This is a genomic window from Saccharothrix syringae (assembly GCF_009498035.1).
Classification (GTDB): domain Bacteria; phylum Actinomycetota; class Actinomycetes; order Mycobacteriales; family Pseudonocardiaceae; genus Actinosynnema; species Actinosynnema syringae.
Genome location: NZ_CP034550.1, coordinates 7,451,872 through 7,567,214 on the forward strand (window position 1 = coordinate 7,451,872; position 115,343 = coordinate 7,567,214).

Genomic DNA, 115,343 nt, shown 5'->3' on the forward strand with positions numbered 1-115,343 from the left:
GCGGCCCCGACGCCGACGACGGCGGCCCCGGCCAGCGCTCGGACGGCAACGGCGGCTGCGACGGCAAGGGCGGCGACCCGGTCGACACCGTGTCCGGCCAGATGATCACCAACGCCGTGGACGCGGACTTCCCCGGCCTGCTGCCGCTGGTCCTGCGACGCGCCTACGCCTCCGGCTACCGGGCCGGCCGCCTGCACGGCCCCGGCTGGTCGTCCACACTGGACCAACGCCTGGAGCTGGACCCGCACCACGTCCGCTACTTCGGCGAAGACGCCGAGATCCTGCGCTACGAACGACCCGAGCGCCCCGGCCTGCGCGGCATGCCCGACGCCGGCGCGCGCTGGCCGCTGACGTGGGACCGCGACACCGACACCTACCGCGTGGAGGACCCCAAGTCCGGCTGGGTGCGCCACTTCGGCCCGAACCCCGCCGACCCGCGGCGGCGCCCGATCACCGCCCTCACCGACCGCAACGGCCACCGCGTCGACTACGAGCGCGACGACCGCGGCCTGCCCGCGGCGGTCGCCCACTCCGGCGGCTACCGGGTGGCGGTGGACCTGGTCGACGGCGACGCCGGCCCGCGCGTCGCCGCGCTGCGCCTGGCCGCCGACGGCACCGCGCTGGTCGAGTACCGCTACGACGAGCGCGGCCGGTTGAGCACGATCCTCGACCCCACCCGGCTGCCCTACCGCTACGAGCACGACGAGCACGACCGCGTCACCGCCTGGGTCGACCGCGAGGGCTTCCGCTACGCCTACGCCTACGACGAGGACGGCCGGGTCGTGCGCGGCGAGGGCCGTGACGGCTTCCTGTCCGCCCGCTTCGCCTACGACCGGGTGAACCGGCAGACCACCGTGACCGACAGCATGGGCCAGGTCACCACCTTCCGCTACGACGAGCACGACCACCTCACCGAGGTCGTCGACCCGCTGGGCAACGTCGAGCGGACCACCTACGACCGGTTCCACCGGCTGCTGTCGCGCACCGACGCGCTGGGGAACACCACCCGGTACACCCTGGGCCGGGACGGCGACGTGGTGCGCGTCGACCGCCCGGACGGCACCGCGGTCACCGCCGAGTACGACGAACTGCGGCTCCCGACGGAGGTCGTCGGCCCGGACGGCGCGCGGTGGCGCTACACCTACGACGACCGCGGCAACCTGCTCACCACCACCGACCCGGCGGGCGCGGTCACCACCCACACCCGCGGCGAGCGCGGCGAACCCCGCGCCGTCACCGACGCGCTGGGCAACACCACCACCATCACCACCAACGCCGCCGGCCTGCCCGTGTCGGTGACCGACGCCAACGGCGCCACCGAGACCTACGAGCTGGACGCGCGCGGCAGGCTGGTGCGGTCGACCGACGCGCTCGGCGCGGTGACCGCGATCGAGTGGGGCACCGCCGACTCCCCCGCCCGGTACACCTACCCGGACGGCACCACCCAGACGTGGACCACCGACGGCAACGGCGACGTCATCGCCGCCACCGACCGCGCGGGCCACACCACCCGCTACGAGATCGGCCCGTTCCACCTGGTCACCGCGCGGGTCGACGCCGACGGCGCCCGGCACTCGTTCGCGCACGACACCGAGCTCCGGCTCACCGCCGTCACCAACCCGCAGGGCCTGACCTGGCACTACACCTACGACGCGGCCGGGAACCCGGTGCGGGAGCAGGACTTCAACGGCCGCACCACCTCCTACGAGCACGACGCGGCCAGGCGGCTGGTGCGGCTGACCAACGGCGCCGGCGAGTCGATCGCCATCGCGCGCGACCCGCTGGGCCGCCCGGTGCGGCAGCGCACCGACGACGGCCAGGTCACCGAGTTCACCCACGACGCGGCGGGCAGGCTGGTCGCCGCGCGCGGCCCGGACGGCGAGCTGGCCTTCACCCGCGACCCGCTGGGCAGGCTGCTCACCGACACCGTCGACGGCCGCACCACCTCGTTCGGCTACGACCTGCTGGGCCGCCGCACCTCGCGCACCACGCCCGGCGGCCACACCTCGGTGTGGCGATACGACCGGGTCGGCCTGCCCGCGCAGCTCGTCGCCGGCGGCCACCCGATCACCTTCGGCCACGACGCGGCCCGCCGCGAGGTGGTCCGCCAGGTGGGCCCCGACCTCGCGGTCACCAGCACGTGGGACAGCTCCCACCGGCTCACCTCCCGGCAGCTCGTGGGCCCGGCGGGCCCCGACGGCCGCCCCGGCCGGGTGCACTTCGGGCGCGCCTGGGGCTTCCGGCCCGACGGCGTGCCGGTCGCCGTGCACGACACCTTCGACGGCACCCGCCGCCTCGAACTCGACCCGCTCGGCCGGGTCACCGCGGTGCGCGCGGCCACCTGGACCGAGACCTACGCCTACGACCGGTCGGGCAACCTGGCGTTCGCCGCGGACACCCGCGTCCCCGACTCCCCCGGCCCGCTGACCGCCACCGGGACCCTGGTGCGCCGCGCCGGCCGCACGCACTACGACCACGACGCGCAGGGGCGGCTGGTGCGCGTGGTGCGCCACGGCCTGTCCGGCACGCGCCGCGCCTGGACCTACCGGTACGACGCGCGCAGCCGCCTCACCGAGGTCGTCGACCCCACCGGGCAGCACTGGCGCTACGCCTACGACCCGCTGGGCAGGCGCACCGCCAAGCAGCGGCTCGGCCCGGGCGGCGCGGTGGTCGAGGAGGTCCGGTTCCACTGGGACGGCCAGGTGCTCGCCGAGGAGGAGCACCGCCGCGCGGACGCGGTCACCACCACCACGTGGGAGCACCGGCCCGGTTCGTGGACGCCGGTCAGCCAGGACCGCCGCACCTCGCTCGCCGGCGCGCCGCGGCACGTGGTGGACCGGCGGTTCCACGCCATCGTCACCGACCTGGTCGGCACCCCCACCGAGCTGGTCACCCCGGACGGGCGGGTGGAGTGGCGGCGGCGCGCCGGCCTGTGGGGCCAGGAGGTCGGACCGGCCGCGGGCAACGCGGACTGCCCGCTGCGGTTCCCCGGCCAGTACCACGACCGCGAGAGCGGCCTGAACCACAACTACCACCGCTACTACGACCCGGAGACCGGCCGGTACACCACGCCCGACCCGCTGGGCCTGGAGGCGGCGCCGAACCACCACGCCTACGTCGAGAACCCGATGGTCCTGGTCGACCCGGTCGGCCTGATCAGCCGCGACCGGTACCTGCACATGGACCGCCCCGGCTGGCGCAACTACACGCTCAGCGACGCCAACGGCACGGTGTACTACTCCGGCCAGTTCGGCCCCAACACCACGCAGGCCGACGTGGAGCGCAGGCACGCCAACAACCACAACCGCTACGACCCCAACAACGGCGACACGATCACCGTCGAGCCGGGCACCCGCACCTACGGCGAGTCGCGGCTGATGGAGCAGAGGCTGGCCGAGCAGCACGATACGATCATCGGGCGCGACGGCAACAACTACCGCGGCAACCGGCAGAACCCCCTGGCCGACGACAAGCTGGCCGAGTACGAGGAATACGAGCAGCGCAGGAACAACGGGTTGGGATGTCCATGAGCAACGCGCCCCTCGACCCCGGCGTGCTCGACCGGGTCGCCCCGGGTCTCGCCGAGGTGTTCGCCGAGTTCGCCGACGAGGTGGGCGGCGCGGCGACGCTGGCGGAGTTCCTGGAGGTCCTGGGCTGGGCCGTGCCCACCGCCCTGGTCGACTTCCCGTACCCGCTCGGGCTGACCGCGACGCTCAAGGGCAACAAGCGCTACGCGGCCGACCGGCCCTCCCGCGTGCCCGAGCTGAACGACCACGTCTTCGAGGACGCGCGCGAGCACGCCGCCGCCGTGGTGCGGGCGACCGACGGCACCCCCGAGCAGTTCGCCGCCGCCCTGCTCCAGGTGCTGCGCACCGGTGCGGTCGAACTGGCCGACGTCGACCCGACCGAGGTCCGCAAGCTGGTCGTCAGCGCCGGGAAGGCGCCCAGGCCCGTCCCCGGCGACGTGCTGGCGATCCCCGTGGCACCGCACGGCTACCGCCTGGCCGTGGTGCTCACCAGGAACCAGTTCGGCACGGCCCTGGGCCTGTTCGACGGCGTCAGCCCCGACGGGCGCCCGGACGCCCGGCTGCTCGCCGCGCCGGGCAGGTTCCCCGTCTACACCGAGGAGAGCCTGCTCAAGGACGGCACCTGGCGGGTCGTCGGCCACGACGAGGGGCTGTTGGCGCGGTTCCCCGCGAACCCCGAGATCTACCACCGCCCCAGGCCGGGCGGCGGCACCGGCGAGTTCGGCGCGGCCGAGACCGTCGACGGCGCGCTGCGGCTGGTGGACGAGGAGGAGGCCCGGGCGGTCGGCCTGGCGGACAACACCTACCGCCAGACGATGACCGCGGCGTTCCTGCAGAAGGTGCTGACCGAGCGGGCGGGTGCCGGTCGGTAGGGCCGCCGCCGTCGACGACCGGTTTCGGCACGGGCCTCGCCCCCGGGGGTTTTCCGGCGCGGGCCGGGCGCCGCGGCCGTCGAGCCGCGGCGCCCGGTCGTCGTCCGGGTGCGTCAGTTCGGGCAGTGGTAGAAGCTGCCCCTGTTCGGCAGCAGGTCGTCGCGGACCCAGCCCTGCCTGCTGGTGCTGAGGTTGCGCAGGTAGGTCCACGTGGCGCCGTCGTTGCCGTTCGTGTAGCAGTAGAAGTCGAGCCGGTGCGAGGGCTCGATCGTGCCGACCGCCGTGCAGGACGTGGACGAACCGGTGCGGATGCGCGCACCGGAGGTGCCGCCCGTGATCGACGAGATCGGGTCCAGGTTCGGCGGTACCACCGAGCTGTTGCAGGCGTAGTGCTGCGTCGTCACGCCGTCCCCCTTGGGCGCTTCGGCTTGGGCCGGAGCCGCGATCAGCACCGCCGGGAGCGCCACTCCCGCGACGGCCGCCGCCAGCTTCACCGTTCCCCTCATGTTCTCCCCCTTCGTGGTTCCTCAGGCGCCAGCGACTTTCCTCCCGACGGGTGAACTTCGCAAGAATGTTGCGCGGAAACGGAAAACCGCGGCCATCATGGCGCCCAGGGGGTTCCAACCAGGGGGGAATGTCTTGCTGCGCATCCATTTCACGACCGACGACCTCGTGCGCACGACCGTCGCGCCGACCGCCGACCCGCTGTGGGAGGTGGTGCTCGCCGGCGGCCGGCTGCGCGACCGCGTGCACCCGCCGGCGTTCCACGGCTGGCTGACCGCGGTGCGCGACCGGCTCGACCACCACGACCCGGCGCCGCGCCTGCTGCACGTGCTGGCGCCGGTGCCGGACCTGCTCACGCCGCCGGAGTCGGCCGACGGGCTGGAGGCGGGCCTGGCGGCGCTGCGCGCGACCCCGCCGCACCGGCTGGCCGCCGAGCTGGAGCGCGTGGGACCGCTGCCGGCGTGGGTCGGGCAGCTGCTGGGCGGGCCGCGCGGGCCGGCCGCGCTCGCGGAAGTGCTCCGGCACCTGCACGCGGTGCTGGTCGAGCCGCACGCCGAGGTGATCGGGGAGAGCGTCAACGCCGACCGCGCCCGCCGCGCCCGCGACCTCGTGGACGGCGGCGTGCCGGGCCTGCTCGCCGGCCTGCGCCCGCACGCCCGGTGGGACGGCGCGGTGCTGGAGGTCGACTCCCCGCACGACCGGGACCTGCGCCTGCGCGGCCGGGGGCTGCGCCTGGTGCCCTCGTACTTCGGCCACCGCCCGGCCGCGCCCGCCGACCCCGACCTGCCGCCGGTGCTCGTGTACCCGATCTCGGACGCCGACCGGTGGACCGGGGCGGAACCGGGCGGCCTGGACGACCTGCTCGGCCCGACCCGCCGCGCCGTGCTGGAGTGCGCCCGCACCGGCGCCGGCACCACCGAGCTGGCCCGCCGCGTCGGCACGTCGCCCGCGTCGGTGAGCCGGCACACCGGCGTGCTGCGCGGTGCGGGCCTGCTCCGGACCACCAGGCACGGCACGCGGGCCGTGCACTCGCTGACCACGCTGGGGGAGGCGCTGGTGGCCGGGCGCGTGCCGGTGGCCGAGGGGTGAGGTGGCACCAGCGCTGGGCGCTCAATCGGCGTTCACCAGTGGCACCGGCACCCGGTCCTCGGCGTAGTGCTCCGCCCAGGTGATGAGGAGTTCGCCGGTAGCGGCTTCGTCCAGTGCTGCCGTGCACAGGTGCTGGACCACGCCGCGGTGAGCATTGATCATTCCCGGATCGTCGGAGATGACGGCACAGGTGGGAAGGTCCAGGTAGATCGCCGGACGGTGAGCGGCGAAGTCCAGCAGCGTGAACGATGTCTGCTCCCACCCGGCGATCAGCGCGTTCATGGGCAGCACCCGGATGTTCACACCTCGGTCCACGAGTACGGCCAGGTGTCGCAACTGTTCGGACATGAGAGCACGTCCTCCTCTCACCATGAGCAGTGCGACCTCGTGGAGGACGAAGGTCAGTGGCCGAGAGGCAACGTCGAGCAGACACTCCTGCCGAACACGACGTGCACGCAGTCGCCGCTCAACCTCTTCCCGATCGGCGCTGCGGTCCGCTTCGCACATCACACGGGCGTAGTGCTCGGTTTGCAACAGGGGCGGCACGGAAGTGGCGGTGTACACGAACAGACTTCTGGCCGACGCCTCGTGCGCCATCACGGCACGCGCGCTCTCGGGCGCCCCTGCCGGGTGTTCCAAGGTGAGTTGCCACCCGTCCGCGTACCCGCAGAGGCGCATGACCCGCTCGAAGTCCGCCGTGTTCACGCGACACGCACCGAGGTGGTGGGCGATCTGATTGGCACCCGGGTACAGGAAGCCCGCCTCCAGCGCTTCGACATCAGATGACGACCAACCGAGTACACGAGCCACATCACCGACAGTGAGGGCAACCGCACGCCGAGCGGCCCGCAATTCAACACCAATGGTCTTCACGAAGAGGTCGACACGCACGCAATCAGGATTTCGAATATTATGCGTCATACATGTGCCACTTTCCGAATGAAGAGCTTCACCGCTGGGTGCGCAATGAAGCCGCTACGTGATCAGATGGTCTCAAAAAGGTCGTCAAAGGCCAGACCGGTTGACCCGCACAGCCCGGGCCAGGACGTAGTCGCTGCCGAGCTTGGCCAACCGCACCGCTTTGTCAAAGGCATCAGTTCGCAGCTTGATGCGGTACGACATGACGCTCTCTTCCACCACCCTCCAGTCGCACATCGACCCGCCGTCCAGCGGGGCAGTCGTGACCGTAGGGCGATTACCAGGCGGTAACCCGAGCTGCCGGCTCAGGTTGACCGGTGGTACGGGAAGCCGCTAGACCGGTACCTCGACCCGGCGTGCCAAGCGGGCGGCCTCGGTGGCCACCGACCGCCGCCCACGCTGCACCAGCTCGTGCAGGACGGTGCGGGCCGCGGGCCGGTGGCGGACGTCCTCCGGCGCTTCCCGCTCAGCGGCGCTGAGCATCATGAGAGCACCGGTGTGGTCACGACGCTGCTGGTAGCTCTTCGCCTGGTCGAGCAGGAGCGCCACCCGTCGCTCGATGGACGGCGAGCGCGCGTGGTCGATTCGCTCCGCCAGACGCAGACCTTCGGCAGCGTCACCCGTCTCCACCGCGACCGACACGGCGAACATCTCGACGTTGATCGGGCCGAAGGCCGTCCAGGAGGTGTTGCGCTCGCCGGTGCATCGGGCCAGCGGCTCCGCCAAGCGCAGGCGGTCGTGCGCAGTCCACCGCTCTCCCCGTCGGGCGGCGGCAACAGCGGCGACCAGTAGCAGCGAGCCGCGCAGTGCCAGTACATCGAGGTCGTCGTCCGTGGCGACTGTTCTCAACTCCTCCACCGCGTGCAGCGCGACTGCTTCCGCGCCGTCCGGTTCCCGGTCCGCAAGCAGCACCTGTGCCAGGTTCCAGCGGGCCATCGCGATGCGCAACGGGTCGTCGGCGGCTTCTCCGGCCCGAATCGCTCGATCGGCAGCCAGGAGCGACAAATCCTGGCGCCCCAAGCGCTTCGCCGCGGTGCGCACGAGCGCGTAGAGGTCGGCCGCGTGGCGGTTGACGTCCCGGTCCCGGTCGACCGAATCGTCCCCGCGGTGCGCGACCAGCGCCCTCTCGACGACCGTGACGAGGCGGGGCAGGACGCGGGTGAGCCGGCTGTACCGGTGTGGTGAGGTCTGCCAGGTGCGCCAAGCCTCCTCGATGTCGGACCCGAGGGCTTGGAGGTCGGCGGGCACGCCCGTGGTCACCGGCCGGGTCAGCGCGCGGTGGAGTTCGTCAGCCGCATCGTGGGTCGATCGCACCGGAGCGGCAGGAGCCTCGTGCAGGAGCGCATCGACCGACACGTGGAGCACCTTGGCCACCTCGACCAGCACCGAGATGGTGGGCAGCTTGGTTCCACGCTCGATCTGGTACAGGTAATCGACGGTGACACCGGCCAAGCCGGCCACTACCGGCTGCGTCTTACCGGCAGCGACGCGGTGGAACCGCACACGCTCCCCAATGCGTCGTGCGAGTTGCTCGTCCATGTCGCCCCATTGGTACGCGAAGGTGGCTGACCTGGGACGATGCTACGTGGTGCGGCGCCGGGTCGACGGGCTGACACACTGGCCACCATGATCACACCCCAACTGCTCGTGCTCTGGGACATCGACCACACGCTGCTCCAGTCGCGCGGCGTCGGGCGCGAGATGTACGTCCGCGCCGTGCCCGCCGCCTTCGGTCGCCCCTTCGTCGACCTGGCCGACGTGACCGGCCGGACGGAGCCGGACATCATCGCCGAAACCCTGGAACTGCACGGCATGGAGCCGACGGCGACCAACGTGGCGCGACTGGCCGAGGCCCTGACCGCAGCCTACGAAGCCGCCCGTGCCGAGCTGGCCGAACGCGGCCGGGTGCTCCCCGGTGCGCGGGAGACCCTGGCGGTCCTGGCCGAGGACTCGGTGATCCACCAGGGCGTGCTGACCGGCAACCTGCGGTCGGTCGCGCACGTGAAGTTGGAGACCTTCGGCCTGGCCCGCTACCTCGACCTCGACGCGAGCGCCTACGGCGGCGACCACCACGTCCGCGCCGAGCTGGTGCACATAGCCCGGCAGCGGGCTGCCGAACGAACCGGTGTGCTGTTCGACCGGACCCACACCGTGCTCGTCGGTGACACGCCACGTGACGTGGAGGCCGCGCACGCCGCCGGGGTCCGGGTCGTCGCGGTGGCGACCGGGCGCAGCAGCACCGCGGAACTGCGAGCCGCGGGAGCGGTCGACGTGCTCGACGACCTGACGGACAGCGGGCTGGTGCACCGCCTGCTCATCGCGCCGGACCGGTGAGCCGCGCTCAGTCGAAGTCGTACACCGTGGTCGGCACGTCGCGGGCCGACAGCGCCTCGGTGACGAGCGGTTCGACGAGCTCCCACTTCCCACCGGCCAGACCGCACCCGATGCGGGGCATGTGCACGCTCGCGCCGAGCCTCAGCGCGTGGTCGGCGAGGGTGGCCAGGCAGCGCGCCACCGCGTCGTAGCGGATCGGCGGGCCGCCGCTGCCGGTGCGGATGCCGTGCTGCGCCACCATGTTCGCCACCCACGTGTCGGGGCGGACCTGGACCAGCTGGGTGGCGCCGAGGGCGAAGTCGTTGCCGGCGCGGGCGCGGTGCCAGGAGCGGTAGGCGCGTTCCGGTTCCGGCCACCGCTTCGAGATCGCCAGGACGAAGCCCTTGCCCCACCCGCCGAGGTCGTTGCAGACGTGCGCGATGACCTTCGGGCCCTTGGCCTGGGGGCTCGTCGCGTCGCCCTTGATGATCCGCAGCGCCTGCACGCCGACGATGCTACCGGCGCCGGGGCGCGGTGTGGGAAGCCGACACGGCGGCACCCTGCGCCGGTACCCGACCGAACCGGACCCGCTGGGGAAGGGGACCGCGCCCGTGGCCGGGTCGTGGAGCACCCTGGTGAGCCGGTCGGCGGTGCAGGCGCAGGTGCCGTTGGTGTTGATCGGCCACAGCCCGACCCGCGCGTCGGTGCGGGGACGCGGCCCGGCCACGTCCTCCGCCACCGCCCAGTTCGAGCTGCCCGGGATGTTGTTGGTGGAACTCGTTGTCGTTGGTGTCGTGATAGGACAGTCGGCCTTTGGCGTCACCTTCGACGTACTGGGCGGGGTTGCCGGTGAGCTGGTGGAGGTTGGCCGGCACCTCGTTCATGCCGCCGAACTCGGTGTCATGTTCTGCCGCTGGGTCGGGCAGGCCGCGGCGCCGGCAGGGGGATCAGCGGCGAGCTGCCGGCCTTCATGACGGAGTTCGGCACGCCGCTGGGCGTCCAGTGGTAGGAGTCCAGGCCGAACGGTTCGGCGCACTGCGGCGCGTTCTCCCGGATGTGCGTTGCCTTCCGGGACCGCGCCCTCCTTCCGGTCGTGTGCGTGGCCGCGGGTTCCGGCGCCGGGCGCGCTCTACGGCGTCGAGGTCACGATGCCGACGCCCTGCGTACTGGCGATCAGGCTCCACTTCTCGGCGAAGTAGACGCTGCCGGCGCGCGCGATGACGATCCCGTGGACGGTGACCGCGCTCCGGTCGGAGTTGTAGGAGTAGAACGGCGCGCCGGAGTCGCCGTTCGTCGGCCCGGTGCCCTGGTCGAAGGCGATGACGTCGCGGGTGCAGGCGCCGTTCGCGTCGCAGTACTGGCCGCTGGTGGTGACGACGCGGTGCCCGCACTGCTCAAAGGTGACCACACCGCTGTGGCAGTTGCCGGTGGTGTTCGCGACGGGGTCCGCCGCACCGCCCACCCGTTTCACCGTGCCGGTCGCGTTGCCGACGTAGATGTAGTGGTTGTAGGCGTTGGCGGAATTCAACTGGCCGATGAGCGCGATGTCCCGCTCCGGGTAGTTCCAGTTGTAGAAGTAGCCCATGAACGCGCCGCTGCCGGTGTTCGACACCGGCCGGCCGATCGGCACGCCCGGCACGTGGCCGCAGTGCCCCGCGGTGAGCAGGTAGCGGTCGCCCTGCGGCGATTTCACGGTGAACCCGCTGGTGCACGCCGCCGTTCCGACGGTGATGGCCGCGCCGCCCCGGAACGGGGCCGAGTCGTACTGCCTGGAGGTCCGGCCGCCCGTGCCGTACCGGTGCTCCACCGCGATCGGCAGGCCCGCGGCGAGCGACCGGACGACGTCGCGCGGGGCGTCGGAGGTGACCACCATGACGTCGCGGGCGAGGTCGAAGGCGGAGCCGAACACGTACCCGCCGTTGCTCCGCCGCACTTCAGCGCGTATGCGCCGGTCGAACTCGTCGATCGCGGCCCGCGTGGTGGCGCTGCGCTCCACCGCCGGCGCGACGCGGTCGGCGGCGAGGGCGGCGAAGGCGGGATCGGCGGGGGTGAGGTCGGCGCTGCCCGGTCCGGTGGCCGGCAGCACCACGACGTAGTCGTCGCGCCGGCGGTCGTAGTAGAAGCCCAGGGCCCCTTTGTCGTCGACCAGTGCCTGCAACCGGCTTTCGACGGGTAGCGCCCCGTCCGCGTGCGCCGGAATCGCACCGAAAGGCAGGACGAGAATCGCGGACAAACAGGCCAGCGCACTTCTTCGGGGGGTGGGCACGTAGTTCCTCCATGCGGTCGGCCTTGACCGCACCCGGGCCGGGCGTGGGCGAGGTCGTGCGGGCGAGAGGATCGCGTGGAACCGTTCGGCTGCCGAATCGCCGACATGCTATCGCCCACCGCGCGCACGGGAGGTGTTCGACGGGAAGTTGCTCCGAACGTCGCGCCCCGCGGGCCTGGCTGCCGCACGGGCCGGTACCGCCGCGGGTGAACGGCGGTGGTCGGGCCCGCCAGCACCGCCACCGCTCGCACCCGCCCCCCACCGGTGACCGGGCGCGCGAGGGGCACCCGGTCGGGTGACCCGTGGGCAGGGGCTCGGCGCACCCCCATGACCGCTGAGTCCCTGCCCGCCCCCCGGGTCACCTGGCAGAACCCTCGCAGCGGCGACTACCGAAACGGGATCGGTGGACTACTCACCGGCGGACGAGCGCGTCCGCGAGCGCCGACGCGTCGTGGCTCATCGCGACCACGGTGCGCACCGTGGTGTAGCCCAGCTCGCCGTTGACCCGGAGCATGTGGGTGTTGTCGCTGTTGGTGGAGGTCTGGACCCGCTCGATGCCGGGGTGGTCGGCCAGCAGCCACCGGACCTGCTCGGCCTTGATCCACCGGCCGAGCCCGCGGCCGCGGTGGCGGGCCCGCACCGCCGTGTCGCCCTGGTAGCACCGGTCCGGCCGGTGCGGGTACACCGCCACCTCGGTCAGCCCGGCCACCTCGCCGGTCGCCTCGTGCACGGCCACCACGACCCGCTGCTCGGCGCCCTGCTCCCGCAGCTCGGCCTCCGCCGCCCGCACCCGCTCCACCGTCCACGCCGGCGGCCGGAACCCCGACTCGCCCAGCGGCGCGTCGTGGATGGCGCAGCGGGCGGCGGCGTAGGACCCGACGAGGTCGTCCGGCGCCCGCCCCAGCCACCGCCGCGCCCGGTAGCCGGCCGGCACCGGGACGTCCCACCGCGCGCGGTCCGCCCCGGCGACCAGCAGCGCCTGCACCGCCACGGACCGCACCGGCCGGAACCCCAGCGCGGTCGTCCAGCACCGGCCGGGCCCCCGCGCGGGCACCCAGCCCTCCACCGCCCGCCGACCGCGCGCCAGCACCCCGGGCAGCAGCTCGCGCAGCACGGCCGTGCCGACGCCCTGCCCGCGCGCGGCCCCCGCCACCATGACCTCGACCAGCGCCAGGTCGGTGTTCTCGGTCTCCGGGCAGGACACCGCGGCCAGGCCGACGACCCGACCGCGCCGCCGCGCGACCCAGTGCGCCATCGCACCCGCACCGGGCATGGGCGTGATCAGCTGCCCGGCGGCCTGCTCGCGGGTCAGCGGCGGCTCGTCCGGCCGCTCCTCGGCCCACGACTCGGCCATCACCGCGTGGCACGCGGTCAGCTCCGCCTCCCCGGCCCGTCCCGGGTCGAACGGCTCCACCGTGAAGCCACCCACCGCGACACCCACCCCTGCGCTGCCCACCACCGGGCACCCCCTTCCCGTTCCCCCTCGACCGGCCCGCCGGACCCCGGCGCGGCGCAGCCGACGACCAGCAGAGCGATCACCGCCAGCCCGAAGGCCGGCAGGTTCAGCACGACCCCGATCGCCACGTGCAGGGCGGTGCCCAGCACCAGGGCCGCCCGGCGCGCCGCCGGACCGCCCAGCACGGTGACCGCGAGCACGAGCTGCGCGGCGATCACCGCCCACGTGGCCAGTGCCATCAGCCAGTACGAGCCCAGGACCGGCCCGAGGGCGTCGCGCACCGACGCCGACGCCCCGTAGTCCGGGTCGTGGAGCACCAGGTGCAGCGCGGTACCCCGGCGCCACTCCGGGTCGCCGAGCTTCGACACCGCCGCGGCCAGGTACATCAGGCAGAGCTGCACCCGGATCCCGAGCAGCCCGGCCAGCGCGGCGCCGCGCCAGTGGGGCGGCAGCGGGCCGCGCACCGCGCCCCACTGCCACACCCGGTCGTCACCCAGGCACAGCGGCACCAGCAGTGCGGTGGCCACCTGGGTGACCCGGTCACCGCCGTTCGTGGCGGTCGCGTCCGCCGCGAAGCTGAACGCCACGTACCAGTGCGGCACGCACGTCCACCGCGGGCGGAACCCGACGAGCACCGCGACCAGCACCACCACCGCGACGGCCCGGGCCAGCACCGCGCCCGGGCCCGCGGTGCCGGTGAGGCACCACAGGCCCGGGGCGCGGACGCCGTCGCAGTCCCAGGTCACCGTGCTGTGGAACAGGACCCGGTCCGAGTTGGCGGCGAGCACCGCCAACTGCGCCGCCGCCAGGGCGCTGCGCCCGAAGGCGAGCGGCAGGCCCCGCGGGTCGTGGTGCTCGGCGGCGCGGCCGATGCGCGCCAGCACCCGGTCGACCCGGTTCACGACGGGCCTCCCGCGGCCGCCCGGTGCACCACAGGCGCACCACGGCGGTCCGGTGCGCGTGGCACGCCGGTGCGGACTGGTCGCACCGGCACCCGCCTCACGCCGTGCACCGCAACTCCACCACGGCGATCCGGTACACGTGGCGCGGCGGCGCGGGCAGGTGCCCGACCGTCGGCGGCGTCACCCGCTCGACGGCCACGGCCACCCGCCCGCACAGCCCCGCACCCGGCAGCGGGTTCTCCACCCGGTAGGGGTGCGCGAAGTCCGGCTGGAACTGGCACCGCCCGTCGACCAGTTGGCCGCAGCGCTGCCAGTACCGGTCAGGCACCTCGAAGGCGACGCGCCTGACCTCGACCAGCCGCGACTCGCCCGCCCGCCCCAGGCCGCCGACCTCGTCGGTCCAGCGGACGCGTTCGTGCGCCCTGGTGAGCAGGCCGTCGTCGCCGACCCGGTAGGCGACGACGACGTCCCGCCCCAGCCCGGTGAAGAACGTCCACCTCTGCGGCCACAGCACGCGGTAGGCGTCCAGCTTCCGCACCGCCGTCCCCGGCAGGAGCCCCACGTCGAACTCGGCCGCGCACGCCATGGCGAAGGTGCTCAGCAGCACCGTGGCCGTGACGAGGAAACCGCGGACCGCCCGAGCGCGCGCGTCGCTCCCGCCGCCCTTGCCGTCACCAGGTCGCCGGCGCCCACCCCCGTCGATCCGATGTCGCCCGCGGCCGCCGAGCCGCCGCTGGGCCGGACTTCCCGGCGGTCGCACGGACCCGTTCCCGCGTCGGCCCGCTCACCAGCGGATGGTCCCGGGCGACGGCGCGTCGAGGACGACTTCGTTCTGCCGGCCGACCCCCTCGTCCGGCGCCCCGGTCGGCGACTCGCCGGTCAGCACCGCACCGATCAGCAGTGCGGCGGACAGCATCAACCCAATGGTGAATGATCGCATCGTTCCCCCCGGTTCGAGCGATGATCCCGGCTGCACCCCCATGCAGCGGGTAATACCAACCTTAACCCGGTGCGCCACACGCGCACCACTTCACGTGGGAACCACGGACCCGCAGGTCACCCCGGTCCCCGGCCGCGGGCGAACCACCCACCACGGCCACGGGCGGACCGCCGTTCGCGGCCGCCCGGTCCCATTCGGCCCGACCTCAATCCGGTCAGGTCCGCCCAGCCCGGTCCAACCCGGCCCGATCCCGCCCCCCGGCGGCCTCGGTCAGCGGCGGATCGCTCCCGGTGGCGGGGCGTCGGCCACGAGCGCACCGGCCGACCACGCGGCGGGCAGCGCCGAGCCCACGACGAACTCCATGACGAGTGATCGCATCGTTCCCCCCGGTTCGAGCGATGATCCCGGCTGCGCCCCCACGCAGCGGGTGACGCTAACTTTAGCGGGGTGCGCTACTCGCGCACTACTCGTCGCCTACTCACGGGAAACCCGTGCGGCAGCAGGGGGTGGACGAGGTGCGGCGGGCGGTTGAGGTCGTAAGGTGGCGGTCGGTGGAATTCCTGGTCCTCGGGCCCCTCGAAGTGCGGTCGTCCGGCGAAGTGGTGCGCATACCCGGCGTGCGCCAGCGACGGCTGCTGGCCCTGCTGCTGCTCAACGCCAACCGCGTCGTGCCGGTCGACCGGTTGGTCGACGAACTGTGGGACGAGCCGCCCTCGTCGGTGCGCCAGCAGGTGCACAACGCGGTGACCGGCCTGCGCAAGACGCTCGCCGCGGTGCCCGGCGACCACGCCCTGGTGCGGACGGACGTGGGCTACCGGCTCGACCTGCCCGCGGGGTCGCTGGACGCCGACCGCTTCCACGCCCTGGTCCGCGACGCCGGGCGGGCCGAGGCCGGGGGCCGGCCGGCGGAGGCCGTGCGGCTGCTGGGCGCGGCGCTGGAGCTGTGGCGGGGTGACGCGCTGGCGGGCGTGGGCGGTCGGGCGATCGCGAACGCGGCGGCGAGCCTGGACGAGCAGCGGCTGACCGCCGTGGAAACCCTGATGTCGCTGCGGCTCGGCCTGGGCGAGGCCGCTTCCGTCGTCGCCGACCTGCGCGGGCTGGTGGCCGACCACCCGCTGCGGGAGTCCCTGCGCGGGTCGCTGATGCTGGCCCTGCACCGCAGCGGGCGGCAGGCCGAGGCCCTGGCCGCCTACGAGGAGGGCCGGCGGCTGCTGGCCGACGAGCTGGGCCTGGACCCGGGTGCCGAGCTGCGGGAGCTGCACGCGGCAATCCTCGACGGCAGCGTCGCCGGCCCGCCGCGCCCGCCGGCGGGTGAGCGGACCGCGTTCGACCGGACGGCGCTCGACCGGACGGCGCTCGACCGGACGGCGCTCGACCGGACGGCGCCGAACCAGGCCGCACCCGACCAGCCCGCACCCGACCGGGCCGCACCCGACCGGGCCGCACTCGACCAGCCCGCACTCGACCGGGCCGCACTCGACCGGGCCGCGTTCGAGCGGGCCGCACTCGAACGAGCCGCACTGCACCGGGTCGCACCGGACCGGACCGCGCCGGAGCCGCCCCCGGTCCCCGGCGCCACCCCGCCACCCACCGCGGCGGCACCCGGCGGCGCGCGCTCCCCCGCCGAACCCTCCCCGAAGTCCTACCTGCCGCACGACACCGCCGACTTCTCCGGCCGCTCGGCCGAGCTGGTCCGCCTGCTCGCCGAGACCCGCGACGCCCTGCCGACCGCCCTGGTCATCTCCGCGATCGACGGCATGGGCGGGGTCGGCAAGACGACCCTGGCCGTGCACCTGGCCCACCGCATCGCCGAGGACTACCCCGACGGCCAGTACTTCATCGACCTGCACGGCTTCAGCCCCGGCGTGGACCCGCTCACCCCCGCCCAGGCCCTGGACGCGCTGCTGCGGGACAGCGGCGTGCCACCGGAGCTGGTGCCCTCCGGCGTGGAGGGGCGCAGCGCCCTGTGGCGGTCGCACCTGGCGGGCAGGCGGGCGCTGCTGATCCTGGACAACGCCGTCGACGCCGCGCACGTGCGGCCGCTGCTGCCCGGGACGGCGGGCGTGCTGGTGCTGGTCACCAGCAGGCGCAAGCTCACCGCGCTCGACGGCGCCGTGCCGATGCCCCTGGACGTGCTGCCGCCCGACGACGCGGTCGCGCTGTTCACCCGCGTGGTGGGCGCGTCGCGGGTGGCGGGCCAGCGCAAGGCGGTGGTCAGGGCGGTGGAGCTGTGCGGCAGGCTGCCGCTGGCCATCCGGATCGCCGCGGCGCGCCTGCGGGACCGGACCACGTGGACGGTCGCCGACCTGGTGGACCGCCTGGGCGACCAGACCCGCCGCCGGCAGTTCCTCCAGGTCGACGACCGCAGCGTGATGTCGGTGATCGGGCTGTCCTACCGCTACCTGCCCGCGTCGCGGCAGCGGCTGTTCCGGCTGCTCAGCCTCCACCCGGGCACGGACTTCGACGCCTACACCGCCGCCGCGCTGGCCGGCTGCTCGCTGGACCAGGCCGAGTACGACCTGGACGCGCTGTTCGACGACAACCTGCTCAAGCAGAACACCACCGGGCGCTTCTACTTCCACGACCTGGTGCGGGACTGCGCGCACCAGATCCTCGCCGACGCCGAGGGCGAGGACCAGCGCCGGGCGGCGCTGCACCGCCTGTTCGACTACTACCTCTACGCCGCGCACCTGTGGTCGTCGGACCTGGACAACCGCGTCCACCCCCGGCCGCCCGAGGTGGACCGGCCGCCGGCGCACGTGCGACCGGCCTCCTCGGCCAACCACGCCGTGGAGATCCTGGGCGTCGAGCACCGCAACCTGCTGGCCGTGGCCCGCTACACCGCGGCGCACGGCTGGCACCGGCACGCCTGGCAGTTCGCCTGCGCGCTCCAGCCGATGCTGCGGATGCGCAACTACGGCGAGGGGTCGTTCGAGCTGTTCGAGGGCGGGCTGCGGGCCGCCCGGGAGGCCGGGAGCCGCCGCGGCGAGTCGGCGTGCCTGCACGGGCTGGCCGTGGTGTGCCGGGAGCGCCGGTCGGCCGACGAGGCCAGGCGGTACCTGCGGCAGGCGCTGGAGATCGCCGCGGAGCTGGGCGACCGCGACGCCGAGTCGGCCCAGCTCGACGAGCTGGGCGGGCTGTACCTGGTCGAGGACCGCCTGACCGAGGCCCTGGAGGCGTTCCGCACGGCCGAGGCGCTGACCGCGCACGCGCCCCACACGCTGCTGCACGCGTCGGTCACCAACAGCCTCGGCCTCGTCCACCGCGACCTGGGGCAGTACGACGAGGCGCTGACCTACCTGGGCCGCGCGCTGGTCATGGCGTCGCGCAGCAGCTTCCCCCACGCCGGGCCGCTGACGTCGTGGAGCATCGCCGCCGTGCACCACTACCAGGGCAGGCACGAGGAGGCGGTGCGCGAGTTCGAGGGAATCCTGCGCACCAGCCAGGAGAGCGGTTTCGAGCTGGGCGAGGCATGGGCGCTGCTGGGCCTGTGCACGGCGCGGCGGTGCCTGGGCGATCTGGTCGAGTCCCTGGACCTGGGGCGGCGCTCGCTGGCGCTGGCCCGCAAGCTCGACCTGCCGCGGCTGGAGTGCGAGGTGCTGGACGCGATCGGTGAGGTCACCGTGGCGCTGGCCGACCTGGACCAGGCGCACAAGGTGTTCGCGCAGGCGGAGGAGCAGTCCAGGCGGTGCGGCGCCCGGCGCTACGAGGCCCGCGCGGCGGAGGGCTTCGCGCACGTGGCGCTGGCGCGCGGTGACCGGGCCGAGGCGCGGCGGCACTGGGAACGCGCCCTGGACCTGTACCCGGACGGCGTGGCCGACGCCGAGTACGCCAGGCGCCACCTGCTGGCCCCGGACGGCGAGGCGACGACGTGCTTCCGGTGCGCGATCGCCCGGCCGGTGGGGTGAGCACCGGCTCGGGTGTCGGCGGGGTCGTCGAGGTCCTGGAGTTGTCGTCGGACGCGCTGGGCGTCGGTGTCGCGGCCTTGTTCCCGGTACAGCTCCAGCGCCTCCCGCCACGCCGCACGGGCCTCCCGGTGCTGCCCCGAGGCGGCGTGGGGGTGCCCCACGCGGTCTGGGGTGCTCGCGATCTCGTAGGTGTGGCCGAGGGCGCGGAACAGGGCGAGGGCCTGCCGGTAGTGGTCGAGGGCCGGCCGGTGTTGACCGGTGCGGTGGGCGACGAAGCCGAGGCTGTCCAGGGTGGCCGCCTCACCGTCGCGGTCGTGGTGGCGCCGGTGCGGGGCGAGGGCGGCGCGGCAGTGGTCGCGGGCGGTGTCGAACTCGCCCAGGCGCGCGGCGTACCAGCCCACCGCGTTGAGCGTGTCGGCTTCCCACTCCGGGTGGTCGAGGGCGCGGTGGAGGCCGAGGGCGCGCCGGGCGTGCTCCAGGGCCCGCCGGTCGTCCCCCTGCCGTTCCCACGCGACTGCGAGCAACTCGTGGGTGTGCGCCCGTTGGGCCGGGTCGCGGTGGCGCACGGCCAGGGCCAGGGCCCGGTCCAGGTGTCCGACGGCCTCGGCGTGCCGGCCCAGCCGGGAGCAGGCGTAGCCGACGAACCGGTGGGCGCGGATGCGGGTGGCGGGGTCGCGCAGGCGGGCGGCGGCGTCCAGCGCGGCCTGCCACGAGGCGAGCGCGTCGCGCAGGTGCCCCCGCCGGGTGTGGAAGGTCTCCAACGCCCAGGCGAGGCTCCAGACGACCCGGTGCCGACCGAGCACGGCGGCGGTGCGCTGGGTGGCCAGGAGGGTGGCGTGCTCGGCCTCCAGCCAGGCCGCCGCGGCGGCGACGTCGGGCAGCGGGTGCGGGTGGACGCCGGGCGCGGGCGGATCGGGGCGCGGCAGGTCGCGGTGGGGGTTGAGGAGGCGGTCGGCGGCGTGGGCGGTGCGCAGGTGGAAGTCGATCACTCGGGCCAGGGCGGCCTCCCGCCGCACCGCCGGGCAGGGGTGTGGTGGCGGCGTAGTGGCGGACCAGGTCGTGCATCGCGTACCGGCCGTGCGGGCGTCGTTCGACCAGCGATGCCCCTTCCAGCGCCGACAGCGCCCTGCGCGCGCGGGCCTCGGGCAGGCCGGTGAGGGCCACCACGGCGGGCAGGGTGGTGTCCGGACCGGGTGCGACGCCCAGCAGCCCGAACGCGGTGCGCTGGGCATCGGTGAGCCGGCGCAGGGACCAGGACAGCACGGCGGGCAGGCCGGCGGCCGGGTTGGTGTCGTGGTCGAGCACCTCCAGGCCCAGTTCACGCAGCTCGGCGGCTGTCTCGGCCAGGGCGGTGGTGGCGGCGTTGTCCAGCACGACCAGCATCCGCCTGCCCGCGACCAGGGTCCGGTACAGCGCGGCCTGCGCGTCCAGGTCGGTCGGGGTCGACGCCGAGGGCGTCGAGGAACCCGCGCACCGCCGTCCCGGCCGCCACCGGCTCACCCGCGGGGCTGAACCCCCGCAGGTCGACGAACAGCTGCCCGTCGGGGAACCGGTCCAGCCGGCGGTGCGCCCACGCCAGGACCAACCAGGTCTTGCCGATCCCCCGGCCCCACCGATCGCCGAAATCGACACCGCCGCACCCGCGACGGCCGGGTCGGCGGCGGCCAGGCCGCGGCGGGCAGTTGCCGCGGCACCACCGACGAGGGAGGAGGTGGCGGTGCCGCGTGCAGGTGCACGTCACCGTGCACGACACCGGCCTGCACCAACCCGCCCACTGCACCGGACGCGGTGTTGGCCACGTCGGTGCGCCTGGGGTCGGGCTGTTCCGGCTCGGGCGCCACCACCGGAGGACACCTCCCCGGTCCGGTCGAGGACTGACGAGCCGAGCGTCCCACCGCACCGCCGGTGCGCCGGACGGCGTCAGCGGAACTCACCCGACCGATCGACGGCCCGACCGCCGGTGCGACCGCGCCCACCCGGCGTGGGCGCGGTCCAACGTCACACCGGGTCGACGGCCTTGCCGCGCCCGATCGTGAAGGCACCGGCCACCGCCGTCACCGAGAGCACCGCCGCGAGCAGCAGCGCCGTGTGCAGGCCGCCCATCTCGGCGCTCGTGGCGGACTCGCCGGACGCGGCCAGGCCCGCCGCCCGCGCGCTCATCACGCTCACCAGCAGCGCGACGCCCGCGGCGGCGGCCAGCTGCTGGGTGGTGCTGAAGATCGCGCTGCCGTGCGAGTACAGCCGGGACGGGAGGGCGCCCAGGCCGGCGGAGAACAGCGGGGTGAACGAGAACGCCAGGCCCAGGCTCAGCACCAGGTGGAACACCAGCACCAGCGCGGCGGGCGTCGCCGCGTCGAAGCCGGTGGCGAACCAGAGCGACGCGCTGGTCGCGACCGTGCCGACGACCAGCAGCAGGCGCGGGCCCACCCGGTCGTAGAGCCTGCCGACGAACGGCGACAGCAGGCCCATCAGCAGGCCGCCCGGCAGCAGGAGCAGGCCGGTGGCCAGCGGGTCGATCGCCAGGACGTTCTGGGTGTAGATCGGCAGGATGGTGGCGACGCCGAGCAGCAGGCCCATCATGACCATCATCAGGACGCTGGTCAGCGTGAACGTGCGGAAGGCGAACGTCCGCAGGTCCAGCAGGGCGCGTTCGCGGCGCTGCAGCCACACCTGGCGGAGCACGAACGCCGCGATGCCCGCGACGCCCACCGCGAGCGCCCCCCACAGCACGACCGAGCCACCGCCGCCGCTGTGCCCGATGCTCGACAGGCCGTAGACCAGGCCGCCGAAGCCGAACACGGACAGCACCACCGACAGCACGTCGATCGGCGCGCTGCTCGACTCGCCGATGCTCGTCACCCGGCGCACGCCCACCAGCAGCATCGCCACCGAGATCGGCAGCACCACCCAGAACATGGCGCGCCAGCCGAACAGGTCGAGCACCACGCCCGACACCGTGGGCCCGATGGCGGGTGCCACGGAGATGACGATCGAGATGTTGCCCATCACGGCGCCGCGGCGGGCCGGCGGCACCAGCGTCATCACGGTCGTCATCAGCAGCGGCAGCATGATCGCCGTGCCGCACGCCTGCACCACGCGCGCCGCGAGCAGCACCTCGAAGCCCGGTGCCAGCGCCGCGATCAGCGTGCCCGCGCTGAACAGGCTCATCGCCAGGCCGTAGAGCACCTGCGTGCGCACCCGCTGGATGAGGTAGCCGGTGACCGGGATCACCACCGACATGGTCAGCAGGAACCCGGCGGTGAGCCACTGCCCCACGGCCGCCGTCACGTCCAGCTCGGTCAGCAGCACCGGGAGCGCGACGCCCATGATCGTCTCGTTGAGGATGACGACGAACGTGGCCACGAGCAGCACGCCGATCACGGCGCGATCGGCGCGGCTGAGCGCGGGTGGCGCCGTCGCGGCGTCGGACACACGTGCGGAAGTCATGCGGGATCCCCCAGGGAAACAAAGCGGGCGACAGAGCCCTGATCACCCCCAACCCTACCGGCGCGCGGGGAATTCCCGTGACGCATTTCCCGTCGGGGCAACCGGGGCCGCGGTGGGCACGGGCGCCGGTTGGGGCCGGGGTTGGAGTTGGGCCGGAGCCGGGATGGCGCGAGCAGCGGCGGCAGGCAGGCAGCAGCGGGGGCGGCGGGCGGCAGCGGCAGGCAGCGGCAGGCAGGCAGCGGGCAGGCAGGCAGCGGCGGCGGGCGGCGGCGGCAGGCAGCGGGAGGCAGGAAGCGGCGGCGGGCGGGAGGCGGCGGGCGGCAGGCGGGCTGCGGCAGGCGGGCGGCAAGCAGGCGGCAAGCAGGCGGGAGGGCGGCAGGCAGCGGCGGGTACCGGCCGGCGTCAGCCGGCGCCGGCGCGAACCGCTCACACCACCCGCTCGTTCCCCCCGTCCACCGGCACCTGCGCCCCCGTGGTGCAGGCGAAGGTCTCCGAGCACATCTCCGCCACCAACCGCCCCACCGCGGCACTGGTCACCTCGGCCCCCAGCAGGTTGCGCCGCTTGTAGGCGTCCACGCTCACCCCGTAGTGCGCGGCCCGCTGGGCGAGCACCTCGGCGGTCCACAACCCGGTGTCGAACACCGCGTCGGGGTGCACCGAGTTGACCCGGATGCCGTCACCCGCCCACTCCAGCGCCGCGACCCTCGCCAACTGCGTCACCGCCGCCTTCGACGCCGAGTACGCCGCCGCACCCGGCCCGGGCGCGGGCACGTTCTTGGACGCCACGACCACCACCCGCCCACCGCGCGGCGCGCACTTCAGCAGCGGGTGGGCCACCCGGAGCAGGGTGGCGACGGAGTCGGCGTTGACCGCCATCGTGCGCTGCCACGCCGCCGCGTCCAGCTCGGCGATCGGCGTGTTGCCCGGGAACACCCCGGCCGACGCGACGAGCACGTCCAGCCCGCCGAACCGCTCGACCCCGCGGGCGACCGCCTCCTCCACCGCCGCCGCGTCGGTGACGTCCACCCGCAGCCCCAGGTAGTCGGTGCTGCTCGTGGTCGGCGTCAGGTCCAGGCCGACCACGGCCGCGCCCCTGGCCCGCAACGCCTCCGCGCAGGCCCGGCCGATGCCGGACGCGGCACCGGTGACCAGCGCGACCTCGCCGGTGAACTCGGCCGGCGCGCCCGCCAACCGCAGCTTGGCCTGCTCCAGCTCCCAGTACTCCATGTCGAACAGGTCGCCCGCCGGCAGCGCCCGGTAGCCGCCCAGCGCCTCGGCGCGCTCGATGATGTCGGCGGTGTGCGCGTAGATGTCCCGGGCGATGTCCGCGTCCTTGGCCCGCCTGCCCGCGGTGAGCATGCCCAGCTCCGGGTCGAGCACCACGCGGGGCGCCGGGTCGAGCATGGTCAGCCCGGGTCGCGCGTGCTCCTCGAAGTACCGGCGGTAGTCGGCCGCGTAGCCGGCGACGTCCCGGCCGACCAGCGGCACCCGCTTGGTGCGGATCACGTGGTCGGGGGTCGCCGGGCCGCGGCCGGCCACGTCGGCGAGGTCCGGCCTGGCCACGAACGCCGCGGTGGCGGGGTCGGTGTGCCTGCTGACGATCACCGGGTGCCCCGCCGCCGACGAGATCTCCCGGCGCAGCGCGGCCAGCTCGCGGTGGTCGGCCCTCGGCAGGGGCGGCGCCGGCCGCCGCGCGGGCCGGTGCCGCGCCAGGAAGGTCTCGGCGGCGTCGACCAACTCGACGTGCCGGGCGTACGCCTGCTCGGTGTCCTCGCCGAAGGTGAACAGGCCGTGGTTCATCAGGACCACGCCGACCGTCCGCTCCCCGGCGTGCCGCGCGAACAGCTCCGCGCACCGGCGGGCCAGGGCGAACCCGGGCATCACGTACGGCACCACCACGACCCGGTCGCCGAAGACCTCCTCGACCCGCGGCCGGTTCAGGTTGGTCAGCGTGATCACGGCGTCGGCGTGGCTGTGCAGCACGGCGGGGTGCGGCAGCGCCGCGTGCAGCAGCGTCTCCACGCTCGGGTCGGGCGCGCCCGCGTCGAGCAGGGCGCAGCGCAGCTCGTTCATCATCCGGTGGTCCGGCAGGTCGGGCACGGTCAGCAGCTCGCGCAGCCGGTCCAGCCGCAGCGGCGCGAAGCCCGCTCGCTCGATGCTCGCCAGGTCCCAGCCGCTGCCCTTGACGTGCAGCACCTCCACGGCGCGGCCGGTCACGTCCTCGACCGCGGTCTTGACCGACGTGTTGCCGCCGCCGTGCAGGACCAGGTCGGGTTCGCGGCCGAGCAGGCGCGAGCCGTACACGCAGGCGTCGAGGGGGTCGGTATGCGTTTCAGCCCACCGGTTTTCCACAGATGATCCGCTCGTCGGTGATGATCGCCGTGACCAGGTCGGCCGGCGTGACGTCGAAGGCGTAGTTCAGCGCGGCGGTCGGGCGGTCACCCACGACCTCGGCCGGGTCGCGGACCTCGATCTCCACCCGGGCGCCGTCGGGGGTGGCCGGGTCGATGGTCGACTCGGGCGCCGCGACCACGAACGGCACGCCCGCCCGCGCGGCGGCCAGGGCCAGCGGGTACGTGCCGATCTTGTTGACCACGTCGCCGTTGGCCGCGATCCGGTCCGCGCCGACCACGACCGCGTCGGCCAGGCCGCGGGCGATCACGGTCGGCCCGGCCGAGTCGACCACGACGGTGTGCGCGACGCCCATGCGGGCCAGCTCCCACGCGGTCAGCCGGCTGCCCTGGAGCAGCGGCCGGGTCTCGTCCACGTAGACGTGCCCCAGCGCGCCGCTGTCCCGCAACGCCCGGACCACCCCGAGGGCGGTGCCCCACTCGACGCAGGCGAGCGCGCCCGCGTTGCAGTGGGTCTGCACGTTGACCGGCCCGCCGCCGAGCCGGTCGACCAGCCAGCGCGCGCCCCGGAACCCCAGCTCGCGGTTGCGGCGGACGTCGTCCTCCAGCACGTGCACGGCCTCGGCCACCACGGCGTCCAGGCCCTCGCCGAGCCGCGCCAGCACCCGGTCCACGCCCCAGGCGAGGTTGACCGCGGTCGGTCGGGCGGAGCGCAGCCGCGCCGCCTCCGCGCGGACGTCGCCGCCGTTGCGCGCGGCCAGGGCGACCCCGAGCGCGCCGGCCACGCCCAGCGCGGGCGCGCCGCGGACGGCCAACCGCCGGATGGCGTCGACGAGCTGGTCGACCGCGTCGATCCGGAGGGTGGTGAGCACGTCCGGCAACCGGGTCTGGTCGATCGCGATGATCCGGCCGTCCACCCAGTCGATCGTCCGCATGGGGCCAGTGTGCCCGGTCTTGAGGGGGTGCGGACGCCCGTCCGCCGGTCCCGGTCTTCCCGGTCAGCCCCGGTGGTCGCGCGACGCACCCATCGGCACGAGCCGGGTGGACGACCCGATTGCGGCGCCGGGCCGGGCGGCTTGCGACGCTTGTCCGGCCGACCCGGCCCGCCGGACGCGCCTGCTCACCGAGCCGCGGACCCGCCAGGCCCGGCCGGCCGACCGAGGTCGAACCGGCTGGTGTCGGCCCGACCGGGGTCGAGCCGACCGAGGTCGACCACCGCGCGGTGGAGCAGCCGCCCCAGCTCGTCGACGTCCCGCCGCCCCGGGAACTCCAGCGACACCACCACCCCGGACCCGCCGTGCACCACCGCGACCAGGCCACCGAGCGGGGGGACCATCGGCGGCACCGGGAAGACCTCGCCGGGCAGCGCCGCGCCCGCCCGGACCGCGGTGACGGCGATCCTCCCCCGCCACGCCCAGCGCAGCACCGCGGCGACCAGCCGGGCCGTCCACAGCGGCATCCGGTCGACCAGGCCCCGGGCCGCGCGGCACCGGGCCAGCCGCGGCAGCCGGGTCTGCGCCACCACCCGCGCCAGGCAGGCCGCCGGTTCGGCGGCGGGCAGGTCGACGGGGATGAGCACCACGCGGTTGCCCAGGCAGGACCCGGCCGGGTGAACGCTCACCGGCACCACCGCACCCAGCCCGCGACGCGGCACCGGCCCCGGCCCCGGCCCCGGCCCCCAGTCGTGCAGCGCAGTGGCGAGCGCGGCCAGCACGACCTGGAAAACCGTGGCGCCCGCACCACCGAACAGGTCGGCGTCCAACCGGACCAGGTGCGGGTCGCGGGGACCGGTGGGCTGCTCGGGCAGCCGACCGGCCCGGCGCGCCAGCCGCAGCAGGTCGGGCACCCCCTTGGTGACCGCCGCGACCGGCGGTCCGGGCTCGACGGGACGCGGTGCGGGCAGGCGGGACGCGCCCAGCAGCGCGGCGGCGGTCCGGCCGGCCGCGACCCCGTCCTGGAACGCGTGGTGCGCGCGGTAGCAGAGGGCGTACCCGTCCGCGCAGCCGCGCACCAGCAGCAGGCCCCACAGCGGGCGGTCGCGGCGGAGCGGCCGGGTGGCGACCGCCCTGGTGACCGCCCGGTGCGCGTCCTCGCCGGGCTCGGCGTCGACGACCTCGACGTGCTCGGCCGGGTCGAACCCGGGGTCCGGCTCCCACCAGGCCCGCGGCCACCGCCCGCCCAGGCGGTAGGTCAGCACCGGCACGCGCCGCACCGCCGCGGTGACCAGCCCGCCCAGCTCGGCCGCCGTCGGCGGGGTGCCCGTCAGCACCACCGCGCCGCCGATGTGCAGGTACGACTCGTGCGGGGCCCGCGCCGCCTCGCGCAGCAGCACCCGGTCGAGCACGCCCAGCGGGACGCGTGCGGGCGGCACGGTCAGGGCAGCCGTTCGAGCCGGACCGGCAGGCCGTCCACCGGGGTGGGCAGCGCGGAGAAGTCGAACCGGGTCTCGTAGTCGGGCGCGACGCCGATCCGGAACCGCAGCAGCAGTTGGTGCAGCAGCGCCTTGACGTTCATGTCGGCGAACTGGGCGCCGGCGCACTTGTGCGCGCCGCCGCCGAACGGCAGCCACGCGTAGCGGTGCACCCGGTCCTCGCGGCGGTGCCCGGCGAAGCGCTCCGGGTCGAACCGCTCGGGGTCGGGCCAGCGGTCGGCCAGGTGGTGGGTGACGTGCGGGGTCAGCACCACCAGGGTGCCCCGGGGCAGGTGGTGGCCGAGCACGTCGGTGTCCCTGACCGTCCAGCGCGGGTAGACGGGCACGGGCGCGACCAGGCGCATCGCCTCCTTCTCCACCAGCTCCGCCGAGACCAGGGCCCCGAGGTCGTCCCACGCGACGAGCGGCCGGCCCAGCGACCGCGACTCCGCGCGGACCCGCTCCTGCCAGTCGGGGTGCTTGGCGAGCTGGTAGAGCACGCAGTTCAGCGCCACCGTGGTGGTGTCGTGCGCGGCCAGCAGCATGCCGATGACGTGGTCGACGACCTGGGTGTCGGTGAACCGGTCGCCGTCGTCGGCGCGGGCGTGGCACAGCATGCCGAACAGGTCCTCGTCGCCGCCCGCCCGCTTGGCGGGCAGCCGCTCCGCGCAGAACCGCTCCAGCACCCGGCGCCCGGCCAGGCCGCGGGCCCACGGCGTGCCCGGCACGCCGACGCGCACGAAGGACGTCACGGCCCTGGTCATCGCGCTGAACGCCCGGGTGACCGCCTCGGCCTCGCGCCCGAGCCGCGCGCCCAGCAGCACCCGGGCCGCCAGGTCCAGCGTCAGCCGCTTCACCGCGGGCGCCACGGGGAACCGCGGTGCCGGCCGCCACCGGTCCAGGCCCTCGGCCACGGTGCGGTTGACCTGGTCCAGGTAGCCGCGCAGGCGGGCCGGGGTGAACGCCTGCTGCACGATCCGCCGCTGCCGCAGGTGCTCCTCGAAGTCCAGCGACAGCAGCCCGCCGCGGAAGAACGGGCCCAGGAAGTAGTCCCACGCCGGCCCGGCCGCGAACGCCCGGTCCCGGTTGCGCAGCACCACCTCGGCGGCCTCCGGCCCCACCAGCGACACCAGGCGCCGCCCGAACCCGCACGACCAGCTCACCGGGCCGTGGCGCGCGAGCCGGGACCGCCCCCACGCCAGGGGGTCGCGCACGCTGGCCAGGGTGTGCCCGAGCACGGGCCACCCGGCGTCACCCGGCACGGTCTTGAGCCCGCTGCCCGCCGGGGCCGGCGGGAAGGGCCCCGGCACCGCCGCCGCCTCCCGGACGCGGCCGAGGGCGCGCCTGAACCCCGCGCCGGGCCGCGCATCGGTGGCCACCATGGCTCCATCCTCCTCCGATCGGCCCATCCCCGGCCGCCGATGGGCGCATTCGCCCCCTGGTTGACTCGTTCGTGTGAATCTCGGTGGAACCGGTCGGGTGGCAAGGGGGGCGTCACGGACGAGCAGTACCTGGTGGCCCGCGTGAAAGCGGGTGACCTCGACGCGTTCGCGGCGTTGGTGCGCGACCACCACCCGGCGGCTCGCGGTGGTGGGCAGGCTGGTCGCGCGGGAGCGCGGTGAGCCGGTCGAGCCGCCCGCCGACCGCCACGGGTACCTGCCGGACCTGTCCGAGGAGGAGACCGCGCAGGTGCTGGGCGGGGAGGCGGACGGGCGTGTCTGACGGCGGGGACCTGCGCGACGAGCTGCGCGCCCTCGGCCGGGCCCTGGACCGGCCCCGGCGTGGACACGGCGTTCTGCGAGGGAGGCTCCAGCGGCTCGCGGCTGTCCTGGGCGGAGGAGATCCGCGAGCACACGGGCTGGCGCCCGCCGGCGGACGCGCCGCGGGCACCACCGGAGAGCGCGCTGTTCCAGCCGTTCGGCCCGAGAACGGGGGCGGTGGGCAGCGCGCCCGCCACGTGGGTCCGGGGCCGGTCGGAGTTCGAGTACAGCATCACCGACGTCACGGACAACACGCGCCAACAGGGCAAGATGCGCTGCAACGGACCCCGCCTGGTGTGGACCACCCCGGACGGCGTCACCTGCGCCCTCTCCTCCTACCTGCCGGAGCAGACCGTGATCGCCCTGGCCAACACGCCGTGAATTCGCGGTGACCGCGATTGGCCCGGTCGCGACGGGGTAGTCGGATGACCGGCGGAAGGGGCGGTGTGGCCGGGGCACAGCAGAACGCGGACGCGGACCGGGTGCGCGGCTACCTGGACGGGCAGCGCGACCGGCTCGTCGAGGAACTGGCCGAGTGGGTGCGCCTGCGCTCGGTCGCCGGGGTGCCCGAGCACGAGGTCGACCTGCTGCGGTCGGCGAACTGGCTGGCCGGCACGCTGCGCGGGACCGGCTTCCCCACCGTCGAGGTGTGGACCACCGAGGGCGGGCCCGCGGTCTACGCGGAGTGGTGCGGGGCGCCGGGCGCGCCGACGGTCCTGGTCTACAGCCACCACGACGTGCGCGCGGCCAAGGACGGGCAGTGGGAGGAGACCGCGCCGTTCGAACCGGTGCTGCGCGACGGCCGGCTGTACGGGCGGGGTGCCTCCGACGCCAAGGGCCAGGTCATGGCCCACGTGTGGGGCATCCGGGCGCACCTGGCCGTCACCGGGCGCGCGGCACCCGCGGTGAACCTGAGGTTCCTGGTCGAGGGCGAGGAGGAGACGGCGTCGCCGAACCTGGCCCGGCTGGTCGAGGAGCACCGCGACCGGCTCGGCGCCGACCTCGTCGTCTTCTCCGACACCCTGCTGTGGCGGGCCGACCACCCCGCGGTCTGCACCAGCGTGCGCGGCGGGATCAACGCGCGCCTGGAGGTCCTGGGCCCGCTGCGCGACGTGCACAGCGGCGCGGTGTCCGGCCCGGCGCCCAACCCGGTCGAGGAGCTGTGCCGGCTGGTGGCCGCGCTGCACGACGACGAGGGCCGCGTCACGCTGCCGGGTTTCTACGACGACGTGGTCGAGCCCTCCGCGCGCACCCGCGCGGACCTGGCCGCGCTGCCGTTCAGCGAGGAGGACTGGCTGGCCAGGTCGGAGACCCGCGCCATCGGCGGCGAGGCCGGGTACACGGCCCTGGAGCGGTTGTGGACCAGGCCGACGCTCGAAGTGCTCTCCCTCATCGCGGGCGACCCGATCGGACCGCCGAGGGGCGCGATCCCCGCGGTGGCCGCCGCGGACCTGAGCATCCGCACGGTGCCCGACCAGAAGGCCGCCGACGTGGTCGAGCAGCTGCGGCGCTGGGTGGCGCGGAACATCGGCGACCACGTCGACTACGAGCTGACCGTCGCGGAGATCACGCAGGAGCCGTACCGCACGCCGGACGACCTGCCGGCGCTGGACGCCCTCGCGGCCGCGATGCGGGAGGGTTTCGGCGCGCCCGTGGGGCGGATGGGCAACGCGGGCGGGGGACCGGCCGCGCTGCTGGCCGAGGCGTTGGGCGCACCGGTCGTGTTCTTCGGCACCGGGCTGCCCGAGGACCGGTGGCACGACAGCGACGAGCGGGTGTCGGTCGACGTGCTGCTGGCGGGCGCCACCACCCTGGCCCGCCTGTGGCCGCGACTGGCCGACCCCGGGTGAGCCACTACAACAGGTGCGTCCCCTCCTCCCCCACCCCGACCTCCACCAGCACCGCGCTCCACGCGGCAACGGGGCTCGTGTCCAGCAGGACCACGCGGCTGCCCGGGGGAACGGCCGCGGTGTCGAGGTTGAAGAAGGTGTCGTTGGGCCCCAGGTGGCCGTAGCGGGTCAGGTTCGCCTCGCACGCGGGCGCCAGCGGGGTGCCCAGGACCTCGGCGTAGTTGCGGTGCGAGGGCAGCGACAGGTTCTGCCCCACGTAGCACGTCACCTCCGCGGCGGTCAGGCCGTTGCGGGACAGGAGGCGGTCGGTCAGGGCGCGCAGGCGGTTGCGGGTCTCCACGGCCAGGCGGAACGAGTAGGCCAGGGGGTCGGTGCACTCCTCGCGCCACTCGTCGAACGGGCGGTCGCGGTAGGGCACCCGGAACAGGTCCGCGTAGTCGCCGTTGGTCTCCAGGAGCACGTCGCGGATGCGCACCTCACCCGTCCTGGCGAGCAGCAGCGCTCCCCCGCCGTCGCCGTTCACGGTCACCGGGTGGCGGTAGCGGCGCGAGGTGGCGGGTTTGCTGCCGTGGGCGACGAGCACGGTTCGCACGTCCGGGGTGCGCAGCAGCCCCGCCGCGGTCAGCAGGGCGGGCGCCAGCGACGCGCAGCCCAGGCCGCCCACGGAGAAGGCCGCGGCCCGGTGCGCGCCCAGGGCCGCCTGGAGCCGGGTCGCGTCGGAGCTGACCAGCGTCTCCGGCGCCCTCGGCTCCACGGTGATCACCACGTCCACGTCGGTCGCCGACATCGAGGCGCGGGCCAGGGCCCGGCGGGCCGCGACGGCGGCCAGGTCGGTGGCGCCGGCACCGGCCACCGCCACGCTCCCGATGCCCAGCGCCGAGCAGGTGGCCCGCTCGGCGTCGGCCAGCCCCGCCCACTCCGGCAGCCGCTCGACCGGGACCGGTTCGCCCGGGCACCAGCCCGACGCCACGAGCGCGATCACCGCAGCTCGCCGTAGGCCGCGGCGATCCCGTCCGCCAGGGCCTCCACGTCGGACTGCCCGTGGTCGGCCAGGCTGTTGATCTCCAGGCGCACCTCGCCCGCCCGCTCCGACACGGCGATGATCAGCGGGAACCACGACGTCATGGCGCGCTTCAGGTTCACCGACAGGTCCCAGCGCGTGCGCAGCAGGCCCACGCCGGAGTCGAACGCGGCCACGTCACCGGGCACGTGCACCAGCAGCGCCCGCGGCTCCGGCAACGCGCGCAGCCGCGCCACCGCGGGCCCGTGCGGCGACAGGTGCCGCAGCACGCCGTACCCGACGCCGTCGTTCGGCACGGACCTGGCGCGGTCGACCACCAGCGGCAGCGTCGCGGGCGCGTCCTCGGCCACCGGCAGCGCGACCGGGTGCAGGCTGGTGAACCACCCGATCGACGGCCCCCGCCCGGCCCGCCGGTACGGGTTCGGCGTCGCCTCGCCCTCCACGGTGAGGTAGGCGCCCTCCGCGCCGCTCCACCGGGCCACCCCCAGCGCCACCGCGCACAGCGCGACCTCGCGCCCCGACACCGACGGGACCGCGACCGCCCCCACCGAGCGGCCGGCCAACCCCTCACCGGAGCCCTTCCGCATCCCGTGGGTGCCGCCCTCGCGCAGGACGGCCGTCCAGTACGCCAGTTCCGAGGCCACCTCGTCGGAGTCGGCCAGGTCGTGCAGGTGCCACGCCCACTCCCGCCACCCGGCGGGCGCCGGCGCCGGCGTCGCGGCACGACCGGCCGCCACCTCGGTGAGCAGCGCGTCGAGGTCGTCCATCAGCACCACGGTGGACATGTTGTCGAACACGAAGTGGTGCACCAGCAGCACGAGCAGCCCGCCGCGCCGGTGGCCGCGCTCGTAGTAGCGCACCCGGGCCAGCGGGCCGCGTTCCAGGTCGAGGTCGTCCTTCAGCTCGCGGCAGTCGGCCTTGACCACCTCGCGCTCGTCGCCGGGCGGGAGGAACACCACGTCGAACGGCACCTCCGCGTCCGGGGCGCACTCGGCCCGCGTGCCCACGGCGTTGCGCCGGAACCGGTAGCGCAGCGGCTCGTGGCGCGCGACCAGGTGCCGCACAGCGGTGCGCGCCACGTCGGCGGTGACGTCGGGGGACGTCAGCTCCAGCACGTGCACCTCCACGAAGTCACCGCGCCGGTCGGGCACGTGCTCCAGGAAGGCCCGCATGATCGGCGTCAGCGGGATCGGCCGGTCGTCCCGCTGCGGAACAACCGGAGCGGCGACCGGAGCGGCGACCGGAGCGGCGGCCGGAGTCACGACAGCCGGCACCGGCACCCCGTCCACCACGGCCGCCGCCGCCAACTCCCCCACCGTCGGGTGCTGCAACAACTGCTGGGGCGTGATGTGCACGCCCGCCTTCGCCGCCCGCGCCGCCACCCGCACGCCGAGCACCGAATCCCCGCCCAGCGCGAAGAAGTTGTCCTCCGGTGACACCGACCCCGCGCCGAGCAGGTCGGCGCAGATCGCGGTCAGCACCTCCACGGCCCGCCCCGCCCCGCCGTCGACCACGTGCATCCCCTCGTCCTCCCGCTCGGGTGGCAGCCGGTCCAGCCGCACGTCGGGGTCGGCCACCACGCGCGCCACCACGGCCGGCAGCCACGACGCCAGCCGTTGCGCGGTCTCCCGGTCGTAGAGCGCCCCGGCGTACTCCACGTAACCGCTCATCGGCCCCGCGCCCTGGTCGACCACGCCGAAGGTCAGGTCGAACTTGGCGGTGCCCGGCGCGATGCCCGCGATCGCGCCGTCCAGGTAGCGCGTGCACGGCAGGCCGGCCAGCTCGGCGGTCGCCTGCGGCACGTTCTGGTAGGTGTAGACCACGTCGAACAGCGGGTGCCGCCCCGGTTCGCGGCGCCCCAGGACCTCGGCGACGACCTTCTCCAGCGGCACCTCCTCGTGGTCGAGCACGTCCGCGACGGTGCGCGCGCAGCGCCGGACGAGGTCGGTGAACCGCAGGTCGCCGCCCACCGCCGTGCGGAAGGGCAGCACGTTGTTGAAGTAGCCGATCAGGTCGTGGGTGGCCGGGTCGACGCGCCCGGACGTGGCCACGCCCACCACCACGTCGGTGAGCCGCCCCCAGCGGTGCAGCAGGGCGTCGACCACCGCGAGCATGGCGACGAACGCGGTGACGCCCAGCCGGCGGGCCAGCGCCCGCACCGCCTCCGCGTCGGTCTCGGCCACCTCGAACTCCACCATCCCGCCGCCGGTCGCGCGCACGGCCGGCCGGGGCCGGTCCAGCGGCAGCTCCGGCGTCCGCAGGTCCGCCAGCGCCGACCGCCAGAACCGCAGCCCCTCGGCCAACCCGCCGTCGGCGAACCGGCGGCGCTGGAGGTCGGCGAAGTCGGCGTACTGGGCGGGCAGCTCGGGCAACCGGGCCGGTCGTCCGGCGAGCGCGGCCCGGTACAGCTCGGTGAAGTCGCGGAAGAACACCGTGGGCGACCAGCCGTCGAAGACGATGTGGTGGTAGGTCCACAGCAGCACGTGGTCCTCGTCGGCCAGGCGCAGCAGCGCGGTCCGCACCAGCGGGCCGGTCGCCAGGTCGAACGGCCGCACCGCCGCCTCGTCGACCAGCCGCCGCGCCTCGCGGTGCCGCTCGGGTTCCGGCAGCGCGCGCAGGTCGTGCACGACGACCTCCGGTTCCCCGTCCCGCACGTACGCCCGCGGCACGCCGTCGTCGTCGGCCTCGATGCGGGTGCGCAGCACCTCGTGCCGCTCCAGCACCCCGCGCACCGCGGCGAGCAGGGCGGCCTGGTCGAGCGGGCCGGTCAGGCGCAGGTCGTGCGGGATGTTGTAGAGCGGCGTGCCGGGGTCGAGCCGGTCGAGGTACCAGAGCTGCTCCTGCCCGAACGACACCGGCAGCGCGCCGCCGCGCGGCACCGCCGTCACGGCCTCGGGCGCGGCCGTCGTCCCCGCCTCCCGCAGCTCGGCCACCCGCGCGGCCAGGCCACGGGCGGTCGGGTGGGCGTAGAGGTCGGCGAACGCCAGCCGCACGCCGAAGTCCCGCTCCAGCGCGCGGAGCACGCTGATCCCGGCGATGGACGTGCCGCCGAGCGCGAAGTAGTCCGAGTCCGGGGTCACCCCCTCCTCGCCCAGGACCTCCCGCCACACCTGCACCACCCGCTCCTCCGGCCCGGTGCCGGTCGCGGGGCGCGGGCGCTCCGGGACCGGCCGCGGCCGGGGTCCCGCGACCTCGTCGAGCGGGCGGCACCAGCAGCGGACGGGCTCGAACGGGTAGGTCGGCGCCCCGATGCGCGGGATGTCGGCGCCGGCGTAGTGCGCGTCCCAGTCGATCCGCGCGCCGAGCCGGTACAGCGCCCCGAGCTGCCGCAGCACGCCCCGCCGCCCCGGCACCGCGAACAGCTCGACGCACGGCAGGTCCGGCCGCAGCCGGCGGGCCTCCCGGGTGAGCACCCCGGTGCCGCCCAGGTCGACCAGCACGGCCCCGTCCGCGGCGAACCGCTCCACCACCCGCGCCAGCCGGGTGCGGTCCACCTCGGCGCTCAGCCCCGCGTCCCCGGCCTCGGCCAGCGCGTCCTCGATGGACAGCTGCCCGCGGGCCACGCGCACCGCGAGGTTGCCCGCGCCCGAGCCGACCAGGTGCGCGTCCCGCACGCCCAGGGACCGCGCCAGGTCCAGCAGCGCGGTCTGCGCCACCACCAGCCGGGCCGCGGGCGCCCCGGGCAGCACCACGCCCGCCGGCACGGGGAACGCGGCGGCCAGCGCGGCCCACTCCTCGTCGCCGGGCACGCCGTCGCCCGACAGCAGCACCACGACCGGCCGGTCGTCGGGCGCGGCGCGCTCCGGCGGGACGGCCGACCGCAGCGCCTCCACCAGCTCCTCCGCGCCGCCCACGGCGAACGCGCCGCGGAACGGGTGGTCGTCGCGCCCCCGGTTCATCGCGTGCCCCACGGTCCGCGGGCCGTGCCCGGTGCGCTCGACGAAGTCGGCGAGCCGGTCGCAGTACGCCCGGAACGCGGTGGCCGACCTGGCCGACACGGTCACCAGCTCCACGTCGGACACCGGTTCCGCTCCGGACACCGGTTCCGGCTCGGGCGGCTGCTCCAGCACCGCGTGCACGTTGGTGCCGGTCATGCCCAGCGCGCTCACGCCCGCCCGGCGCGGCACGCCGTCGCGCTCCGGCCACGGCCGGTGCCCGGGGTTGACGTGCACCGGCCCGGACAGGTCGAGCATCGGGTTGGGCGCCTCGAAGTGCGCCGTGGGGTACAGCTCGCCGCGCCGCACCGACAGCAGCGCCTTGAGCAGGCCGGCCATGCCGGCGGCGCCGTCGAGGTGGCCGAGGTTGCCCTTGACCGACCCGATGGCGCAGCCCGGCGCGCCCACCCCGGCACCGGCGAACGCCTGCCGCAGCGCGTCCACCTCGATCACGTCGCCCAGCGGCGTGGCCGAGCCGTGGCACTCGACGTAGGCCACGGTCGCCGGGTCGACCCCGGCGTCGCGCCACGCACCCGTCACCACCTCGGTCTGCGCGTCCCGGCTCGGCGCGCTCAGGCCGACCGTCCGGCGCCCGTTGTGGTTGACCGCGACGCCCTTGACCACCGCGAGCACCCGGTCGCCCGCCGCGACCGCGTCGCGCAGCCGGCGCAGCAGCACCACCGCGCCGCCCTCGCCCGCCATCGCGCCGGTGGCCCGGTGGTCGAACGGGCGGCACCGGTCGTCGGTGGACTCCACGCCGCGCACCGGCGTGTGCTCCTGCCGGGTGAACAGCACCGGCCGCACGCTGACCCCGCCCGCCAGCGCCAGGTCGGCGGTGCCCCGGCGCAGCTCGTGCACCGCAGCCGCCAGCGCGGTCAGGGCGCTGCTGCACGCGGTGTCGACGACGTAGGCGGGCCCGGTGAGGTCGAGGTGGTGGGAGATCCGCGCCGCCGACGACGCGGACAGCGCGCCGAGCGTCTGGTGCGGGTCCTCGCCCCGGTACAGGGTCTCGTAGTCGGACTGCGAGTGGCCGAGCACGACCGCGGTGCGCGACCCGCGCAGCGAACCCGGCGCCAGGCAGGCGTCCTCGACGGCCTGGTGCGCGAGCTGGAGCAGCAGCCGGTGGTGCGGGTCCATCATCTCGGCCTCGCGCAGCGGGATGCCGAAGAACCGGTGGTCGAACAGGTCGATCCGGTCCAGGTAGGCCATGGGCAGGTAGGGCGCGCCGGGCCGGCCGCCGGTGTGCCGGACCCGGCTGGGCGACGGCGGTCCGACCAGGTCGGCGCCCTCGGCCAGCAGCCGGTGCAGGCCGTCCAGGTCGGCCGGGTTGTCGAGGCCGGGCAGCAGCGCGGCCACCCCGGTGATGGCGATGTCCTCGTCCCGCACCGCTTCTCCCGTCGTCAGGTCCCGCGTCGTCACAGCTGGTAGTCCCGCGCCTCGGCGTCCTCGGCGGCGGTGGGCCCGAGCGCCGCGGCCAGCGCGCCGACCGTCGGGTGGTCGAACAGGAGCCGGGGTGCCACGGCGCGCCCGAACACCGGTCCGAGCCGGGCCGCGACCCCGACGGCGAGCAGCGAGTCCCCGCCCAGGGCGAAGAAGTCGTCCGCGCACCCGATCCGGGCCGCGGGCAGCACCTCGCCCCACGCCAGGGCCACCGCGCGCTCGCCGGGCGTGGTCGGCGGCACGAACTCCGCCGGACCGGCGGCGGGCGGCGGGGGCGCGGCACGGGTTTCCGCCGGCGGCCCGTCCCCGGCCGCCGGTTCCACCAGCAGCGCCGCCAGCTCCCCGGCGAGCCGGGCCGCGGTGGCCGGGTCGAACAGGTCGGGGTCGTAGCCGAGTTGGACCGCCAGGGGTTCGGCGTCGCGCACCACCAGGTGCAGCGGGTAGTTGGTGTTCTCCACCGCCTCCACCTCGACCGGCGCGTCGTGCTCCAGCGGGTAGTTCTCCACCGCCACCACGCTGTCGAACAGCCGCGTCCCGGCGGGCAGGCCCGCCCACCGGCGGATGTCGGTCAGCGCCGCGTGCTCGGGCGGTCGGCCGGCGGCCTGCACGCGGGCCAGCCAGCCGGGCACGTCCGACGGGTCGACCTCCAGCCGCACCGGCACGGTGTTGACCAGCATCCCCACCACGGTGTCGGCGCCGGGCAGGTCCGGGGTCCGCCCGGACACCACCAGGCCGAAGCACACGTCCCGGGTGCCGGCGTGGCGGGCGAGCAGCAGCGCCCACGCGCCCTGCACGACCGTGCCGAGCGTCAGCCGGTTGCGCCGGGCGAACCCCCGCACGCGCGCGGAGTCGCCGGCGGTCAGCACGACCTCGCGCACCGCGGACGAGCACGCCAGGTGCGCCCGGTCCGGCGGCCGGTCCCAGGGCAGCGGCGTGGGGCCGGGGAACCCGGCGAGCGCGGCGCGCCAGCGCTCCCGGCCCGGGTCCAGGGCGAGCACCCGGGCCACGTGGTCGCGGAACGGCCGCCGCGCCCGGGGGGTGCCCAGGACCTCCGACAGCACCTGGAACGCGCTCCAGCCGTCGAGCAGCAGGTGGTGGAAGGTCCACAGCACGCGGACCTCCCGCTCCCCGGTGCGCACGAGCGCCACCCGGCCCAGCGACTCCCCCGACAGGTCCAGCCCGGCCGCACGGTCCTCGGCCAGCAGCCGCCGCCACCGCCCCTCGTCCGCCGCACCGCGCCAGTCGTGGCGGGTGATCGGGAGCGGCGCGGACCGGCGCACGACCTGCACCGGCTCGCGCACCCCCTCCCAGACCACGCCGGTGCGCAGCGCCGGGATCGCGTCGACCACCCGCTGCCACGCCCGCGCCAGGTCGTCCGGGTCGGCGTCGGGCAGGGTCAGGTGCAGTTGCTCCAGGTACGCGCCGGGCCGGGACAGGCTGTGGAACAGCATCCCGCCCTGCACCGGGGTCAGCGGGTACACGTCCTCGACGGACCGGCCGTCGCCCGCGACGCGGTCCAGCTCCGCCTGGCTCAACCGGGCCAGCGGGAAGTCCGACGGCGTGGCACCGCCCGCACCGGGCGCGGCGCAGTGCGCGGCGATCTCGCGCAGCGCGCCCAGCACCTCCTCGGCGAGCCGCGCCACCACGGCGGTGGGGTGCGCGCCCGGCGCGTGCACCCACTCGAACTCCAGCTCGCCCGAGGTGGTGACGGCGGCCGTGACGTCCAGGTGCGGCGGGGTGGTGGGCGGCTTGGCGAGCCGGATGCCGCCGGGCACCCGGTCGAACGCGGCGTCGAACCGGCCCAGGTAGTTCACCCGCGCCAGCGGCCGGTGGTCGGCCGGGTGGGTGGTGGTGAGCCACCGCAGGGCGCCGTGGCCCAGGCCGTGCCGGTGGGCCGGGCGCAGCTGCTCCTTGACCGCCTTGACCACCGCGCCCCAGTCGTCGGCGCCGGTCAGGTCGGCGGTGAACGGGAACAGGGTGGTGAACCAGCCGACCGTGCGGGACAGGTCCACCCCGTCGAACAGGTCCTCCCGGCCGTGGCCCTCCAGCTCCAGCGGCACGCGCTCGATGCCGCGCCACCGCGACAGCACCCGGCCCACCGCCGCCACCAGCACGTCCTCGGCCCCGGCGCGGTAGGCCGAGGACGCGCCGCGCAGCAGCGCCGTGGTGTCCTGTTCGGACAGTCGGGCGGTCACCACGTGCTCGGGCAGCTCCGGCCCCTCGAACCCGCCGGGCGCCACCGCGCCCTCCCAGTACGGCAGGTCCGCGGTGAAGCCGCCGGCCTCGGCGTGCCCGCGCAGCCGCCGCGCCCACTCGCGGAACGACGTGGTCCGCGGGCCCGGGTCCACCGCCCGGCCCGACGCGGCCTGGGCGTAGCCGGTGGCCAGGTCGTCCAGCAGGATGCGCCACGACACGCCGTCCACGACCAGGTGGTGCGCCAGCAGCACCAGCGCCGGCCGCGGCCCGGCGGTCGACAGGACGGCCCGGAACAGCGGGCCGTCGGCCAGTGGCGTCCGCAGCCCGGCCACGCACCGCTCGACGGGCTCGGCGCTGGTCGCGAAGACCTCGCCCACCTCCTCGGGCACGTGCTGGTGCCACCGCCCGTCGACGAGCCGGAACCGGGCGCGCAGCAGGTCGTGGTGCGCGGGCAGCGCCTCGACCGCGGCGCGCAGCGCATCGGCGTCCACGTCCGGGTCCAGGTCGACCTCCACCCACTGGGCGAAGTGCTCCGGTACCGCCGAACCGGCCAGGAACCAGTGCTGCACCGGGGTCAGCGGCACGTCCCCGGTGCCGGGTTCGCGCGCGACCGGGACCGCGCGCCCCTCGGTGGCGTGCGCGGCGACCCCGGCGACCGTCTGGTGCAGGAACAGGTCCTTGGGCGTCACCGACACGCCCAGCTCGCGGGCCCGGGACACCACCTGGATGCTCAGGATGGAGTCGCCGCCCAGGGCGAAGAAGTTGTCGTCCGCGCCCACCCGCTCGACGCCCAGCACCTCCGCCCAGACCCGCGCCAGCACCTCCTCGCGCGGCCCGCTCGGCGGCACGTGGGCCCGGGCGGACCGCGGCCGGGGCGGCGGCAGGGCCCCGCGGTCGACCTTGCCGCTGACCGCGAGCGGCAGCGCGGGCAGCGGCACGAACGCGCCGGGCACCAGGTGGGCGGGCAGGGTGTCGGCGAGGAACGCGCGCAGCCGGTCGGTGCCGGTGCGGGCGACGACGTAGGCGACGAGCTGCTTGTGGCCGGGCACGTGCTCGTGCGGCACGACGACGGCCTCGGTGACGTCCGGGTGGCGGCGCAGCGCGGCCTCGACCTCGCCCGGCTCCACCCGGAAACCGCGGATCTTGACCTGGTCGTCGGAGCGGCCCAGGAACTCCAGCAGCCCCTCGGGGGTCCAGCGCACCAGGTCGCCGGTCCGGTACAGCCGGGTGCCGCGCCCGAACGGGTCGGCCACGAACCGCGCCGCGGTCAGGCCGGGGTGGCCGAGGTAGCCGCGGGCCAGGCCGGTGCCGCCGACGTGCAGGTGGCCGGGCGTGCCGACGGGGACCGGGCCCAGGTCGTCGTCCAGCACGTAGCACCGGGTGCCGGTGACCGGCCGCCCGATCGGCAGGGACGCGGCGGCCGGGTCGGTCGGGCGCACCGCGTGGGCGGAGGCGAAGGTGGTGTTCTCGGTGGGGCCGTAGCCGTCCACGATCCGCAGGTCCGGGGCGTGCCGCAGCACCGCGGCGCAGTGCTCGGGCGAGACCACGTCACCGCCGCAGCCGAGCTGGCGCAGGCCGGTGAACGCGCCGGGGTCGGCGGCGGCGATCTCGTGGAACAGGCCCGCGGTCAGCCACAGCACGGTGACGCCGTGCGCGGCGGTGAAGCCGCGCAGGTCCTCCGGCGACAGCAGCGGACCCGGGCACACCGCCAGCCGGGCCCCGGACAGCAGGGCGGCCCAGATCTCGAAGGTGGAGGCGTCGAACGACAGCGTGGAGCACTGCGCCACCACGTCGTCCGGGCCGATCGGGAACGGGTCGCCCTCGGCGAGCCGGGCGATCGACCGGTGCTCGACCAGCACGCCCTTGGGGCGGCCGGTGGAGCCGGAGGTGAACATGACGTAGGCGGCGGTGCGGGGCGTGATCGCGACGGCGGGCGCGGTGCCCGGGTGCTCCGCGTCGTCCGGGCTCACTTGGTCCGGGTTCACGTCGTCCAGGTCCACGGCCTCCACGCCCGCCGGCAGCCGGTCGCGCAGGTGGGCGGGCACGAGCACCAGCGCGGTGCCGGAGTCGGCGACCACGTCGGCCAGCCTGGTCGGCGGGTAGCCGGGGTCGAGCGGCACGAACGCGGCGCCCGCCTTGAGCACGCCCAGCAGCGCGACGATCGCGGGCAGGCCGCGCGGCGCGCACACGCCCACCCGGTCCTCCGGCCGCACGCCGCGCGCCAGCAGCCGGTGGGCCAGCCGGTTCGCCGCGGCGTCCAGCCCCCGGTAGGTCAGGGACACGCCGTCGCAGGTCACCGCGACCGCGTCGGGCCGCTCCGCGACGCGCTCGGCGAACCGGCCGGTGACCGTGCGGTCGGGGCTCGGCGCGCCGGCGGGCCAGTCGTGCAGCACGCGCCGCAGCTCGTCGGGCGGGAGCAGCGGCAGCCGGGACAGCGGCCGGTGCGGGTCGTCGACCACGCCGGCCAGCAGGACCAGCAGGCGGTCGACGAGCCGGGCGGCGGTGCGCCCGTCGAACAGGTCGGTGCTGTACTCCGCGGCCAGGTGCAGGCCGTCGTCGTCGGAGGTGAACTCCAGCGCCAGGTCGAACGCCGCGGCGTCGCGGGGCGGGTCGAACGCGGTCACCCCGAGCCCGGCCAGGGCGGGCGGCCGGGCGGGGGCGTTCTGGAGCGCCACGACCACCTGCACCAGCGGCGGGCGCCCGGCGTCGCGCTCGGGGCGCAGCAGCTCCACCAGGCGGTGGAACGGGACCTCGTCGTGGTCGAGCGCGTCGCGGACGGTGCCCCTGACCCGGTCGAGGAGGTCGGTGAAGGGCAGCCCGGGGTCCACCGGCGTGCGGACCACCACGGTGTTGACGAAGAACCCGACGAGGCCGGCCAGGTCGGGGTGGTCCCGGCCGGAGGTGACGGTGCCCACGGCGATGTCGCGCTGCCCGGTCGTGCGGGCCAGGAACGCCTGGGTGACCGCGACGAGCGTGGTGAAGAGGGTGGCGCCCCGCGACCGGCCCAGCTCGGCCAGGCCCGCCGCCGCGGCGGGCGGCACGGTGCGGCGGTGGGTCGCGCCCGCCGCGGTCCGCACCGCCGGGCGCGGCCGGTCGGCGGGCAGGTCCAGGACCGCCACCCCGGCCAGCCGCCGCTCCCAGTGCGCGAGCTGCGCGTCCAGCACCGCGCCGGTCAGCCGGGCGCGTTGCCGGGCGGCGAAGTCGGTGTAGCGCAGGGGCAGCGGCGCGAGGTCGGGCTCGCTCCCGCACACGGCGGCGGAGTAGCAGGTGCCCAGTTCCTCGGCCAGCACGCCCATCGACCAGCCGTCGGTGACGATGTGGTGCAGGCACAGCACCAGCAGGTGCTCCCGCTGGTCGGCGGTCGACAGCAGGGCGGCGCGCAGGAGCGGGCCGGTGCGCAGGTCGAACGGCCGGGTGACGAACTCGCCGAGGGTGCTCTCGTCGCCCGTTTCGAGGCGGACCTCGTGGGGCGGGCCGACCACCTGGGTGCCGCGGCCTCCGGAGGTGCGGAAGGTGGTGCGCAGTTGCTCGTGCCGGGCGACCAGGCGGGTCAGCGCTGTGGCCAGGGCGCTCCGGTCGGGGTTGCCGCGCAGGCGGTAGCCGGCCGTGGTGGTGTACTCGGTGCCGCCGGGTGAGAACTCGTCCAGGAACCACAGGCGTTCTTGGGCGAACGACAGGGGTGCCTCGGTGTTGGGCGGGGTTGGGGTGCGGGATTCGATGGGGCCGGCGGGAGTGTCGGCCAGGTGCGCGGCCAGCGCCTCGACGGTGCCGAGCGCGAGCACGCGCCGCGCGGGCAGGTCCCGGTCCAGCGCCGCCGCGACCCGCATGGCCAGCACGGAATCCCCACCCAGCGCGACGAAGTCGTCCAGCACGCCGACCCGCTCGACGCCCAGCACCTCCCGCCACACCGCGGCCACCCGCTCCTCGGCCGGGGTGCGCGGCGCGACTCCCGGTCCGGCGGGCGGCGGCGCCGGGAGGCCGCGGCGGTCGAGCTTGCCGTTGGGGGTCAGCGGCAGCGAGGTCAGCGGCACCACCACCGACGGCACCGCCTGGGCGGGCAGCAGGTCCGCCAGGAACGACCGCAGCTCCCCCGGCGGCCGGTCGGTCACCGCGTAGGCGACGAGCCGGGCGTCCCGGAGCACCACGGCCGCGCCGGTCACGGCCGGGTGCCGCAGCAGGGTGGCCTCGACCTCGCCCGGGTCGACGCGGACCCCGCGCACCTTGACGTGCCCACCGGCCCGGCCGAGGTGGTCGAGCAGGCCGTCCGGGCGGCGGCGCACCAGGTCGCCGGTGCGGTACATGCGGCTGCCCGGCGGGCCGTGCGGGTCGGCGACGAACGACGCGGCGGTCGCGCCGGGCCGGCCCAGGTAGCCGCGGGCCACCCCGGGACCGGCGAGGTACAGCTCGCCCTCGTCGGCCGGGCGCAGGTCGGCGTCCAGGACGTGCGCGCGGGTACCGGCGATCGGGCGGCCCAGCACCGCGCGGTCGGTCTCGGCGACCGGGCACAGCAGGCTCTCCACCGCGACCTCGGTGGTGCCGTAGGAGTTGTGCGCCGCGATACCCGCGGCGACCAGGGCCTTGCACAGGTCCGGGTCGACCGGCTCGCCCCCGGTGACCACGATCCCCGGCCGGCGGGTGCCCGTGAGCAGCCCCGCGCGCAGCAGTTCGCGCAGCCGCGACGGGGTCTCGTCCAGCACGTCGATCCCGGCGGTCGCGAGGTGGTCGACGAGGGTTCGGGGGTCGGCCAGCGCGTTGTCGTCGACCACGTGCAGCTCGTGGCCGGCCAGCATCCACAGCAGCGGCAGCCACATCGCGTCGAACCCCAGGCCCGCGGTGTGGGCGACCTTGAGGCGGCGGGGTGCGGCGAACAGGTCGCGGGCGTGGTGGGCGTACAGGGCCAGCAGGCCGCGGTGGGTGGCGAGGACGCCGTGCGGGCGGCCGGTGGAGCCGGAGGTGTGCAGGACGTAGGCGAGGTGGTCGGGGGTGGTGCGGGGCAGGGCGGCGGTGCGCGGCGGGTGGTCGTCCTCGACGGGGACGACCCGGACGGCGCCGTCGGCGGGCAGCCGGTGCGCGAGGCCCCGGCGGGTCAGCACGAGCGCGGCGCCGGAGTTGGCGAGCAGGTCGGCCAGGCGGGCGTCGGGCAGTCCGGCGGCCAGCGGCACCACCGCGCCGCCCGCCGCCAGGACCGCCAGCAGCGCCACCACCGCGTCCGCGTCGCGTTCGGGGAGCACGCCGACCGGGTCCTCCGGCCGCACGCCGCGCGCCACCAGGGTCCCGGCCACGCGGTCGACCCGGGCGGCCAGCTCCCGGAAGGTCAGCCGGCGCGGGCCGGACACCACGGCGGTCAGGTCGGGATCGGCGCGCACCCGGGCCGCGAAGAGGTCGTGGACGCTTCCGGTCAATGAATCCTGGACATCCATGCGTGATTCCGCCAGTTGACTCCGGGTATTGCCGCCGAAATTCGACCCCCTGGGCTCCCGACCGTCCCAGCGGGTTCCCCGGCGGGCAACCGCCGATCGGCCGCACCCCATTCGGACAACCGAAGCCCGACTCCCCGGTAACCGGCTTGCGAATTTCCGAACCTCACTTCTCCCGGCTCGTCCGGCCGTGTTACGTTGCCTGGGACTTCACCGGAGGAGGTCACTTGGCCAGCGACTTCGCCGCGGACGACGACCTCGACCCGATCGTCGAGCAGGTGCGAGCCTTCTTCACCTCGGCACTGCCGGAAACCCACCTGGAACCGGACCAGGACTATTTCGCCCTCGGCTTGGTGAACTCTTTGCTCGCCCTCGAACTGGTGACCCACGTGGAAAAGAACTTCGCGATCCGGGTGGAGGTCGAGGACCTCGACCTGGACAACTTCCGGACCCTGAACCGAATAGCCGCGTTCGTGCGCGGCAAGCTGTCCGCGGCGCGGTGAGCCGTGGACCCCGCGGCGTTCGCCGACTCGGTGCGCGCGGACGCGGCCGGGTGGGACCGGCACGGCGGCGTGCCCCCGGAGGTCGTGCGCGCGGTCGCGCGGGCCGGGTTCCTGGCCGCCGACGTGCCCGCCCGGTACGGCGGCCGGGACTCCTCGCCCGCCGAGGTGGGGCGGCTGTGCGCGGTTTTCGGCGGCACGTGCAGCGCGTTGCGGGCCCTGGTCACCGTGCAGGGCATGGTGGCCGCGGCGGTGCTGCGCTGGGGCGACGCCGGTCAGCGCGACCGCTGGCTGCCCGCGCTGACCTCCGGGGACCGGCTGGCCGGGTTCGCCGCGACCGAGGCCGGCGCGGGCAGCGACCTGGCGGCGGTGGGCGCGACCCTGGAGGCGGGTCGGCTGCGCGGCCGCAAGCTGTGGGTGACCTTCGGCGGGCTAGCCGACGTGTTCCTGGTGCTCGCCTCGCGGGGCGGGCGGCCGGTGGCCGTGCTGGTGGAGGCCGGGCCGGGCGTGGTGGTGGAGCCGGTGACCGGGCAGCTGGGGATGCGCGCGGCGCGGATCGCGCACGTGCGCTTCGACGACGTGCCGGTGGCCGAGGTGCTGGCGCCGCCGGGGTTCGGCCTGTCGCACGTGGTCGGCACGGCGCTGGACCACGGGCGGTTCACCGTGGCCTGGGGGTGCGCGGGCCTGGCGGGGGCGTGCCTGGACCTCACCGCCGGGCACGTCGCGGCCAGGGCGCAGGGCGGCACGGCCCTGTCCGAGCACCAGGCCGTGCGCGCGGTGCTCGGCCGGTGCCTGGTGGAGGTCCGGGCCGCCCGGCAGCTGTGCGCCCACGCCGCGGCGCTGCGCGAGCGCGGCGACCCCGAGGCGCTGCACGAGACCGTGCTGGCCAAGTACGGCGCGGCGCGGGCGGCGTCGGTCGTCGCCGGGCACGCGGTGCGGCTGCACGGCGCGGCGGGCGTCGACGCGGACAGCACCGTGGGCCGGTTCCACCGCGACGCCGCGGTCATGCGGATCATCGAGGGTTCCGACGAGGTGGCCGAGCAGCACCTCGGCCGGTACGCGCTGCGAGGTGGGTCGTGACGGGGTTGCCGGCGGTCAAGTGCCTGGTCTGGGACCTGGACGACACGCTGTGGGACGGGGTCGTGCTCGAAGGCGACCGACCGGTGCCGCGCCCGGAGGCGGTGGTGGCGCTGGCGTGCCTGGACGAGCGCGGCATCCTGCACGCGGTGGCCGGCCGCGGCGACCGCCCGGCGGCGCTGGCCCACCTCGCCGAGCACGGCCTGGACCGGATGTTCTGCGCGCTGGAGGTCGGCTGGGGCGCGAAGTCAGCGGCGGTGCGGCGGATCGCGGCCGAGTTGAACATCGGCCTGGACACCGTCGCGTTCACCGACAACGACGCCGCGGAACTGGCCGAGGTCGCCGCGGCGCTGCCGCAGGTGCGCTGCTACCCGGCCGAGCAGGTCGGGCGACTGGCGTCGCTGCCCGAGTTCCGGCCCGGCCCGGTGACGCCCGAGTCGCGCGGGCGGCGCCAGGCGTACCTGACCGAGCGGGACCGCGCGGAGGCCGAGCGGGGGTTCGACGGGTCGGCGGCGGAGTTCCTGGCGTCGCTGGGGTTGGAGCTGACCGTCGCGGAGGCGACCGAGGCGGACCTGGAGCGGGCGCGAGAGCTGACCGTGCGCACGCACCAGCTCAACACGACCGGCGTCACCTACGACGTGGCCGAGCTGCGCGCCCTGTGCGCGTCCCCCGGGCACGACGTGCTGGTCGCCCGGCTGCGGGACAGGTTCGGCGACTACGGGGCGATCGGGCTCGCGGTCGTCGCGCACGTCGGCGGTGACGCGGTGCTGGAGCTGCTGCTGATGTCGTGCCGGGTGATGTCGCGCGGGGTGGGTTCGGTGCTGCTGGGCGACATCGTGCGGGACGCGCTGGCGCGCGGGCGGCGCCCGGTGGCGCGGTTCGTCCGCACGCCGGTCAACCAGGTGATGCTGGTGACGCTGCGGTTCGCCGGTTTCGAACCGGTGGAGCGGGACGGTGACCGGGTGGTGCTGGCCCGGCCGTCCCCGGTGCCGCCCGCCCCGCCACCGCACGTGCGGCTGGTGGACGGGAGGCGGCGGTGAAGGTCGGCGTGGTGGGTGCCGGGGTGATGGGCACCGGGGTGGCGCAGTGCTTCGCGACGTCCGGGCACGAGGTCGTCGTGGTGGACCCGGACCCGGCGGCCTTGGCCTCGGGCCCCTCGCGCGTGCGCGACGGCGTGCGGCAGCGGGCCCTGCTGGGTGGTGCCCGCGTCGACCCGGCGGAGGTGGGGGCGCGGCTGCGGTGGACGGCCGGGTTGGCCGAGCTGGCCGGGTGCGGTTTCGTCGTGGAGTGCGCGCCGGAGCGCGTTTCGGTGAAGCGGGAGCTGTTCGCGGCGCTGGGTGGCGTGTGCGGGGCGGAGGCGGTGCTGGCGTCGTGCACGTCGGCGATCCCGGTCGCCGTGCTGGCCGCCGTCACCGCTGTGCCCGAGCGGGTGCTGGCCACCCACTTCATGAACCCCGCGCCGCTCAAGGACGCCGTGGAGGTGGTGCGCGGGGCGGGGACGTCGGAGGTGGCGCTGGCGCGGGCGGTGGAGGTGCTGGCGTCGTTGGGGAAGAAGGCGGTCGTGGTGGGCGATGCGCCGGGGTTCGTGACCAACCGGGTGCTGATGTTGACGATCAACGAGGCGGTGAAGGTGGTGGCGGAGGGGACCGCCGGGGCGGCGACCGTCGACGAGGTGTTCGAGTCGTGCTTCGCCCACCCGATGGGGCCGCTGCGGACGGCCGACCTGATCGGGTTGGACACCGTCCGGGACACCTTGCTGGTGCTGCGGGACCTGCTGCCCGATCCGGCTTGTGAGCCCAGCCCGTTGCTCACCGAGATGGTCGAGGCGGGGCGGTTGGGGCGGAAGACGGGGCAGGGGTTCCACACCTGGCGGCGCTGAGGCGTTGCGACCTGTAGTTTCCCCGCGCGAGCGGGGGTGGTTCCTGCGGCTGGCCGTCGGCGGCGTATGGGTCGTCGTTCCCCGCGCGAGCGGGGGTGGTTCCCTGCCGACCTCGGCGGCGGGGAACCACCTCGCCCACCTCATCACCCCGGCTCGACAGGCAGCCACAACTCGCAGGTAGCCGTGCTGAAGTCGTCCGCCCGTTCGAGGATCGCCACCACCGAGGGCCCCGGCCGCAACCGCCAGGGGTTGGACGGGAACCACTCGGTCGCCGTCGCGGCCCAGGTCGTCTGCAACACCTCCGGGTGAGGTCCGCTGGTCCGGAAGACCGCCCACCTCCCCGCCGGCACCTCGATGGCGTCGAGATCGTCGGGCACCGGCGCGTCCCGCGAAACGGCGACCCCGTGCAGATAGGTCAACTCGGCCTCGTCGAGATCATCGCAAACCTGCAGCAACCCTCCCGGCTCACCATCCCCGAGAGCCTTGAGCCGCGAGTGCTCCTCCGGCGGCAGCGAAGCGATGTGCCGCTGGATGTGCGGGTTGACGCCGCGGTGGATGAGCGGAACGCGAGCAGCGTGGCCGACCAGGCGGAACGCGGGCCGGTCGACGATGCGGGTGTCCATGGGGGTGCTCCCTTCTACGGTCAGGCGGAACCTGAGCTGTGGTTGTGCGCGAAGGGGGCCTCCATCACGGCGGACGTCGCGCGGGCCGACGCCGTGGACCGACCGGAACGCCCGGCCGAACGCCTCGGTCGAGCCGTACCCGTACCGGACGGCGGTGGTCAGCAGGTCGTCACCCCGCACCACGTCGGCGGCGGCGACGGTCATGCGGCGGCGGCGGACGTACTCCGACAGCGGCATGCCCGCCAGTGACGAGAACATCCGGCGCAGGTGGTACTCGGTCGTGCCGGACGAACCCGCCACGACGGCGATGTCCGGCTCCTCGCCCAGGTGCTCCTCGACCAGGGCCACGAGCCGGTTGAGCGCTGCGATCACCGGGCCTCCCCTCGACGTCAACCCTGGCCGGGGGCACCCCGGTCGCGCCCGATCGTCGCGGTTCGATCCGGTCGTCGTCGCGGAGCCGGCCACGACGCCCGGTGGGCGGTTGTGCCCCGCGCCCGCCGGCCGTACAACCGGAGCGGGCGCGACGAGCGGAGGGACCATGGCGGACCCGGGCAATCGGACGTTGGCCGACGCCATCCGCGCGGACTTCCGCGGGGAGCTGCTGGAGCCGGGTGACGCCGGGTACGACCGGGCGCGCGTGGTGTGGAACGCCGCGGTCGACCGGCGCCCCGCGGTGATCGCCCGCTGCCGCGGCGTGGCCGACGTGCTGCACGCGCTGGCGGTGGCGCGGGAGGCCGGTGTCGAGGTGGCGGTGCGCGGCGGCGGTCACGACGTGGCCGGCAACGGCGTGTGCGACGGCGGCGTGGTGCTCGACCTGTCGCCGATGAAGGGCGTCCGGGTCGACCCGGTGCGGCGCGTCGCACGCGCCCAGGCGGGCCTCACCTGGGCCGAGCTGGACCGCGAGACGCAGGCGTTCGGCCTGGCCACGACGGGCGGGCAGTGCTCCGGCACGGGGGTCGCCGGCGTCACCCTCGGCGGCGGCGTCGGCTGGCTCATGCGGCGGCACGGGCTGACCGTCGACAACCTGCTCTCGGTCGACGTGGTGACCGCCGACGGCCGGCTGCTCACCGCGAGCGAGGACGAGAACCGCGAGCTGTTCTGGGGCCTGCGCGGCGGTGGCGGCAACTTCGGGGTCGTCACCGGGTTCGAGTTCCGGCTGCACCCGGTCCGCGAGGTCGTGGCCGGGCTGCTGGTCCACCCCGGCGACCGGCTGGCCGACGTGCTCGCCCTCTACCGCTCCTACGCCGCGGTCGAGCCCGACTCGGTCACCTCGACGGTCATCGCCCTGACCGCGCCGCCGATGCCCGGCCTGCCCGAGTCGCTGCACAACGAGCCCGCGGTGGCGATCGGCGTCTGCCACAGCGGCCCGCCCGAGGAGGCCGACGAGGCGCTGCGCCCGCTGCGCGAGTTCGGACCGCCCGCCGCCGACATGGTCGGCCCCATGCCCTACCTGGCGTTGCAGAGCATGTTCGACGGCATGCCCGCGGGCGACTACGGCTACCGCCAGAGCATCCGCACCGGCTACCTCGCCGAGCTCGGTGACGACGCGATCGCCGCCCTGGTCCGCCACGCCGGCGCCGCCGTGTCACCGCTGTGCCTGGTCGAGCTGCTGCACCTCGGGGGCGCCGTCGCCCGCGTCGCCGAGGACGACACCGCCTTCCCCGGCCGGGACGCCCGGTTCTTCTGCATGTTCCAGTCCACCTGGAGCGACCCCGCGGGCACCGCGGCCCACACCGGGTGGACCCGGGAGGGCTGGGACGCCTTCGCGCGCTTCTCCGACGGCCGCACCCACCCCGGTTTCCTCGACGCCGACGAGCCCGCGCGCCGCGTCGCCGACGCCTACGGCGAGCGGAAGACGGCCCGGCTGGCCGCGCTCAAGCGCCGGGTCGACCCGGCCAACTTCTTCCACCTCAACAAGAACATCCGGCCGTGACCGCGGTCGAATCGGATCGGGCCCACACGCCGGCAGAGCCCAGCGGGTCAACGAGCCGTTCGCACCACGCGGCTCGTCCGGCGACGACACCCGCGCCGTCGGCAACGACCCGGGTCCGGGCGGTCCCCCAGGAGCGGGCTTGACCGCTTCGCACTACGACGATCGGGTCCGTTCGGCGCAACAGGCCCTCTCGTTCGGGTGAACACCGTGGGCGTGTCGCGATCCCCGGGCGAAAACTCGTCCCCGTGGGGTACCAGGGAAGCGATGAGTTCGCCCCTGCACGGGTGGCCGACCTCCGGGCACGCGGCCTGGCGGCGGCCTACCGGACCAGGGAGGCCCGGCACTTCAGCCGGGTCGCGGCGTTCGCGGCCGCGGAGGCCCGGCGTCGCAGCCAGGCCGCCAGCGCCCGCACCCGGGCGGCCCGGCTCCGGCACATGGACGCGGTCTGCCGCCTGGAGTCGGCCCTGACCCGCAAGCACCGCGCGACCGCGCACCTGGAGGACGTCGTGCTGAGCACGGCCCTGGCCGTGCCGCCGCGGCCGTGCAACCGGGCGCTGCTGGACTGGTGGTTCCGGCGGTACGCCGACACCGCCCGGCCGGCACTCGTGTGAGCCGCGCGGCGCCGGTTCCCCGGACGCGGGCGGCGCCGGTTCCCCGGACACGCGCGGCGCCGGTCCCTCACCGCTCCAGGCGGACCAGCACCTTCCCGGTGTTCAGGCCGCGCAGCACGGCGAGGAACGCCTCCGGTGCCCGCTCCAGCCCCTCGTAGACGGTCTCCTCGGTGCGCAGGCCGGTGGCGAGCCAGGTCGTGGCGCGGGACCGGTACTCGGGGAACCGGTGCCGGTGCGCGGTGACCAGCAGCCCGCGCAGGGTGAGCTGCTTGCGGGCCGCCTCGTGCAGGTTGGTGGGTCCGGGCACGGGGCCGGTGGCGCCGTACTCGCTGATCGCGCCCACCAGGGCGACCCGGCCGCCCTCGCGCAGGGCGCCGATCGCGACCTGCAGCTGGTAGCCGCCGACGAGGTCCAGGTACACGTCGACGCCGTCGGGCGCGGCCTCGGCCAGGCGCGCGGCGATGCCGCCGGCGTGGTGGTCCAGGCCCGCGTCGTAGCCGAGGTCGTCGAGCAGCTTCCCGACCTTGACCGGGCCGCCGGCGGAGCCGATGACGCGGGAGGCGCCGAGCCGGGCCGCGACCTGCCCGGCGACGCTGCCCACCGCGCCCGCGGCGGCGGAGACGAACACCACGTCGCCGGGCCGCACCGGGGCGGTCTCGGTCAGGGCGACGTAGGCGGTGAGGCCGGGGGTGCCCAGCACCCCCAGGTACGCCTGCTCGGGCGCGACGGCGGTGTCCACGGCGGTGACGGCGGCGGCGTCCAGCACGGCGTGCTCGCGCCAGCCCAGGTGGTGCGCGACGGTCGCGCCGACCGGCACGTCGGGCGAGGCGGAGGCGACGACCCGGCCGACCGCGTCGCCCGCCGGCGGTTCGCCGGGCCGCAGCGGCGGCAGGTGCGAGGGCGCGCCGCCCACCGGGGCGCGCAGGTGCGGGTCGACCGACATCCACGTGTTGCGCACCAGCACCTGCCCGGGGCCGGGGTCCGGGACCGCGGTGGTGACCAGGGCGAAGTTCTCGGGCGCGGGGAAGCCGACCGGGCGCGAGGCGAGTCGGACCTCCCGGCTGGTGGTCTCGGGCATGGCGCCATGGTGGGCGCGGCCTGTTCGGGTTCGGTTCGGATCTTGTTGTGGCTACGGTGTGGGCATGCGCTTCGGGGTGCTGGGGCCACTGGACGTGCGGACCGCGGACGGCGCGGCGGTCCGGGTGCCCGAGCGCAAGGTCCGCGCGCTGCTGGCGGCGCTGCTGGCGCACCGCGGGCGGGCGGTGTCGGCGGAGCGCCTGGCGGCCGACCTGTGGGGCGGCGCGGGGCCGGGCAACCCGACCAGGGCGCTGCACGCGAAGGTGTCGCAGCTGCGGCGGGCGCTGGCCGGGGCCGAGCCGGGCGGGCGCGGGCTGGTCGAGTCCCGGGTGCCGGGCTGGCTGCTGCGCGCGGCGGCCACCGACGCCGACCGGTTCGCCGAGCTGGTGGAGCGGGCGCGCGGTGCGGCGGACCCGGCGGCGCGGTCGGCGCTGCTGGGCGACGCGCTGGGGCTGTGGCGCGGTCCGGCCTTCGCCGGGTTCGCCGAGCTGGCCCTGGTGCGCGCGGAGGTCACCCGCCTGGAGGAGCTGCGGCTGGTCGCGCTGGAGGACCTGGCCGAGGCGCGGCTGGAGCTGGGCGGGCACGCCGAACTGGTGCCGGAGCTGGCCGAGGCGGTGCGGCGGCACCCGCTGCGCGAACGGCTGCGCGCGGCGCACCTGCGCGCCCTGCACCGGTCGGGGCGGCGGGCCGAGGCGTTGGCCGGCTACGAGGAGCTGCGGCGCAGGCTGGCCGAGGAGCTGGGCGCGGACCCCGGCCCGGAGCTGGTGGCGCTGCACCGGGCCGTGCTGGCGCAGGACCCCGGCCCTGCCCGGCCCGCGGACAACCTGCCCAGCCCGCTGACGCCGCTGGTGGGCCGGGACGCCGAGGTGGCGCGGGTGCGGGGGCTGCTGGGCGCGCACCGCCTGGTCACCCTGACCGGGCCGGGCGGGGTGGGCAAGACGCGGCTGGCCGTGGCGTCCGCGCGGCGGCTGCTCGACGCCTTCCCCGACGGGGTGTGGCTGGTGGAGCTGGCCGCGCCGGGGTCGCCGCCGGAGCTGCCCGAGCTGGTGGCCGCCGTGCTGGGCGTGCGCGACGACGGCGCACCGGGCCTCGGCGACGTGGTCGCCCGGCTGGTGGGCGCGGTGCGGGACAAGCGGCTGCTGCTGGTGCTGGACAACTGCGAGCACGTGGTGGCGCGGGTGGTGGCGCTGCTGGCGGCGCTGCTGCCCGCCGCGCCGGGGCTGCACGTGCTGGCCACCAGCCGGGAACCGCTGGCGATGGCGGGCGAGGTGCGCCGGCCGGTGCCGCCGCTGGACCCCGACGCGGCGGTCGAGCTGTTCCTGGCCCGGGTGGCCGCGGCCGCGCCGGACGCGGTGGTGGACCTGCCCGCGGCGCGGGCGGTCTGCGCCCGGCTCGACGGCATCCCGCTGGCGCTGGAGCTGGCCGCGACCAGGGTGCCGGTGCTGGGCCTGGCCGCGCTGCCGGCCGCGCTGGACGACCGGTTCCGGGTGCTGGCGGGCGGCTACCGGGACGCGCCGCCGCGGCAGCGCACCCTGCGCGCGGTGCTGGACTGGAGCTGGGAGCTGCTCGACGACCGGGCGCGCGAGGTGCTGCGGCGGCTGGCCGTGCACGCCGAGGGCTGCGACCTGGCGGCCGCCGAGCGGGTCTGCGGCGGTGACGACGTGCTCGGCGTGCTGGCCGGGCTGGTGGACCGGTCGCTGGTGCTCGTGGCGGCACCCGGCGGGCGCTACCGGCTGGCGGAGTCGGTGGCCGCCTACTGCCTGGAGCGGCTGGAGGAGGCCGGCGAGCTGGACGAGGTGCGGACCCGGCACGCCCGCCACTACGCGGACCTGGCCGAGGAGGCCGCGCCGCACCTGCGGGGGCCGGGCCAGCGGGAGTGGCTGGACCGGCTGGACGCGGAGTCGGCGAACCTGCGCACCGCGCTGGACCACGTCGTGCGCCGCGGGCTGGGCGCGGTGGCCACCCGCCTGGTCGACGCGCTGGCCTGGTACTGGGTGCTGCGCGGCAGGCTCGGCGAGGCCCGGCGCCGGCTGGAGGCCGTGCACACCGTGGCCCGCACGCCCGCCACGGTCGCCTGGCACACCGGCGTCACCGTCCTGATGGGCGACGGCGCCGACCGCGACGAGCGCGTCGCCGAGGTGCTGGCCTCGTGCGACGGGCCGCACACCTGCTGGCTGCTGGGCCACGCGCTGTACGCGGTGGGCGACGTGCCCGCGGGCGAACCGCTGGTCGACCGGGCGCTGGCCGGGTTCACCGCCACCGGGGACCGCTGGGGCACCGCGGCCGCGCTGGGCGACCGGGCGTTCCAGTGGCTGCTGCGCGGCGACCTCGACGCGAGCGCCCGCGACGGCGAGCGCAGCGCCGCCCTGTTCGGCGAGCTGGGCGACACCTGGGGTCAGCTGCGCGTGGTGGGCATCCTCGCCTCGATCGACGAGGCCCGCGGCGACTACGCGGCCGCCGCCGGGCGCCTGCGGGCGGCCCTGCACCAGGCCGAGCGGCTGCGGCTGTGGTCGCACGCGGCCGACCTGACCGGCGAGCTGGGCCGCGTCGCGCTGCTCACCGGCGACCACGAGCGGGCGCGCGAGCTGCACGAGCGGTCCCGGGACCTGGCCCGCCGGCACGGCTACCCCATCGGCGAGGCGCACGCCGAGATGGGCCTGGCCCTGGGCGCGCGGCGCACCGGCGACCTCGACGGCGCCGAACGACACCTGCTGGCCGTGCTGGACCGGCACCGCCACGCGGGCCTGGTCGGCGCCAACGCGCTGCCGCTGGCCGAACTCGGCTTCGTCGCCGAACTGCGCGGCGACCGGCAGCGCGCCCTGGCCCTGCACCAGGAGGGCTACCGGGCGGCCCTCACCAGCGGCGACCCGCGCGCGACGGCCCTGGCGCTGGAGGGCCTGGCGTGCGCCCGGGCAGCCGACGAACCCGAGCTGGCCGCGACCCTGCTGGGCACGGCGGACGCGGCCCGCCGGTCCCGCGGCGCGCCCCTGCCGCCCGCCGAGCGCGGCGACGTCGACCGCGCCACCACCGCGCTCGTCGAGGTGCTGGGCGGGGACTTCGCCCGGCACTTCGCCCGCGGCGCGGCCCTGACCCCGCGACAGGCGTTCCGGCTCCGACCGCGAGCACGGCGCTGAGCAGCGTCACCCCGCACGCGCCCCACGCCACCACCCGCACCGACGCGACCCCGGCCAGCGCGGGCCCCGCCAGCGCGCCCGCGAACGTCGCCACCGCCTCACCCGCGAACAGCACCGACCCGACCCGGCCCAGCAGCGGCGCCGGCGTCGCCCGCTGCACCGCGGTCTGCACCCCGACCAGGACCGCGGACCCCGCGCACCCCACCACCACCGCGGCCACCACCGGCGCGGTCGGGGCGAACAGCAGCGCGAAACCCGCCGAGGTCACCACCAGCGCACCCGCCACCAGCGGCCCGACCCGCACCCGGTCCACCAGGTGGCGGGTCGGCGGCACGCCCAGCAGGAACCCCGCGCCCAGCCCGGACATCACCAGCCCCACCGCGCCGGGCCCGCCCAGCTCGGCCATCCCGAACGGCACCAGCAGCGCGCCGAGCGCGGCGTTCGCCGCGAGGAACACGGTGCTCGCCCGCAACAGCACCCACACCGTCCGCTCCGACCGCAGGAACCGCAGCCCCTCGGCCATCCCCCCGCCGGTGCCCGGCGCGCCGGCCGCCCCCGTCGACACCAGCGCCACCAGCCCCGCCGACACCAGGTGGCTCACCGCGTCCACGACCACCAGCACCGGGAACCCGACCGGCACCAGCAGCGCGCCGCCCAGCGGCGCGCCCACCAGCCGGGCCACGCCGTCGGTGAGCGAGTTCACCGCGTTCGCACCGCTCAACGACGGGCCCGTGCCCACCACCACCGGCGTGTGCGCCTGCACGGCAGGCCGGAACAGCACCGTCCCGGTGCTCTCCACCACCAGCGCCACGTACACCAGCCACAGGTCACCGGGAGCGCGCACGAACAGCAACCCCGCCACCGCGCCCGCCCGCACCAGGTCGGCCGCCACCATCACCCGCCGCCGGTCCCACCGGTCCACCAGCACCCCGGCGACCGGCCCCAGCACCGCGGGCGGCAGGAACTCGGCCGCCAACGCCGCGCCGGCCAGCGCGACCGAACCGCCCGAGAGCCGGTAGACGTGCGCGGGCACCACCACGACGAGCAACCAGGAGCCCAGCGAGCTGACCGCGCGGGCGCCCCACAGCAACCGGAAGTCCCTGATCCGCAATGCCTCCAGCACCACGACACCCCCTATCCCGTGAAGATAACCATCGGGGGATGTCTTCTGACAAGATAGAAGCATGGGACACCTGCTCGGACCACGCCTGCGCGCGCTGCGCGCCGCGAGCGGACGCACCGTCGCCGCCGTCGCCACCGACGCGGGCCTGTCGGTGCCCTACGTGGCCAACCTGGAGAACGGCCGCGGCAACCCGACCGTCGACGCCCTCACCCGCCTGGCCGAAGCCCTCGGCACCACGCTCACCGTCGAGTTCGCCGAGCACGTCGCGGAACCGGCCGAACTCCCCGCCGCCCTGGTCCGCCTGGGCCGCACCACCGCGTTCCGCCGGGACGCCGCCGCACTGGCCGAGGCCACCGGCCAGGACCCCGCCGAACTGCCCGGCCGGCTGCTCGACGTGCTCGCCCGCCTGGCCGCCCTCACCGGCCGCGACCTCGCCGAACCCGACTGGCTCCGCCTGCTCGACGCCCTGCTGCTGATCACCCTGCACCCGCGCGGGCGCGGACGGGCCCCGGCCGACGACGCGACCGGGGCCCGTCCGGACTAGGTGATCGATCCCGTTGCAGGACGCGGGCGATCACGCCGGGTGTGGTGCGTCCGGTCGGTGGCGCAGGACCGGGCCTCGGAGCTGAATCCGGACAAGACCTGGACCACCGCCAGGGTGACCAGTCGCGAGGGTGTCCCTGTCGGTCGTCACAACCCGTACGACGACACCCTCGCGCCACGTCTCCAGCCGCCTACCCCTGGGGCTTACCCATCTAGCGGCGGCGCAGCACCCGCGGGTCCGCGCCCAGGGCGCCGTCCAACCGCAGCGTGATGAACTCGTTGTCGTCCGGCTTCCCCGGCGTGCGCCCGGACGACGACGGGAAGTTGTTGTCGTTCAGCACGCCGATCGTCCGGTCGTCCAGCAGCACCACGTCCTCGATCGTGGTGAACGGGAACGTGAACCGCTCCCCGAACCCACCCACACCACGCGGGTTCGCCACGTCCAGCAGGTCCGCCACCAGCGTCTTGTCCAGCACCCCGTCCCGGTCGCGGTCCCGCTTGTCCACCAGGTACACCCGCTTCACCCGCGCGTCCACGCCCTGCGCGCCGTCCCGCTCGATCACCAGCAACCGGTTCCGGTCCACCGTGATCGCGTCACCGATCGCGTGCTCCGGCCGGTCCAGCCGGTAGGTCCACCGCGTCCCGGTGTACCGCCCGGACCGCACGTCGAACTCGTTCAACCGCAGCGTGCCCGGCTCGTCGCCCGCGACCGTGCCCTCCAGCAACGCGTCCAGGGTCCGACCGTCCGCCGACAGCGCCAGCCCCTCGAACCCCTTGCTGCTCCCCAGGTTCGGCGCACCCGCCGGGTTCTCCGGCGCGAACACCCCCGGCAGCGGCACCGGCGGCGCCGACAACCGTCCCGCCCGGTCGAAGTGCAGCAGGTACGGGCCGAACTCGTCACCCACCCAGTACGAGCCGTCCTCCGCGCGCACCATCGACTCCACGTCGAAGTCCGCGCCGGTCAGCACCCGGTCCGACCGCGTCAGCGGGAACGGCACGTGCCCGTGCGGGTCCGTCAGCGTGATGCCGCCGACCACGTCCACCGCACCCGAGCCGAAGTCCGGCGCCACCCGGTGGATGCGCAGGGTGAAGTCCGCGCTGTTGGCCTTCGTGCCGAACCCGTTGTCCGACAGCACGTCGTAGGTGCCGTCGGCGTTGCGCAGCACCCCGCTGAACCCCTGCACCGGCTGGTCCGCGAACGGCGGCACCACCCCGTTGACGGGCGCCGTGCCCAGCGCCGCCCCCGACGGCTCGCTGGCGGGCACGAACGTCGACGCCGGGAGCGCCGCGAACCCGGTCAGCGTCGCCCGCCCCCAGCTCCGGCGGTCCTGCGGCGACGCCGCCCCGGGCACCGCGACCGACACCGACACGAGCACGGCCAAGCCGACGAGCAACGTTTTCCTCATGCGCGCACGCTAGGAGCGCCCGGTGAACGCGAGGTGGCGCGCTCCTCCACGGCCGGTTTCCCGCAGCCGTCCAGGACGAGCGTTGCTTTTGGGCAACACTGAAGCGACGAAGAGGATCACCAATAGTCGCTGCGGCGCCTGAAGACCTGTCCACCGAACCACGACGCAGGTGTTGCTTTCGAGCAACACTGAAGCCATCGGGGACACCGTCACACCGGCTCGGCCAGCAACCCGCTGATCGCCAGGTGCGTGTCCTCGACCACCCGGTCCGGCTCGGCCAACCCGCCGGGCCAGGGCCGCCCCGCCCCCACCCAGCACGTCCGCAACCCCGCGGCCCGCCCGCCCACCACGTCCAGCACCGGGTCGTCCCCCACCACCCAGCCGACCCCGCCCCGCCAACCGCACCGCCGGGCCGCGAGCCGGAAGAGCGACGGGTCCGGCTTGCGCACCCCCGCCTCGCCCGACGCGCACCACCCGTCCAGCAGGTCGAGCAGGCCGGTGCCCCTCAGCTTGCCCACCTGGTTGTCCACCTGCCCGTTGGTGACCACGCCGACCAACCACCCCGCCGAGCGCAGCGCCGCCACCCCCTCGACCACCCCGGGCCGCGGCACCACCAGCTCGGGCATCCGCGCCCGGTACGCCGCCCACAGCTCCCCCGGCGCGGCGAGCCCGAAGCGGGCGCCGACCGCGGCGAAGAACCGGTCCTTCGGACCCCGCCGCCCGGCGTCGACCAGCCACGGCACCGCACCGCCCGGCAGGCCGTGCGCCGCCGCGAACTCCACCGCCCACCGCCGGAAGGCGCCGGCCAGGTCGACCAGCGTGTCGTCCAGGTCGAACAGGACCAGCCTCAGTAGGCACCGCCGAGCTTGCGGTGGTCCCACGACACCACCGACGTCGGCGCGAACCGCAGCCCCACCCGCTTGACCGCCTGCCGCGCCACCAGCGCGTCCAGCTCGGGCCCGCCGTACCCGCCGGAGTACCGCGCCGCCACCGCCGCGCCGATCCGCGCCACCTCGGCCGGCTCCTCCACCAGCCGCACGTCGCACTCCATGCTCACGCCGCGCAGCTGGTCGTAGGTCTCCCCCGCCTCCAGCTGGAGCGTCGCCTCCGGCTGCCGCCGCAGGTTGCGGACCTTCTGGGACGACCGGTAGGTCCACCCGCACAGCTCGTCGCCCTCGACGACGAACCACAGCGGCACCAGGTGGGGGCGGCCGTTCGGGCCGATGGTGGCCACCGTGACGACCCGCTGCTCCGCCAGGAAGGCCGACACCTCGTCGGGGGTCATGGTGATCAACGCGCGCCGGGACACGCGCGTCAGGATAGGCGGCTGCCCTCGCGCGGCGCGGTCGGGCCCGCGGTCAGGTCGCCGACGGCACCCTCGTCCAGCAGCTCCAGGAACACGTCCACCAGGTGCGGGTCGAACCGGGCGCCGCGGCCGGCGCGCAGCTCGCGCACTGCCTGCTCGTGGGTCAGCGCCCGCCGGTGGGGGCGGTCGGCGCGCATCGCGGCCCACGTGTCGCACACCGACAGGACGCGGGCTTCGAGGCGGATGCGCTCGCGGGCCAGGCCGTTGGGGTAGCCGGCGCCGTCCCAGCGCTCGTGGTGCTGGCGGATGACCTCGGCGACCTCGGCGTGGTCGGGCAGCACGCCGACCATGCGGGCACCGCTGTCGGGGTGCTCGTGCAGCAGGTGCCACTGCTGGTCGGTGAGCGGGCCGGACTCGGTGAGCAGGTCGTCGGGCAGCACGATCATGCCGACGTCGAGCAGCCTGCCCGCGCGGTGCGCGGTGGCGACCTCCTCGGCGTCGCGCCCCAGCCGCAGCGCGACCGCCCGCGCCCACTCGGCGATGGCCAGGCTGCGGCCCGGGCTCGCCACCCGCAGGTCCACCAGGTCCGCGACCTGGTCCAGGTAGTCCACCGCGACGTCCTCCCGGTGCTCGGCGACCGCTGTCCCACCGGCCACCGCGCGGTCGCGGCCGAGGTCCTTGGCCAGGTACAGCGCGCGGTCGGCCGCCGACACCAGCGCGGACGCCGTGCCGTGGTGCGGGGCGAACGCGGCGGTGCCGGCGGAGAGCGTAACCGTCACCGACGCGCCGTCGCCCACCTCGATCGGCCGGTGGCCGACGGCGTGGCGCAGCCGCTCGGCCAGCCTGGTCGGGTGCTCGGCGTCGGCACCCGCCGCGATCAGCGCGAACTCCTCGCCGCCGTAGCGGGCCAGCACGTGGCCCGGTCCGACGGCGGCGCGCAGCCTGGCCGCCACCTCGACCAGCACCCGGTCGCCGCCGGGGTGCCCGAACCGGTCGTTGATCTGCTTGAACCGGTCCACGTCCAGGATCACCACGGCCAGCGGGCCGCCCGTGCGCCCGGCCCGGGCCACGTCGTCGGCCAGGTGCGCCTCGAAGTAGCGGCGGCTGCGCAGCCTGGTGAGCCCGTCGGTGATGGCGATCCGGCGCTGGTCGACGGCGAGGCCGGCGAGCCGGGTGGTGGTGAGCGCGAACAGCGCCGCGCAGCCGACCGCGATGACCGGCACGTCCCGCTGCACGCCCTGGGCGTGCTGGAGGAGCAGCAGCAGCGGACCGACCAGCGCGCCGACGCACAGCACGGCCAACCGGGTCCAGCCCAGCCGCCACGCGGGCACCTCCGCGGTGTGCGTGATGCGCCCCATGGACGGGTGCAGGGCGCACGCGCCCAGCGCCAGGTTGCCGGTCAGCCAGACCGCGTCGAGGAAGTTGCCCGCCTCGTAGGTGCCGGCCAGGCGTTGCAGCACGTAGACGGTGTCGGCGGTGAGTATCGCCGCCAGCCAGACGTTGAGCAGCAGGAACGACCCGTCGCGGCGGCCCGCGCCGAACAGCAGCCGCAGCGCGGCCAGCAGCACCACCAGGTCCATCAGCGGGTAGGCCAGCGACGCGACCTCCACCAGCACCGGCGTGCCCAGGCGGGTCTGCGGGCCGATGACGAACACCCACGACAGCAGGCCCGCGCCCACGGTCAGCGACGCCGCGTCGAGCAGGCCGGGCAGGTCGCGGTCGGAGCGGCGGCGGCGGATCAGCACGACCAGGCCGACGACGACCAGCGGGTAGTGGCCGATGTAGAAGATGTCGGCGACCGACGGGTAGCGCGTCTCGTTGAGCACGTAGTGCGAGACGTAGAACGTGGCGTCGGCCAGGGCGTAGACCACCTGCCCGAGCCCGAGCACGACCCACGGCGCGCGCGGAACGGGCCGGTTGCGGCGCACGCCCCACCACACGGCGACCGCGGCGGACGCGCTGACCGCGCAGTAGACGACCACGCGCAGCGGCACGGTGCCCACGAAGATCGGCAGGGTGTAATAGGCACCCACGGATAACAGGCCGAAGAGCAGGTAACCGAGCCACAGCCGGTTCGGCCCCTCGCCCGGGATTCCGCGGTTCTCGACCGGTGTGTCCCCCGCGACGCGCAATCCCGGCACTCCTTCTGCGGCTCGGCTCGGCTCCGCTGCGACAAGGCCCGGCCATGACATCGGTGAACGGCGGGCGGCGTCAACCCCGCTGCCCGGAACTCGCCCCGCGCCGCGCTCACACTACGGCACGAGAGGATAGGGTTCCGCGCACAACAGTCGCCATGGGGGACGCATGTCGGACGAAGCACGCGAACTGCTGGAGCGGGTTCGCGAGGAGGTGCGCCGCGACGGCGGCGCCAACGAACTGGTGCCGCTGGTCGCGGAGGGGCGGGCGTCGCTGGACGCGATCAAGGCCCTCGCCGCGGAGGAGCACCACATCGTGCGCAGCGACTGGCGAGCGTTCCTCACCTTGGCCGCGCAGGCGACGGAAGCGCCGCAGCGCGAGTTCTTCGCGACCGTCGCCGCGGGCGAGGGCCTGGCCCTGGCCAGGCTCGGCGACTTCGCGGCCGGCTGCGGCCTGACCGCCGACGACCTGGCCGCCCACCGCCCGCTGCCGGGGTGCCAGGCATACCCGTCGTACGTGGCCCGGCTCGCCCTGGACGGCAACCCGCACGACGCGCTGCTGGCGATCCTCGCGAATTTTGCGGAATGGGGCGGTTATTGCGCGACGATCGGCGCGGCGTTGCGCGAGCACTACGGTTTCGACGACGCGGCCTGCGCGTTCTTCGACTTCTTCGCCGCCCCGTCGCCCGAATTGGACGCCCTGTCGCTGGCCGCCCTGGACGCGGTGCTGGCCACCGGGTGGAACCCGGAGGGTGCTTTCCCGGCGGCGCGGCTGCTGCACTCGTACGAGCTGATGTTCTGGAACACGCTGGCCGCGCTGGGCTGATCCCCCGCGCCTAGGATGGCCCCGTGCCCGAAGTGCGCGTTGCCGAACAGGCCGGCGTCGGCGTCACGGGGGCGACGCGGCCGAGCGAGGACCACGTGGTGGTGCTCGACCACGCGGTCGTGGTGCTCGACGGCGCGACGAACCTGACGCCCGGCGCGCGCAGCGGCGGCTGGTACGCGGGCGTGCTCGCCGACGAGCTGGCGCGGCGGCTGGGCGCGGCGCCCGGGGCGGACCTGGCCGACGTGCTCGCCGGGGCGATCCGGGCGGTGGCGGCGGCCGAGGGGCTGGTGCCGGGCGCGTCGCCGTCGAGCACGGTGGCCGTGGCGCGCTGGACCGACGAGCGGGTCGACGCGCTGGTGCTCGCGGACAGCCCGGTCGTGGCGTTCGGGCCGGGCGGGGTGCGGGTGCTCGCCGACGACCACCTGCGCCGGCTGCCGCGGTCCCGGCACACCTACCGCGACCGGTTGCGCACCGGCGGCGGGTACGGCGACGCGCACCTGGAGGCGTTGCGCGCGGGCATGACCAGGACTTCGCGGTACCGCAACACGCCCGGCGGCTTCTGGGTGGCGGAGGCGGACCCGGGCGCGGCGCGGCACGCGAGCCGCGCGAGCTGGGCCCGCGACGAGGTCGACGCCCTGCTGCTGGCCACCGACGGGGTGTCGTGCGGCGTGGACGACTACGGGTTGTTCGACTGGCCGCAGGCGCTCGACCTGGCGCGGCGCGAGGGGCCCGCCGCCGTGCTGGCGGCGGTCCGGCAGGCCGAGGCCGACGACCCCGACGGGGCGCGCTGGCCCAGGGCCAAGCGGCACGACGACCAGGCCCTGGTGCTGGTGGACGGGCTGTAGCCCACGCGCACGGCACCGAACCGACGCGCGTGTCCTCCACTCCGACACCGCGTGTCCTCCACTCGGACACCGCGCCCCCGTTCGAACCGCGCTCAGTTGGCCGGCGTCCCGTCCTCCTCCGGCGGCTCGGACTCGGGGAACGGGTCGGGGTTGGTGTCGCGCAGGTCGGCCGCGTCGGCCTTGGCCTCGGCGATCTCCTGCCGCACCTCGGCCAGCCGCTCGCCCTGCTCCGGCATCTCCACCTCGCGCACCTCGTTCTCGTCGACCATGCGCCCAGGGTTGCCGCCGGCCGGGTCGGCAAACCGCTTTGGACAGCCCCCGGCACGACGGCTACCCTCGATAAGAGACCACCGGTTCGTAAAACCGCCGAGGAGCCCCATGTCGACCACCGCGCCACCCCGCCCCTCCGCGCGGCGGCGGATCACCTTCACGGCGGTCCTGCTCACCCTGACCGCGCTGCTGTTCTGGGTGCCGTGGTTCGGCCTGCTGCCGCCGAGCGCGCGGTGGCCGTGGCCGGTGCAGGTCGCGGGCACGGCGTTCTTCGCGGTCACCTCGGTGGCGTTCCCCCTGCTGCTGGTCCGCGCGCACGGCCGCCGGCACTCCGACCGCGCCTCCCGCGCCGCGCACGCGATGCTCGGCGTGGCCTGGGTGTTCTTCGCCTGGACCCTGGTCACCGACGTGGTGCGGCTCGCCCTGGCCGTGGCGGGCGTGGAGAACCCCCTGCGGGCCCGGGTGGTCGCGGTGCTGCTGCTCGCCACCGGCCTGGCCCTGACCGCGCACGGCGTCCGCGAGGCGCGCCGCGTGCCCCGGGTCCGGCGGACCGACGTGGTGCTGCCCCGGCTCGCCCCGGCGTTCGACGGGCTCACCGTCGCGGTGCTGGCCGACACCCACTACGGCGCGATCGACCGCACCCGCTGGTCCCGCGACACCGTCGCGGCGGTCAACGCCCTGGGCCCGGACGTGGTGGTCCACGTCGGCGACATCGCCGACGGCACGGTCGAGCAGCGCCGGGGCCAGGCCGCGCCGCTGGGCGACGTGCGCGCGGCGCACCGGTTCTACGTCTCCGGCAACCACGAGTACATCAGCAACGCCCAGGCGTGGCTGGACCACATGGCCGAGCTGGGCTGGACCAGCCTGCACAACCAGCACCGGGTGCTGGAGCGCGACGGGGCGCGGCTGGTGTTCGCGGGCGTGGACGACGTCACCGGCGCGCACTCCGGCGAACCCGGCCACGGCGCGGACCTGGCCGCCGCGCTGGCGGGCACCCGGCCCGACGACCCGGTGGTGCTGCTGGCCCACCAGCCCAGTGAGGTCGCCAAGGCCGCCGCCGCGGGCGTGGACCTCCAGCTGTCCGGCCACACCCACGGCGGCCAGATCTGGCCGTTCCACCTGCTGGTGCGGCTCCAGCAGCCGGTGCTGGCCGGGTTGAGCGACCACGGCGAGCGCACCCGCCTCTACACCAGCCGCGGCGCCGGGTTCTGGGGTCCGCCGCTGCGCGTGTTCGCGCCCAGCGAGATCTCCCTGCTGACCCTGCGCACCGCGTAGCATCCCCGCCCCATGAGGGTCGTGGTGGTGGGTGCGAGCGGGTTGGTCGGGCAGCACGTGGTGGAGCGGCTGCGGGCATCGGGGCACGAGGTCACGACCGCGGCGCGGACCGCGCGCGACGGGGTCGACCACGCCGTGGACGCCACGCGGGCCAGCGGCGCGGAGTTCCGGGCCCTGCTGGCCGGGCACGACGGCGTGGTGTTCGCGGCGGGCGTCGACGACCGGGAGGTGCCGCGCCGGCCCGCCTACGCGGTGTTCCACCGCGGCAACGTCGCGCCGGTCGTGCGGCTGCTCACCGCCGCCCGCGAGGAGGGCCTGACCCGCGCCGTGGTCCTCGGGTCGTACTACACGCACTTCCACCGCGAGCGGCCCGAGTGGCGGCTGGCCGAGCGCCACCCGTACATCCGCAGCCGGGTCGAGCAGGCGCGCCTGGGCCGCGCCGCGGCGGGCCCGGACCTGCCGGTGGCGGTGCTGGAGCTGCCGTTCGTGTTCGGCCGCGCGCGCGACCGGCTGCCCAACTGGGCGGGGCCCCTGGACCGGTGGGTGCGCTCGCGCTCGCCGCTGCTCGCCCCGCCCGGCGGCAGCGCCGCGACGACGGCCGCGCGCGTGGCCGAGGTGGCGGTGGACGCGCTGGAGCGGGCCGGCGGCGAGGACCTGCCGGTCGCCGACGACAACCTGACCTGGTCGCGGTTCCTCGGCCTCGTCGCGGACGCGGCCGGCCACCCGCGGCCGGTGCGCGCGCTGCCGGGGGCGGTGGTGCGGGTGGCGCTGTGGCTGACCTGGCTCGCCCACTCGGCGCGGGGGCGGCAGTCCGGGTTGGACCCCAGGTACCTCGGCGACCTGCTGCTGCGGGAGCTGTTCGTCACGCCCGGCCGGCCGGGGTCGGTCGAACCCGCCATCGCGGAGACCTTCCCGCGCGAGTAACGGCGATTCAAGATGTTTGTCCGTTGTGGACCGGTTCGAGGCGTCGGCAGCCGAGCGTGAACGTGCGGGCACACCTTCGGGTGTCCGCACGTCCCCACGGGATGGTTGTCCGCGCCACCGGTCGCAAGCCTCGCCGCGACGGGGTTACGTTCGGGTCGGTCCGGCCCGTCGCGGTGAGGAGGAAGGCGGATGAAGGCCGTTCGAACCGCGCTCTGCGCCGTCTTCGCGGTGCTGGCGCTGACCGCGTCCACCGCGTCCACCGCGCACGCGAGCGCCGCGCCGGAGCCGACCTGCGCGGTGCTGGCGCCGTACGACTTCGAGTGCGTGTTCGTCGGCGTGGTCAAGGGGCGCGTCTTCCTCGACCCGGTCGCGCAGCGGGCCACCACCCAGGTCTACCTGGGGCACAGCCTGTTCGGCTGGCAGAAGGTCGCGGAGGCCACGTGGCCCCGGTCGCGCGTGCAGGCCGCCACGTGCGGCACCGCGTTCAACCACACGGCCTGCCTCTACACCGACTTCAACTGGTCCGAGCGCTTCGTCTCGCTGCGCGCAACCTATGACGAGCGGGAGATCGGGAACTGGCGCTTCACCTGGTAGTGCCCGTCCCGCCGACCGGGTTGCCGCTACAGTCGTGCGGTGTCGGTACAACGGGACGGCAAGCGCGTGCCGCTGTGGTTGGTCGCCTCCTCAGCCGCCGCGGCGGTGGTCGTGCTGCTCGGTGCCTGGTGGTTCACGCGGCCCGGTGACGTTCACGAGGGCGACCCGCCGGAGGGGACCACGGTGATCAACCGGGTGGTGGAGGGGCCGCTCGACCAGATCTCGCGGACCGGTCCGGTGACGCTGTGGACGCCACTGACCACGCAACCGCCGAGGACCCCGTAACCGGGTCGTCGGTCGCGCGCCTCGCGGGCGGGCGACCGACGAGACCCGACGGGCGGTGATCAGGTGGTCGTGGTCGCCGGCCACAGGCGCAGCAACCACTGCTCGTGGTCTTCGTCCGCCTGGTAGTGCGCCTCGAGCACGAAGTGCGGTGCTGGGAGCTCGAACTCCCACTCCTCGTCCATGGTGATGTCGAGTTGCTGGATGCGAGCCCTGGTCACGCGTTCCCAGCGCACGATCGCGGTGACGGACTCCTCCCAGGTCCGCGGTGACGGCGGTGCCGGACTGTCGTGCACCTCGATCGTGAGGTGCACCGGACCGTCTTCCCGGCCGGTGAGCAGTTCGACCTGGCCGGAGCCGGGATCGTTGACCAGGGAGCCGTACTCGGCCGGCACGCCTGTCTGCGGCAATTCCTCGGCTTCGAGCAGGAAGCACCCGCGGGATGCCTCAACGGTCCCCGCACGCCGGTTGATCAAGGTCATGGTAGTCGCCGATCAGCCAATCAAATTAACCCAGAAGGTGTCGTTGTCGATGATGCGGTCCCATTGATACCAGTTGTTGAGCTGGATACCACCTTCCTTGTTCTGACGGGCGGCGATCAGCTTGCCGGAGACGGGCCCACCACTGGCACCGCCCTCCTTGGTCGAGGCGAACGGGTACTCGTCGCACTGCTGCACGCGTCCGTTCCAGCCACCCGGGTTGGCGGCACGGCACTGCGCCTTCGGCCGCGCCCTGTTCTGGTTCTGCGTCGGGGCGTGGCGCAGCCTGGTCAGCGGCGGCCCGTCCGGCGCACCGTTGCGCCAACGACCTGGCGCGCCCAGCACGTCCTGCGCATAGCGGATGTGGTCGACCAGTTCGGAGACCGGATAAGCGTTGTCGTTCTTGTCGTAGGTGAGGAAGGCGCTTACGTTGTTGAAGGTGCACGCCTGCTTGCTGCGGAGCCTGACCGAGTCGCACCGACTGGCGACCCGAGCGCTGACGGTGTTCAGCGAATCCGTCGGGTGAAGGGTCCCACCGGCACCGGTGAACCAGCTGTAGACCTCCAGCGGCGCGACGGCCTCGCCGGTCAAACCGACGTTGGGGATGCTGGTGTCGGTGAGCACCGTCTCGAACACGTTGTTGCGCCCGGCTTTGATGTCGGCCAACGTCGCACGGGTGTCGGGTTGGTAACGCGCGCTGCAGGAAGATCTCCCGGGTGTGCCGGCGCAGTCGGCCCAAGCGGCCACGCGGGCGTCGTCGTCGAACTCACCCTCGACCTCGATCACCTCCAAGGTCTTGCCCCAGATGTGGAACTTCCGATTGTGGGCGTCGGCGTAGCCCAGCCAGACCACCTGGATCAGGATCTTCGCGACCAGGCGGCACTGACCACTGCCGCAGATGAGCCGGTCCCAGTTGACCGTGACGCCGCGACACCACCGGTAGTGGTCCTTCGTCCACCCCTCGGCCGAAGAGGACTTCGCGGCGTTGGCCGGATCTCGGCACTCCTGCTCGAAGCCGACGTCCCAGCCGCTGGCCACCTCCGGCAAGGGGAGCGCGGGCTTGGCCGCACCGACCCCGCCCGGTGCGGCAACACTGAAATCGGCCGCGTTGACCTCGTAGTACTGCTGGCCTGCGCTTTTCAGCGCCGTTCCGTCGAGCGCGGTTTCGTAGAAGCGGTTGACAATGGTTTCACCGGCCGGGTCGGGCGCGGGCACCTGAGCGTTCGCCGCAGGAGCCGCGGTGGCGATCAGAACACTGCCGAGGAGAACAGACCACATTTTTCGGATGCGATGTTTCATCTGGACCACTGCTCCGGAATGCATCGACGACCACGAGGACGAGAATTCCCAGAAAGGCGGAAGCACCGCTTCCGGGTTCAGGCGATGAGGTTCATCGTGTTCCACCCACCGCCGAGCCCCGTGGGGCTGTGGAAGGTGAAGTCACCGTTGTAGCCACCGGCGTTGCGGTAGACCACGAGTTCACCGGTCGACCGCCGGGCCACGACGTCGGTGAAGTCGTCCAGGGTCACGGTGACCAGGCTCATGATCTCCACGGAATGCCACCCCGTGCCCACCTGGACCGGCCCGACGAAGGTCGCCGTGCCGTCGTACCACCGGTTGTGCGGGTACATCTGCAGGGTGCTGTCACCGGCCCTGCGCCCGACGACGTCGACCCGCGAGTCGTCGGAGGTCAGCTCGGCCACGCCGATCCAGTCCATGATGTTCCAGCCCGTACCGATCAACTCGGGCGACGCCCAGGTGTTGGTGCCGTCGAAGATCCCGGTGTGCGGGTAGACGTGGAGGCTGCCGTCACCCCACCGGGCGACGATGTCCTGGTCCCCGTCGTCGGTCACGTCGGCCACCGACAGCGCCGTGACCCCGCCCCACCCGGTGCCCACGAGCACCTCCTCACCGAAGGTCGAGCCACCTTGCAGCTGCCCGCTGCCCGGGTAGACCACGAGGGTGCCGTCGCCGCGTCGCGCGATGAGGTCCGCGGCGAAGTCACCGGTCACCTCGGAGACGGCAATCCAGTTCAGCGCCTGGGCGCCGAACAGCACCGCGTGGCGGGTGGGGTAGGTGCCGGCGCCGTTGAACACCCCGCTGTGCGGGTAGGCGTAGACGGTGCCGGTTGCCGCTTCCCGGGCCACCAGATCCGACCTGCCGTCACCGTTGAGGTCGTGCCACTGGGCGGGCAGGGGATCAGCCGCCGCCCCCACGTCGGCGATCCTCTCGACGGCGCCGGCGGACGAGTCGTCGACCCACCTCGGCGTCCCTGCCCCGGCGCCGACCGGCGCACCCGACAGCACGACTACCACCAGCACCACCGCCGCGGACGCGAACGTCCGCACCCTCGTGCGCACCCAGCGCGGGAAGACATGTTTCACGCAACGATTCCCTCTGCTCGTGACGGAAGGCAAAAAGCAGGAGCGAACCTAAAACGAAAGAGGTGGACAGAATGAGCCGCCGGATCGACACCGCCAGCCAACTCGGCGACCGGAACCGACAGCGGGATCCGCGTTTTGCGTCACCGATGACAGCATTGCCGCAACGCGCGGAACGAATCCCCCTCGAATCACTCCCGCAAATTACGTTAGCGCCCTCCGACGGCAACGCCAAGCAGTTCGATCCCTGTCATCGGGATGCCGAGCGCAGGGCGTCCGGTTTCACATTTCACCGAACTGATGAGGGGCCACACAGCTACAGCGTGGGATAGGTCTCACTCAATCGTCCTGTTGACCGGACGGATTGATCACACGGCGTGCGTCGTGCCGCAGGGGCGAGCACACGGGAAAACCGGCGGTCGAACCGGAAGAGGCGGGCCGGTCACCCGGTCCCGCGGGAAGGACAGTCCGCGACCACCCGTCCGGGCGGGTGATCGCGGACGCGGACCTACCGCCGCCGCCCGGCCGACGGCGGTTCGTCGTAGTCGTAGTCGTAATCGCCGTCGTCCGGCACGTCGAACGGCAGCGGTCGGTTCGTCCACGAGTCCAGCAGCACCAGCAGCGCGGCGAAGACGATGACGACCACGCCGCCCCACGCCAGGTTCCCCCAGATCAAGACGCCCGCGATCAACAGCAGCGGCAGGACGGTGAACAGGATGAAGGGGTCCACCCGCCCCAACCGCCGCCGTCGCCCCGTACTCGCCATCTACGCCCTCCCAGTCAAGCGCCTCCCGGGGTGAACTTACGCGACCGGGTCGGCGGGGGCGTCAACCGGGCGTCACCGGCCCCGCTGCTCCCGGCCCGGGTACTGGCCGCGGGAGCGCTCCAGGGCGGTGGCGAGCACGGCGAGCAGGATCATGCCCGCGCCCAGGCCGAGGTGCAGCAGGTTGTCGGCGGAGTTGAACGGCGCGAAGTTCACCGCGCTGTCCACGTCGATGATCGACCCGTAGACCCACAGCAGCAGGTAGAGGAAGCCGCCGACGACCAGGAACGCCCGCGACGCGCCCGCCGCCCTGGCCGCCGCGACGCCGAGCACGCCGAACAGCAGGTGCAGCAGGTTGTGCAGCACGGAGACCTCGAACACGCCGAACAGCTCGGCGTCGGAGCCCGGCCCGGCGAAGCCCAGGTGCTCGTAGTGGTCGGTGACGCCCGGGATGAACCCGAGCACGCCCACCAGCAGGAACACCGCCCCGACCAGCAGGGAGAAGGACTGGACGGGACGGCGGCGGGTGTCGACGCGGTCGGCCGAGGTCGTCATGGCGGTCCTCCGATCGGGCTCACTGGGCCCTGGCGTACCCGGCGGGTCGGGGGCGAAACCAAGATCACCCCCCTCGGTCGACGGATTCGGAATTCACTTCTCCGCGGATGCGGAACTAAGCTGCACGACGTGCCGAATCTGCGGATCAGTGAAGCGGCCGCCCTGCTCGGCGTCAGTGACGACACCGTGCGCCGGTGGATCGAGCAGGGCCGGTTGACCGAGGTGCAGCTGGACAGCGGCCGCAAGGGCGTCGACGGTCGCGAGCTGGCCGAGCTGGCCCAGCGCCTGGCCGAGGCGCCCGAACCGGGTGCGACCGTCGCGGCGTCGGCGCGCAACCGGATGCGCGGCATCGTCACCAGGGTGGTCAAGGACGGGGTGATGGCCCAGGTCGAGATGCAGGCCGGGCCGTTCCGGGTGGTGTCGCTGATGAGCCGCGAGTCGGCCGACGAACTGGGCCTGGACGTCGGCCGCGTCGCGGTCGCCTCGATCAAGTCCACCCACGTCGTCGTCGAGATCCCGGGGAGCTGACCCGTGCGCAGGACCCTCGCCGTGCTGTCCCTGCTCGCCCTGACCGCCTGCGGCACCGAGAGCGCCGACAGCGCCGAGAACACCGACAGCGGCGGCAACGGCGGCAGCGCCGAACAGACCGTCATCGTGTTCGCCGCGGCCTCGCTGACCGAGGCGTTCACCGAGCTGGGCGCCGAGTTCGAGGCCGCCAACCCCGGCACGGACGTCACCTTCAACTTCGGCGGCAGCTCCGCCCTGGCCCAGCAGATCGGGCAGGGCGCGCCGGCCGACGTGTTCGCCGCCGCCTCCCCCGCCGCCATGGCGCAGGTCCCCGACGCCCCGTCACCGGAGGTCTTCGCCCGCAACCGGCTCCGCATCGCCGTGCCCGGGGGCAACCCCGGCAGGATCACCGGGCTGGCCGACTTCGCCCGGGACGACGCGGTGATCGCGCTGTGCGCCGAGCAGGTGCCGTGCGGCGCGGCGGCGAAGGCGGTGTTCGCGGCCGCCGGGATCACCCCGCGGCCCGACACCCTGGAGCAGGACGTGAAGGCCGCGCTGACCAAGGTGCGGCTGGGCGAGGTCGACGCCGCGCTGGTCTACCGCACCGACGTCCTCGCCGCGGGGGACGAGGTGGAGGGCCTGGACTTCCCCGAGGCCGACCGGGCGGTCAACGACTACCCGATCGCGGCGCTGACCGGGGCGCCCAACCCCACCGGCGCGCGGGCGTTCGTCGAGCACGTCCGGTCCGGGCGGGGGCGCGCGGTGCTCGCCGAGGCGGGGTTCGACCTGCCGTGACCCGAGGCAGGCTGCCCCTGGTCCTGCTGCTGCCGGCGGTGCTGGGCCTGGCGTTCCTGCTCGTCCCGCTGGTGGGCCTGCTGGTCCGCACGCCGTGGGCGGCGCTGCCGGAGCGGCTGTTCAGCGCGTCGGTCGGCGAGGCGCTGCGGCTGTCGCTGGTGTGCGCGTCGCTGGCCACGGTGCTGTGCGTGGTGCTGGGCGTGCCGCTGGCCTGGGTGCTGGCGCGCGGCGACGTGCCGGGGCGCGGGCTGCTGCGGGCGCTGGTGACCGTGCCGCTGGTGCTGCCGCCCGTGGTGGGCGGGGTGGCGCTGCTGTTCGTGCTGGGGCGGCGCGGGCTGGTCGGGCAGTACCTGGACGCGTGGTTCGGCGTGTCGCTGCCGTTCACCCCGGCCGGGGTGGTGCTGGCGGAGGCGTTCGTGGCCATGCCGTTCCTGGTGATCTCGGTGGAGGGCGCGCTGCGGGCCGCCGACCCGCGCTACGAGGAGGCCGCCGCGACGCTGGGCGCGTCGCGCTGGCTGGCGTTCCGGCGGGTGACGCTGCCGTCGGTGCTGCCGGGCGTGGTGGCGGGCACGGTGCTGTGCTGGGCGCGGGCGCTCGGGGAGTTCGGCGCCACCATCACGTTCGCGGGCAACTTCCCCGGCGAGACGACCACCATGCCGCTGGCGGTGTACCTGGCCCTGGAGACCGACCCGGACGCGGCGCTCGTGCTGAGCGCGGTGCTGCTGGTGGTGTCGGTCGCCGTGCTGGCCGCGCTGCGCGACCGGTGGGTGAGCGGGCCGTCGTGACGCTGGACGCGCACCTGGAGTTCTCCCGCGACCGCTTCCGGCTCGCGGTGGGGCTGACCGTCGAACCTGGCGAGGTCGTCGCCCTGCTCGGCCCCAACGGCGCGGGCAAGACCACGGCGCTGCGCGCGCTCGCCGGGCTGCTGCGGTTGACCGGCGGGCACATCCGGCTGGGCGACCGGACGTGGGACGCGCCGCCGGGGGTGTTCCTGCCCGCCGAGCGGCGACCGATCGGCGTGGTGTTCCAGGACTACCTGCTGTTCGCCCACCTGAGCGCGCTGGAGAACGTCGCTTTCGGCCTGCGGGCGCGGGGCGCGGGGCGGGCGCGTGCGCGGGCGGAGGCGGCCCGCTGGCTGGACCGGGTGGGCCTGGCCGGGCACGCCGAGGACAAGCCGCGGGCGCTGTCCGGTGGCCAGGCGCAGCGCGTCGCCCTGGCCCGCGCCCTGGTCACCCGCCCCGACCTGCTGCTGCTGGACGAGCCGCTGGCGGCGCTGGACGCGGCCACCCGCCTGCACGTGCGCGCCGAGCTGGGCGGGCACCTGCGCGACTACCCCGGCCACACCCTGCTGGTCACGCACGACCCGCTGGACGCCATGGTGCTGGCCGACCGGCTGGTGGTGCTGGAGCACGGCCGCGTGGTGCAGCAGGGCCCGCCGACCGAGGTCGCCCGCAGGCCGCGCACCGACTACGTCGCCGACCTGGTGGGCCTGAACCTCTACCGCGGCACCGCGGACGGCACCACCGTGGCCCTCGACGGCGGTGGCGCGCTGACCGTGGCGGCGCCGGTGACCGGGCGGGTGCACGTGGTGTTCCCGCCGAACGCGGTCGGCCTGCACCCCGAGCGGCCCACCGGCAGCCCGCGCAACGCCTGGCGGGTGCGGGTGTCCGGGGTGGAGCAGCACGCGCACACCACCCGGGTCCGGTTGGACGGCGCGCCGCCGGTGCTGGCCGACATCACCACCGCGACCGTGGCCGACCTGCGGCTGCGGCCGGGTGACGAGCTGTGGGTGGCGGTCAAGGCGACCGAGGTGACGGCCTACCCGGCATGAGTGATTGACCAATCACACTTGTTGACAAGGCAGAACCAAGCCTGTTTACTTCACCCCAGAGAGTGAGTGATTGACCAATCACAGTTGGAGGAAGTCATGGAGACGTCGGTGCTGGAGGTCGTGCTGCCCGGTGTGGTCGAGCCGGACGGGCTGGTGCTGCGCCGCGGGCCGCGCCCCACCCCCGGTCGAGGCCAGGCCCTGGTGCGGGTCGAGGCGACGGGCGTGTCGTTCGCCGAGCAGCAGATGCGCCGGGCCAAGTACTACGACCAGCCGCCGTTCCCGTTCGTGCCGGGCTACGACCTGGTCGGCACGGTGGCCGAGGTGGGCCCGGGCGTCGACCCGGCCCTGGTCGGCGGTCGCTTCGCCGCCCTGACCAAGACCGGCGGCTGGGCCAGCCACGCCCTGGTCGCGGCGGCCGACCTGGTGCCGGTGCCCGCCGGCGTCGACCCGGCCGAGGCGGAGACGTTCGTGGTCAACGGCATCACCGCGTGGCAGATGCTGCACCGCGTCGCCCGGGTGACCGAGGGGCACACCGTGCTGGTGCACGGCGCGAACGGCGGCGTCGGCTCCACCCTGGTGCAGCTCGCCCGCCTGGCCGGGGCGCGCGTCATCGGCACCGCCTCGCCGCGCCACCACGACGCCGTGCGCGCGCTGGGCGCCACCCCGGTCGACTACCGCGACCCCGACCTGCCCGCGAAGGTGCGCGCCCTGGCACCCGGCGGCGTGGACGCGGTGTTCGACCACGTCGGCGGCCCCGGCATCGTCGACTCCTGGCGCCTGCTGGCCCCGCGCGGCGCGCTGGTCGCCTACGGCACCGCGTCAACGCGGGACGAGGGCGGCAACTCGCGGCTGCCGGTGCTGAGGCTGTTCGCCCGCCTGCTGTGGTGGGACCTGCTGCCCAACGGCCGCACGGCGAAGTTCTTCAACATCTGGGCGGGCAGGCGCCGGGCCGCCCGGTTCCGCGCGCGGCTGGCGGACGACCTCGGCGCGGTGCTGGCGCTGCTGGCCGAGGGGCGGCTGCGCCCGCAGGTGGCCGCGCGGGTGCCGTTGGCGGAGGTGGCCCGGGCGGTGGAGCTGGCCGAGTCCGGCACGGTGGCGGGCAAGGTCGTGCTGGTGCCTTGAGCGCCCCCGGGCCGGGCGCGGCGGGCCGCCCCGCGGTCGGCCTCACAGGCGGTCGGGCGCCTCGATCCCCAGCAGCTCCGGCCCCAGCGCCAGGACCCGCGACGTGAGCCGCGCCGGCGCCGACAGGCCCAGGAGCCTGAGCGCCAGCGCCCGCTCGGCGGCCTCGGCGAGCACCACCGGGGTGCCGGGGCCGACCTCGCGCCCGGCCCGCCCGAGCACCGACCGCGCGCGGGCGTTGGCGTACTGGAGGTACACCGAGGTGTTGCCCTCCACCGCCGGCATCCGGTCCCACGCGAACACGTAGTCCTTCTCGCGGTCGCTCGACAGGTCGGCGTACTTCACCGCGCCGGTGCCGACCGCCCGCGCCACCGCCTCCCGCAGCAGCTCGACCGGCTTCACCGACGCGCCCGCGCGGGTGCGCAGCAGCTTGCCGTCCTCGCCGAGCACCGAGCCGAACCCGACGTGCTCGGCGCGGCGCCCCTCCCCCAGCCACCCGGCGGCGGTCGCGGTGGCGAAGACCATCCGGAAGTGCGGTTCCGGTGACGCCCGAACGATCGATGCCCGAAGGGGCGCCGTGGGCCGGCCGGCGGGTCGTGTTGCGGCGCCCCTCGTTGGGCCCGGTTCCGAGGGAACTCTCAACAGCGTTATTCACTGGCTGCCGGCATCAGAGGCCGGGATGATCCATCCGTAAGCGGTCTGCCGTGCCCGGTTGTCGGGGATGAAGGAAACCGACATGACCGTTCCGGGCGGCCGCGGCTGCATTGTGCCTGCGATGTGCGCGGTGGCGACTCGCACGGCGGCCGGGGTTCGAGACGGGCAAACGCTGCGGCAAGCGCATTTCGATGAAGGAGGACGTGCCGGGTGAACGACCACCACGAGGTTCCGTCGCTGCTGGAAGGGATCGCCACGGCGATGTCGGAGGCGATCGGCCGGGTCCGTGAGGACCTGGCCGGGGCGAATCCGGTGGTGCGACGATCCGAGCACGCCGATTTCCAGTCCAACGCCGCGCTGGCACTGGCCAGGCGCGTCGGTGCCGGGCCCCGCGACCTGGCGGCGGACATCGCGGCCGCGCTCGATGGCGAAGCCGACGGGCCGATCGCGTCGGCGGTGCCGTCCGGGCCGGGGTTCCTCAACCTCACCGTCGCCCAGGACGCGCTCTGGGCGCAGGTGGCGGCCCGGCTGGCCGACCCGCGGCTGGGCGTGGGCACGCCCGAGCGGGGACGTCGGACCGTGATCGACTACTCCGCGCCCAACATCGCCAAGGAGATGCACGTCGGGCACCTGCGGACGACGGTCATCGGCGACAGCCTCGCCCGCGTGCTGGGCTTCCTCGGCGCGGACGTGGTGCGCCAGAACCACCTGGGCGATTTCGGCACGCAGTTCGGCATGCTGATCCAGTACCTCGACGAGCACCCCGACGCCGCCTGGCACCAGGACGAGCTGGACGGCGGGACGTCCGCGGTCTCGGCGCTGGACGGCCTGTACCGGTCGGCGCGCGCGGAGTTCGACGCCGACCCGGCCTTCGCCGACCGGGCCCGCTCCCGGGTCGTCGCACTGCAGTCCGGCGAGCCGGCGACCGTCGCGGCGTGGAAGGACATCGTGGCCGAGTCCGAGCGGTCCTTCCGCGCGGTCTACGACCGGTTGGGCGTGCTGCTCACGCCGGAGGACTCGGTCGGGGAGTCGTTCTACCACCCGATGCTGGGCGACACCGTCGCGGAGCTGGTCGACGCGGGCCTGGTCGTGGAGAGCGAGGACGCGTTGGTGTTCTACTCCAGCGAGGTGTCCGGTCCCGAGGGCAGGCCGGTGACCCTGATGGTGCGCAAACGCGACGGCGGGTACGGCTACGACGCCACCGACCTGGCCACCATCCGCTACCGCATCCGCGACCTCGAGGCGGACCGGTTGGTCTACGTCACCGACTCGCGTCAGGCGCTGCACTTCCGGCTCGTGTTCGAGGCGGCCCGTCGCGCCGGGTGGCTCACCGGCGGGGTCGGCGCGGAGCACGTCGCCTACGGCACGATCCTCGGCCCGGACGGGCGGCCGTTCAAGACCAGGGCGGGCGGCACCGTGCGCCTGACGGATCTGCTCGACGCCGCCGTGTCCCGGGCCCGCGCCGTCGTCGCGGACAAGAACCCCGACCTCGACCCCGCCGAACTGGACCGCATCGCCGAACAGGCGGGGATCGCTGCGGTCAAGTACGCCGACCTGTCGACCTCGCGGGTCAAGGACTACTCCTTCGACGTCGACCGGATGGTCTCCTTCACCGGCGACACCGGCGTCTACCTCCAGTACGCCCACGCCCGGATCAGCTCGATCCTGCGCCGCGCCGGCGACCCGGACACCGCGGTCGACAGCGTCGACAGCACCGTGCCGCTCCAGCCCGCCGAACGGACCCTCGCCCTGGAGCTCGACGCCTACGGCACCGTCCTCGACGAGGTCGCGACCACCCTGGAACCGCACCGGCTCTGCGGCTACCTCTACGACCTGGCCCGCGCCTTCACCGCCTTCTACGAGGCGTGCCCGGTCCTCAAGGCCGAAGACCCCGTCCGCGGCAACCGGCTGGCCCTGTGCCGGCTCGCGGTGCGCACCCTGGGCCACGGACTCGACCTGCTGGGGATCGTCGCACCGGACCGCATGTGATCCGCCGAGCAGGTGGTCGAGCGGGTCCGCGGACTCCGGCGGTGTGGCGAACCGCCGACACGGACGAGCCCGCCCTCGCGGTCCTGCTCGGCACCGGCCTGGTTCGTCGCTGTGCGGGTGCGGAGGCGGGGGCCGACGACCGGTTGGCGGCGTCCGAGAAGAGGTGTCGGGCGTCCGAACGGCAGGTGGACAATGCGCCGTGGAGGTGGTGGTTGGTTCTCGTGCCCTGTACTCCACCGACCCGTCCGACGCGCAGCGGAAACGGCTGGCCCGGCTCGTTCCGGCGGTGGAGCCGGGTGGTCGTCCGCCGGTGCGCTCGCGGCGGGAGATCGTCAACGCGCTGTCCTACCGGGTGCGGTCCGGGTGCGCCTGGCGGCTGCTGCCGCACGATCTGCCGCCGTGGCAGGCGGTGTACCACTACTGGTGGACCTGGCGACAGGCAGGGCGGTGGGAGCGGATCTCGTCGGCGTTGCGCCGACGGGACCACCGTCGGGTGGGCCGAAACCTCGTGCCCAGTGTCGGGGTGATCGGCGGTCGGAGCGTGCGGGGCATCGACGGTGGCGGGTGGCACGGCCACGACGGTGACCAAGCGGCATCGGGGTCAAGTCCCGAGCGCATCATCCGGGTTCCGGTGGCTGCCGGGGAACACCGCGCAGCGCGACGCGCTGGTATCAGCGCACGTGGTAAACGGCGGCCGCGTCCGTGCGGCAGCGTGGATCAACGGCCGCGTCCGCAGTCGGATGATCCGCGCGCCGACTGCGGGACTCCTGGCGGAGCGACGCTCTACGACGTCCGATCCGCCAGAAGTTCCCTCGTCCCGTCATCACGGCCCTCGGCCGCCGCGGTCCGCGATGGGCTCGCTCACGCCCCGTCGGTCGGGCGGTCAGGCGCCTGGACTCGCCCACCGCACGATGGCCGGCATCGGGAGGCACACGGCCGCCAGGACGCCGCCCAGCACCAGCCAACCGGGGAGGCCCTGCTCCAGGCACACTGCCGCCAGGATCGCCGGACCGGCGGCGTTGGCCGCGCCTTGGCCCAGTCCGAAGATGCCGGCGTACTGGCCCTGGGCGTGCGGTTGGGCCAGGCTGAAGGCCAGTTCGAACGACGCCGCCGCGTGCCACAGTTCGCCGAAGGTGTAGCTCACCACGGCGACCAGGAGCACCACGACCGCCGGCCACGTGGGCAGGGTCGCCGTGGCGCCGATCAAGGCCGAGGCCACCAGCAGCGCCAGCCCTGCCCAGCGCATTCGCCTGCCGGCGGACCGGGGGTCGACCACGCCTCGGCTCAGGCGGACCTGGAGGCCCACCACCAGGGCACCGTTGAGGATGAAAACCGCGGTGATGGCGGCCCGGGGGACGGTGGTGCTGTCCACGATCCACAGCGGCAGGGCGAAGGCCGGGATGGCCAGGTGCACCGAGATCAGACCGTTGACGAGCGCTACCGCGAGGTACGGACGGTCGGTCAGGGCCACCCAGCGGCGTTGGGCCGGCTCCACCGGCAGCGGGTCGACGTGGGGCAGCCTGGTCAGGATCGCGCACGCCAGCAGGAAGGTGAACGCACTGCTCAGGATCAACGCCACGTAGACCGGGCCGGTGTCCAGCTGGATGCCGATGGTGGCGATGAGGATGCCCGCCATGACGCCCACGTTGGTGACGGCGCGTTGGTAGGACAGGAACCACGTCGAGCGGTCACCGGCCAGTGCCCTGATGAGCGGGGCGCGGCTGGCCGAGCCCGCCGCCCCCACCAAGGCCGTCAGCAGTGAGACCAGGGCCAGGGCCCAGAAGGTGCGGGCCACGACGAAGCCCGCGGTGGCCGCCGCGCCGCAGAGCATGACGCCGATGTGGACCTGTTTGGGACCTCTGCGATCGGCTACGTGGCCGACCAGGGGTCCGGCGACGAGCCCGGCCGCCGCCCCCACGGTCAGCGCCAGCCCCACCTCCACCGCGGACATGCCGACGATGCGGGTCAGGTACAGGGTGGAGCTCCCGAGGAGGATGCCGCCGCCGACGGTCACCACGAGGACGGAGCCGACCAGTGCGCGTTGCGGACCCGGTGGGGGTAACAGCTGGTTGAGCAGGCGCCGGGCCCTGGTCGGCGGTTCGGGGTCGAGGGCGCGGGGCCGGCCCGCGCCCGTCCGCTCGCTCATTCGCCGGCGTAGAGCCAGTCGCGGTACTCGCGGTCCGGCGACTGGCGGCGCTGCCACGCCCACCGTTCGCCGCTGGTGAGCCCCGGCTCGGCGACGAAGAGGCGGTCGCGGAACCAGTCGCGCAGCTCGGCCACCCGGATCTCGAACTCCTCGACGGTCCCGGTGACGACCAGCAGGGCGCCCAGCATGTCGGCGGACGCCGAGAAGTTGGAGTTGAGGTTCGCGCCCGGCGGCACGTACATCTGGGCGAACGCCACGTTCGGCTGAGCGACCAGTTCGTCCGCGGTCGGGTAGCCGAACACGGTGCCCTCGGGGCCGTAGAGGGCGGCGCAGCCGACGACGTCGGGGTTGACCTTGACCACGAGTTCCGGCTTGTGGCCCAGCGCGCCGAGCAGGGCGGCTTCACCCATGTCGACGTTGAACTTGGCCATCACCTGCTCCTGCGTGAGGGCGCCACCGCGGCGGGCGGCGCACTCGCTGAACACGATGCGACCGGTGCCCTCCTCCTGGAACAGCTCCATGTGGAAGACGCCGTCCTGGAGGCCGAGCGCGGCGATCGCGTCGCGGACCACGGGGTCGGCGGCCCGGTAGGCGTCCGACTCCTGGACCGGGTCCAGGCGCCGCAGCGAGATCGGCACCTGGCCGGTGATCGCGTCCAGGCACGGCTGGGTGTACGCGCCCAGGCCGTAGAACAGCACCTCACCGCCGAAGACGACACCCTCGGCCATCCACTCCGAGCCGGGGATGTACTCCTCCAGCAGGAACGTCCGGTTGGTCTCCTTCTTCTCCCGGGCGGTGCGGCTCGCGGCCTCCAGGTCCTTGCGCTCGCGGACCACGCTGGTGGAGGTGGTGCCGCCGCCCGCGATGGGCTTGAGCACGGCCTGCTCGAACTCGAACTTGACGTCCTCGACGTGGTAGATGTCCTCGATGACCTCGCAGCGGGCGACCGGGACACCCGCTTCCCGCAACCTGGCCTTCTGCAACGACTTGTCGCGGAACAGCAGCGCCGTGGTCGGGTCGATCGACCGGCAGCCCAGGGCGCGGCCCAGCACGGCCGCGGTCACCACGGAGAACTCCCAGGTGGTCTGCACCGCGTCGAACTTCTTGTCGCCGAAGCCCGCCCGGTGCAGCGCCGCGAGGCAGTCCTCCGATTTGGTCACGTCGTCGACGCGAATCATGGTGCCACCGGGTGGCACCTGGATGCGACCGGAGTCATATGCCCCCGAATTGCACAGCAACACCGCTTCGACGTTGCGCCGTTCGCACGCCCGCAACACATACGGGTCGGCGCCGATCAACAGAACGGACGTCCCAGTCACGTACCCCTCCAGAGTTCTGTTCACTTCCAATATTCGGAAGCCGCGTCATGCTATCGCCCGCGGAGCCCGCGGTGAGCGAATATTCCGCGCCGCGCAAACGATGAACGCACAGTGACGCACTCGCCGGTCACCGTGGGCTCTATTCACCCGAATGTCCGTACCCCCTCGTTCGATGTTCACGACGGGTGTCCGCCATGCCCCCTCAACAGGAACGTTCGCCACGAACGCGCCGATCGGGCGATCGGGGACGCGCAGTGCACTTCGGCACACCGAAACGGTTCCGACGAAAACCCGCGCCGACCCGCCACCCGGACTTCACGCCGCAGCGGGCGCACGTGCGCGCACACCGCCGCCGGACCTTTCGGACATTCGGGTAAGCAACTCGCCGATCAGCTCATCGTACGACGCTCCCGCGTCGGAACGGCGAGGTTTCGACAGACCGTGGAATCATCTGCCGAAAGATTGCCCGTTGATGGAAGATTTTACCCGGCTTGTCGACGCGACTGTTGGACGGGGGGCAATTCCTGCTACTTGTAGGACGTGCGCGCGGTCCCGCGGGCACCCGGCAGGGCATTCGGGGAGCCCACGTGCACCGGGGGCAGGATGATCTCCTTCGACAACTTCGTGGACGGCAAGCGATGCGCGGCCGCCGACGAGCGGCGCCTGGACGTCGTGGACCCGACCACCGGAGAGGTCTACGCGACGTCGCCGCTGTCGGGCCGGGCCGACGTGGACGCGGCCGTGGACGCCGCCGCGCGGGCCTTCGAGTCGTGGCGCTGGACGACGCCGTCGGAGCGCCAGCTCGCCCTGCTGCGGATCGCGGACGCGGTCGAGGCGCGGGCCGCGGAGCTGGTCGACGCCGAGTGCGCCGACACCGGCAAGCCCCGTGCCCGCACGGCCGCCGAGGAGATCCCGCCGTGCGTCGACCAGCTCCGCTTCTTCGCCGGCGCAGCCCGGTTGCTGGAGGGGCGTTCGGCGGGCGAGTACCTGGCCGGGCACACCTCGTACGTGCGGCGCGAGCCGGTCGGCGTGTGCGCGCAGGTGACGCCCTGGAACTACCCGTTGATGATGGCCGTGTGGAAGATCGCCCCCGCGTTGGCGGGGGGCAACACGGTGGTGCTCAAGCCGTCCGAGACGACGCCCGCCACGACCACCCTGCTCGCCGGGATTTGCGCGGAGTTCCTGCCGCCGGGGGTGTTCAACGTGGTGTGCGGCGACCGGGACACCGGACGTGCGCTGGTGTCGCACCCGAGGCCGGACATGGTGGCCATCACCGGGTCCGTCCAGGCGGGCATGGCGGTCGCCGAGGCGGCGGCGGCGAACCTCGCGCGGGCCCACTTGGAGCTGGGCGGCAAGGCGCCGGTGGTGGTCTTCGCGGACGCCGACATCGCCGCCGCGGCCGAGGGCATCGCGGCCGCCGCCTACTACAACGCCGGCCAGGACTGCACGGCGGCGAGCCGCGTCCTCGTCGCCACCGAGGTGCACGACGAACTGGTCGCCGCGCTGACCGGACAGGCGCGCGCCACGCGGACGGGCGCGCCCGACGAGCCGGGCGTGGTCTACGGGCCGCTGAACAACGCCGCACAGCTCGACCGCGTGTCGGCGACAGTCGACCGGCTGCCCGACCACGCCACCGTGCACCACGGCGGGTCGCGGGTCGGCGAACGGGGTTACTTCTACGCGCCGACGGTCGTGTCCGGGGTGCGCCACGACGACGAGGTCAGCCAGAACGAGATATTCGGGCCGGTGATCACGGTGCAGTCCTTCAGCGGCGAGGACGAGGCCGTGCGGTGCTCCAACGCAGTCCGGTACGGCCTGGCGTCGTCGGTCTGGACCAGGGACCACAGCCGGGCGATGCGGATGACCGCGCGGCTGGACTTCGGCTGCGTCTGGGTCAACACGCACATCCCGTTCGTCGCCGAGATGCCACACGGCGGGTTCAAGCACTCCGGATACGGCAAGGACCTGTCGCTGTACGGGTTCGAGGACTACACCCGGATCAAGCACGTGATGAGCGCGGTCGAGGGCCTCCCCGGCAGCTAGCGGCGGGCGTCCGACCGCCGGGCGCACCGACCGGGGGGCAGCCCGCCGCGGACCGCACCGACCACCACCCCGCCACGCGGACCGCACCAACCACCACGCCGCCACGCGGACCGCACCGACCACCACCCCGCCACGCGGACCGCACCGACCGCCGCCCCGCCACGCGGACCACCAACCACCACGCGGACCGACCCGGCCACCGCCCGCAGCGCGGGCCGGTCGGGTCGGTTGGTGGAGCACGACACTGCCCGTCTGGGCCCGGAGGGATGGTGTATTATCGCGGCATCGCCCTTCAATAGAAGGATCTGCCACATGGACGCCATCGACCGGAAGATCCTTGCCGCGCTCCAGGACGACGGTCGGTTGACCGTCACGGAGCTGGCTTCCCGGGTCGGGCTGAGCGTCTCGCCGTGCCACCGTCGCTTGCGCGAACTGGAACGCGTCCGGACGATCCGCGGCTACCGGGCGGTGGTGGACGCCGCGGCCCTCGGGTTGACCTTCCAGGCGCTGGTGTTCGTGACCATGCGGCAGGAGGACCGCAACACCCTGCTCGGCTTCGAGGCGGCGGTCGCCTGCATCCCGGAGGTCGTCCAGGCGCAGCGGCTGTTCGGCGACCCCGACTACCTGCTGCGCGTCGTCACCGCCGACCTCGCCGCCTACCAGCGCCTGGAGGACGACCACCTGGCGGCGTTGCCCGGCATCCAACGGCTGACGTCCACGCTGGTGATGAAGGACGTGGTCGACAGCCGCCCCCTGTCCGCCCCCGCGTAGGCCCCGTGCGCCGCGGCACGGGGCGTGCGCGGAGTGCACGCGGTCTAGTTCAGCAGGTCGACGACCTCCCCGTGCAGCACCAGATCGCCGGCGGCGAGGACGCGGGACCGCGAGCCGAGGTGCAGTTCCGCGCCCGACCACTCGGTGACGATGCCGCCCGCGCCGCTGATGACGGCGGCCGGGGCGAAGACGTCGTAGACCTTCAGGCCGCTGTCCACCGCCAGGTCCGTGCGACCGGCGGCGAGCATCCCGTAGGCGTACGAACTGGCCCCGTACAAGGTGTACCGGACGGCGTCGCGGACCGTCGCGAACGCGGCGTGCTCCTGCGGTTGGAAGAAGTCCGGGTTCGAGCACGTGGCCAGCGCGGTGGCGAGGTCGGCGCAGGGCCGGGTCCGCACCGGGACGTCGTTGCGCGTGGCGAACACGCCGCTCTCCCCCACCCAGCGGTCCCCGGTCGCGGGGTAGTCCAGGACGCCCAGCCACGGCCTGCCGCGCCGGCTGAGGCCGATCAGCGTGCCGTAGACCGGGATTCCGGCGATGAACGGCGCGGTGCCGTCCAGCGGGTCGAGCACCCACACGAACTCGGCGTCGAGGTCGTGCGAGCCGAACTCCTCCCCCAGCACGCCGTGGTCGGGGTAGTGGTGCGCGATCAGCTCGCGCAGCCTGGTCTCGATGGCGCGGTCGGTCGCGGTGACGAAGCTGTTGTCGGCCTTGGTGTCGACCGAGGCGGGCTCCGCCACCGCGCGGCCCAGCAGGTGCCTGCTCTCGTCGGCCAGGCGTTCGGCGAAGCGGATGAGCTCGGCGGTGGAAGTGTCGGCCATGGTGATCCATCCCCCCAGGTGGTGCACCCGTGACCCGGTCGGCCACCGACCGGGTCAGGTGAACTCGGTCAGCGTCTCGGACAACGCCCAGTCGATCCACGGCAACAACTTCTCGATGTCGGCGGTGTCGACCGTGGGGCCGCCCCAGATCCGGAGCCCCGGCGGGGCCTCCCGGTGTGCGCTCAGATCGTAACCTGCGCCGTTGTCCTCGACCTTGCGGCACAAGCTCTTCACGAACTCCCACCGCGGTGCGCGGATGCCGTCCAGCAGGCCGTCGTCGAACTTCAGGCAGATGCTGGTCGGCGATATCGTCTCCTTGCGCTCGGCCAGGAACTCCAGGTGCGGGTGGGCTCGGACCCACTGCTCGACGGCGGTGAAGTTCCGGTGCGTGCGCGCGACCAGCTCGGCGCCACCGCCGATGTCGGCACACCAGCGCAACGCGTCGAGCGCGTCCTCGACGGCGAGCATCGACGGCGAGTTGATGGTGAAGCCCTCGAACAGCTCGTCGATCAGCCGTCCGTCGCGGACGAGGCGGAAGACCTTCGGCAGGGGCCGGTCGGGTCGGAACGCCGCCAGGCGCTCGACGGCCGCCGGGGACAGCGCGATCATGCCGTGCGCGCCCTCACCGCCCAACGCCTTCTGCCACGACCACGTGATGACGTCGAGCTTGCGGTAGTCGATCTCCATGCCCAGCACGGCCGAGGTGGCATCGCAGATCGTCAACCCCCGGCGGTCGTCCGGTATCCACCCGGCTCCGGGCACGCGGACCCCGGACGTCGTGCCGTTCCAGGTGAAGACCACGTCGCGGTCGAAGTCCACCCGGCTCACGTCGGGGAACGCGCCGTACCGCTCCGCCCGGTGCACGGTCACGTCGTCGAGGCGCAACTGGTCGGAGATGTCGTGCAGCCAGGTGAACCCGAAGTTCTCCCAGCAGCACACCTCGACACCGGTGTACCCCAACAGGTTCCACATGGCCATCTCGATCGCCCCGGTGTCGGAACCGGGCACGATCGCGACGCGGTAGTCGGCAGGCAGGCCGAGCACCTGCTTCGACCGCTCGATGACCTCGAACAGCCTCGCCCGGCCGGCCGGGTCGCGGTGGGAGCGCCCGACGAACGCCTCCCGCAGCGCGTCCGGGTCCCAACCCGGGCGCTTGGCGCACGGCCCGGAGGAGAACCACGGCCGTGCCGGTTTGAGGGTGGGTTTCTCGGTGCGCATGGTTCTCCTCGCCCCGGGGACGCGAGGAGCGCCGACCGGTTCTCACGTGGTGGGCAGGTGTGCCCCGCGGTGGCACACCTGCCCGGTTGCCCCGGTTCTACCGGGTGAGGCTGACGAAGTGCCTGCGCGGCCCGTCGAAGGCGAAACGCCCGTGCTGGAGCACCTGGTTGTCCAGCACCAGCACGTCGCCCGGCGACATCCGCACCGCCCGGGTGGTCCGCCACAGCGCGCCGCGCAGGAACGAGATCAGCTCCTCGTCGATCGGGGACCCGTCGCCGTACGCGGTCGTCGCCGGGTACTCGTGGTCGGGCAGGCCGGGCGGGAAGTGCGGGTGCGACCGCCAGTACGAGCAGTGCAGTTCGGTGACCTGGTTGAACCACAGCTCCTCCCCGGTCTCGGGGTGAGCGGTGAACGCCTCCCGCCTGTAGTGGTACCGCAGCTCGTCCTCCCCGCCCCACTCGAAGTCGAAGCCCGACGCGGTGAGGTGCTCCTCGATCGCGCCCTTGTCCTCGGTCCGGAACGTGGCGACCCACCCCATCTCGCCGTTGGAGTTCTCCCGGGCGAGGTTGCGGTGGTACCGGATGCCCTTGTCCCGGAAGGTGCGCTTGACGTCCTCCGGGATGATCGCGCCGGTCTCGCGGATGTCGTTGACGGGCACCTCGCCGCCGCTGGTCGCCGCGCTCTCGCAGAAGAACAGGATCCGGCGCGGGTAGTTCGGCAGGTACGCCATCTCGTTGTGCGGCGACAACGTGATGCGGTGGTCCTCCTGGCTGGCGTTGAGCGCCACGCCCGCGTCGTTCGCGCGGACCGCGATGCCGCCCTCGTACCCGGTGCGGTCATACCCCAGGTTCGCCACGAGGTGCTCGAACCCGGCCTTGGCGGTCAGCGGCAGGCCCCGCAGCAGGACCCCGCCGTACCGGGGCAGCGCCTCGTCGACGGCCGCCCGGACGGCGGCGGGTGAAACCGAGCCGTCCGCGCCGAGCACCGGGATCATGTCGCCGATGTCCGGGACGCTGTCCGGGAAGTTCTCGTGCTCCGAACCGGCCAGGAACTCGCGGTGCCGGACCGGGACCTCGAAGTGCGGGCCGTGCTCGATCCGGCGGAAGGCCGACCCGCCCGCACCTGGACTCGTGTTCACCTTGTGCCCCCATGGCTCGTCCGATCCTCAAACGCGCGTCGCGGTACCGACATCGCGCCTACTGCTGTTCGGGGTGGCCCCGCAGCACGCAGACCTCGTGGTAGACCGGCACGGTCGGGTCCTGGGCGGACAGGTCCCGTGCGGTGGTGGCCGAGATCGGCACCTCGCCGTCCGGGTCGGCGTAGAACTCGCACACGAAGTCGCGTTCGAAGCCCGTGCCGCGCATCGCGGCCTCCAGCGCCACGAAGAACGAGATGTCGGTGCGCGCGTTCTGGCGGATGATGCGGGACGCCAACTGCTCCGGTCGGTAGCCGTTGGCCCGGAACAGCCGCAGCAGCGCTTCCTTGCCGACCCGGCAGGCGAACATCAGCACCACCTCCGCCTTGGGCGCGTACGCCTTGGTGCTCCGCAACAGCGCCTCGATCAGTCCCAGGCCCACGGTGTTGAACGGGTACTCGTTGAACGCCGTCCACGGGTAGTAGTGCGCGATGTGGTCGTCGGTGCGCTGCCCCGGCCGGACCACGATCTTCAGCTGCGCCGTGTGGAACCGGGCGTACATCGCGTCCTCCGGGTCGGGCACCTGGGGCAGGCAGCCGACGACGACGTCGGCCAGTGCCACCTCCGCCCGCGCCACCGGCGTGTCGATCAGGTTCACCGAGCCGTCGATCGGGCGGAACCGGTCGAGCAGGTCGGGCTCCGCCTCCCCGACGAACCGCTGGGCCAGCGCCGGCAGCCGCGGGTCCAAATCGCTGCCCAGGACCAGGGATGCCGAACACCTCCGCAGCATGAACGCCACGTTCGTGCCGGTGCCGATGCCGACTTCGTAGACGCGCCTGCCGTTCAGCCCGGCGCGTTCGAGACCGGCCTGGAACGTGGTGGTCCAGGGATCGGTCGGGTCGAACACAAAACTGGGGATGGCACTGACCGCGCCGTCCAGGGTGTGGCTCAACTGCGGCAGCGTGCTCTCCGAGCGCATCTCTTCAACCCCCAAGCTCGCGCAGCCTGCGGCCGGCGTCAGTCGATTAAGAGGACTTCGTTCGCCTGGCCCCGCAGGCAGTGGTCGGAACGCATCGAGGCGGCGTAGCCACCGGAATTGATCAAGGCGACGTGGTCGCCCTCCCGCAGGCGGGGCATGGTGTGGTCCACCGCCCACCGGTCCAGGGCCTCGTTCACGTTGCCCACGACGGTGTAGGTCTCCACGCCTTCGGTCCAGCGGGGCACGACCGCGACGGGTTCGCAGGGCAGGCCGTAGAACGCGGGCTCCACCGCCAGGTTGAACCCCGCGTCGAGACCTGCGAACAGCACGTCGCGCCGCCGCTCGACGTAGCTGACCGTGGTGAGCAGCAGACCGGCGTCCTTGACCAGGTAGTCGCCCGGCTCGACGCTGACCACCAGGCCCCGGCCGGCGAACCGGCGCGCGATCGCCCCCGCCCACCGCCGGAGGTCCAGCGGCTCGTCGGCCGGGCCGTGCGGTAGCCCCAGCCCTCCGCCGAGGTTGATCTCCCCCAGCTCGGGGAACTCCGCGGTGAACGCGTTGGCGGCGTCGAGTGCCCGTTCCAGCTCGTCCAGCTGCGCGTCCAGGTAGCCGCAGCCGACGTGCAGGTGCAGCCGGACGATCCGCAGGCCCCACTTCGCGGCCACGGCCTTCGCCTCGTCCACGTGCTCGCGGTAGATGCCGAACTTCGTGGTCGGCGCCCCGCTGTAGTTGAGCCGGTCGTTGCCCTGGTAGCCCACGCCGACGCCGGGGTTGATCCGCAACCCGACCTCGCGCCCGGGGTTCAGCCGCCCCAGGGCGTCCAAGGAGGACACCGAGTCGAGGTTGACCTTGACGTCCTCGAACCGGGACAGGACGTCGAGGTCCGCTCGGGACAACGAGGTGCCGGTGAACGAGATGTCCCCGGCGGAGAACCCGCAGCCGAGCACGTGCATCAGTTCGCCCGGGGAGCAGACGTCCACGCCACACAGGTCGAGGGTGCGCAGGTAGGTCAGCAGCGCGGGCAACCGGTTGGCCTTGACCGCGTAGTGCACCCGGTGATCGATACCGGCCGAGGACATGGCCACGGCCAGGCGTTCGACGTTCTCCCTGACCCGCGGCGCCCGGCACACGTACGCCGGCGTGCCCACCCTGGTCGCCAACTCGTCGACGTCGACCGGGCCGATGTGCAGGCGGCCGTCCTGATAGGCGAGGTCCGGCCGCTCCCACCACGGCGTGGCCGCCTCCGCCGGGCTCGGCGCCACCGGTTCCGGGGTCACCTGCTGGAGCCGGTTCGCCACCTCGCCGAGCGCGCCGGCCAGGAGGTCCCAGTCGCACTCCGCGCCGAGGGCCACGCGCAGCGGCCCGTCGGCGTGCTCGGCCGTCGAGGCGGCCTGCTTGATGCGCAAAACGGCCAGCGCCATCGTCAGCCCGTGGCAGTCAATGATGGCCGGGGATGTTTCCATGCCGTCACCTCCAGGTTGTTCCGAGTCGGTGTCGTCCTTGCTGCTGCCCCCTGGTGGTCGCTACGGCGCCGGCGGCGCCGCCGTGAGGTGTGGCGCCGTGCTACTCCGGCGCGCCGGCGCCCAGGTCGCGCTCCGCACGCGCGAGGGACTCGGCCATGATGTCGACGATCCGGTCGATCCCGCCCTTGGTGACGACGAGCGGGGGCGACATGATGCACAGGTTCTCGTAGGGCCGCACCAGCAGACCCGCCTCCTCGCAGTAGGCGTCGACGCGGCGCGCCATCGCCTGGTTGCGCGCCGTCGGGCCGACCTCGCCCGGCACGTGGCACTCGACGCAGGCCATCAGGTGATCCCCGCGCACGGCGGCCACGATCGGCGAGGACCGCAGCTCGCGCAGGCGCCGGATGAAGTACGGGCCCACCTCGCGGACGTGGCCGCAGATGTCCTCGCGCCGCATGATCTCGATGTTGGCGATGGCCGCCGCGCACGCGACGGGGTGGCCCGAGTAGGTGAAGCCGTTGGAGAACACCGGCTTCTCCGGGTTCGCGGCCTCGGCGATGGCGTTGGCGACGCGGTCGGACACCAGGACCGCGCCCAACGGCTGGTAGCCCGACGTGAGTCCCTTCGCGGTGACGATCATGTCCGGCACGATCCCGAACTTCGCCTCCGAGGCGAAGAAGTGGCCCAGCCGCCCGAAACCGGTGACCACCTCGTCGGAGATGTAGAGGATGTCGTGCCTCCGGCAGACCTCCAGGGCGGCTTCGTGGTACCCGGGCGGCGGGACGAGGACACCGCCCGACGCGAGCACCGGCTCGGCCACGTAGCAGGCGATGTTCCCGGCCCCGATCCGGGCGATGGCCGCCTCCATGCCCGCCGTGAGGGCGTCGACCCGCTCCTGTGCCGACACCTGCGCGTTGTCCGGGTCGTGAACCGGGTTCTCCAGGTGGTGCACCCAGTCGCTCTCGTAGTGGAACGTGGTGCGGTCGACCGCCTTGCCGGACAGCGAGGCCGCGAGAAACGTGCTGCCGTGGTAGGAGTTCACGCGCGCCAGCACGTGGTGCTTCTCCGGACGTCCCTGGGACGCGTAGTAGTAGTGCGCGATGCGGACTGCGGACTCCACGGCGGTCGAGCCGCAGGTGGTGAACTGCACCCGGTTCAGGTCGCCCGGTGACAGCTCCGCCAGCATGGCCGCCAGCTTGGCCGCGGGTTCGCTGGAGACGTCCCCGAACGGCGTGAAGTACGCCATCTTCAGCGCCTGGGCCGCGATGGCGCGGGTCAGCTCCTCGTTGCCGTAGCCCACGGTGACGCACCACATGCCGCCGATGGCGTCCAGGTACTTCTTGCCCCGGCTGTCGGAGACCTCGACGCCGTTCGCCTCGGAGATGATCAGCGATTCCTGCTTGCCGAGGACGGTGAGGTCCGCCCACGGGTGCAGCACGTGGCGGGTGTCCTGCGCCACCGGATCGTCGGGTGCCACCGAGCCGCGTCCGGCGTCGGTGCTGTCCTGGATGTCCTGCCGCAACGTTTCCAGCCCTTCCTGCCGTGTGCCGTTCGCCGACCCGGGTCCCGGCTACGCCGTGCCGAGCGCGGCCCGCAGTCCGTCGTGCGTCCTGGTGACCTCGCTCGCCCGGTACATCGCGGTGTAGTCCGCGAGGGACGGGTAGCCCGCCGCCGCCTCTTTCCCCAGTGCGGCGACGAACCCGCCGTTGCGGATCTCCTCCAGGATCTCCCGGCCCCGGGCCCTGACGTCCTCGCCGAGCAGCTTGCCGAGGTAGCGCTGGACGCCGAACCGGCACGTCGGGGAACCCTGCTGCTCGATCACCTCGTACAGGCCGGTGGAGGCCGCCTCGACCATCATCTCCGCCATCTCGCCGGAGGCGTGCATGTCCAGCAGTACCGGTATGCGCTCGTAACCGGCCTCCACCAAGACCTCGAACGCCATCCGGAACGCATCGAGCAGCAGCGGCGTGAGGAACTGCTCCTGGAACAGGTCCAGCTCCGTCTCGGTCGCGTGCGACACCGGCATGACGCCGTAGCGGGTGAAGCCCATCGCCTTGGCGATCGCCAGCGTCCGGTCCAGCGCGTGCCCCGACGCGTCCTGGATGACGTCGACGAAGGCCAGGACGCCGGAGCCCTCGGTGTAGTGCTGCCGGATCGGCTTGCCGAACATCTTCGGCGCCAGCAGCACGACGTCCGCGGTGGGCGGTGGCGTGATCCGGCCGTACCGGATCGAGAAGCCGTGTGCCAGCACGAACAGGTCGCCGTCGTCGAGGTTGGGTGCGATGTGCGACTCGAAGACCTCCGGGTGCGCGTCGTCCGGGATCAGCAGGATGACGACCGAACCGGCCGCGGCGGCCTCGCCGATCGACCGGGTGTCGAAGCCGTCGGCGACCGCGGTCTCCCGGTACTCGTCGTCCCGGTTCCCCACGATGACCGCGACGCCGCTGTCGCGCAGGTTCGCCGCGAACGCCTTTCCCTGGATGCCGTAGCCGATGACGGCTACCGTCCGGCCTTCGACGTGCTGGAGACTCGCGTCGGATTCGAAGTACATGCATCGCCTCCCGGGGCGTGGTGTCGCACGGTCACCCGATCCCACTTGCGTTGTACGCGCGGACGTCGTCGCCGTCCCGGCGGTGGTCGCGCAGCCGGTCACCGAGGTCGCAGAACGCCATGTTGCGCTCGTAGACCTCCGCGAACAGCTCCCACTCGCGCCGGCACCGGGCCTGGTCCCACCCCAGCAGGGATCCCATCTCGGCCAGGACCAGGTCGAGCACGGCCCGGTCGACGTCGCACCGGCCCTCGGCGTCGAACACCACCGCGTCCCTGATGGCACCGGTGTTGAGCAGGTAGTCCGCGTAGCTGTAGGCCGCTTGGTAGTCGACGTAGTGCCGGACCTTGGCGCGGATGAACTCCAGGTCGCCGCGGGGGTGGTCGGCCCGGTGGATCGCGAACCGCTCCTCGCCCGCGACCGGCCGCAGCGCCATCCGGTGCGTCGTGGAGGGGCCGAGGTTCTTGACCCCCCTGCGCCGCAGCTCGCGGGCGATCGACTCGCCCACCTCCCGACCCGCCCACCGGAACTCGGTGAGCTTGACGTTGATCAGGTCCAGGACGAGGCCGCCACCGCGCTCGTGCCGGTTGATCCGGAACATGCGGGAGATGTCCTTGACGGCGATCGTCCCGCTCTCGTTCGCGGCCAGCGGCCGGATGCCGCAGAAGACGTTGAACACGTCCCGCCGGTCGATCTTCCAGCGGTCCTCGACGAGTTCGTTGTAGGAGTGCAGCAGCTCCTCGACCTCGTCCTCCACCGGCGCCACCAGGTCCGGGTCGGTGTGCGCCCGGTCGGTGGTGGTGAGCTGGATGTACCAGATCCCGTTCTGGTGGAACGGCCGCAGGTAGTGCTGCCGCTCGGGGTTGAGCGGCACCAGCCCCACCTGGAAGCGGGGGTCGCGGGCCAGGCTCTCGTGGATGAACCGGTTGGTCGCCTCCAGGTGCGTGCCGCGCGAGTAGACCACCGACGTGCGCCCGTCCGGCCGGGCCGTCCGGTTGCGCGTGCGGTCCAGCCACGGACCCGCCGCGTTGGTGATCGTGCGGGCCTTGACGGTCACCTTCTCCGGCAGCTCGTCGTGGTCGAAGCGCCGCGCCAGGGTGACCAGGAAGCAGCCTTCCTCGGGCCGCCACTCGTAGCTGTCGAACTCCACGTGGCACAGGGCGCGGATCGGGTGGGCGGCGGTGCCGCGGTAGTACGCGTCGCGGATCGCCTTGAGCACCAGGATCTTGTCGTTGTTCGCTTTGCCGTCCCAGTACTCGATGCCGCCCAGCACGTGCTCCGCGGCGAGGTGCGGCAGCTCGCGGTGCACCGATCTGCCGTTGAGGAACAACCTGACCTTGCCGAACCTCGGTGCGAGGCCGCTCCACGCCCACACCGTGGTGAACAGGTCGTAGAGCGTGATGCCGAAGAACACCGCCCACTTCTTCTCCGGGCTGTCGGGGAAGACGAACACCACGTTGGGGATTTCCTCGACGGTCGTCCCCGTGGTGTCGATCAGGATCCTCCGCTCGCGGGTGCCGTACCAGACCAGCTTCAGGTCCAGCCACGCCGACCGCAGGTTCTCGGTGAACGACTGCTGGATCTTCGGGTCCTTGCGCAGACCGAACGCCAGCAGGAGCCGGTGGAAGCCCATCCGCAGGTACCTGATGCCCGGGTGGATGGCCTTGCCGGTCTTGCTCGACGTCTCACCGCCGAACGCGCCGCGGTCGACCAGGATCGCGCTGGCGTTGCCCCGGGAGGCCAGATCGCGGAGCACTCCCGCGCCCGCGGCGCCGCCGCCGGCGATCAGGGTGTCGTGGACGAACCCGGAACCCGACTCCTCGACCAGTTCGCGGTACTGGCGCACCACGTCCGCCATGGCGAACGACTGGGGAGCCGCCGGTTCGGCGGAAGACGCCCTCGGGTGCTGCGTCACGTTGCCCGACCTCCTCGTTGCACTGCGATCACACGGTGATTCGTATCCCGCCAGGCCCTGAAGGTGACCGCCTGCTCGGGTGGGACGGGCGAGGTGGTCCGCCAGTCCCAGGACCGCTCTACCATGTACGACATGAACGCGCGAACGCCTTCGCGGCTCATCCCGCGCGTGCCCCGGCGTTGCTCCACCAGGCGCTCCTGGGCTTCGCGTTCCCGCGTCATCCGCTCGAACGAGGGCCAGTCGAAGGCCCACAGCCCGTCCAGCCGCTCGAAGACGGGCCGCCACCGGCGCAGGTGCTCCGCGACGCGACGGCCCAGGCCGTCCGGCACCACCATCGGGTCGACGTCGGTTCGCGCCCCGGCGAACCACAGGTCGAACAGCAGCACCCCGACCTTGCCGCGCACCTCGAAGAACCGGTCGTCGCCGGTCGGCTGGTCGTCGATCCGCTTGTCGAAGTTCCCCATGCGCACCACGGAACCCGGTGTGCTCCGCTCCAGTTCCGCCAGGTTGCGCAGCAGCCAGTCGAGGTCGTGCGTGCCCGGTAACGACCGGTTCGTCACACCCGGCACGCCGGGGTCGTACCCGAGCGCCCGCAACGGTTCCCGGTCGGCGCGGCCGAGGTACCAGTCGTCGCCGCTGCGGGCGATCGCCCGCCCCTCGGTCGCCACGTCCAGCAGCTGGTCCACCACCACGGTCAGCGCCGTGGTCAACACGGTCTTGCCCGCGCCGGGGCTGCCGTTGAACCCCATGACGAACAGCCCGTCCGGGCGGCGCGAGCGCTTCTCCCGCACGATCCACCGGGCGAAGGGCAGGTACAGCTGCCACAGGTCGACCACCGGCGCGTCCGACGTGTCCGCGAAGTAGTCCCGCCACCACCGGCTGAACGGCGTCCACACGCTCGCCAGCAGCCTCAACCGCTCCAGCACGACGTCCGGTGACGGGTCGGCCCCGAACGCCGCCTGGACGGGGTCCACGCGCGTGGTCTCCGCGAGCATCCGCAGCTCGTCCGCGCTCGCCGGACGTCCCTCCGCGATGTCCCGCAACACCGGGGCGAGGTGCCGCTCGACCGCCGCCCGGTGGCACGTCGACCCCGCGGTGAACCGGTCGTCGTCCCCGTGGAGGGCCCGCAGCGCGGCGTACGCCTCGGCGGACAGCAGGAAGGGCGGTGCGTCGAGGCTGGGCTCACTCCTGCTCCACCGGTCGATCTCGTCCAGGACGTCCTCGTCCCGCACCACGTCACCCGACAACACGGCTCGCCTTCCCAGCACCTCGACGTCCTGACAGCAACGAGTGGAGTTCGTCCAGCCGCCGGTCCGGTCGCGCGATCTCGGCGAGCGGCACGTCCTCGCCGAACGCCCGCGCGAAGTCGCCCCGGATCCGCACGAAGTCCAGCGAGTCCAGGCCGAGGTCGGCGAGCAGTTCGGACTCGTCCCACCGGTACACGTAGGCGCTCAGGAACTCGCGGACGGGGTCCACCTCGGTGACCGGCTCCGCGGCCAACCCCACCACCTTCTCGGCGACTTCCCCCGCAGCTCGCCCCGGCGGGCGCGAGTCCGCCCGCGGCGCCCCGTGCCACGTCGGGAGGCCGACGACCAGCGGGAGCCCCACCCAGGGCTCACGGCTCCAGTCGACGTCGCACGCGGCGAACACCCGGCCCGAAGCGCCGGACAGCACGGCCGCCACGACCTTCCCGAGCAGGTTGAGCGCCGTCTCGGACGCCAGCGGCGCCTCGCCGGCCGCGCGCGCCGAGTTCAGGGCCTTGGCGCTGCGGGCGGCCATGCCGACCTCGCCCCATGTGCCCCAGTCGACCGTCACGACGCCCGGGGCGTCGGCGGTCCACCGGGCGTAGGCGTCCATCCACGCGTTCGCCGCCGCGTAGTTCGCCTGACCGGCCGCGCCGAGCAGCGCGCTGGTGGACGAGAACGCGACCGTCCACGGCGCGCCCAGCCCGGCCAGGTCTGCCAAGGCGAGCTTGGGCGCGAGCACCGCGTCGAACCGGGACGCGTCCAGGTTGCGCAGCACACCGTCGTCCAGCGCTCCGGCGAGGTGGAAGATCCCCGCGAGCGGCCCGATGTCGTTGGCGAGCACGGGCACGTCGAGCGGGCGGGCGAAGTCGATCGGCACGAACCGCACACCGGGCCTCAGGACGCCGGGATCGGTGCGACCCGACACGACGACCCGCTCGGGCGCCACGTGCTGGTGGTGGATCAGCCAGTCCACGACGACCCGGCCGATACCGCCGGTGCCGCCCGTGACCAGGTAGCTCCCGGTCGCACCACCGAGCGTGCCGGGCGGCAGGTCGGGTGAGGGGACGGGCAGGAGCCGTTGGGCCAGCAGGTGTCCGCCTCGCCACACCAGGTCCGTCTCGTCCGGGTGGGAACGCGCGGCGCGCAGCAGTGGTCCCACCCACGCCGGCCGGTCGGCGGGCCAGTCCTGGACGTAGACCCGTTGCACGGTCAGGCCCGGTTCCTCGTGGGCCAGCGACCGGGTGATGCCGGTGGCCAGCCCGCTGTCGGCGTCCGCGGGCAGGACCAACACGAGCCTGCCGCGCGACTCGGCCCGCAGCAGGGACTTCAGCAGCTCCAGGAGCACCGCGCACCGCTCTGTCGGCGGCGCGTCCGCCGACGGCGGGCACAGCAGGGCAGCATGCGCCCGAGGACCCGTCAGGTGGTCGCGGAAGAACCGCGCCGCGTCGGGTGCGAGTTCGGTCCACGGCACGTCGGGCGCGTCGGCGGCTCGACCCGCGGGCACCCAGCGGACCTCGTGCAGCCCCGGTCCGGGGTCCACCGGGTCGAGGCGGCCGAGGAACGCGGTGATCCTCTCCAGGACCGCGTCCCGCCGGTGCAGCATGAAGTCGTGCGCCCCGGGGTGGGTGTGCACGTCCACGACGGGGCTGGTGGTGATCGCGGCCCATTCCGTCGCCGACGCCAGGGGGAACGACGGGTCGTCGGTCGCGCAGTGCACCTGGAGCGGGCATTCGAGCACCTGCCCGCGATCGGCGGCGCGCCGGGCGGACCGGGCGTCGAAGGCGAGGTCCGCGCGCAGGACCGGCAGCACGGACCGCCGCCACGCCGGGTCGTCCCGCAGTTCGTCGGGAACCATCAGGTACGACTCCGGCTCCGCCGGATCGGCCCCGCCGGCGAGCGGCGCGCGGCCGACCGCGACGACGGCCGTCACCCGTCCCTGCCGGGCCCAGTCCGACAGCGGGCCGCCCAACAGATCCAGGGCGAGCGACGCGCCGAAGCTCAGGCCGCAGAACGCGACCGCGCCTGATCCGGCGTCCGCGCGGATGTGCCGGGCCAACTCCTCCAGCACCGCGGCGTCGTCTTCGGCAGCACCGGCGGCGGCGTCACGTCCGGGCAGTTCCACGGCGATGACGTCCAGCCACGACGGCGCCGTGCGCGCCCACGACCGGAACGCACCGGAATTCCCACCCGCGTAGGGGAAGCAGTAGAGCCTGACCCGTGCGTCCGGCTTAGCGGCGAACCGCACCAGCGGGGTCGGCGCGGGCGCGGTCTCCTGCGGTCGCGGGTCGACGTGGATCGACGCCGACGGGTTGGTCCAGTAGCTCGTCGGCTCGAAGCTGTAGGTCGGCAGCAGGCGGCGGATCGAGCGCTCCCCTTCGTGGAAAGCCGCGAAATCCAGGTCCACCCCGCGGCACCAGAGCTCACCGAGCACCCTCAGGAACGCGACCTCGTCGTCCCGGTCCCCGTTCTTCACGTCCGGCATGGTCGCGACCGGCAGCGGCCGGGTCTCACCGCGGTGCCGGAGAATCTTCGCGGTCAACGAGGTGAGCACGTTCCCGGGGCCGATCTCCAGGACGACGTCGGGTTCCCACTTCAGCAGCATGGCGACGTCCTCGCGCCACCGGACCGTCGACGTCACGTGCTTCGCCCAGTAGGTCCGGGGCCGATACCGGGAATCGAGCCACGTGCCGGTGAGGTTGGCGGCCAGCGGAACAATTGGCGACCGCGCTTCCAGGCCGGACGCCGCCGCGTCGAGCCGTTCCGCGACGGGAGCCATCAGGTCGCTGTGGAACGGGTGGGACACCGGCACGCGGCGGACGGTGAAACCCAGTGCGGGCAACGCTTCCGCGGCTTCCAGCAGTGCACCCTCTGTCCCCGACAGAACTATCCGCCCAAATGAATTCTCCACGGCCCACCACAGGTTTTCGCGCCCGTCCAGCCAGTCCGCGAGGAGGTCTTCGTCGCCGACGACGCTGAGCATCCCGCCGACGCTCCCCCCGGCGAGCATGTCCTCCGTCGCCCGCGCCCGCACGGCCACGAGGGCGGATGCCTCGTCCAGTGCCAGCACCCCAGCCGCCACCGCGGCGGCGTACTCGCCGATGCTGTGCCCGGCGACCGCCACCGGCCGCACCCCGATGTCGGTCAACGTCATCGCGAGCGCGTACTCCACGGCGAACAGCCCGCACTGCGTGGTGACGGGCCGCTGCACCGACTCGTCGTCCGCGCCGAGGATCAGCGCCACCGGGTCCTCCGGCAGGTGTCGCGCCAGGCTCGCGCCGACCGCGTCGAAGTGCCACCGGAACCGGCCGCCGTCGCCGCGGCCCCGGTACAGGCCGCGCGCCATGCCCGCGGCCTGCGAACCCTGGCCGGAGAAGCTGAACGCCACGGTGGCGACGTGACCGGGCGGCAGCGTCACGTGCGGCGGGTGCTCGGCCAGGGCGCGCAGTTCGTCCAGGGAGCCCGACGCGATCACCGCACTGCCGCGCAACGGGTGCGCTTCGCGGTCCACGTGCGAGGAACGGATCGCGGGGGCGACGTCCGGTTCCGGGACCCCTTCCAGGAAGCGCGCCAGCGCGGTGGCGTTGCGGTGGTAGGGGCCCTCGCCGCGCGCCGACACCGTCACCAGGTGCAGCGACCGCGACGACGGCTCGTCGGGCGCGCGTTCGGGGGCTTCTTCGAGGATCACGTGGGCGTTCGTGCCGCCGATGCCGAAGCTCGACACCCCGGCCCGCCGGGGCAACTGGGTCCGCGGGTCGGTGACCGCCCACTCCCGGCAGGTCTCCTGCACGGTGAACGGCGACCCGTCGGCGTCGACGAAGTCCACCAGCTTCGGGTTGAGCGTCCGGTAGTTCACCGTCGGCGTGAGCACCCGGTGGTGCAGGCACAGCACGGTCTTGATGAAGCCGGTGATCCCGGCCGCGCAGTTGGCGTGGCCGATGTTGCCCTTGACGCTGCCGATGGCGCAGCTACCCGCGGTGAACCCGTCGCCGGCGCGGTGCGCGGTGAACGCGTCGAGCAGTGCCTTGACCTCGATGGCGTCGCCCACGTGGGTGGCGGTCGCGTGGCACTCGACGTAGGAGATCCGCTCGGCGTCGATGCCGGCCATCTCGATGGCGTCGGAGATGCACTGCGCCTGCGCGCGGGCGCTCGGCGCGGCGTAGCCCGCCTTCATCCGGCCGTCATTGGACACCCCGAACCCGGTGAGCACGGCCCAGACGTGGTCACCGTCGGCGAGCGCGTCGTCGAGCCGCTTCAGCACGACGGCGCCGACCGAGTCCCCGAACAGGGTGCCGCTCGCGCCGTCGTCGAACGGCCGGACGCGGCCGTCGGCGCTGCCCACCAACCCGTCCGCGTAGCGGTACCCGAAGTTGGGGAACGTGAGCGAGGAGCCGCCCGCGATCGCCATGTCGCACTGGCCGGACGTGATCGCCTGCGCGGCCTGCGCCACGGCCACCAGCGCGCTGCTGCACGCCGAGGTGACGGTCATCGCCGGGCCGCCGAGGTCGAGCAGGTAGGCGACCCTGGTGGCGATGTAGTCCTTCTCGTTGCCGATCTCGGTGAGGAACAGGCCCGTCGGGTCCAGCGGGTCCTTCAGGCCGCCGCCCGCCAAGTGGTGGATCAAGTACCCGTCGATGCCGCACGCCGCGAACACCCCGGTGCGCCGCCGATAGGGGTTGTCCCTGCGCGCGTAGCCAGCCTGTTCGAGCGCGGACCACGCGGTTTCCACGAAGACGCGGTGCTGCGGGTCCATGATGACGGCCTCGCTGCGACCGATGCCCCAGAACTGCGCGTCGAACTTGTCCGCGTCCGCCACGACCTGGCCCGCCGCGACCCACTCGGGGTGGTTGACGATGTGCTCCGGGACGCCCTTGTCGCGCAACCGCTCCGACGAGAACTCGGTCAGGGAGTCGGTGCCGTTCTTCAGGTTCTCCCAGAACTCCTCGATCGTCGAGGCGCCCGGGAAGCGCCCGGCCATCCCGACGACGGCCAGCTTCGTCGTCCCCGCCCCGGAGGGGCGTCGCGCCGGGACGGCATCGCCGTCCGCCTCGCGGCGGGAGCAGTGCGCGGCCATCGCGCTCAGCGTGCTGAACTGGAAGACGTCGACGACCGCGAGCGAGATGCCGAACCGCTCGGCCAGCACGCCCGACAGGCGCGCCGCGCTGAGCGAATCCCCGCCCACGTCGAAGAAGTTGTCGTCAGCCTCGACGCGCCGCAGCCCCAGGACCTCCTGCCACGCGCGGGCGATGCGCCGCTCCATGGTGGTCAGCGCGTCCGCCGGCCCATCCTCGTCCTCCTCCGCCGGTGGTGGGGGCAGCGCCGACAGGTCGAGCTTCCGCGAGTCGCTCTTGCTGATCGGCAGGCTGTCCAGGCCGATGAAGTGCCGCGGACGCGCGTACTCCGGCAAGTCGCGCTTCGCCTTGAGCCGGGACCGCGCCAGCATGGTCTCCGACGGCCGGCCTTCCTCACCGAGGAGGTAGGCGAGCAGGCCGGTCGGCTGGTTCGTGCGGCTGTCCAGCACGGCGCGCACGACCACGCGGGCGATGCCGGGCTGGTCGGCCAGGACGTGTTCGACGGCGCGCAGCGACACCTTGAAACCCCGTACCTTGACCACGTCCCCGGCGCGGCCCAGTACTTCCAGCTCGCCGTCGGGCAGGAACCGGGCGCGGTCGCCGGTGCGGTAGAAGGTGGCGTCGGCGAACGCGGTGTCGCGCAGCGCGTCCGGGCAGGGCACGAACCGCTCCGCGGTTTTCCGCGGGTCGTTCAGGTAGCCCTCGCCGACACCCGGACCGGCGAAGTGCAGCTCGCCCACTCCCCCGAGCGGGACGGGTTCGCCGTCCGCGTTCAGCAGCACCGCCGCACTGCCGTCCAGGAGGCGACCGACGCGCGCGAACGGCGAGCGGACGGTCTCGTCGGGTCGTGCGGGCAGCAGGTCGGCGAAGGAGATGTCCAGGCATTCCCACGTGCTGTAGGAATTCACCAGCCGCACGTGCGGCGGCAGCAGGGCGGCGGCTTTGTCGACGATCCGGTTCGGCACAACCTCGCCCATCAGGAACCACACTTCCATGTGGGCAAGGCGCTCGGCGAGGCTCGGGCCGACGAACGGGTGGTCGAGCACGCTTTCGAACAGCGAGGGCGGTACCACTACACGGGTAATGCGGGATTCCACGATCGTGTCGATCAGCCGGACCGGGTCGACGATGTGGTCGTCCGGGATGACCACCGCCGGTCTGCCCTGGAGGAGCGGCCGAATGCACTCCCACGCGAAGAACGCGTTCAGGCCCTCGCAGGACGATTCCTGGTACGGGTAGAGCTCGTAACGCGCGTCGAAGCAGTAGAGGCAACCCAGGTGGGTGTTCAGCACCGCTTTCGGCGTGCCCGACGTGCCGCTGGTCATCGAGATCAACGCCGTGTCGCCCGGCGCGACATCCGGGAACTCCACCGGCGGCGGGTCGCGCCGGCGGTCCGCGGTGAGCACCAGGTGCCGGTCCGGGGTGCGGAACGAGAGCGGGAGGAGTTCGGCGAGTTCGGCGGTCGTCAGCACGATCTCGACACCGGCGTTCTCCAGGAACTCGGCGAGCAGCGATGTCGGCCAGTTCTTCTCCAGCAGGCAGGCGGGGGAACCGGTGCCGAGGCACGTGAGCAGGCTGACGCAGTACTCGGCCGAGCGGGGGAACAACAGGCCCACCACATCGCCCTTGCCGACACCGAGCGCCGCCAGTTCCGAGGCGAGCGCGGTCGCGCTGTCGGCGAGTTCGCGATAGGTCCAGCGGCGAGGGTGGTCGACCAGCGCGAGGGCGTCCGGCGCCGACGCCACCTGTTCGCGGAAACGCGCCCAGATCGAGCGGCCCGGGTCGGGGTAAGGGCTTCCGGGCAGGGTGATCGACGGGCCGATCCGGGTCTTGGCGCGGTCGAGGTGCCGGCCGATGCTGTCGAGCAGGGCGGGGCGCGCGCTGATGGTGTAGAAATGGCCGCCTGGGAAAAGTTCGAGGTCGAACGGGATGTCGGCGGAGAAGTGCTCGCGCCACGCCTGGAGTTCGTCCACGTCGACCGTGCGGTCATCGGCTCCGCCGTACACGACGCACGAGACGGGCAGTGTTCGACCGGTCACCGCGCCGGTTTCGGCGACGTATTCGTCGTCCAGCTTCAGATCGGCGCGCAGCGGCGGGAGGACGATGCGGAGCAGTTCCTCGTCGGCGAGCGTTCCCTCGGGCACCAGGCCCCAGGCCCGCACCAGGTCGAGGAACTCCGACTCGGGGAGGGAGAACCTCGCCCGGTCGCGCCCGGAGAGGTGCGGGGCGCAGTGCGCGGAAACGAACAGCACTTCAGGTGTCCGCCGGCCCTGGTCGGCCAGGCGGCGGCACACCTCGAACGCGACCAGTGCGCCGAAGCTGTGCCCGAAGAACGCGAACGGCGTGCCGTCCCAGTGGCGGAGGACGAGGTCGGCGAGGTCGTCCACCAGGTCGTCCCACCGCTGGTGGGGGGACTTGTCCCAGTCGCGACCCCGCCCGGGTAAGGAGTACGCGACCACCTCGACGTCCTCCGGCAACCCCGACGGCCAGTCGGCGAAGGCGTGGTGGTCGCCGCCCGCGTGCGGGAAGGCGAATAATCGGAGGGCCACGTCTTCCCGGCGCGCGACAACAATCGACTCGATGCCTCGATGCCCGTTCGCCTCTTCCTCGGAGCGCAGCACGCGACAACCCCCTCTGAGGCCGTCCGGCCTTCTCCGAGTACAGAGACGTCATCATGGAACCAGCGTACTGTTACCCTGGGGTTAATACCTGGAACCACGACTCCCAAGGCTTTCCGGCACATCGACAATCCTCGCACACACCATTCTTCGGGTATGCGAAGATTAGTCACATCAAGATTTGAAAAGTATCAGCTCAACTGGGGTCCGTCAAGCCGCTGCCCAGCCCCGGACCAGCGGTCACCGAACGTGAACCGAACGGCGTCCGGACGGGTAGCCGGACGCCGGCATATCACTCGGTTGGCGGATACGGCATCGGGTGGAATATCGATCAAAAGAGCGATCAACCCAGGTCGACGCGGCTTTGATCAGGTCTGAGAAATCGCCTCGACCTGGGGCTGGGCGATCATCTCGTAGTCCTTCGTGGCCAGGCCGATGGAACGATCAAGACGGGCCGCGTTGAAGAACACTTCGGGATGCTGGAGCACCTCGGGGTCCACCACCAGCGTCAGGCGCTCGTCGAACGAGAACGGCGGGATGGAACCCACGGGGCACCCCGCCAACTCCTCGGCGACCTCACGGGGGGCGAACGACGCGTACGTTCCCCCGAACAGGGCCTTCACCTTGGCGAAATCGACCCGCTTCGGCCCGGGCAGGACGATCGCCGCGTAACGGGTCTCCTTCTTGCCGACCTTCACCATGACGACGATGCACTTGGCGGCCTGCCGCTGGTCGTACCCCGCGTGCAGGCTCACGGCCTCGGTGTTCCCCTCCGGAGGGTGTTCCATCACCCGATAGGCGGCACCCCGCTCGTCCAGCAGGGTGGTCAGCTTGCGGTAAGTGTCGTCCGAGGTCATCGTCGTCCGCGTTTCTCGTCGATAGGGTTCGGGAATGCGAGCAATGGCCGAATGGTATCGCGGCTTTCCCGCCGGTCGAGTCGGGAGCGACCGGCGGGGCAGCGCCGTGCGTTCGGGCGCGCCGACGACCCGGTGCCGTCGCGGTCTCGGGTCCTCAGCGCAGTTCGCTCCCCTTGGTCTCCGGCATCGTGAGGATCACCAGGAAGGCGATGACGGCGGCACCCGCGACGTAGAAGAAGAACGTGGTGCCGGGCAGCGCCTGGATCACCAGCGGCGCGGTACCGCCGAACAGGGCGACGGTCAGGTTGTACCAGGAGCCGATGCCCAGGGCCCGCAGCTCGGTCGGGAACAGCTCGCTCATCACGGCGGGCGCGATGGACGTCATGGCCGTGTAAAGGCCCGCGCCCACGCAGAACACGACGAGCAGCTTGCCGATGTTCGGGCCGATCAGCGTGGACAGCGGCACCACGAGCACCGCCGTCGCGGCCGACCAGACGAGCAACTGCGGCTTGCGGCCGATCCGGTCGGCCAGCGCGCCCACCGGGTACTGGAGGGCGATGAACATGACCGTCGCGATGGACACCGCCAGGAACACGTCCACCGGGTCAGCGCCCCGCTTGGACACCGCGAACGGCGTCAGTGCGCTGAAGAAGGTGTAGTAGCACAGCGTCGACAGCATGGTGAAACCCACGAGCCGCCCGACGGCCTTCGGGTGCTCGCGCAGGGTGATCAGCAGCGGGTTGCGGACCTGCCGGGCCTTCACCTTGTTCTGCTCGAACTGCTCGGTCTCCTCCAGGCTCCGCCTCAGCCAGAGACCCACCAGGCCGAGCGCCCCGCCGATCAGGAAGGGCACGCGCCACGCCCACGTCGCGAGCTGTGCCGGGTCGAGCGTGCGCGCCATGACGAACCCGAGCAACGACGCCGTCAGCACCGACACACCGGTGGAGGCGTAGAAGAACGACGAGTACCGGCCGCGTCGCTCCGGCGGCGCGATCTCCGCCAGGTATGCCGACGCGTTGGACACCTCACCGCCCACCGACAGGCCCTGCGCCACCCGGGCGAGCAGCAACAGGATCGGAGCCAGCCACCCGACGGCGGCGTAGGTGGGCAGCAGTCCGATGACCACCGAACCGGCGGCCATCAGGATGATGGTCAGCAGCATCGCCGCCCGCCGGCCGCGCAGGTCGGCGAACCTGCCCAGCAGGTACCCGCCCAGCGGGCGGAAGAAGAACGCGAGCGCGTAGGTGGCTAACGTGTTGATCAAAGCCAGCTGGGGGTTGTCCTTGGGGAAGATCTGAGTCGCGAAGTAGATGCTGAACGTGGTGTAGATGGTCCAGTCGTACCATTCGATTGCATTGCCGATCGATGCTGCGACGAGTTTGCGGACTGGCAGGCGGTGGCGGGTCTCCACGATTGACATGCGGGGACGAAACCACATGGCCACCGAAGCCGGTAGGGCTGATACCAAACTGTCGTACTCAGATCCATCCGACCGAAATCCTGATCGACGCCGTGCCGGTCGAAGTGCTGTCGTCGCGCGCTCGTCGGCTGCGGTCCGCCCGGCTGTTCCCGGGGGTCCTGGGTGGCGGCGGACGACGGCGGTGACGGGCGCCCGGTCCGTCGTGACGCGGGGCGCGCGTTCCGGACCCCGATCGCCAAGGGGTGCCCACCGAGGACGGACCGTCGCGTGTGGCTTTTCGGGGCGGTGAATCGGCAGTGGTTCCGCCACCATGGCTGCCTCGTGCTACCGGTTGTGGTGCCCGGTGCATACCTGGGGTTCCGCGGTAGCCCGGAGCACAGCCCACGATGCCCAAGCGGTACCCACCCGAGTTCCGACGCAAAGTGCTCGACCTGGTCGCGTCCGGCCGCCGTGTCGCCCAGGTCGCGGCGGACCTCGACATCAGCGACCAGACCACCTACGCCTGGCGCCGCCAGGAGCTCGTCGACACCGGCCAGGTGCCCGGTACCACCAGCACCGACAACGCCGAGTTGGTCGCCGCGCGTCGGTCGATCCAACTCGCCTGCCGCGTGCTCGGAGTGTCGGAATCCGGCTACTACGACTGGCGAGGCCGCGCTCCCTCGCCGCGGGATCACCGTCGGGCACAACACCGTCGCGCTTCTCATGCGCCGCAACGCCAATCAAAGGGCTGCCCAACCGACGTCGGCCACGCCCGAAACACGACACGCCCACCGCGGCGGACCTGGTCGACCGCGACTTCGCCCGCGCCGCGCCGGGCCGGCTGTGGGTCACCGACATCACCGAACACCCCACCCGTGAAGGAAAGGTGTACTGCGCGGTCGTGCTCGACGTGCACTCCCGCCGCGTCGTCGGGTGGCCGATCGACTCCAGCCAGACCGCCGCCCTGGCCACCAACGCGCTCGGCATGGCCATCTCGAACCGGTCTCCGCTGTCGGACACGGTGATCCACTACGACCACGGAGTCCAGTTCACGTCATGGACTTTCACCAAGTGTGCCAAGGAATCCGGGCTTCTGTCGTCGACAACCGCCGTCGACGCCACACCGCACTCGGCATGCTCACACCGATCGAGTACGAACTCCGACACGCCAGGATCGCTCCAGTAGCCTGAACTCCAGTAACCCGACTCCGCCAAACGGCGTGAGGATCAGTGACCGTGCCGGGTGACGTGTGTGGGACGCGTCCCCGGTGTACGGGCCCGCGTCACCGCTGCTAGGTTGCGCTCGTGACTCCCAACTTCCACTCTGGAGGTGGGACGGGTCCCACGTTCGCGTGCTTGACAGGGCATCCCGAAGGGCGTGCCCCAGTCGCCGAGGTGGTTGTGCCGCAGCACCTCGTGGCCCTGGAACTCCAGCAGCCGCACCACCGCGTCACCGATGATCGACGACCGCAGGTGGCCGACATGCATCTCCTTGGCCACGTTCGGGCCGCCGTAGTTCACCGCGAACCGGCGCGGGGCGTCGGTGGTCGGCACGCCCAGCCGCGGGTCGTCGAGCAGTGCCGCGGTGCGCTCCTCCAGCCAGGCGCGCCGCAGGGTGAAGTTGACGAACCCCGGTCCGGCCACCTCGCGCGGCGCGCGGCCGAGCCGCTTGGCCGAGCCCATGGCGACGTTGCACCGGTAGTCGGCGCCGCGACCGGGCGCGGAGGGTCGGATCAGCGCCTCGACCTGGGTGATCCCCACGTCCAGCGCCGCCTTGAGCGCCCTGGCCACCCGCAGGCCGAGCTCCAGCCCGACATCCCCACCCGGCACCGGTCTTACCTCCACGTCGGCAACGATCCGGCGATCGTGGACCGGTGGGGGTGGGCGGGGCGAACGGGTTTGCGCCGGCCTACCGCTCCAGCACCAGCGCCTCCCACGGCCCCAGCAGCGCCCGCCCGTCCGCCACCCGCACCCGCTCGGTGTTGGCCAGCACGACGTGGTCGGCGGCCCACCCCGGTTCCAGGTCGACGACCTCCTCGCCGGCACCCAGGTTGGCCAGCACGAGCAGCCGGGCGTCGTCCAGGGTGCGCTCGTAGCAGTACAGGCGCGGGTGGTCGGCGAGCAGCATCCGGAAGTCGCCGCGCGCCACCACGGGCCGGGTGTGGCGCAGCTCGACCAGCCGCCGGTAGTGGTGGAACACCGAGCGCGGGTCGTCGCGCTGGGCCGCGGCGTTGAGCCAGGTGTGGTTGGGGTTGACCGGCAGCCACGGCTGCCCGGTGGTGAAGCCGGCGTGCGGGCCCGCGTCCCACTGCACGGGCGTCCGGGCGTTGTCGCGGCCCATGGCGCGCAGGCCGGCCAGGACCACCTCGGGGTCGGCGCCGCCGGTGACGGCCTCGCGGTAGTGGTTGAGGGATTCGACGTCCCGCAGGTCGTCGACGGAGGCGAAGGGCGCGTTGGTCATGCCCAGCTCCTCGCCCTGGTAGACGTAGGGCGTGCCGCGGTGCAGGTGCAGCACGGTGCCCAGGGCGGTGGCCGACTCGCGCCACCACTCGCCGTCGTCGCCGTAGCGGGAGACCACGCGCGGCTGGTCGTGGTTGTTCCAGTAGAGGCTGTTCCAGCCGACCTCGGCCAGCGCGGTCTGCCAGCGGCCCAGCGATGCCTTGAGGGCGCGCAGGTCCAGCGGCCGGGGGTCGAACTTGCCGCCGGGGCCGTGGTCGAGGGAGACGTGCTCGAACTGGAACACCATGTCCACCTCGCGGCGGGCCGGGTCGGTGAACAGCCTCGCCTGCTCCCACGTCACGCCGGGCATCTCGCCGACGGTGAGCAGGCCGTCGCGCCCGTCGAACACCTCGCGGTGCATCTCCTGGAGGAAGTCGTGCACGCGCGGGCGGGTGCCGTAGTGCGGGTAGCCGTCGCCCAGGCCACCGGTGCCGGTGATCGCGCCGTCGGGCAGGGCCGGGTCCTTGGCGATCAGGTTGATCACGTCCATCCGGAACCCGTCGACGCCCCGGTCCAGCCACCACCGCATCATCTCGTAGACGGCCTGCCTGACCTCGGGGTTCTCCCAGTTGAGGTCCGGTTGGCGGCGGTCGAACAGGTGCAGGTAGTACTCACCCGTGGTCTCGTCGAGCGTCCAGGCCGGGCCGGAGAAGAACGATTCCCAGTTCGTCGGCTCCGCGCCCGGCTCACCGGCGGCGAAGCCCTCCCTCGGCGGGCGCCACCAGTACCAGTCGCGCTTCGGGGAGGCCGTGGAGGAGCGGGACTCCCGGAACCAGGCGTGCTGGTCGGAGGTGTGGTTGACCACCAGGTCCATGACCAGCTTCATGCCCCGGGCGTGCACCTGGGCCAGCAGGGCGTCGAAGTCGGCGAGGGTGCCGAACGCGGGGTCGATCGCCTGGTAGTCGGAGATGTCGTAGCCGTTGTCCGCCTGGGGCGAGGCGTAGACCGGGGAGAGCCAGATGACGTCGACGCCGAGTTGTTCCAGGTGGTCCAGGCGTGCGGTGATGCCGTTGAGGTCACCGATCCCGTCGCCGTCGGAATCCGCGAAGCTGCGCGGGTAGATCTGGTAGACGACGGCGGACTGCCACCACTTGGGCTCCTGCGGCATCGGTGTCCTTCGCGTGGTCGTGTCCGATGTGGACTGTTGAGGTGGGTAGCGGCGGTGCTCTCGTTGACAGCCTAGCCGGCCGGGCTCACCCCGACAGCTCTGCTGCGCTTGGTCGCTGCGGGGTTGGGTGGATGTTCAGGGCGTGAGGGGAGGGCGAGAGGGCTGGAGGTGGGGCTGGGCGGGGCAGGGCGGCGGCGTGGGGCAGGGCCGGTGGGAGGCGCGGCGGGGCGAGCCGGGGACGGGCGGAGTGGGGTGGGGTGTGGCGAGCCGGGGGCAAGGCGGAGTGGGGTGGGGTGGGGCGCAGCGAGGTGGGGCGGAGTGCGGCGCGGGCGTGCGGATCGGTTCGGGGGTGCGCGTCCGGCCCGCGGTCAGGGGTGCACACCCGGCCCGTGGTCGGGGTCGTCGGCGGGCGCGAGGGGTGTTGGGCTGAGCGAGGACTCGTCCTCCCCCTCCTCCAGCAGCGTCGCGGCCGGGCCGACCACCTTCGAGTCGGGCTCGCCGACGACCTCCAGGTCCTTCTCGGCGTAGTCGACGCGGGCCAGCACGCTGCGCATCGCCTCGATCCGGGCCCGCTTCTTGTCGTTGCTCTTGACCACCGTCCACGGCGCGGCCTCGGTGTCGGTCGCCCGGAACATCGCCACCTTCGCCTCGGTGTAGGCGTCCCACCGGTCCAGCGACTTGATGTCGTTCGGGCTCAGCTTCCACTGCCGGACCGGGTCGACCTGCCGGATGAGGAACCGCGTCCGCTGCTCGGCCCGCGACACCGAGAACCACAGCTTGACCAGCAGGATGCCGTCGTCCACCAGCATCTTCTCGAACGTCGGCGCCTGCCGCATGAACCGCTCGTACTGCTCGTCGGTGCAGTACCCCATGACCCGCTCGACGCCGGCGCGGTTGTACCAGGACCGGTCGAACAGCACGACCTCCCCGGCCGTGGGCAGGTGGTTGACGTACCGCTGGAAGTACCACTCGCCCTGCTCGCGGTCGGTCGGCTTGCCCAGCGCCACCACCCGCGCGCCGCGCGGGTTCAGGTGCTCGGTGAAACGCTTGATCGTGCCGCCCTTGCCCGCCGCGTCCCGGCCCTCGAACACGATGACCATCCGGCCGCCGGTGTCCTTGATCCAGTACTGGAGCTTCAGCAGCTCGATCTGGAGGAGGCGCTTGGACAGGTCGTACTCCTCGCGCGTCATCCGCTCCGGGTACGGGTAGTTCTCGCGCCAGGTGTCCACGAGCGAGCCGTCCGGGCGGCGCAGCACCGGGTCGTCGCCGTCCTCGTAGTCCACCACCAGGTCGTTGACGTTGAGGTCGGGGAACCTCTCGGAGATGTCCAGCGCGTTGTTCACGCACCTCGCGTACCCGTGCCCACGGCTCGACAAACGGTCACAAATGGTGACAAACCGCAGCACGGGCCGGGTGCGACGCAGAGGTGGGCGGCGCAGGGCAGGGCAGGCGCGAGGCAGGGCGGGCGCGAGTCCGGCTGCGCTCCGCCGCCCCCGAGGAGCCGAAGGGCGCGGGAGGCACACCCGGGGCACGTGACCCGGGCCACAGGAAAACCCCTTCCCGCCCGCCGGTTTGAGTCATATAGACTCAAACCATGTTCACCAGGCAGGAAGCCCTCGACCTCGTCGAGCGGGCACGCTCGGCGGCCGACCTGTTCGGCCCGGTCGACCCCGCCCGGCGGCACGAGGTCCGGCGGCGGTACCGGGCGCTGGCCGCGGTGCTGCACCCGGACCGGGTGGGCCCGGCGGACACCAGGGCGCACGCCGCCTCGGCCGAGCTGACCCGCCTGCACGACGAGTGGCGGCGCGGCACGTCCGTCGAGCTGCGCACGCCCCGGGCGGCCTACCGGGTCACCGACCTCCACGCGGTGGGCAGCGTCGCGAACGTCTACCGCACCGACGGCCCGCACGTGGTCAAGGTGGTGCGCAACCCGGCGCTCAACCCGCTGCTGCACGGCGAGTGGGCCGCCCTGGACGCCCTCGACCGCTTCACCCGCGCGCACCGCTGGCTGCGCCCCTACTACCCGCGCCTGGTCGACCGCTCCGGCGAGGTGGCCCGCGGCGAGCGCGCGTTCACCGTGCTCGAACCCCTGGTGGACGGGTTCGTGACGCTGGCGGACGTGCGGCGGGCGTTCCCGCGCGGCCTGGACGGGCGCGACTGGGCGTGGATGCACCGCAGGCTGCTGCGGGCGATCGCGGGCGCGCACCGGGCCGGCCTGGTGCACGGCGCGATCGTCGCCGAGAACGTCCTGGTGCACCCGGAGCAGCACGGCGTCGTGCTGGCCGGCTGGTCCTTCGCCGTGGAGGACGGGCAGCTGCCGCAGGCCACCAGCAAGGCCATCGCCTACCCGCCGGAGGTCCACGGCGGACGACCGGTCACCGCGGCGACCGACGTCCACATGGCGCACGCGCTGATGCTGGAGGTGCTGGCCGACGACGAGACCCGCCAGCGCACCTTCGCCCGCTGGTGCACGCAGGACGACCCCGAGCGGCGACCGGACGCCGTCGACCTGCTCACCGAGTACGACGACCTGATCGAAGACCTCTACGGCGAGCGGACCTTCCGCCCGTTCGCCCTACCGACGGGAGCCTGACCATGGGACACGGCAAGTGGGACGACAACGCCTACGCGGCGGCCCGGACCTTCCGCGCCGCGAAGGGCATCGACGACTTCGGCTACACCGCCGCGGTCCGCAACCGGCCCCGGCACGAGTGGCGGGCCGACCCCTCGATGGACCCGAAGGGCGTGGTGGCGCGCGAGTGCCGCGACTCGGCCGAGCACGCCGACTCCACCCCGATCGCGGTGCTGTTCGACGTGACCGGCTCGATGGGCTCGGTGCCCAAGGTCATGCAGCGCAAGCTCGGCAAGCTGCACGGCCTGATCCAGCGCAAGGGCTACCTCGCCGACCCGCAGCTGATGTTCGGCGGCATCGGTGACGCCGACAGCGACCGCGTGCCGCTCCAGGTCGGGCAGTTCGAGTCGGACAACCGGATGGACGAGCAGCTGCGCACCATCTTCCTGGAGGGCAACGGCGGCGGGCAGAAGAGCGAGTCCTACGAGCTGGCCGCCTACTTCGTCGCCCGGCACGTGGTCACCGACGCGTGGCGGAAGCGCGGCCGCAAGGGCTACCTGTTCCTCATCGGCGACGAGCTGAACAAGCCGCGGCTGGAGGCGAAGCACGTCCGGCGGGTCATCGGCGACGACGTCCGGCAGGACATCGACCCCGTGTCGGTCTACCGGGAGCTGGAGCGCCGCTGGCACGTGCACTTCGTGCTGCCCAACCAGTCGGCGTACTACAACGACCCCGAGATCGCGGACCACTGGCGCGGCATCCTGGGCCAGCGCTTCCTCAAGCTCGACGACCCGGGCGCGGTGTGCGAGCTGATCGCCGCGACCATCGGCCTGGAGGAGCGCGTGGTCGACCTGGACCAGGCGATGGTGGACCTGGCCGAGGTCGGGTCGGCCGCGGAGAGCGAGTCGGTCGGCAAGGCGCTGGTGGGCGTCGGCGCGGGCACCCTGGCGAAGTCGGCGGCTCCCCCGGCGCTCGACGGCCCCGACGACGTGACGCTGCGGTGAACGGGCACGTGATCGTCGTCGGCCTCGGGTTCGGCGACGAGGGCAAGGGGTCGGTGGTCGACGCGCTGTGCCACGACGGCCCGCCGGTGGCGTCGGTCGTCCGCTTCAACGGCGGCGCGCAGGCCGCGCACAACGTGGTCGCGGGCGGTCGGCACCACACGTTCAGCCAGTTCGGGTCCGGCACGCTCGCGGGCGTGCCGACCCACCTGTCGCGGCACGTGCTGGTCGAGCCGATCGCCCTGGCCGCCGAGTCGCGGGAGCTGGCCGCGCTGGGCGTGCGCGACCCGCTGGGGCTGCTGTCGGTCGACGCGGGCGCGCTGCTGACCACCCCGCTGCACGTGCGGGCCAACCGCGCCCGGGAGGACGCCCGCGGCGACGCCCGGCACGGCTCGTGCGGCAAGGGCATCGGCGAGACGGTGTGGTACTCGCTGCTGGCGGGCGCCCGGCCGGGTGACGTCGTGGAGCACCAGGAGGTCGTCGGCACGCCGGGCGCGGCGCCGCGGGTCGGCGACTGCGCGGACCCCGCGGCGCTGCGCCGCAAGCTCGACGCGCTGGCCCGGTTCTACGAGCCGCTGATCGGCGCGGGCACGTCGGTGGCCGAGCTGGTCTCGCTCTACCGCGACTTCGCCGACGCGGTCCGGATCACCCGCGGCGACGAGGTGGGCAGGCTGGCCGGGCGCGGGCGCCTGGTGTTCGAGGGCGCGCAGGGCGTGTGGCTCGACCAGCACCACGGCTTCCACCCGCACACCACGTGGTCCACCACCACCCCGGCCAACGCGCGCGAGCTGCTGCGCGGCCGCCCGGCGACCGTGCTGGGCGTGACCCGGACCTACCAGACCCGGCACGGCGCCGGGCCGCTGCCCACCGAGGACCCGGCGGTGGCCGCCCGGTTCCCGGAGCGGCACAACGCCACCGGCCGCTACCAGGGCGCGTGGCGGGCCGGGCACCTGGACGCGGTGCTGCTGGAGCGCGCCGTGGCGCTGTGCGGCGGGGTCGACGGGCTGGCGGTGACACACCTCGACGCGACCGGGCTGAAGGTGGTGACGTCTCGTGGCGCGCCGCCCGAAGACATGCCGGACCCGCTGGACTGGTTCGCCCGGCGCCACCCGGTGCTGGTGACGGGGTACGGCCCCGACCGCGCGGACCACGCGGTCCTGGCTACCGGGCACGGCCCCGACCGCGCGGTCCGGACCTGCGCGACAATCGGGGCATGATCGAGTCGACCCCGGTGTCGGTGGACGTGCTGACCCTGCGCTTCGACCCGACCGCGCGCACCGTGCTGCTCGGCGTCGCACCGCGCGCCTTCGAGCCGTTCGCGGGCGCGCTCGCCCTGCCCGGCGTGCTGCTGGGCAAGGGCGAGCGGTTGCGGGAGGCCGCCCGGCGCGCCGTGCGCGACAAGCTCGGCGCGCCGGAGGAGGCGATCACCGCGTCCGGGCAGCTCACCACGTTCGACGAGCCGTCCCGCGACCCGCGCGGCCCGACCCTGTCGATCGCCCTGTGGGCCACCGTCGACCCGGCCCGGCTGGCCGGCGGTGCCGCGACGTGGCCCCCGCTGGCCGACGTGCCGCCGCTGGCGTTCGACCACGACCGCATCGTGGCCGACTGCCGGCCGCTGCTGGCCGACCGGCTGTGGCGCGACGTGGCGTTCACCGCGGGGCTGCTCGGGCGAGAGTTCACCACCGCGCAGGCCCTGGACGTCACCGAGTCCCTGACCGGCGACCGGCCGTACCCGGCCAACCTGGGGCGGATCATGGAGCGCCTGCCGGGGCTGGCGCGGACGGCCCAGCACGCGGCGGCGCTGCCCAAGGGCGGTCGGCCACCCTCCGTGTGGCGCTGGACCTCATAGTCGTCACTCGAATGGGTACTCCCCCGCTGTCGCTGACAGAGGAGGACGACCATGACTGCGATGCAGCCGCACCCGTTCCCGTTCGCCCCGTGGATGTGGCGCGACGCGGTGGCGTTGTTCGACAACCGCAACGAGGCCGTCGTGGACCACGACCGGCCCGACGTGGGGTTGGTCGGGTACGAGGTGGAGGCGGTCGACGGGCGGATCGGGAAGGTGGACGACGCCAACGCCCGGGTGCCCGCCGACTGCCTGCTGGTGGACACCGGGACGTGGTTGACCAGCCACCAGGTGGTGCTACCGGTGGGGGCGGTGGCCGGGATCGACCACGGGGAGCGGAGGGTGCACGTCGACCGGACGCGGGAGCAGGTGAAGAACGCTCCCGAGTACGACGCGGACTTCGACGCCGACGAGTTCCGGGCCCGGTTGGGGGAGTACTACACGGAGAGCTACCGCACGGCGCCCTGACCTGGGGAACCTGGCTGACCGCCTTCGCTCCCCGGGTGACGACTGGGGGCGGAGGCGGTCGGGGTTTGTGGGGGGCTGGGTGGGGCGGGGGTGAGCGAGGTCGGGGCAGGGCCGGACGAGGCGGGCGGGCAAGGCAGGTGGGCAAGGCAGGCCGGGCCGAGCGGGGCCAGGCCGCCGGGGCGGGGCCGGGCTGGCGGGGCGGGGCCGGGCTGGGCTGGCGGGGCGGGGCTGGGCTGGCGGGGCGGGGCTGGGCTGGCGGGGCGGGGCGGGGCGGGGCCGGGCTGGGCTGGACTGGGCCAGGTGGCTGGGCGAGGCCGGGCTGGGCGAGGCCGAGTTGGGATGG

General features: G+C 73.9%; 84 protein-coding genes and 4 pseudogenes (1 of these 88 running past the window's edge). 39 read left to right on the top strand and 49 right to left on the bottom strand.

Annotated elements, in window-relative coordinates:
• Both EKG83_RS31515 and EKG83_RS31520 read left to right on the top strand, forming a co-directional pair.
• A protein-coding gene (locus tag EKG83_RS31515) for an RHS repeat-associated core domain-containing protein (RefSeq protein ID WP_051764998.1) crosses the window boundary here: on the top strand, positions 1-3,530 show its 3' portion. It extends 1,045 nt beyond the left edge of the window; the window shows 3,530 of its 4,575 coding nt (coding positions 1,046-4,575); the start codon falls outside the window, past its left edge; the stop codon is at positions 3,528-3,530.
• Positions 3,527-4,399 carry a hypothetical protein gene (locus EKG83_RS31520; protein WP_033429288.1) on the top strand — a complete coding sequence of 291 codons (873 nt, stop codon included), beginning with the start codon at positions 3,527-3,529 and terminating at the stop codon, positions 4,397-4,399. Before EKG83_RS31515 ends, EKG83_RS31520 begins: the two co-directional genes overlap by 4 nt.
• A gap of 113 nt (positions 4,400-4,512) precedes the next feature.
• On the opposite strand, the gene EKG83_RS31525 is transcribed toward EKG83_RS31520, so the two are convergent.
• Positions 4,513-4,905: an SH3 domain-containing protein gene (locus EKG83_RS31525; protein ID WP_033429287.1), complete on the bottom strand. Its 393-nt coding sequence runs from the start codon at positions 4,903-4,905 to the stop codon at positions 4,513-4,515.
• Between the two features lie 133 nt (positions 4,906-5,038).
• On the opposite strand from EKG83_RS31525, the gene EKG83_RS31530 reads away from it, so the two are divergent.
• Positions 5,039-5,992 (top strand): ArsR/SmtB family transcription factor, encoded by a 954-nt coding sequence (locus EKG83_RS31530; RefSeq protein ID WP_033429286.1) that lies wholly within the window; start codon positions 5,039-5,041, stop codon positions 5,990-5,992.
• Positions 5,993-6,013: 21 nt separating this feature from the next.
• Here the strand turns inward: EKG83_RS31530 and EKG83_RS31535 are convergent, their stop codons facing one another.
• Both EKG83_RS31535 and EKG83_RS31540 read right to left on the bottom strand, forming a co-directional pair.
• Entirely contained in the window at positions 6,014-6,883 is an 870-nt protein-coding gene (locus EKG83_RS31535; protein WP_051764994.1) for a helix-turn-helix domain-containing protein, read from the bottom strand.
• A 360-nt stretch (positions 6,884-7,243) separates the two neighbouring features.
• The gene (locus tag EKG83_RS31540) at positions 7,244-8,449 is read right to left on the bottom strand and encodes a helix-turn-helix domain-containing protein (protein WP_033429285.1); all 1,206 of its coding nucleotides are present in this window, start codon (positions 8,447-8,449) and stop codon (positions 7,244-7,246) included.
• 87 nt (positions 8,450-8,536) lie between these two features.
• On the opposite strand from EKG83_RS31540, the gene EKG83_RS31545 reads away from it, so the two are divergent.
• Positions 8,537-9,244, top strand: a complete 708-nt coding sequence (locus EKG83_RS31545) for an HAD family hydrolase (RefSeq protein WP_033429284.1) — start codon at positions 8,537-8,539, stop codon at positions 9,242-9,244.
• Positions 9,245-9,251: 7 nt separating this feature from the next.
• Here the strand turns inward: EKG83_RS31545 and EKG83_RS31550 are convergent, their stop codons facing one another.
• A complete protein-coding gene (locus EKG83_RS31550) occupies positions 9,252-9,728 on the bottom strand; it encodes a macro domain-containing protein (protein WP_033429350.1) in 477 nt (158 codons plus the stop codon).
• Between the two features lie 130 nt (positions 9,729-9,858).
• Between EKG83_RS31550 and EKG83_RS31555 the strand changes: the two genes are divergently transcribed.
• The gene (locus tag EKG83_RS31555) at positions 9,859-10,197 is read left to right on the top strand and encodes a hypothetical protein (protein WP_153278569.1); all 339 of its coding nucleotides are present in this window, start codon (positions 9,859-9,861) and stop codon (positions 10,195-10,197) included.
• 155 nt (positions 10,198-10,352) lie between these two features.
• Here EKG83_RS31555 and EKG83_RS31560 read toward each other — a convergent pair whose 3' ends face one another.
• From EKG83_RS31560 to EKG83_RS49230, 5 genes are all read right to left on the bottom strand, one after another.
• Entirely contained in the window at positions 10,353-11,381 is a 1,029-nt protein-coding gene (locus EKG83_RS31560) for a chymotrypsin family serine protease (protein ID WP_033429282.1), read from the bottom strand.
• Between the two features lie 520 nt (positions 11,382-11,901).
• Complete coding sequence (locus EKG83_RS31565) at positions 11,902-12,918, bottom strand: GNAT family N-acetyltransferase (RefSeq protein ID WP_153278570.1); 1,017 nt, start codon at positions 12,916-12,918, stop codon at positions 11,902-11,904.
• Entirely contained in the window at positions 12,861-13,847 is a 987-nt protein-coding gene (locus EKG83_RS31570; RefSeq protein ID WP_033429280.1) for a hypothetical protein, read from the bottom strand. Before EKG83_RS31570 ends, EKG83_RS31565 begins: the two co-directional genes overlap by 58 nt.
• A 97-nt stretch (positions 13,848-13,944) precedes the next feature.
• Positions 13,945-14,454 (bottom strand): hypothetical protein, encoded by a 510-nt coding sequence (locus EKG83_RS31575; protein WP_033429279.1) that lies wholly within the window; start codon positions 14,452-14,454, stop codon positions 13,945-13,947.
• Positions 14,455-14,631: 177 nt separating this feature from the next.
• Positions 14,632-14,763, bottom strand: coding sequence for a hypothetical protein (locus EKG83_RS49230; RefSeq protein ID WP_265590293.1), 132 nt, complete (start codon positions 14,761-14,763; stop codon positions 14,632-14,634).
• Between the two features lie 575 nt (positions 14,764-15,338).
• On the opposite strand from EKG83_RS49230, the gene EKG83_RS31580 reads away from it, so the two are divergent.
• A complete protein-coding gene (locus EKG83_RS31580; protein WP_153278571.1) occupies positions 15,339-18,695 on the top strand; it encodes an AfsR/SARP family transcriptional regulator in 3,357 nt (1,118 codons plus the stop codon).
• 260 nt (positions 18,696-18,955) lie between these two features.
• Here EKG83_RS31580 and EKG83_RS48500 read toward each other — a convergent pair.
• The 6 genes and pseudogenes from EKG83_RS48500 to EKG83_RS31610 form a co-directional block, all read right to left on the bottom strand.
• Positions 18,956-19,927, bottom strand: a pseudogene (locus tag EKG83_RS48500) (tetratricopeptide repeat protein); the annotation flags it as partial.
• Between the two features lie 766 nt (positions 19,928-20,693).
• Complete coding sequence (locus EKG83_RS31590) at positions 20,694-22,142, bottom strand: DHA2 family efflux MFS transporter permease subunit (protein WP_033429276.1); 1,449 nt, start codon at positions 22,140-22,142, stop codon at positions 20,694-20,696.
• A 426-nt stretch (positions 22,143-22,568) separates the two neighbouring features.
• The gene (locus EKG83_RS31595) at positions 22,569-24,446 is read right to left on the bottom strand and encodes a bifunctional aldolase/short-chain dehydrogenase (protein WP_248782356.1); all 1,878 of its coding nucleotides are present in this window, start codon (positions 24,444-24,446) and stop codon (positions 22,569-22,571) included.
• 28 nt (positions 24,447-24,474) lie between these two features.
• Positions 24,475-25,428 carry an S-methyl-5-thioribose-1-phosphate isomerase gene (mtnA, locus tag EKG83_RS31600; RefSeq protein ID WP_033429274.1) on the bottom strand — a complete coding sequence of 318 codons (954 nt, stop codon included), beginning with the start codon at positions 25,426-25,428 and terminating at the stop codon, positions 24,475-24,477.
• A gap of 185 nt (positions 25,429-25,613) precedes the next feature.
• Positions 25,614-26,864, bottom strand: a complete 1,251-nt coding sequence (locus EKG83_RS31605; protein ID WP_051764993.1) for a wax ester/triacylglycerol synthase domain-containing protein — start codon at positions 26,862-26,864, stop codon at positions 25,614-25,616.
• A 2-nt stretch (positions 26,865-26,866) separates the two neighbouring features.
• Positions 26,867-28,285: a cytochrome P450 gene (locus tag EKG83_RS31610; RefSeq protein ID WP_084716161.1), complete on the bottom strand. Its 1,419-nt coding sequence runs from the start codon at positions 28,283-28,285 to the stop codon at positions 26,867-26,869.
• A 151-nt stretch (positions 28,286-28,436) separates the two neighbouring features.
• On the opposite strand from EKG83_RS31610, the gene EKG83_RS31615 reads away from it, so the two are divergent.
• Genes EKG83_RS31615 through EKG83_RS31625 form a run of 3 tightly spaced genes read left to right on the top strand, consistent with a single transcriptional unit; the run spans position 28,437 to position 30,513 of the window.
• Positions 28,437-28,625, top strand: a complete 189-nt coding sequence (locus EKG83_RS31615; RefSeq protein ID WP_033429273.1) for a hypothetical protein — start codon at positions 28,437-28,439, stop codon at positions 28,623-28,625.
• Positions 28,626-28,684: 59 nt separating this feature from the next.
• Entirely contained in the window at positions 28,685-29,044 is a 360-nt protein-coding gene (locus EKG83_RS31620; protein ID WP_033429272.1) for a hypothetical protein, read from the top strand.
• 44 nt (positions 29,045-29,088) lie between these two features.
• The gene (locus tag EKG83_RS31625; RefSeq protein WP_051764991.1) at positions 29,089-30,513 is read left to right on the top strand and encodes a M20/M25/M40 family metallo-hydrolase; all 1,425 of its coding nucleotides are present in this window, start codon (positions 29,089-29,091) and stop codon (positions 30,511-30,513) included.
• 4 nt (positions 30,514-30,517) lie between these two features.
• Here EKG83_RS31625 and EKG83_RS31630 read toward each other — a convergent pair whose 3' ends face one another.
• The 3 genes from EKG83_RS31630 to EKG83_RS31640 are packed head-to-tail and all read right to left on the bottom strand — an operon-like array spanning position 30,518 to position 44,507.
• Positions 30,518-31,495: a beta-ketoacyl-[acyl-carrier-protein] synthase family protein gene (locus EKG83_RS31630; RefSeq protein ID WP_033429271.1), complete on the bottom strand. Its 978-nt coding sequence runs from the start codon at positions 31,493-31,495 to the stop codon at positions 30,518-30,520.
• Positions 31,492-36,888 carry a condensation domain-containing protein gene (locus EKG83_RS31635; RefSeq protein ID WP_228122290.1) on the bottom strand — a complete coding sequence of 1,799 codons (5,397 nt, stop codon included), beginning with the start codon at positions 36,886-36,888 and terminating at the stop codon, positions 31,492-31,494. The genes EKG83_RS31630 and EKG83_RS31635 overlap by 4 nt, the downstream gene beginning before the upstream one ends.
• Positions 36,885-44,507 carry a non-ribosomal peptide synthetase gene (locus tag EKG83_RS31640; protein WP_228122291.1) on the bottom strand — a complete coding sequence of 2,541 codons (7,623 nt, stop codon included), beginning with the start codon at positions 44,505-44,507 and terminating at the stop codon, positions 36,885-36,887. The genes EKG83_RS31635 and EKG83_RS31640 overlap by 4 nt, the downstream gene beginning before the upstream one ends.
• Before the next feature lie 242 nt (positions 44,508-44,749).
• Here EKG83_RS31640 and EKG83_RS48505 point away from each other — a divergent pair, with 242 nt between their 5' ends.
• The 4 genes from EKG83_RS48505 to EKG83_RS31660 are packed head-to-tail and all read left to right on the top strand — an operon-like array spanning position 44,750 to position 47,978.
• Entirely contained in the window at positions 44,750-45,025 is a 276-nt protein-coding gene (locus EKG83_RS48505) for an acyl carrier protein (RefSeq protein ID WP_033429268.1), read from the top strand.
• A gap of 3 nt (positions 45,026-45,028) precedes the next feature.
• Positions 45,029-46,102 (top strand): acyl-CoA dehydrogenase family protein, encoded by a 1,074-nt coding sequence (locus EKG83_RS31650; RefSeq protein WP_033429267.1) that lies wholly within the window; start codon positions 45,029-45,031, stop codon positions 46,100-46,102.
• Positions 46,099-47,139 (top strand): HAD-IIIC family phosphatase, encoded by a 1,041-nt coding sequence (locus EKG83_RS31655; protein WP_033429266.1) that lies wholly within the window; start codon positions 46,099-46,101, stop codon positions 47,137-47,139. The genes EKG83_RS31650 and EKG83_RS31655 overlap by 4 nt, the downstream gene beginning before the upstream one ends.
• A complete protein-coding gene (locus EKG83_RS31660; RefSeq protein ID WP_033429265.1) occupies positions 47,136-47,978 on the top strand; it encodes a 3-hydroxyacyl-CoA dehydrogenase family protein in 843 nt (280 codons plus the stop codon). The genes EKG83_RS31655 and EKG83_RS31660 overlap by 4 nt, the downstream gene beginning before the upstream one ends.
• Positions 47,979-48,121: 143 nt before the next feature.
• Here the strand turns inward: EKG83_RS31660 and EKG83_RS31665 are convergent, their stop codons facing one another.
• On the bottom strand, positions 48,122-48,973 hold the full coding sequence (locus tag EKG83_RS31665) for an AraC family transcriptional regulator (protein ID WP_033429264.1): 852 nt from the start codon (positions 48,971-48,973) through the stop codon (positions 48,122-48,124).
• A gap of 166 nt (positions 48,974-49,139) precedes the next feature.
• On the opposite strand from EKG83_RS31665, the gene EKG83_RS31670 reads away from it, so the two are divergent.
• On the top strand, positions 49,140-50,534 hold the full coding sequence (locus EKG83_RS31670; protein ID WP_033429263.1) for an FAD-binding oxidoreductase: 1,395 nt from the start codon (positions 49,140-49,142) through the stop codon (positions 50,532-50,534).
• Between the two features lie 245 nt (positions 50,535-50,779).
• The gene (locus EKG83_RS31675; RefSeq protein WP_153278573.1) at positions 50,780-51,145 is read left to right on the top strand and encodes a hypothetical protein; all 366 of its coding nucleotides are present in this window, start codon (positions 50,780-50,782) and stop codon (positions 51,143-51,145) included.
• A gap of 67 nt (positions 51,146-51,212) precedes the next feature.
• On the opposite strand, the gene EKG83_RS31680 is transcribed toward EKG83_RS31675, so the two are convergent.
• Positions 51,213-52,223, bottom strand: a complete 1,011-nt coding sequence (locus EKG83_RS31680; RefSeq protein WP_033429261.1) for an NADP-dependent oxidoreductase — start codon at positions 52,221-52,223, stop codon at positions 51,213-51,215.
• A 64-nt stretch (positions 52,224-52,287) separates the two neighbouring features.
• On the opposite strand from EKG83_RS31680, the gene EKG83_RS49235 reads away from it, so the two are divergent.
• The gene (locus EKG83_RS49235) at positions 52,288-55,356 is read left to right on the top strand and encodes an ATP-binding protein (RefSeq protein ID WP_033429346.1); all 3,069 of its coding nucleotides are present in this window, start codon (positions 52,288-52,290) and stop codon (positions 55,354-55,356) included.
• Here EKG83_RS49235 and EKG83_RS48515 read toward each other — a convergent pair.
• Positions 55,334-56,542: pseudogene (locus EKG83_RS48515) on the bottom strand (MFS transporter); the annotation flags it as partial. The gene EKG83_RS49235 and the pseudogene EKG83_RS48515 overlap by 23 nt on opposite strands.
• Here EKG83_RS48515 and EKG83_RS31695 point away from each other — a divergent pair.
• Positions 56,541-57,023 carry a helix-turn-helix domain-containing protein gene (locus EKG83_RS31695; RefSeq protein WP_051764989.1) on the top strand — a complete coding sequence of 161 codons (483 nt, stop codon included), beginning with the start codon at positions 56,541-56,543 and terminating at the stop codon, positions 57,021-57,023. The pseudogene EKG83_RS48515 and the gene EKG83_RS31695 sit on opposite strands and share 2 nt — an antisense overlap.
• 211 nt (positions 57,024-57,234) lie before the next feature.
• Here the strand turns inward: EKG83_RS31695 and EKG83_RS31700 are convergent, their stop codons facing one another.
• The 4 genes from EKG83_RS31700 to EKG83_RS31715 all read right to left on the bottom strand — a co-directional run bounded on the left by EKG83_RS31700 (position 57,235) and on the right by EKG83_RS31715 (position 61,866).
• Positions 57,235-58,428, bottom strand: coding sequence for an esterase-like activity of phytase family protein (locus EKG83_RS31700; protein WP_033429260.1), 1,194 nt, complete (start codon positions 58,426-58,428; stop codon positions 57,235-57,237).
• A 209-nt stretch (positions 58,429-58,637) separates the two neighbouring features.
• Positions 58,638-59,309, bottom strand: coding sequence for an HAD family hydrolase (locus EKG83_RS31705; RefSeq protein ID WP_051764987.1), 672 nt, complete (start codon positions 59,307-59,309; stop codon positions 58,638-58,640).
• A complete protein-coding gene (locus EKG83_RS31710; protein WP_033429259.1) occupies positions 59,276-59,737 on the bottom strand; it encodes a pyridoxamine 5'-phosphate oxidase family protein in 462 nt (153 codons plus the stop codon). Before EKG83_RS31710 ends, EKG83_RS31705 begins: the two co-directional genes overlap by 34 nt.
• Before the next feature lie 5 nt (positions 59,738-59,742).
• Positions 59,743-61,866 (bottom strand): diguanylate cyclase, encoded by a 2,124-nt coding sequence (locus tag EKG83_RS31715; protein ID WP_228122293.1) that lies wholly within the window; start codon positions 61,864-61,866, stop codon positions 59,743-59,745.
• A gap of 172 nt (positions 61,867-62,038) precedes the next feature.
• On the opposite strand from EKG83_RS31715, the gene EKG83_RS31720 reads away from it, so the two are divergent.
• Both EKG83_RS31720 and EKG83_RS31725 read left to right on the top strand, forming a co-directional pair.
• Positions 62,039-62,695 (top strand): thiaminase II/PqqC family protein, encoded by a 657-nt coding sequence (locus tag EKG83_RS31720; RefSeq protein ID WP_033429258.1) that lies wholly within the window; start codon positions 62,039-62,041, stop codon positions 62,693-62,695.
• 23 nt (positions 62,696-62,718) lie between these two features.
• On the top strand, positions 62,719-63,540 hold the full coding sequence (locus EKG83_RS31725; RefSeq protein WP_033429257.1) for a protein phosphatase 2C domain-containing protein: 822 nt from the start codon (positions 62,719-62,721) through the stop codon (positions 63,538-63,540).
• A gap of 92 nt (positions 63,541-63,632) precedes the next feature.
• Here EKG83_RS31725 and EKG83_RS31730 read toward each other — a convergent pair whose 3' ends face one another.
• The gene (locus tag EKG83_RS31730) at positions 63,633-63,809 is read right to left on the bottom strand and encodes a hypothetical protein (protein ID WP_153278575.1); all 177 of its coding nucleotides are present in this window, start codon (positions 63,807-63,809) and stop codon (positions 63,633-63,635) included.
• A 109-nt stretch (positions 63,810-63,918) separates the two neighbouring features.
• Here EKG83_RS31730 and EKG83_RS31735 point away from each other — a divergent pair, with 109 nt between their 5' ends.
• From EKG83_RS31735 to EKG83_RS31750, 4 genes are all read left to right on the top strand, one after another.
• Positions 63,919-65,085 carry a metallophosphoesterase gene (locus EKG83_RS31735; RefSeq protein WP_033429256.1) on the top strand — a complete coding sequence of 389 codons (1,167 nt, stop codon included), beginning with the start codon at positions 63,919-63,921 and terminating at the stop codon, positions 65,083-65,085.
• Positions 65,086-65,097: 12 nt separating this feature from the next.
• Positions 65,098-66,009, top strand: a complete 912-nt coding sequence (locus EKG83_RS31740; RefSeq protein ID WP_033429255.1) for an NAD-dependent epimerase/dehydratase family protein — start codon at positions 65,098-65,100, stop codon at positions 66,007-66,009.
• A 189-nt stretch (positions 66,010-66,198) separates the two neighbouring features.
• Complete coding sequence (locus tag EKG83_RS31745) at positions 66,199-66,603, top strand: hypothetical protein (RefSeq protein ID WP_033429254.1); 405 nt, start codon at positions 66,199-66,201, stop codon at positions 66,601-66,603.
• Positions 66,604-66,642: 39 nt separating this feature from the next.
• Positions 66,643-66,888 carry a hypothetical protein gene (locus EKG83_RS31750; RefSeq protein ID WP_153278576.1) on the top strand — a complete coding sequence of 82 codons (246 nt, stop codon included), beginning with the start codon at positions 66,643-66,645 and terminating at the stop codon, positions 66,886-66,888.
• A 59-nt stretch (positions 66,889-66,947) separates the two neighbouring features.
• On the opposite strand, the gene EKG83_RS31755 is transcribed toward EKG83_RS31750, so the two are convergent.
• The 5 genes from EKG83_RS31755 to EKG83_RS31775 form a co-directional block, all read right to left on the bottom strand.
• Positions 66,948-67,361: a hypothetical protein gene (locus tag EKG83_RS31755; RefSeq protein WP_211269024.1), complete on the bottom strand. Its 414-nt coding sequence runs from the start codon at positions 67,359-67,361 to the stop codon at positions 66,948-66,950.
• 18 nt (positions 67,362-67,379) lie between these two features.
• The gene (locus EKG83_RS31760; RefSeq protein WP_153278578.1) at positions 67,380-68,768 is read right to left on the bottom strand and encodes a NucA/NucB deoxyribonuclease domain-containing protein; all 1,389 of its coding nucleotides are present in this window, start codon (positions 68,766-68,768) and stop codon (positions 67,380-67,382) included.
• On the bottom strand, positions 68,741-69,748 hold the full coding sequence (locus tag EKG83_RS31765; protein ID WP_153278579.1) for a hypothetical protein: 1,008 nt from the start codon (positions 69,746-69,748) through the stop codon (positions 68,741-68,743). The genes EKG83_RS31760 and EKG83_RS31765 overlap by 28 nt, the downstream gene beginning before the upstream one ends.
• A gap of 505 nt (positions 69,749-70,253) precedes the next feature.
• Entirely contained in the window at positions 70,254-70,475 is a 222-nt protein-coding gene (locus tag EKG83_RS31770; RefSeq protein WP_033429248.1) for a hypothetical protein, read from the bottom strand.
• Positions 70,476-70,583: 108 nt separating this feature from the next.
• Positions 70,584-71,063, bottom strand: a complete 480-nt coding sequence (locus tag EKG83_RS31775) for a DUF4383 domain-containing protein (protein WP_033429247.1) — start codon at positions 71,061-71,063, stop codon at positions 70,584-70,586.
• Positions 71,064-71,192: 129 nt separating this feature from the next.
• On the opposite strand from EKG83_RS31775, the gene EKG83_RS31780 reads away from it, so the two are divergent.
• The 5 genes from EKG83_RS31780 to EKG83_RS31800 all read left to right on the top strand — a co-directional run bounded on the left by EKG83_RS31780 (position 71,193) and on the right by EKG83_RS31800 (position 75,318).
• Positions 71,193-71,591, top strand: coding sequence for a TOBE domain-containing protein (locus tag EKG83_RS31780; RefSeq protein WP_033429246.1), 399 nt, complete (start codon positions 71,193-71,195; stop codon positions 71,589-71,591).
• A gap of 3 nt (positions 71,592-71,594) precedes the next feature.
• Positions 71,595-72,365, top strand: coding sequence for a molybdate ABC transporter substrate-binding protein (gene modA, locus EKG83_RS31785; protein ID WP_033429245.1), 771 nt, complete (start codon positions 71,595-71,597; stop codon positions 72,363-72,365).
• Positions 72,362-73,150 carry a molybdate ABC transporter permease subunit gene (modB, locus tag EKG83_RS31790; RefSeq protein ID WP_033429244.1) on the top strand — a complete coding sequence of 263 codons (789 nt, stop codon included), beginning with the start codon at positions 72,362-72,364 and terminating at the stop codon, positions 73,148-73,150. The genes modA and modB overlap by 4 nt, the downstream gene beginning before the upstream one ends.
• The gene (locus EKG83_RS31795; protein WP_033429342.1) at positions 73,147-74,196 is read left to right on the top strand and encodes an ABC transporter ATP-binding protein; all 1,050 of its coding nucleotides are present in this window, start codon (positions 73,147-73,149) and stop codon (positions 74,194-74,196) included. The genes modB and EKG83_RS31795 overlap by 4 nt, the downstream gene beginning before the upstream one ends.
• Before the next feature lie 96 nt (positions 74,197-74,292).
• Positions 74,293-75,318 (top strand): medium chain dehydrogenase/reductase family protein, encoded by a 1,026-nt coding sequence (locus EKG83_RS31800; RefSeq protein ID WP_033429243.1) that lies wholly within the window; start codon positions 74,293-74,295, stop codon positions 75,316-75,318.
• Positions 75,319-75,360: 42 nt separating this feature from the next.
• Here the strand turns inward: EKG83_RS31800 and argS (EKG83_RS31805) are convergent, their stop codons facing one another.
• Positions 75,361-75,957, bottom strand: coding sequence for an arginine--tRNA ligase domain-containing protein (gene argS, locus EKG83_RS31805; protein ID WP_428829917.1), 597 nt, complete (start codon positions 75,955-75,957; stop codon positions 75,361-75,363).
• 222 nt (positions 75,958-76,179) lie between these two features.
• Between argS (EKG83_RS31805) and argS (EKG83_RS31810) the strand changes: the two genes are divergently transcribed.
• Positions 76,180-77,958 (top strand): arginine--tRNA ligase, encoded by a 1,779-nt coding sequence (argS, locus tag EKG83_RS31810; RefSeq protein ID WP_228122294.1) that lies wholly within the window; start codon positions 76,180-76,182, stop codon positions 77,956-77,958.
• A 208-nt stretch (positions 77,959-78,166) separates the two neighbouring features.
• Positions 78,167-78,406: pseudogene (locus EKG83_RS48520) on the top strand (transposase); the annotation flags it as partial.
• A 435-nt stretch (positions 78,407-78,841) separates the two neighbouring features.
• Here EKG83_RS48520 and EKG83_RS31820 read toward each other — a convergent pair.
• The gene (locus EKG83_RS31820) at positions 78,842-80,104 is read right to left on the bottom strand and encodes an MFS transporter (protein WP_051764982.1); all 1,263 of its coding nucleotides are present in this window, start codon (positions 80,102-80,104) and stop codon (positions 78,842-78,844) included.
• Positions 80,101-81,264 (bottom strand): ATP-grasp domain-containing protein, encoded by a 1,164-nt coding sequence (locus EKG83_RS31825; RefSeq protein ID WP_153278580.1) that lies wholly within the window; start codon positions 81,262-81,264, stop codon positions 80,101-80,103. Before EKG83_RS31825 ends, EKG83_RS31820 begins: the two co-directional genes overlap by 4 nt.
• A 762-nt stretch (positions 81,265-82,026) precedes the next feature.
• Between EKG83_RS31825 and EKG83_RS31830 the strand changes: the two genes are divergently transcribed.
• Positions 82,027-83,466 (top strand): aminobutyraldehyde dehydrogenase, encoded by a 1,440-nt coding sequence (locus EKG83_RS31830; protein WP_033429240.1) that lies wholly within the window; start codon positions 82,027-82,029, stop codon positions 83,464-83,466.
• Between the two features lie 312 nt (positions 83,467-83,778).
• On the top strand, positions 83,779-84,237 hold the full coding sequence (locus EKG83_RS31835) for an Lrp/AsnC family transcriptional regulator (protein WP_033429238.1): 459 nt from the start codon (positions 83,779-83,781) through the stop codon (positions 84,235-84,237).
• Positions 84,238-84,281: 44 nt separating this feature from the next.
• Here the strand turns inward: EKG83_RS31835 and EKG83_RS31840 are convergent, their stop codons facing one another.
• The 12 genes from EKG83_RS31840 to EKG83_RS31895 all read right to left on the bottom strand — a co-directional run bounded on the left by EKG83_RS31840 (position 84,282) and on the right by EKG83_RS31895 (position 105,527).
• On the bottom strand, positions 84,282-85,058 hold the full coding sequence (locus EKG83_RS31840; RefSeq protein WP_033429237.1) for an inositol monophosphatase family protein: 777 nt from the start codon (positions 85,056-85,058) through the stop codon (positions 84,282-84,284).
• 54 nt (positions 85,059-85,112) lie between these two features.
• Entirely contained in the window at positions 85,113-86,276 is a 1,164-nt protein-coding gene (locus EKG83_RS31845) for a phosphoserine transaminase (RefSeq protein ID WP_033429236.1), read from the bottom strand.
• A 97-nt stretch (positions 86,277-86,373) separates the two neighbouring features.
• Complete coding sequence (locus tag EKG83_RS31850) at positions 86,374-87,414, bottom strand: TauD/TfdA family dioxygenase (protein ID WP_084716156.1); 1,041 nt, start codon at positions 87,412-87,414, stop codon at positions 86,374-86,376.
• Between the two features lie 58 nt (positions 87,415-87,472).
• Entirely contained in the window at positions 87,473-88,390 is a 918-nt protein-coding gene (locus EKG83_RS31855) for an SAM-dependent methyltransferase (RefSeq protein ID WP_033429235.1), read from the bottom strand.
• A 38-nt stretch (positions 88,391-88,428) separates the two neighbouring features.
• A complete protein-coding gene (locus EKG83_RS31860) occupies positions 88,429-89,853 on the bottom strand; it encodes a type III PLP-dependent enzyme domain-containing protein (RefSeq protein ID WP_051764980.1) in 1,425 nt (474 codons plus the stop codon).
• Between the two features lie 100 nt (positions 89,854-89,953).
• On the bottom strand, positions 89,954-91,375 hold the full coding sequence (locus EKG83_RS31865) for an aminotransferase (protein ID WP_211269023.1): 1,422 nt from the start codon (positions 91,373-91,375) through the stop codon (positions 89,954-89,956).
• A gap of 48 nt (positions 91,376-91,423) precedes the next feature.
• Positions 91,424-92,404 carry an NAD(P)-binding domain-containing protein gene (locus EKG83_RS31870; protein WP_033429234.1) on the bottom strand — a complete coding sequence of 327 codons (981 nt, stop codon included), beginning with the start codon at positions 92,402-92,404 and terminating at the stop codon, positions 91,424-91,426.
• 31 nt (positions 92,405-92,435) lie between these two features.
• Positions 92,436-94,316, bottom strand: a complete 1,881-nt coding sequence (locus tag EKG83_RS31875; protein WP_211269022.1) for an FAD-dependent oxidoreductase — start codon at positions 94,314-94,316, stop codon at positions 92,436-92,438.
• Complete coding sequence (locus tag EKG83_RS31880; protein WP_153278581.1) at positions 94,313-95,584, bottom strand: kinase-like protein; 1,272 nt, start codon at positions 95,582-95,584, stop codon at positions 94,313-94,315. The genes EKG83_RS31875 and EKG83_RS31880 overlap by 4 nt, the downstream gene beginning before the upstream one ends.
• Positions 95,553-103,253: a type I polyketide synthase gene (locus tag EKG83_RS31885; RefSeq protein ID WP_211269021.1), complete on the bottom strand. Its 7,701-nt coding sequence runs from the start codon at positions 103,251-103,253 to the stop codon at positions 95,553-95,555. Before EKG83_RS31885 ends, EKG83_RS31880 begins: the two co-directional genes overlap by 32 nt.
• A 365-nt stretch (positions 103,254-103,618) precedes the next feature.
• A complete protein-coding gene (locus EKG83_RS31890; RefSeq protein WP_033429232.1) occupies positions 103,619-104,107 on the bottom strand; it encodes a YbaK/EbsC family protein in 489 nt (162 codons plus the stop codon).
• Between the two features lie 154 nt (positions 104,108-104,261).
• Positions 104,262-105,527 carry an MFS transporter gene (locus EKG83_RS31895; RefSeq protein ID WP_033429231.1) on the bottom strand — a complete coding sequence of 422 codons (1,266 nt, stop codon included), beginning with the start codon at positions 105,525-105,527 and terminating at the stop codon, positions 104,262-104,264.
• Positions 105,528-105,913: 386 nt separating this feature from the next.
• On the opposite strand from EKG83_RS31895, the pseudogene EKG83_RS49865 reads away from it, so the two are divergent.
• Together EKG83_RS49865 and EKG83_RS49870 are read left to right on the top strand one after the other, a co-directional pair.
• Positions 105,914-106,063: pseudogene (locus EKG83_RS49865) on the top strand (transposase); the annotation flags it as partial.
• A 284-nt stretch (positions 106,064-106,347) separates the two neighbouring features.
• Positions 106,348-106,692: a transposase gene (locus tag EKG83_RS49870; protein WP_407690797.1), complete on the top strand. Its 345-nt coding sequence runs from the start codon at positions 106,348-106,350 to the stop codon at positions 106,690-106,692.
• 41 nt (positions 106,693-106,733) lie between these two features.
• Here EKG83_RS49870 and argS (EKG83_RS31910) read toward each other — a convergent pair whose 3' ends face one another.
• The 3 genes from argS (EKG83_RS31910) to ppk2 all read right to left on the bottom strand — a co-directional run bounded on the left by argS (EKG83_RS31910) (position 106,734) and on the right by ppk2 (position 110,456).
• Positions 106,734-107,336, bottom strand: a complete 603-nt coding sequence (gene argS / locus EKG83_RS31910) for an arginine--tRNA ligase domain-containing protein (RefSeq protein ID WP_033429230.1) — start codon at positions 107,334-107,336, stop codon at positions 106,734-106,736.
• Between the two features lie 79 nt (positions 107,337-107,415).
• Positions 107,416-109,113 (bottom strand): alpha-glucosidase, encoded by a 1,698-nt coding sequence (locus tag EKG83_RS31915; protein ID WP_033429229.1) that lies wholly within the window; start codon positions 109,111-109,113, stop codon positions 107,416-107,418.
• 368 nt (positions 109,114-109,481) lie between these two features.
• Positions 109,482-110,456, bottom strand: a complete 975-nt coding sequence (gene ppk2 / locus EKG83_RS31920) for a polyphosphate kinase 2 (RefSeq protein ID WP_228122296.1) — start codon at positions 110,454-110,456, stop codon at positions 109,482-109,484.
• A gap of 251 nt (positions 110,457-110,707) precedes the next feature.
• Between ppk2 and EKG83_RS31925 the strand changes: the two genes are divergently transcribed.
• Genes EKG83_RS31925 through EKG83_RS31945 form a run of 5 tightly spaced genes read left to right on the top strand, consistent with a single transcriptional unit; the run spans position 110,708 to position 115,000 of the window.
• A complete protein-coding gene (locus EKG83_RS31925; protein ID WP_033429228.1) occupies positions 110,708-111,706 on the top strand; it encodes a protein kinase family protein in 999 nt (332 codons plus the stop codon).
• Between the two features lie 2 nt (positions 111,707-111,708).
• Positions 111,709-112,689, top strand: a complete 981-nt coding sequence (locus EKG83_RS31930; RefSeq protein WP_033429227.1) for a hypothetical protein — start codon at positions 111,709-111,711, stop codon at positions 112,687-112,689.
• Complete coding sequence (locus EKG83_RS31935; protein ID WP_051764972.1) at positions 112,686-113,903, top strand: adenylosuccinate synthetase; 1,218 nt, start codon at positions 112,686-112,688, stop codon at positions 113,901-113,903. The genes EKG83_RS31930 and EKG83_RS31935 overlap by 4 nt, the downstream gene beginning before the upstream one ends.
• A complete protein-coding gene (locus EKG83_RS31940) occupies positions 113,900-114,535 on the top strand; it encodes an NUDIX domain-containing protein (protein WP_033429226.1) in 636 nt (211 codons plus the stop codon). Before EKG83_RS31935 ends, EKG83_RS31940 begins: the two co-directional genes overlap by 4 nt.
• 51 nt (positions 114,536-114,586) lie before the next feature.
• Complete coding sequence (locus EKG83_RS31945) at positions 114,587-115,000, top strand: PRC-barrel domain containing protein (RefSeq protein WP_228122297.1); 414 nt, start codon at positions 114,587-114,589, stop codon at positions 114,998-115,000.
• Positions 115,001-115,343: the final 343 nt, after the last annotated feature.

Excerpts from the sequence above, each read along its gene's own strand:
- EKG83_RS31895 (WP_033429231.1), bottom strand. The coding sequence starts at position 105,527 with ATGTCAATCGTGGAGACCCGCCACCGCCTGCCAGTCCGCAAACTCGTC.
- EKG83_RS31670 (WP_033429263.1), top strand. The coding sequence starts at position 49,140 with ATGGCGGACCCGGGCAATCGGACGTTGGCCGACGCCATCCGCGCGGAC.
- EKG83_RS49235 (WP_033429346.1), top strand. The coding sequence starts at position 52,288 with ATGCGCTTCGGGGTGCTGGGGCCACTGGACGTGCGGACCGCGGACGGC.
- EKG83_RS31545 (WP_033429284.1), top strand. The coding sequence starts at position 8,537 with ATGATCACACCCCAACTGCTCGTGCTCTGGGACATCGACCACACGCTG.
- EKG83_RS31680 (WP_033429261.1), bottom strand. The coding sequence starts at position 52,223 with ATGCCCGAGACCACCAGCCGGGAGGTCCGACTCGCCTCGCGCCCGGTC.
- EKG83_RS31925 (WP_033429228.1), top strand. The coding sequence starts at position 110,708 with ATGTTCACCAGGCAGGAAGCCCTCGACCTCGTCGAGCGGGCACGCTCG.
- EKG83_RS31820 (WP_051764982.1), bottom strand. The coding sequence starts at position 80,104 with ATGAGCGAGCGGACGGGCGCGGGCCGGCCCCGCGCCCTCGACCCCGAA.
- EKG83_RS31520 (WP_033429288.1), top strand. The coding sequence starts at position 3,527 with ATGAGCAACGCGCCCCTCGACCCCGGCGTGCTCGACCGGGTCGCCCCG.
- EKG83_RS31695 (WP_051764989.1), top strand. The coding sequence starts at position 56,541 with ATGGGACACCTGCTCGGACCACGCCTGCGCGCGCTGCGCGCCGCGAGC.
- EKG83_RS31625 (WP_051764991.1), top strand. The coding sequence starts at position 29,089 with ATGACCGGCGGAAGGGGCGGTGTGGCCGGGGCACAGCAGAACGCGGAC.
- EKG83_RS31870 (WP_033429234.1), bottom strand. The coding sequence starts at position 92,404 with ATGTACTTCGAATCCGACGCGAGTCTCCAGCACGTCGAAGGCCGGACG.
- EKG83_RS31940 (WP_033429226.1), top strand. The coding sequence starts at position 113,900 with ATGATCGAGTCGACCCCGGTGTCGGTGGACGTGCTGACCCTGCGCTTC.
- EKG83_RS31860 (WP_051764980.1), bottom strand. The coding sequence starts at position 89,853 with ATGGAAACATCCCCGGCCATCATTGACTGCCACGGGCTGACGATGGCG.
- EKG83_RS31745 (WP_033429254.1), top strand. The coding sequence starts at position 66,199 with ATGAAGGCCGTTCGAACCGCGCTCTGCGCCGTCTTCGCGGTGCTGGCG.
- EKG83_RS31610 (WP_084716161.1), bottom strand. The coding sequence starts at position 28,285 with ATGGTGGCCACCGATGCGCGGCCCGGCGCGGGGTTCAGGCGCGCCCTC.
- EKG83_RS31830 (WP_033429240.1), top strand. The coding sequence starts at position 82,027 with ATGATCTCCTTCGACAACTTCGTGGACGGCAAGCGATGCGCGGCCGCC.
- EKG83_RS49230 (WP_265590293.1), bottom strand. The coding sequence starts at position 14,763 with ATGCTGTCCGCCGCACTGCTGATCGGTGCGGTGCTGACCGGCGAGTCG.
- EKG83_RS31720 (WP_033429258.1), top strand. The coding sequence starts at position 62,039 with ATGTCGGACGAAGCACGCGAACTGCTGGAGCGGGTTCGCGAGGAGGTG.
- EKG83_RS31735 (WP_033429256.1), top strand. The coding sequence starts at position 63,919 with ATGTCGACCACCGCGCCACCCCGCCCCTCCGCGCGGCGGCGGATCACC.
- EKG83_RS31845 (WP_033429236.1), bottom strand. The coding sequence starts at position 86,276 with ATGCGCACCGAGAAACCCACCCTCAAACCGGCACGGCCGTGGTTCTCC.
- EKG83_RS31540 (WP_033429285.1), bottom strand. The coding sequence starts at position 8,449 with ATGGACGAGCAACTCGCACGACGCATTGGGGAGCGTGTGCGGTTCCAC.
- EKG83_RS31775 (WP_033429247.1), bottom strand. The coding sequence starts at position 71,063 with ATGACGACCTCGGCCGACCGCGTCGACACCCGCCGCCGTCCCGTCCAG.
- EKG83_RS31945 (WP_228122297.1), top strand. The coding sequence starts at position 114,587 with ATGACTGCGATGCAGCCGCACCCGTTCCCGTTCGCCCCGTGGATGTGG.
- EKG83_RS31930 (WP_033429227.1), top strand. The coding sequence starts at position 111,709 with ATGGGACACGGCAAGTGGGACGACAACGCCTACGCGGCGGCCCGGACC.
- EKG83_RS31915 (WP_033429229.1), bottom strand. The coding sequence starts at position 109,113 with ATGCCGCAGGAGCCCAAGTGGTGGCAGTCCGCCGTCGTCTACCAGATC.
- EKG83_RS31590 (WP_033429276.1), bottom strand. The coding sequence starts at position 22,142 with ATGACTTCCGCACGTGTGTCCGACGCCGCGACGGCGCCACCCGCGCTC.
- EKG83_RS31800 (WP_033429243.1), top strand. The coding sequence starts at position 74,293 with ATGGAGACGTCGGTGCTGGAGGTCGTGCTGCCCGGTGTGGTCGAGCCG.
- EKG83_RS31855 (WP_033429235.1), bottom strand. The coding sequence starts at position 88,390 with ATGCGCTCGGAGAGCACGCTGCCGCAGTTGAGCCACACCCTGGACGGC.
- EKG83_RS31835 (WP_033429238.1), top strand. The coding sequence starts at position 83,779 with ATGGACGCCATCGACCGGAAGATCCTTGCCGCGCTCCAGGACGACGGT.
- EKG83_RS31525 (WP_033429287.1), bottom strand. The coding sequence starts at position 4,905 with ATGAGGGGAACGGTGAAGCTGGCGGCGGCCGTCGCGGGAGTGGCGCTC.
- mtnA (WP_033429274.1), bottom strand. The coding sequence starts at position 25,428 with ATGCGGACGATCGACTGGGTGGACGGCCGGATCATCGCGATCGACCAG.
- EKG83_RS31740 (WP_033429255.1), top strand. The coding sequence starts at position 65,098 with ATGAGGGTCGTGGTGGTGGGTGCGAGCGGGTTGGTCGGGCAGCACGTG.
- EKG83_RS31840 (WP_033429237.1), bottom strand. The coding sequence starts at position 85,058 with ATGGCCGACACTTCCACCGCCGAGCTCATCCGCTTCGCCGAACGCCTG.
- EKG83_RS31730 (WP_153278575.1), bottom strand. The coding sequence starts at position 63,809 with ATGGTCGACGAGAACGAGGTGCGCGAGGTGGAGATGCCGGAGCAGGGC.
- EKG83_RS31700 (WP_033429260.1), bottom strand. The coding sequence starts at position 58,428 with ATGAGGAAAACGTTGCTCGTCGGCTTGGCCGTGCTCGTGTCGGTGTCG.
- EKG83_RS31890 (WP_033429232.1), bottom strand. The coding sequence starts at position 104,107 with ATGACCTCGGACGACACTTACCGCAAGCTGACCACCCTGCTGGACGAG.